The organism is Vitiosangium sp. GDMCC 1.1324 (assembly GCF_003044305.1).
Lineage (GTDB): Bacteria > Myxococcota > Myxococcia > Myxococcales > Myxococcaceae > Archangium.
This window is the reverse complement of sequence record NZ_PZOX01000001.1, coordinates 403700-519042: the sequence shown is the minus strand read 5'-3', so window position 1 is coordinate 519042 and position 115343 is coordinate 403700. Positions and strand designations below refer to the sequence as shown.

84 protein-coding genes, 1 pseudogene and 1 riboswitch (2 of these 86 running past the window's edge) are annotated in these 115343 nt (G+C 67.9%); of the genes and pseudogenes, 34 read left to right on the top strand and 51 right to left on the bottom strand.

What is annotated here, in order from left to right; genetic code table 11:
• Window positions 1-984, bottom strand: the 5' portion of a protein-coding gene (locus tag DAT35_RS01935) for an SBBP repeat-containing protein (protein WP_158501508.1). It extends 1557 nt beyond the left edge of the window; only the first 984 of its 2541 coding nucleotides appear in the window; it begins with the start codon at window positions 982-984; its stop codon lies beyond the left edge, outside the window.
• A gap of 313 nt (window positions 985-1297) precedes the next feature.
• Between DAT35_RS01935 and DAT35_RS01930 the strand changes: the two genes are divergently transcribed.
• From DAT35_RS01930 to DAT35_RS01910, 5 genes are all read left to right on the top strand, one after another.
• A complete protein-coding gene (locus DAT35_RS01930) occupies window positions 1298-5233 on the top strand; it encodes a kelch repeat-containing protein (protein ID WP_158501507.1) in 3936 nt (1311 codons plus the stop codon).
• A 495-nt stretch (window positions 5234-5728) separates the two neighbouring features.
• Window positions 5729-6814, top strand: coding sequence for a hypothetical protein (locus DAT35_RS01925; protein WP_108065145.1), 1086 nt, complete (start codon window positions 5729-5731; stop codon window positions 6812-6814).
• A gap of 80 nt (window positions 6815-6894) precedes the next feature.
• Window positions 6895-7203 (top strand): hypothetical protein, encoded by a 309-nt coding sequence (locus DAT35_RS01920; protein ID WP_108065144.1) that lies wholly within the window; start codon window positions 6895-6897, stop codon window positions 7201-7203.
• The gene (locus tag DAT35_RS01915; RefSeq protein WP_108065143.1) at window positions 7200-9071 is read left to right on the top strand and encodes an ABC transporter substrate-binding protein; all 1872 of its coding nucleotides are present in this window, start codon (window positions 7200-7202) and stop codon (window positions 9069-9071) included. The genes DAT35_RS01920 and DAT35_RS01915 overlap by 4 nt, the downstream gene beginning before the upstream one ends.
• 266 nt (window positions 9072-9337) lie before the next feature.
• A complete protein-coding gene (locus tag DAT35_RS01910) occupies window positions 9338-12043 on the top strand; it encodes a GH92 family glycosyl hydrolase (RefSeq protein WP_199242771.1) in 2706 nt (901 codons plus the stop codon).
• A 189-nt stretch (window positions 12044-12232) separates the two neighbouring features.
• On the opposite strand, the gene DAT35_RS01905 is transcribed toward DAT35_RS01910, so the two are convergent.
• Window positions 12233-15682, bottom strand: a complete 3450-nt coding sequence (locus DAT35_RS01905; protein WP_108065606.1) for a VIT domain-containing protein — start codon at window positions 15680-15682, stop codon at window positions 12233-12235.
• A 323-nt stretch (window positions 15683-16005) separates the two neighbouring features.
• On the opposite strand from DAT35_RS01905, the gene DAT35_RS01900 reads away from it, so the two are divergent.
• Complete coding sequence (locus DAT35_RS01900) at window positions 16006-17754, top strand: cytochrome c (RefSeq protein ID WP_108065141.1); 1749 nt, start codon at window positions 16006-16008, stop codon at window positions 17752-17754.
• 99 nt (window positions 17755-17853) lie between these two features.
• On the opposite strand, the gene DAT35_RS01895 is transcribed toward DAT35_RS01900, so the two are convergent.
• The 7 genes from DAT35_RS01895 to DAT35_RS01860 form a co-directional block, all read right to left on the bottom strand.
• Window positions 17854-19017 (bottom strand): hypothetical protein, encoded by a 1164-nt coding sequence (locus tag DAT35_RS01895; RefSeq protein ID WP_146209539.1) that lies wholly within the window; start codon window positions 19015-19017, stop codon window positions 17854-17856.
• A 54-nt stretch (window positions 19018-19071) separates the two neighbouring features.
• Window positions 19072-21495: an acylase gene (locus DAT35_RS01890; RefSeq protein WP_108065139.1), complete on the bottom strand. Its 2424-nt coding sequence runs from the start codon at window positions 21493-21495 to the stop codon at window positions 19072-19074.
• A gap of 133 nt (window positions 21496-21628) precedes the next feature.
• Entirely contained in the window at window positions 21629-22372 is a 744-nt protein-coding gene (locus DAT35_RS01885; RefSeq protein ID WP_146209538.1) for a hypothetical protein, read from the bottom strand.
• 144 nt (window positions 22373-22516) lie between these two features.
• The gene (locus tag DAT35_RS01880) at window positions 22517-23557 is read right to left on the bottom strand and encodes an FHA domain-containing protein (RefSeq protein WP_108065137.1); all 1041 of its coding nucleotides are present in this window, start codon (window positions 23555-23557) and stop codon (window positions 22517-22519) included.
• Window positions 23558-23601: 44 nt separating this feature from the next.
• The gene (locus DAT35_RS01875; protein ID WP_108065136.1) at window positions 23602-26145 is read right to left on the bottom strand and encodes a carboxypeptidase-like regulatory domain-containing protein; all 2544 of its coding nucleotides are present in this window, start codon (window positions 26143-26145) and stop codon (window positions 23602-23604) included.
• A gap of 724 nt (window positions 26146-26869) precedes the next feature.
• Window positions 26870-27349, bottom strand: a complete 480-nt coding sequence (locus DAT35_RS01865) for a DUF2019 domain-containing protein (RefSeq protein ID WP_108065134.1) — start codon at window positions 27347-27349, stop codon at window positions 26870-26872.
• Window positions 27343-28713 (bottom strand): hypothetical protein, encoded by a 1371-nt coding sequence (locus DAT35_RS01860; RefSeq protein ID WP_108065133.1) that lies wholly within the window; start codon window positions 28711-28713, stop codon window positions 27343-27345. Before DAT35_RS01860 ends, DAT35_RS01865 begins: the two co-directional genes overlap by 7 nt.
• Before the next feature lie 379 nt (window positions 28714-29092).
• Here DAT35_RS01860 and DAT35_RS01855 point away from each other — a divergent pair, with 379 nt between their 5' ends.
• Both DAT35_RS01855 and DAT35_RS01850 read left to right on the top strand, forming a co-directional pair.
• Entirely contained in the window at window positions 29093-29821 is a 729-nt protein-coding gene (locus DAT35_RS01855) for a hypothetical protein (protein ID WP_108065132.1), read from the top strand.
• 294 nt (window positions 29822-30115) lie between these two features.
• Window positions 30116-31963: a glycoside hydrolase family 15 protein gene (locus tag DAT35_RS01850; protein WP_108065131.1), complete on the top strand. Its 1848-nt coding sequence runs from the start codon at window positions 30116-30118 to the stop codon at window positions 31961-31963.
• A gap of 33 nt (window positions 31964-31996) precedes the next feature.
• Here DAT35_RS01850 and cglE read toward each other — a convergent pair whose 3' ends face one another.
• The 14 genes from cglE to DAT35_RS01780 all read right to left on the bottom strand — a co-directional run bounded on the left by cglE (window position 31997) and on the right by DAT35_RS01780 (window position 48100).
• Window positions 31997-32593: an adventurous gliding motility protein CglE gene (gene cglE, locus DAT35_RS01845; protein WP_108065130.1), complete on the bottom strand. Its 597-nt coding sequence runs from the start codon at window positions 32591-32593 to the stop codon at window positions 31997-31999.
• A gap of 80 nt (window positions 32594-32673) precedes the next feature.
• On the bottom strand, window positions 32674-34527 hold the full coding sequence (locus tag DAT35_RS01840; protein WP_108065129.1) for an AgmX/PglI C-terminal domain-containing protein: 1854 nt from the start codon (window positions 34525-34527) through the stop codon (window positions 32674-32676).
• 48 nt (window positions 34528-34575) lie between these two features.
• The gene (locus DAT35_RS01835) at window positions 34576-34857 is read right to left on the bottom strand and encodes a hypothetical protein (RefSeq protein ID WP_108065128.1); all 282 of its coding nucleotides are present in this window, start codon (window positions 34855-34857) and stop codon (window positions 34576-34578) included.
• 178 nt (window positions 34858-35035) lie between these two features.
• Window positions 35036-36472 (bottom strand): tetratricopeptide repeat protein, encoded by a 1437-nt coding sequence (locus tag DAT35_RS01830; protein ID WP_108065127.1) that lies wholly within the window; start codon window positions 36470-36472, stop codon window positions 35036-35038.
• Between the two features lie 11 nt (window positions 36473-36483).
• On the bottom strand, window positions 36484-40122 hold the full coding sequence (locus DAT35_RS01825; protein ID WP_108065126.1) for a tetratricopeptide repeat protein: 3639 nt from the start codon (window positions 40120-40122) through the stop codon (window positions 36484-36486).
• A 211-nt stretch (window positions 40123-40333) separates the two neighbouring features.
• A complete protein-coding gene (locus tag DAT35_RS01820; RefSeq protein WP_108065125.1) occupies window positions 40334-41872 on the bottom strand; it encodes a tol-pal system YbgF family protein in 1539 nt (512 codons plus the stop codon).
• Window positions 41873-41882: 10 nt separating this feature from the next.
• Complete coding sequence (locus DAT35_RS01815) at window positions 41883-43001, bottom strand: outer membrane beta-barrel domain-containing protein (protein ID WP_108065124.1); 1119 nt, start codon at window positions 42999-43001, stop codon at window positions 41883-41885.
• A 16-nt stretch (window positions 43002-43017) separates the two neighbouring features.
• Window positions 43018-43833 carry an outer membrane beta-barrel domain-containing protein gene (locus DAT35_RS01810; RefSeq protein WP_108065123.1) on the bottom strand — a complete coding sequence of 272 codons (816 nt, stop codon included), beginning with the start codon at window positions 43831-43833 and terminating at the stop codon, window positions 43018-43020.
• 272 nt (window positions 43834-44105) lie between these two features.
• Entirely contained in the window at window positions 44106-44780 is a 675-nt protein-coding gene (rplC, locus tag DAT35_RS01805) for a 50S ribosomal protein L3 (protein ID WP_108065122.1), read from the bottom strand.
• Window positions 44781-44922: 142 nt separating this feature from the next.
• Window positions 44923-45696 (bottom strand): hypothetical protein, encoded by a 774-nt coding sequence (locus DAT35_RS01800; protein ID WP_108065121.1) that lies wholly within the window; start codon window positions 45694-45696, stop codon window positions 44923-44925.
• Window positions 45697-45728: 32 nt separating this feature from the next.
• Entirely contained in the window at window positions 45729-46130 is a 402-nt protein-coding gene (locus tag DAT35_RS01795) for a hypothetical protein (RefSeq protein WP_233261251.1), read from the bottom strand.
• 136 nt (window positions 46131-46266) lie between these two features.
• Window positions 46267-47349, bottom strand: a complete 1083-nt coding sequence (locus DAT35_RS01790) for a HupE/UreJ family protein (RefSeq protein ID WP_108065119.1) — start codon at window positions 47347-47349, stop codon at window positions 46267-46269.
• Window positions 47350-47384: 35 nt separating this feature from the next.
• Window positions 47385-47948, bottom strand: a complete 564-nt coding sequence (locus DAT35_RS01785; protein WP_108065118.1) for a hypothetical protein — start codon at window positions 47946-47948, stop codon at window positions 47385-47387.
• A complete protein-coding gene (locus DAT35_RS01780) occupies window positions 47945-48100 on the bottom strand; it encodes a lmo0937 family membrane protein (RefSeq protein ID WP_108065117.1) in 156 nt (51 codons plus the stop codon). Before DAT35_RS01780 ends, DAT35_RS01785 begins: the two co-directional genes overlap by 4 nt.
• Window positions 48101-48363: 263 nt before the next feature.
• Between DAT35_RS01780 and DAT35_RS01775 the strand changes: the two genes are divergently transcribed.
• The 5 genes and pseudogenes from DAT35_RS01775 to DAT35_RS01755 all read left to right on the top strand — a co-directional run.
• Entirely contained in the window at window positions 48364-49077 is a 714-nt protein-coding gene (locus DAT35_RS01775; protein WP_108065116.1) for a lytic transglycosylase domain-containing protein, read from the top strand.
• A 203-nt stretch (window positions 49078-49280) separates the two neighbouring features.
• Window positions 49281-49604: an STAS domain-containing protein gene (locus DAT35_RS01770; RefSeq protein WP_108065115.1), complete on the top strand. Its 324-nt coding sequence runs from the start codon at window positions 49281-49283 to the stop codon at window positions 49602-49604.
• Window positions 49605-49756: 152 nt separating this feature from the next.
• Window positions 49757-52081 (top strand): PAS domain S-box protein, encoded by a 2325-nt coding sequence (locus DAT35_RS01765; RefSeq protein WP_158501506.1) that lies wholly within the window; start codon window positions 49757-49759, stop codon window positions 52079-52081.
• Window positions 52082-52280: 199 nt separating this feature from the next.
• Window positions 52281-54500, top strand: a complete 2220-nt coding sequence (locus tag DAT35_RS01760; RefSeq protein WP_108065113.1) for a right-handed parallel beta-helix repeat-containing protein — start codon at window positions 52281-52283, stop codon at window positions 54498-54500.
• Between the two features lie 46 nt (window positions 54501-54546).
• A pseudogene (locus DAT35_RS01755) lies at window positions 54547-54651 on the top strand (FAD-dependent monooxygenase); the annotation flags it as partial.
• On the opposite strand, the gene DAT35_RS59765 reads toward DAT35_RS01755, so the two are convergent.
• Genes DAT35_RS59765 through DAT35_RS62050 form a run of 3 tightly spaced genes read right to left on the bottom strand, consistent with a single transcriptional unit; the run spans window position 54652 to window position 57139 of the window.
• On the bottom strand, window positions 54652-55179 hold the full coding sequence (locus tag DAT35_RS59765; RefSeq protein WP_199242809.1) for a hypothetical protein: 528 nt from the start codon (window positions 55177-55179) through the stop codon (window positions 54652-54654). It abuts the pseudogene before it with no gap.
• Window positions 55180-55224: 45 nt separating this feature from the next.
• Window positions 55225-55677 (bottom strand): SitI3 family protein, encoded by a 453-nt coding sequence (locus DAT35_RS01750; RefSeq protein WP_108065112.1) that lies wholly within the window; start codon window positions 55675-55677, stop codon window positions 55225-55227.
• 58 nt (window positions 55678-55735) lie between these two features.
• Window positions 55736-57139, bottom strand: a complete 1404-nt coding sequence (locus tag DAT35_RS62050; RefSeq protein WP_108065111.1) for a hypothetical protein — start codon at window positions 57137-57139, stop codon at window positions 55736-55738.
• A 376-nt stretch (window positions 57140-57515) separates the two neighbouring features.
• Between DAT35_RS62050 and DAT35_RS01740 the strand changes: the two genes are divergently transcribed.
• The 8 genes from DAT35_RS01740 to DAT35_RS01705 all read left to right on the top strand — a co-directional run bounded on the left by DAT35_RS01740 (window position 57516) and on the right by DAT35_RS01705 (window position 71323).
• Window positions 57516-58496 carry a MoxR family ATPase gene (locus tag DAT35_RS01740; protein ID WP_108065110.1) on the top strand — a complete coding sequence of 327 codons (981 nt, stop codon included), beginning with the start codon at window positions 57516-57518 and terminating at the stop codon, window positions 58494-58496.
• On the top strand, window positions 58493-59455 hold the full coding sequence (locus DAT35_RS01735; RefSeq protein WP_108065109.1) for a DUF58 domain-containing protein: 963 nt from the start codon (window positions 58493-58495) through the stop codon (window positions 59453-59455). The genes DAT35_RS01740 and DAT35_RS01735 overlap by 4 nt, the downstream gene beginning before the upstream one ends.
• Window positions 59452-61476: a DUF3488 and transglutaminase-like domain-containing protein gene (locus tag DAT35_RS01730; RefSeq protein WP_199242770.1), complete on the top strand. Its 2025-nt coding sequence runs from the start codon at window positions 59452-59454 to the stop codon at window positions 61474-61476. The genes DAT35_RS01735 and DAT35_RS01730 overlap by 4 nt, the downstream gene beginning before the upstream one ends.
• A gap of 422 nt (window positions 61477-61898) precedes the next feature.
• Window positions 61899-62789 carry an RNA polymerase factor sigma-32 gene (locus DAT35_RS01725; RefSeq protein WP_108065107.1) on the top strand — a complete coding sequence of 297 codons (891 nt, stop codon included), beginning with the start codon at window positions 61899-61901 and terminating at the stop codon, window positions 62787-62789.
• Between the two features lie 189 nt (window positions 62790-62978).
• Complete coding sequence (locus DAT35_RS01720; protein WP_108065106.1) at window positions 62979-65450, top strand: OPT family oligopeptide transporter; 2472 nt, start codon at window positions 62979-62981, stop codon at window positions 65448-65450.
• Between the two features lie 149 nt (window positions 65451-65599).
• Entirely contained in the window at window positions 65600-67696 is a 2097-nt protein-coding gene (locus DAT35_RS01715; RefSeq protein WP_199242769.1) for an AAA family ATPase, read from the top strand.
• Between the two features lie 541 nt (window positions 67697-68237).
• Window positions 68238-70004, top strand: a complete 1767-nt coding sequence (locus DAT35_RS01710) for a HEAT repeat domain-containing protein (protein ID WP_108065104.1) — start codon at window positions 68238-68240, stop codon at window positions 70002-70004.
• Between the two features lie 5 nt (window positions 70005-70009).
• The gene (locus tag DAT35_RS01705) at window positions 70010-71323 is read left to right on the top strand and encodes an HD-GYP domain-containing protein (protein WP_108065103.1); all 1314 of its coding nucleotides are present in this window, start codon (window positions 70010-70012) and stop codon (window positions 71321-71323) included.
• Between the two features lie 16 nt (window positions 71324-71339).
• Here the strand turns inward: DAT35_RS01705 and sugE are convergent, their stop codons facing one another.
• Window positions 71340-71666 carry a quaternary ammonium compound efflux SMR transporter SugE gene (gene sugE / locus DAT35_RS01700; protein ID WP_108065102.1) on the bottom strand — a complete coding sequence of 109 codons (327 nt, stop codon included), beginning with the start codon at window positions 71664-71666 and terminating at the stop codon, window positions 71340-71342.
• Between the two features lie 16 nt (window positions 71667-71682).
• Window positions 71683-71747: riboswitch (guanidine-III (ykkC-III) riboswitch) on the bottom strand.
• Window positions 71748-71862: 115 nt separating this feature from the next.
• The gene (locus DAT35_RS01695) at window positions 71863-72303 is read right to left on the bottom strand and encodes a MarR family winged helix-turn-helix transcriptional regulator (RefSeq protein WP_108065101.1); all 441 of its coding nucleotides are present in this window, start codon (window positions 72301-72303) and stop codon (window positions 71863-71865) included.
• A gap of 216 nt (window positions 72304-72519) precedes the next feature.
• Between DAT35_RS01695 and DAT35_RS01690 the strand changes: the two genes are divergently transcribed.
• Together DAT35_RS01690 and DAT35_RS01685 are read left to right on the top strand one after the other, a co-directional pair.
• Entirely contained in the window at window positions 72520-73722 is a 1203-nt protein-coding gene (locus tag DAT35_RS01690) for an MFS transporter (protein ID WP_108065100.1), read from the top strand.
• Window positions 73723-73807: 85 nt separating this feature from the next.
• Window positions 73808-74596 (top strand): SDR family NAD(P)-dependent oxidoreductase, encoded by a 789-nt coding sequence (locus DAT35_RS01685; protein WP_108065099.1) that lies wholly within the window; start codon window positions 73808-73810, stop codon window positions 74594-74596.
• A 16-nt stretch (window positions 74597-74612) separates the two neighbouring features.
• Here the strand turns inward: DAT35_RS01685 and DAT35_RS01680 are convergent, their stop codons facing one another.
• The 8 genes from DAT35_RS01680 to DAT35_RS01645 form a co-directional block, all read right to left on the bottom strand.
• Window positions 74613-75569 carry an RluA family pseudouridine synthase gene (locus DAT35_RS01680; RefSeq protein WP_108065098.1) on the bottom strand — a complete coding sequence of 319 codons (957 nt, stop codon included), beginning with the start codon at window positions 75567-75569 and terminating at the stop codon, window positions 74613-74615.
• Window positions 75563-75826: a hypothetical protein gene (locus DAT35_RS01675; RefSeq protein ID WP_002627508.1), complete on the bottom strand. Its 264-nt coding sequence runs from the start codon at window positions 75824-75826 to the stop codon at window positions 75563-75565. The genes DAT35_RS01680 and DAT35_RS01675 overlap by 7 nt, the downstream gene beginning before the upstream one ends.
• Window positions 75827-75916: 90 nt before the next feature.
• Window positions 75917-77323, bottom strand: a complete 1407-nt coding sequence (locus DAT35_RS01670; protein WP_108065605.1) for a helix-turn-helix domain-containing protein — start codon at window positions 77321-77323, stop codon at window positions 75917-75919.
• Between the two features lie 8 nt (window positions 77324-77331).
• Window positions 77332-78216: a MinD/ParA family protein gene (locus tag DAT35_RS01665; protein ID WP_369945070.1), complete on the bottom strand. Its 885-nt coding sequence runs from the start codon at window positions 78214-78216 to the stop codon at window positions 77332-77334.
• 188 nt (window positions 78217-78404) lie between these two features.
• The gene (locus tag DAT35_RS01660) at window positions 78405-80126 is read right to left on the bottom strand and encodes a hypothetical protein (protein WP_108065096.1); all 1722 of its coding nucleotides are present in this window, start codon (window positions 80124-80126) and stop codon (window positions 78405-78407) included.
• Window positions 80127-80254: 128 nt separating this feature from the next.
• Entirely contained in the window at window positions 80255-80854 is a 600-nt protein-coding gene (locus DAT35_RS01655; protein ID WP_108065095.1) for an HNH endonuclease, read from the bottom strand.
• Window positions 80848-82245, bottom strand: coding sequence for an L-seryl-tRNA(Sec) selenium transferase (gene selA / locus DAT35_RS01650; RefSeq protein ID WP_108065604.1), 1398 nt, complete (start codon window positions 82243-82245; stop codon window positions 80848-80850). Before selA ends, DAT35_RS01655 begins: the two co-directional genes overlap by 7 nt.
• Before the next feature lie 69 nt (window positions 82246-82314).
• Window positions 82315-84708, bottom strand: a complete 2394-nt coding sequence (locus DAT35_RS01645; protein WP_108065094.1) for a transglycosylase SLT domain-containing protein — start codon at window positions 84706-84708, stop codon at window positions 82315-82317.
• A 102-nt stretch (window positions 84709-84810) separates the two neighbouring features.
• Between DAT35_RS01645 and DAT35_RS01640 the strand changes: the two genes are divergently transcribed.
• Complete coding sequence (locus tag DAT35_RS01640) at window positions 84811-87063, top strand: ATP-binding protein (protein ID WP_108065093.1); 2253 nt, start codon at window positions 84811-84813, stop codon at window positions 87061-87063.
• 7 nt (window positions 87064-87070) lie between these two features.
• Here DAT35_RS01640 and DAT35_RS01635 read toward each other — a convergent pair whose 3' ends face one another.
• The gene (locus DAT35_RS01635) at window positions 87071-87610 is read right to left on the bottom strand and encodes a hypothetical protein (RefSeq protein ID WP_108065092.1); all 540 of its coding nucleotides are present in this window, start codon (window positions 87608-87610) and stop codon (window positions 87071-87073) included.
• Window positions 87611-87657: 47 nt separating this feature from the next.
• A complete protein-coding gene (locus DAT35_RS01630; protein ID WP_108065091.1) occupies window positions 87658-88200 on the bottom strand; it encodes a hypothetical protein in 543 nt (180 codons plus the stop codon).
• A gap of 622 nt (window positions 88201-88822) precedes the next feature.
• Here DAT35_RS01630 and DAT35_RS01625 point away from each other — a divergent pair.
• Window positions 88823-89533 (top strand): zf-TFIIB domain-containing protein, encoded by a 711-nt coding sequence (locus tag DAT35_RS01625; RefSeq protein ID WP_108065090.1) that lies wholly within the window; start codon window positions 88823-88825, stop codon window positions 89531-89533.
• 230 nt (window positions 89534-89763) lie between these two features.
• Window positions 89764-90849, top strand: coding sequence for a hypothetical protein (locus DAT35_RS01620; RefSeq protein ID WP_108065089.1), 1086 nt, complete (start codon window positions 89764-89766; stop codon window positions 90847-90849).
• 12 nt (window positions 90850-90861) lie between these two features.
• On the opposite strand, the gene DAT35_RS01615 is transcribed toward DAT35_RS01620, so the two are convergent.
• On the bottom strand, window positions 90862-91764 hold the full coding sequence (locus DAT35_RS01615) for a hypothetical protein (RefSeq protein ID WP_233261250.1): 903 nt from the start codon (window positions 91762-91764) through the stop codon (window positions 90862-90864).
• A gap of 100 nt (window positions 91765-91864) precedes the next feature.
• On the opposite strand from DAT35_RS01615, the gene DAT35_RS01610 reads away from it, so the two are divergent.
• Both DAT35_RS01610 and lnt read left to right on the top strand, forming a co-directional pair.
• Entirely contained in the window at window positions 91865-92521 is a 657-nt protein-coding gene (locus DAT35_RS01610) for a hypothetical protein (protein ID WP_108065088.1), read from the top strand.
• Window positions 92518-94167 (top strand): apolipoprotein N-acyltransferase, encoded by a 1650-nt coding sequence (gene lnt, locus DAT35_RS01605; RefSeq protein ID WP_108065087.1) that lies wholly within the window; start codon window positions 92518-92520, stop codon window positions 94165-94167. Before DAT35_RS01610 ends, lnt begins: the two co-directional genes overlap by 4 nt.
• Window positions 94168-94198: 31 nt before the next feature.
• On the opposite strand, the gene DAT35_RS01600 is transcribed toward lnt, so the two are convergent.
• Complete coding sequence (locus DAT35_RS01600) at window positions 94199-95443, bottom strand: dipeptidase (protein ID WP_108065086.1); 1245 nt, start codon at window positions 95441-95443, stop codon at window positions 94199-94201.
• 204 nt (window positions 95444-95647) lie between these two features.
• Here DAT35_RS01600 and DAT35_RS01595 point away from each other — a divergent pair, with 204 nt between their 5' ends.
• Window positions 95648-96538 (top strand): YXWGXW repeat-containing protein, encoded by an 891-nt coding sequence (locus DAT35_RS01595; protein WP_108065085.1) that lies wholly within the window; start codon window positions 95648-95650, stop codon window positions 96536-96538.
• Window positions 96539-96557: 19 nt separating this feature from the next.
• Here the strand turns inward: DAT35_RS01595 and mak are convergent, their stop codons facing one another.
• Both mak and DAT35_RS01585 read right to left on the bottom strand, forming a co-directional pair.
• Complete coding sequence (mak, locus tag DAT35_RS01590) at window positions 96558-97481, bottom strand: fructokinase (RefSeq protein ID WP_108065084.1); 924 nt, start codon at window positions 97479-97481, stop codon at window positions 96558-96560.
• Between the two features lie 46 nt (window positions 97482-97527).
• Entirely contained in the window at window positions 97528-99489 is a 1962-nt protein-coding gene (locus DAT35_RS01585; RefSeq protein ID WP_108065083.1) for an ABC-F family ATP-binding cassette domain-containing protein, read from the bottom strand.
• A gap of 211 nt (window positions 99490-99700) precedes the next feature.
• Here DAT35_RS01585 and DAT35_RS01580 point away from each other — a divergent pair, with 211 nt between their 5' ends.
• Together DAT35_RS01580 and DAT35_RS01575 are read left to right on the top strand one after the other, a co-directional pair.
• Window positions 99701-101380, top strand: coding sequence for a serine/threonine-protein kinase (locus DAT35_RS01580; protein ID WP_233261249.1), 1680 nt, complete (start codon window positions 99701-99703; stop codon window positions 101378-101380).
• A gap of 138 nt (window positions 101381-101518) precedes the next feature.
• Window positions 101519-102010: a GAF domain-containing protein gene (locus DAT35_RS01575; RefSeq protein WP_108065081.1), complete on the top strand. Its 492-nt coding sequence runs from the start codon at window positions 101519-101521 to the stop codon at window positions 102008-102010.
• 13 nt (window positions 102011-102023) lie between these two features.
• Here the strand turns inward: DAT35_RS01575 and cmk are convergent, their stop codons facing one another.
• From cmk to DAT35_RS01560, 3 genes are read right to left on the bottom strand one after another with little or no spacing between them, the layout of a single operon-like run.
• A complete protein-coding gene (gene cmk / locus DAT35_RS01570) occupies window positions 102024-102713 on the bottom strand; it encodes a (d)CMP kinase (protein ID WP_108065080.1) in 690 nt (229 codons plus the stop codon).
• Complete coding sequence (gene hisC, locus DAT35_RS01565) at window positions 102710-103804, bottom strand: histidinol-phosphate transaminase (protein WP_108065079.1); 1095 nt, start codon at window positions 103802-103804, stop codon at window positions 102710-102712. Before hisC ends, cmk begins: the two co-directional genes overlap by 4 nt.
• Window positions 103805-103828: 24 nt before the next feature.
• Complete coding sequence (locus DAT35_RS01560; RefSeq protein ID WP_108065078.1) at window positions 103829-104797, bottom strand: acetyl-CoA carboxylase carboxyltransferase subunit alpha; 969 nt, start codon at window positions 104795-104797, stop codon at window positions 103829-103831.
• Between the two features lie 96 nt (window positions 104798-104893).
• Here DAT35_RS01560 and DAT35_RS01555 point away from each other — a divergent pair, with 96 nt between their 5' ends.
• Window positions 104894-105580 carry a tetratricopeptide repeat protein gene (locus DAT35_RS01555; RefSeq protein WP_108065077.1) on the top strand — a complete coding sequence of 229 codons (687 nt, stop codon included), beginning with the start codon at window positions 104894-104896 and terminating at the stop codon, window positions 105578-105580.
• Between the two features lie 72 nt (window positions 105581-105652).
• Window positions 105653-106117 (top strand): hypothetical protein, encoded by a 465-nt coding sequence (locus tag DAT35_RS01550; RefSeq protein ID WP_108065076.1) that lies wholly within the window; start codon window positions 105653-105655, stop codon window positions 106115-106117.
• An 83-nt stretch (window positions 106118-106200) separates the two neighbouring features.
• On the opposite strand, the gene DAT35_RS01545 is transcribed toward DAT35_RS01550, so the two are convergent.
• The 6 genes from DAT35_RS01545 to DAT35_RS01520 form a co-directional block, all read right to left on the bottom strand.
• Entirely contained in the window at window positions 106201-108225 is a 2025-nt protein-coding gene (locus tag DAT35_RS01545; protein WP_108065075.1) for an ArsA family ATPase, read from the bottom strand.
• A gap of 357 nt (window positions 108226-108582) precedes the next feature.
• Window positions 108583-110028 (bottom strand): enhancer binding protein Nla6, encoded by a 1446-nt coding sequence (nla6, locus tag DAT35_RS01540; RefSeq protein WP_108065074.1) that lies wholly within the window; start codon window positions 110026-110028, stop codon window positions 108583-108585.
• 63 nt (window positions 110029-110091) lie between these two features.
• Window positions 110092-110769: a histidine kinase dimerization/phospho-acceptor domain-containing protein gene (locus tag DAT35_RS01535; protein WP_108065073.1), complete on the bottom strand. Its 678-nt coding sequence runs from the start codon at window positions 110767-110769 to the stop codon at window positions 110092-110094.
• 238 nt (window positions 110770-111007) lie between these two features.
• Complete coding sequence (locus DAT35_RS01530) at window positions 111008-111469, bottom strand: cytidine/deoxycytidylate deaminase family protein (RefSeq protein WP_108065072.1); 462 nt, start codon at window positions 111467-111469, stop codon at window positions 111008-111010.
• A 78-nt stretch (window positions 111470-111547) separates the two neighbouring features.
• Window positions 111548-112441: a serine protease gene (locus DAT35_RS01525; RefSeq protein ID WP_108065602.1), complete on the bottom strand. Its 894-nt coding sequence runs from the start codon at window positions 112439-112441 to the stop codon at window positions 111548-111550.
• A gap of 135 nt (window positions 112442-112576) precedes the next feature.
• Window positions 112577-114847, bottom strand: coding sequence for a PrkA family serine protein kinase (locus tag DAT35_RS01520; RefSeq protein ID WP_108065071.1), 2271 nt, complete (start codon window positions 114845-114847; stop codon window positions 112577-112579).
• Between the two features lie 241 nt (window positions 114848-115088).
• Here DAT35_RS01520 and DAT35_RS01515 point away from each other — a divergent pair, with 241 nt between their 5' ends.
• Window positions 115089-115343, top strand: the 5' end (the start) of a protein-coding gene (locus DAT35_RS01515; RefSeq protein WP_146209537.1) for a hypothetical protein. It continues 2337 nt past the right edge of the window; only the first 255 of its 2592 coding nucleotides appear in the window; its start codon is at window positions 115089-115091; its stop codon lies beyond the right edge, outside the window.

Here is a 115343-nt window from a genome sequence, read left to right as displayed (position 1 = left end):
GGAGGCGACGCCGGAAGCGGAGTCCTCGCCAACGGTCCCATCCTGACGCGTCCACACCCGGGTGCCCGCCGCGTCGTACTTCAACACGACGATGTCGTAGTCACCCAACTGGGCCCTGCCATCCAGGCCCGTCCCGGTGGTGCTGCCCCGGGTGCGGCCCACGACGTAGATCTCCGTCTCACCCGAAGAGCGCCGGGAAGTGGCCACCGCCTGGGCCACGTCCAGCCCATTGGTGCCAAGCTGGCGTGTCCATTGCCGCGTCCCCGCTACGTCATACTTCGCCAGGAAGAGATCCTGCCCACCCGCGTTGGTATTGCCATCCAGCCCGCCGGAGGTGAAGCCTGTCACATACACGGCGCCGTCCGCGCCCACGGCCACGCCCCGGGCCTGGTCATTGGAAGCCGAGCCGAGCTGGCGCGTCCATTGTCGCGAGCCCGCCGCGTCGTACTTCACCAGGAAGAGGTCCTGCCCACCCGCGTTGGTATTGCCATCCAGCCCGCCAGAGGTATAGCCCGTCACATACACACTGCCGTCCGGAGCCGTGGCCACGCCCTGCGCGAAGTCCCCCAGGCCGGTGCCAAGCTGGCGCGTCCACAGACGCGTGCCGGCCGCGTCATACTTCACCAGAAAGAGATCGCTGCCCCCCGCGCTCGTCTGGCCGTCCAACCCACCCGTGGTGTAGCCCGCCACATAAATGGCAACGGATTTCGGATCCCGGTCATCCACCGCCAGCCCCGTGACGTACTCGTTGTTGGGCGAGCCATACTGGCGCGTCCACGTGGGCGACCCGTCCACGCCCAGCTTCATCACGAACCCGTCATAGCCTCCCTTCGCGGGGTCCGCGCCCACCTGCCCCCCCGTGTAGCCGGCCACATACACCTCACCCCGAGCGGCGGCGACCGCGGAGGCCTGTTCGTAGGCGCTCGTGCCGAGCTGCCGGCTCCAAGCCGGCGGCTGCGTGTGCTCCGCGGCCCGGGAAGACAACGGGAGTACCACTGCCAGAGCGACAGCCAATACCCCCAGCCGACGCTCCCACTGCCTCATCCACATCCAGTGCATGCATGACCTCACCGAGTCGATGCCTCGGCATGGTATTCATCATTTAACTCTCGGTTTCTCATGATTACACCCCGGGAGTATAAATCCAACATGTTCTGAACAGGCCCGCTTCCCGAGTGCCGCTGGCGATCCCCGCCAGCTCACCGCGAAGAGCCTGTTCCGAGCGAAAGGCTGTATGGCCATGAGAAGGCAGTCAGTGACAGGAAGCGCGTCGTGTCAGGAGGCCAGGAGCCGGGGAGTGCGCACCGCTCGCGGATGGGAGTGGGCGCATCGGGCCCTCGTGGCGGTGCTGGGGTTGGTGGCCCTGGGCGGCACTGGTTGTAGCAGCACCCTCTCGGAGGAAGAGACCGGGCCGCATCCCGAGCAGGTCGCCCGGCAGTGGCGGCTCTCCGCATCCATCGAGGGAGACGACGCCTCGTGGATGACGACTGGCAACCTGGCCCAGGGCCGAGTGCTGCACACGGCGGCGCCCCTGCCGGGGGGACGAGTGCTGATAGCCGGCGGCTACAATCGCACCTCGGAGGTGTATGACCCGGCCACCGGTACCTGGACGCGCACCGGGGACACCCTTATCTCCCGCCGCGCCCACTCGATGACGACGCTGCGGGACGGGCGGGTGTTGATGGTGGGCGGCGAAGACTGCCAGGCCTCCACCTCCGCGGAGGTGTACAACCCGGCCACGGGCGCCTGGACGGCCACCGGCGCCCTGGGGGCGTGCCGGGCCTCTCATGCCTCCGCCCTGCTGCCCTCGGGCCGGGTGCTGGTGGTGGGAGGAACCGACAGCGCGGGCCGGGTGCTGGCCTCGGCGGAGGTGTATGACCCGGATACGGGGACGTGGACAGCCACAGGCGCTCTGGGCACGGCCCGCGCCCAGCCCACGGCCACGTTGCTGACCTCGGGCCGGGTGCTCGTGGCGGGCGGCGACAACGGAGGCCTCCTCGCCTCAGCGGAGGTGTATGACCCGGACACGGGGACGTGGACGGCCACCGGCGGCATGGGCCAGCCGCGCCGCTACCACACGGCCACACTGTTGCCCTCGGGCGAGGTGCTGGTCACGGGCGGTGGGGGTGGCGAGCGGGGGCCGGCCGCATCTGCGGAGGTGTATGACCCGGACACGGGGACGTGGACGGCCACCGGTGCCATGGGCCAGCCGCGCCGCTACCACACGGCCACACTGTTGCCCTCGGGCGAGGTGCTGGTCACGGGTGGCTACCACGAGTACACCGGCATCTCCTCCACCTCCGAGGTGTATGACCCGGGCGCGAAGACATGGAGCGCCGCGGCCCGGCTGAACGTGGGCCGCTATGGGCACACGCTCACGCAGTTGAAAGATGGCCGGGTGCTGGTCGCGGGTGGCTTCAGCACCCAGGACCAGTCCAGCGCCGAGCAGTATGTTTCTCCGCGGTCCTTCCCTGACGCCACGAAGCCCTCGGGTACCAGCCTGCTGCTGCAGGTGTTGGATGCAAGTGGTCAGCCCATCCCCTCCGCTGCCATATCATTTGGGGACGAGCTACTGCCCACCGATGGCGTTGGCCGTCTGCTTTTGCAACAACTTCCTCCCGGCCGCTTCACGACCCGGGTCGATGTCCCCGGCTACGCCTCCGCCGCCGTCAGTGTGGATCTGAGCGAAGGCCTCCACGCTGGCGCTCAGGTGCGATTGCTCCCCGTGGGAACCTCCGTCCCCTTCTTGGCTGAGAACGGAGTCTCCGTCCAGCACCAGGGCGTCAGCGTGACCCTGCCCGCCAACGCCGTGGCGGATGTGGACGGACAGCCTGTTTCCGGTCCTGTCCAGCTCCAGGTGACCCCGCTGGATCCCACCCTCGCTCTCGCGGCCCTCCCGGGTCCCTTGGAGGGCGTGGTCTCTAGCTCTGGCGAGCGCGTCTCCATGGAGAGCATCTTCATGGCCGAAGTGAGTCTCAAGGGAGGGAATGACCAGCCACTGCAGATCGCGCCCGGCGCGCATGCCACGCTCGAGTTCCCCCTGCCCGAGGCGTTGGCCTCGCACTTCCAACCAGGAGACACCATTCCCGCATGGTGGCTGGACCTGGATCGAGGCCTCTGGGTGAAGGAGGGAGCCGGCACCGTACGCACCACGGACGATGGCCGTGCCGTCTGGGTAGTGGAGGTAGCCCACTTCACATGGTGGAACGCCGACGTGCCCATCAGCGAAAAGAGCTGTGTGCACGTCACCGTGCTGGACGAGCAGGGACAACCCGTGGTGGGCGTACCCGTGGTGGCCGAGGGGAAGGACTACGCGGGCTCCAGGGCCAGCTATACGGGGCCCGACGGCAGCACCTGCGTGGAGGTCAAGCTGGGTGGAACCGCCGACGTGCATGTGGGCTACCTGGGAACGCCCGTGGGAGAGGTGTGGACGGTGACGGGCAGCGCCGCGGGGGTCTGCGGCAGCGCCTCCTGTCAGTCCCACACGCTCATCATTCCCCACGGACCCATCTGCACGCCCGGCGCCTCCGCTTCTTGCCCCTATAGCGGCCCCTCAGGTGTCGGCATCTGCCGGGCTGGCACCAACACCTGCGACCCCTTGGGGATGAGTTGGAGTGGCTGCCAGGGGCAGGTCCTTCCCTCGCCCGCCGAAAACTGCGGGACACCCTTCGATGACAATTGCAACGGCACCATCAACGAGGCCTGCGGGCGCTGCACGTTCCGCAGCACCGAACTCTGCTATGGAGGCCCGGAAGATACGCTGTGCCCAGAAGGCACTTCGTGCCCGCACCAGTGGTGCAGCGCCGGCACCCGTACCTGCGACCGCTTCGGTAGTTTTGGCCCCTGCCTGGGCCAGAGACTCCCTCAGGCGAAAGATACCTGCGACACCACCGTCGATGACGACTGTGACGGCTCCACCGAATGCAATGACATCCACGTCTGGAGTCGGCGCTTTGGTGACGCCGCCTGCCAGGGGGGACAGGGCGTCGAGGCCGACGCCGCTGGCAACGTGGTCATCAGCGGCTACTTCAATGGGACCGTGAACTTCGGTGGCGCCCCCCTCACCAGCGTGGACAGCACCGACGCCTTCGTGGCGAAGCTCGATGGAAATGGCAACCACGTCTGGAGTCACAGACTCGGCAACCTGAACTACGCCGTCAGCCTGGATGTCACCACGGATGGAGCGGGCAACACCGTGGTATCGGGAGTCTTCTATGGCACCCTCAAGTTCGATAACCAGGACATTCTCACCAGCACGGGTGATTCGGACAGTTTCGTCGTGAAGCTGGCTCCTGACGGCACCCTCCTCAATTGGACGGCCATTGGCGGCGCAAAGCATCAGGAAGTGTGGGGCATGGCCGTGGACTCCCAGGGGGATGTGCTCGTCGCGGGGCGCAACTGGGGCACGCTGAACGTCAACGGCACCTTGTACCCCACCGCTGGCGGGGCGGATGCCTTCGTCGTCAAGCTACGCGGGAGCGACCTCAGCCCGCTGTGGGCCCACAACTGGGGTTCGGCGGCATTTGATAGCGTGGAGGGAGTGGACGTGGACACGGCGAACAACGTCCTGCTGACGGGCAGATTCTCGAACACCGTCAACTTCGGCGGACTGCCCCTGATCAGCCTGGGGGATACGGATGCCTACGTGGTGAAGCTGAGCGCCACGGGCACCCACCTCTGGAGCAAATCCTTCGGAGCACCGGGAATGCAGGTCGGCTCGGACGTACAGACCGATGGAGCGAACAATGTGGTGGTGACGGGCGGTTTCGAAGGCAACAACGTCAGCTTCGGAGGCCCCCCCCTCCCCAACGCGGGCGACATGGACATCTTCCTGTTGAAGATGGATGCCAACGGCAATCACCTCTGGAGCAAGAGCTTTGGTGGGCCGAACACGGACGCCGCCGAGGCGCTCGCCGTGGCCAGTAATGGCAGTATCGCCATCACCGGCGAGCTCGTGGGACCCACGGACTTCGGAGGAGGGCCTCGCACGGGCCATGGTGGATATGACTCCTTCGTCGCCCGCTTCGACCAGGACGGGACTCATCACTGGAGCCAGGTCCACGGCGACATCACAACGCAAGCCGGCCTCGGCATCGCCTTCGACAGCGCGGGCAATGCGCTGGTGATCGGCGAGCTCGAGGGGCGGGCGCGCTTCGGCCAGGACGCGTCGACCGAGCTGGTGAGCAACGGCTGCTCCGACATCTTCCTGCTCAAGTTGAGGTCTACACCTTAACTCCCCTCACCTGTCCTCGCCCCCCGGCCCGCTGCTGGGCCGGGGGGGCTCGATGCGGCGCCTCCATTCCAAGACAGCGCCGGGCTGCTCGACGGCGGCGGACATGGCGCTCGCCTCAATCCGTGAGGAGAGCCGCCAAATTTCACTCGTCACCCTACTCCCTGCGACTCATTTTCAGCTCACGTTCCCAAGCCTGCGTCCAGGCCTGCTGGAGTCCTGGCCGGGAGATGGACGGGCCGGGTCGCTGAGTCCCCCACGCCTTTCCGCATCTCAATACATACACATGCCAGGAAAGGCGCCCGGGGAGGTGCCTGTATGGATTATCGAAATGTCAGACCCCTCGTGCAGAGTGTCATCCATCGCACGAAAGAAGGACGCCACTGCCGCTCCGGGTGACGCTCTTTCATTCCCTCGAGAGCCGGGGGAGCCGGGGTCTTCCCGCGGGACACCGGTCGTTCGCGGCGCTCACAACAACCAGCCACGAGAAAACACACCATGGAAAAGAAGACGAAGGCCCGCGGAAACAACAAGAGCCAGTCGTCCTTCGAGCAGGAGCTGGGACCCCTGGTCAAGGCCATCGACGACGCCGTCGCCTCCATCCCCGACGCACGCCAGCGCCAGGAGGTGCGCGAGGCGGTGGGACAGGCCGTGCACAGCGCCATCCAGCAGCTCGCCACGCGCCCCGCGAGCAGCCAGCGGGCGATCGCCCCGACCGCCATCGGGGACGCGACCACCACGGCCGCGGACGCCGTCAGCCGGGTGAAGGACCTGGGCTTCGTGGCCTTCACTACGGGCCTCATCGACGGCACCTTCAACGCCATCACCACCGCCACCGTCAAGCAGATGCAAGCGTACGCGGATCTGGTCGCCTCCCTGGCCAAGTCGCTCACCGAGTTCCAGGCGGAGAACGTCACCACCGCGGAGATCAACTCCCACCTGGCAAACCAGTACCCCGACGGCAGCGGCGGCACCAGCATCCGCACCAAATACATCTTCAAGGCCACCCCCGAGGACGCGGACAAGGGCATCCCCCCCCGTACCGCGAAGGAGAACCTCACGCTGGTGGGTGAAGCCCTGGTGAGAGACACCAGCACCCTGCTCGACCCCGCTGGCGCGCCGCTGCTCACCTTCGATCCGGACAGGGACTCGGTCTCCGGCAGCGGGGGGATCTCCTTCACCAGCGAATGGGTGAAGACGGCCCGGAACGTGGTCGGCAGGCAGCTCGCCAGGAACATGATCGAGCACCTGCGCGCCATGGCGCGTGAGGGCATGGCCCGCATCGTCATCACCAACGGGGAGCTGCTCTCCAAGCTCACCTTCCGCGTGGAGTCCTCGGAGGTGGAACAGAAGCGGGAGAGCGACTACCGCAGCGAGCGTATGTCGGCCAGCGTGCGCACGCGCTTCGGCGGCGGGTTCTTCGGCGCCTCGCTCAATGCCAGCTACGACAGCATGAAGGTCACCACCGTGGACACCGAGTCGTTCGACTCGGTGACGATGAGCGCGGAGATCATCGGGCAGGTGAAGCTCAACTTCCGCACGGAGACGTTCACGCCCGTGGTGAAGGACGGCCCCATCGTCTGAATCACCGCCGGTGAGGCTGGCGGCCTCGTGCCGCCGGCCTCCCGGCCCTTTTCCCTCTCATTTCCTTTCGTGCCCGCGCCATGCCAGACATCACCCTGGGTGAGATGCTCACCCTCATCTTCTCGGACCTCGCCACCTCCGTTGAACAGACGGACGACGAGGTCGGAGTGAAACTCCAGGTGACGAGCCTGGACCTGGACCTTCCCGCCAGTGTGAGGCTGGACGAGACCCGGACGCCCGACGAAGAGCCTCGGCTCGTGGTGGCACTGCCCTCCACGCGCGAGACGCCCTCCGGCGGCCGGCTCGGCCGCATCGCCCTCACCATCGGAGTCGAGAAAAGCACCCTCCCGGCGCCAGCGCCGGCACCCACGCCCCTGGAGGAGCCATGAGCCTGGATGACAATGTGGAATGGCAGTTGGCGGACCTGGTGGATGCCCTCTCCGCGGAAGTGGATCGCGCTGAAGACACGCTGGCGCTCAAATCCTATGCACGCAAGGTGTCCTTCGCCATCAAGAAGATGGCGCTGGATGTGGAAGTGACGATGCGCCGCGCGCCGGACGGACGGCTCTTCTTCCGCACGGTGGACCTGGGCCAGACGAGCGACACCCTGCTGAAGCTGGACTTCGCGCAGGTGCTGGAGAACCAGCTCACGGGCATGCGCAAGCCGCTGGATGACAGCACGAGCTCGGCGCCGGTGAGCGTGCTGCCCGGCATCACCCCGGAAGAGGTGCGGGCGCTCAACAGCATCGCCATCTTCACGGTGGACGACTTCACCCGCTACACACAGACGACGGCCATGGTCGCGGAGGTGGGCCGCAAGACGGGCATCGCCGAGACGCGGCTGCGCAACTGGCGCGGCATGCCCTTCATGACCGCGCTCAAGCCGGCGCGAGGCGCGCCAGGCAGCACCGTGGTGCTTGAGGGAGGAAACTTCGGGCTGGTGAGCCCGGAAGGCACGGTGGTGCTGTTCAACGGGCACCCCGCGAAGGTGCTCTCGTGGAGCAACGCGCGGGTGACGGTGGAGGCGCCAGCGGAGGCCCTGGGCTCGGGGCTGGTGTTCGCCATCCTCGGTGCGCAGCCCACCAACGTGCTGGCCTGGGAGGGCACCACGGTAGACCTGCGGGTGGAGGACGTGACGCCGAACACGGACGGGCCGGTGGCGGACGAGCCACTGAGGCTGGAAGCGGCGCTCGTCAACCTTGGCAGCGCGGCCACGCAGCCCTTCACGGTGCAGTGGTTCCTGGATGACGCGCCACTGGCGAAGCTGCCTCACGGCCCGCTGCAGCCGGGGCAGCGCTCGACGGAGAGCGGGACGCAGCAGGAGCTGCTGCTGAAGCCGGGGACGCACACGCTGCGCTTCCTGGCGGATGCGAACGAGGAGCTGCCGGGTGTGGACCGGGCCATGTTGTCCTTCACCCGGAAGGTGGAGGTCCGGGCGCCCCAATCACTTGCAATGGGCGACTTCCGCAAGCTGGAGCTGCTGGATCCGGTGCGGGCGGGGCCGGTGGATGGCTCGAGCGTGCTGGGACTGGTGTTCCGCGGACTGGGGCGGCGAGGCCCCAAGGGAGATGTGGTGCCGGACCTGGCGGTGGGGTGGACGGCCCCCATGCCCGTGGAAAGGGGAGGCGTGATGCTGTACTCGGTGACAGTGACGCTGCGCCCCGAGGCACGCTTCCATGATGGCTCACCCGTCACGGCGGAGGACGTGCGCTTCTCCCTGCAGAGGATGCAGCAGCCGGGCTCTCCCTGGTCCACGCGAGCGCTGCACATCCGGGAGATGAGTGTGAGCGGCTCGCAGGTGACGCTGCTCCTGGACGCGCCGGACGCGCTCGCGCCGCTGTTGCCCGCGGGCATCGTGCCACGACTGGCCTACGAGCCGGACCCGGATGGCTTTGGCAAGCGGCCCGTGGGCAGCGGCCCCTTCCAGGTGGCGTCCTTCGCGCCCACGCAGCTGGAGCTGCGTGCCTTCCGCGGCTACTTCCGCGGCGCACCGCGGCTGGACAGGCTCTCGGTGGTAGTGATTCCGGATCTGGACAGGCTGGGCGAGCGGGTGGAGCAGCAGGAGCTGCAAATGGCTGTCATGCCCTATGACGATGCCTGGTTCGAACGGCTGAGGGACCTGGGGGAGTGGAATCTGGTGCGCGCGGCGACGTCCACGGAGGGGCTGCTGCACGTGCAGGTGACGCGATTGCTGGAGCGCAACCCCGCGGAGCCGGACGTCAATGCTGGCGCCCACCTCTGGTACCTGAAGCCCTGAATGCGTCCGCGGCGGGCCACTCCTCGCGAGGAGAGGGGGGGAGCCGCCCCGGACATCGGAAGTCCTGGCCGGAGGGGAACCCCTCCGGCTGGGAGTGGGGCCCCGGGCCTGCGCGGGAGGTCCGGGGTCCCACTGTTTTGTCTGGCGATGCATGCCCTCGGCGTCGGAGAGCCACACCGGGAGAATCATCAAAATCTTGATTTACACGTTATTCATGTTAGATCGCGCCTTTCGTATCGGTCAGTCACATGAAAGGCGGCGCGCGGATGATTCGAAGCGACCTGAGAAGAACACCGTCGTGGTTCCACGGATTGGGAGTTGGCCTGATCTGCCTCTGGACGGGGGCAGCGGCCGCACTTCCGTCGGACTATGTGAACACGCTGCGAGGCAGCAACTCCGGCGGAGGCTACTCCCGAGGTAACACGTTCCCGGCGACGACGGTGCCCTTCGGCTTCAATTTCTGGACGCCGATGACCGATGCGAACTCGACGAGCTGGATCTACGACTACAACCGGAGCGCGATCCAGGCCTTCACCATCAGCCACATGCCGAGCCCCTGGATGGGCGACCGCCAGACATTCCAGATCATGCCCATGTCTGGCGCGGTGACCGTGGACCGCGCGACCCGTGGCGCGGCCTTCAGCCACGCCAATGAGACAGCCCGGGCGCATTACTACAGCGTGAAGTTCAACAGCGGCCTCCAGACGGAGATCGCTCCGACGGACCATGCGGCGGCCCTGCGGTTCACGTTCCCGAGCACGGCCTCCTACCTGCTGTTCGACACCGTGAATGGTGTGAATGGCTCCCTCAGCATCGACAGGACGAATGGCGTCGTCTCCGGCTACACCGACCATTCGTCCGGCTGGGGTCCTGCCCCCCGCATGTATTTCTACGCGAAGTTCAGCAAGGCCATCGCCGACTCGGCGAATGTGACGGGACAGCGCGCCGTCACGGCATGGGTCCGCTTCAACACCACCGCGGGCGAGCAGGTGACCATGTCACTCGCCACCTCCTTCATCAGCGCGGCCCAGGCACAGTCCAACCTGGCCCAGGAGATCGGCTCGAAGAGCTTTGATACCGTCAAGCTGGAAGCGGAGAACGCCTGGAATGCCCTGCTGGGCAAGATCGAGGTGGAAGGCGCCACGGACGATCAGAAGACGATCCTCTACTCCAACATGTACCGGGCGTTCCTGTATCCGAACTCCGCCTGGGAGAACGTCGGCGGCACGCCGAGCTATGCCTCGCCGTATGCGAGTGGCAACCCCGTGAAGACCGGGAAGGTCTACGTCAACAACGGCTTCTGGGACACGTACAGGACGACCTGGCCGCTGTATTCGCTGCTCATCCCGACCAAGACCGGCGAGATGCTCGACGGGTTCGTCAATGGCTACAAGGACGGAGGCTGGGTCACCCGCTGGTCCGCGCCGGGATACGCCAACATCATGGTCGGGACCAACTCGGATGTGATCTTCGCCGATGCCTACCTGAAGGGCATCCGCAACTTCGACGTCGCCGCGGCGTATGACTCGATGCTGCGAAACGCGGCGACCTACAGCAGTGATGCGGCCCGGGGCCGCAAGGGCATGAATCGCTCCGTCTTCCTGGGGTACACGCCGCAGGACCTCGTGGGCGAGTCGACGTCCTGGTCCCTGGAGGGCTACCTCAACGACTTCGGCATCGCCCAACTGGCCCAGGCCCTGGGCAAGACGGACGACGCCCCGTACTTCCTGAACCGCTCCCTGAACTACGTCAACATCTTCTCGTCCTCCGTCGGGTTCTTCCGTGGCAAGAACGCGAACGGCACGTGGCGGACCTCGGATGCGGACTTCAAGGCGAACCGGTGGGGATGCGAGTACACCGAGGGCAATGCCTGGCATTACAGCGTGCTCGCGCCCCAGGATGGACAGGGGCTCGCCAACCTGTACTTCGGGAAGAGCGGACTGGCCAACAAGCTCGATGCCTTGTTCGCGGCTCCCCGGGACTATGACGTGGGCTGCTACGGCGGCGTCATCCACGAGATGGCGGAAGCCTATGACGTGAACATGGGGCAGTACGCCCATGCCAACCAGCCCGTCCATCACACGCTCTACATGTATAGCTATGCCGGGACGCCGTGGCGGATTCAACAACGCGTCCGAGACGTCCTGAACAACCTCTATCAGTCCGGACTCACCAACGGCTACGGCTACCTGGGCGACGAGGACAACGGCGAGATGTCGTCGTGGTACCTCTTCAGCGCGATGGGCTTCTATCCGGTCAGCATGGGACGGCCGGAGTATGCGGTGGGCGCGCCATACTTCACGAAGATGACGGTCCACCTGGAGAACGGGAAGGACCTCGTCATCAACGCCCCGAACGTCAGCAACACGAACCGATACATCCAGAGCGTGACCTTGAACGGGGTTGCCTATACACGGAACTACCTCCCCCATTCGGCGCTCGTGAACGGCGCCACGCTGGACTTCTCGATAGGCGCGTCCGCGACGACCTGGGGCTCGGGCAGTGGTGACGTGCCCGCCTCCATCACCACGGGAAGCTCCGTTCCGCAGCCGCTGGCCGATGTGGCCACGGGCGGGACGATCTCCGCCAGCGGTGACAACGCGGCGAGTGGCGAGGGCACCGCTCAGGGTTTTGATGACAACTCGCTGACGAAGTGGCTCGCCTTCCAGACGACCCCGTGGATCCGCTATCAGCTCACGGGCGGGGCGAAGACGGTCACCCTGTACACGCTGACGTCCGCCAATGACTTCCCCGGGCGGGATCCGAAGGCGTGGACGCTCCAGGCCTCCAACGACGGCGTCACCTGGGTCACGTTGGATACCCGGACCGGGCAGGATTTCCCCTGGCGGTTCCAGACGCGGGCCTTCGCTCTCAACAACACCACGGCCTACAGCCAGTACCGTCTGCAGATCAACGAGACCCACGGCGATTCGATCACCCAGTTGGCGGAGATCGAGCTGCTCGGGAAGTAGTCCCCTCCCCCAGGGACCGGCGGCGCGGGTTCCTCCGCGTCCCGTCGTACCCGCCTTCGGCGCATCCCTTCCGCCGGGGCTCCCGAGCAACTCGTTCTCATCGAGCTCGGTCAGCACCTAGCTCCAACCGACGAGACACGCCGGCCCGCGTTCATGTCCGCGGGCCGGCGATCCTCCCCTCAATGGGGCTCATTCTCCGGCCTTCGTCCTCGGCTTCCCCGGAGTCACTTCCTCGCTGCGCAGGAGCAGTGCGGCTTCGGCCTTCGGCAGGATGCGCAACTGGAACTGCCGCTGGTACCCATCCTCGCGGGAGAAGACGCCCCGGTCCGTCACGAGCAGAAGCGCCGTGGGCACCACGTAGCGTGCCGAGTTGTTGCCGAAGTAGTGCACCGCCACCTGGTACGTGCCTCGTGCGGCCTTGCGCGCGTGGTACAGCTCGGGCCCCAGCCCGTCCGTGGTGTCCCAGTGGAGCTGGCCTCCCAGCTTCGTCCGCATCCGCCGGTAGGAGCACCGCTCGCCGTTCGGCTCCACCACCCACAGGTCGATGTCCGTCGAGTCCGAGTTCCAGTGCAGGGTGAGCTGGTAGTCGATGGGCCCCTGCTCCGCGAGCTTCGCCAGCTCGCGCCGCCGCGCCTCCATGGCTTCCACCTCCGCCCCCGAGAGCCGGGCTTGCTTCGCCAGTGCCATCAGCATCCGGCCGTAGTGGTACGCCGCCACCGTCCTGGCCTGCTCGCCATGCCGATCCCACTCGCGCGCCAGGACAATCTCCCAGTCGCGCGCGGCCTCCGCCGGCCGCCCCGCCGCGTCCAGGGCCAGGGCCTCCTCCAGGTAGGACTGCGGCTCGAAGGGGCGGTTGAGCCGCACGTGCTCGAAGAGCTCCGTGGCGGCCGTGTACTGTCCGAGCGCCAGCAGTCCGTAGCCCACCAGCCGCAGTGCCTCGGAGTCCTTCGGCCGCAGCTCCACGGGGGACGAGAGGGCCCGCACCGCGCCCCACGTATCTCCCGCGAGCGCCCGCTTGCGCGCCACCGCCTCGTACACCATCACATCGTCCTTGTTGGCCCGCCGCGCCTGCCGGTACGCCAGCTCCGCCTGGAGCCGCTCCTCACCTCCCGCGTAGGGCTCGTCCCGCAGGGGTTGGGCCTTCAGCCGTGAGCTCAGCTCCGCCTGCTTCGCGCCCAGCACCCGCAGCACCTCGCGGCCCGAGCCGGGCACTCCGTCCAACGACAGCCCCTCCAGCCGCTCGCGCTCCTGGTCCTGCTCGCGCCGCCGCAGCGCCTCCAGCTCGGAGAGCTCCACCTGCTCGTCGCGCACCGCGTAGCGCACGTAGTCCGCCTCCGACTCCAGCACCAGCATGGAGGCGCGCGCGTTGGCCAGCCGGTAGTGCTGACTGAGCGCCACCACCATCCGGTCCACCCGCGGGTCCTCCAGGGCCACCAGCCGGGCCACCCACCCCTCCGCCCAGGCCCGCGGCGCGAAGGCACTGTCCCGGTCACGCGGCAGCGGCACCCGCATCGTCCGCTCCTGTCCATTCGAGCGCACCACCACCGCCAACTCCGCGGCCCCCTCGCCCAACAGCCGCCCGGCCACCTGCAACTCCTGCCCCGGGAAAACGAGGTGGGGCCGTCCGCCCACTACCAGGTCCTTCACCTTCGTGCCCTGTACCTCCACCCGGGCCAGCACCGCCGAGGCCGCCCGGTGCGCACGCGCCGCCGCCGGCACCTCCGGACCGGAGAGCACGCTCACCACCCGGCCGCCGCCCGCGCGGGCCAGCGCATCGAAGAGGTCCGTGTTCACCGCCGACTCGCCAAAGCGGTAGCTCACCCAGCGCAGCTTCTCCGAGGAGGCATGCTGGGAAATGAGCGCGTCCACCTGTCCCCGCCCCCAGGTGACGTTGCCGTCCGAGAGCAGGAAGGCCGTCACCCGGCCTCCGCCTACCGCCGGCTTCAGCCAGTCGCGGCTCGCCCGGTCCAGCTCGGCCAGCATCCCCTCCACATGCGAGGCGCCCTCGAGGAAGACACGCTCCAGTTCGCCCAGGGTCTCCCGGCGCGCCTCGGGCGTGTTGCGCCGGAAGCCCGGGCCATGCAGCCAGCGGGGCCTCACATCGAAGAGGAGCACCGCGTACTCGGTGAGGCTCTCGTCCCGCTCCAGCAGCGCGCGCAGCAGGGCGCCCTGAAGGGCCCACGCGTTGCCATCCTCCGCCGAGAGCGAGGTGTCAACCACCAGCACCGCCCTCCCAGTGGGCGCTCCTCCCTCGCCCACGATGAAGCTCGAGGGCAGCCGCACCCGGGCGTAGAAGGCCTGACCGGGCAGTCCCGAGGGGTCCGAGCCCACCAGCACGTCCGCGTCCAGGCGCAACGGCGCGAGGGCCACCTGCAGCGCGCCGTCCCCCGTCAAGCGCGGCCAGTCCCACACCCGCCACGGCCCCAGGTCCCTCGGCCTGGCCGCCGCGGGGAGGACCGTCATCGCGCGCGCGTACCTCGGGTCCACGTGGACGCGCGCCGACACCTGGAGCGTGCGCCCTGCCTCGGGTGGCAGCGGCCACGTGTAGCGCAGGTTCTGTCCATCGAAGAGGAGCGTCTGCTCGTAGGCGAGCACCACCCGCTTGAGGGACTTCGGCGGCAGCGGGAAGACGCGAGCGCTGAAGGTGGAGGCCCCCGCCCACTCCAGCAGCGCCGGGTCCACGTTCTGGCGCACCACGTCCTCGTAGACCTGGCGGGCGCGCGTGTGCTCGACGACATGGGCCTCCTGACGGGTGCCCCAGGAGCGCTCCGCGTCCCGAGGGGACGGCGGGGCCGCGGCTCCCAGCTCCTCCGCCCGGCTCGAGTCCCCCAGCGGCGGCAGCAGTTCCGAGGACTGGAAAAGCGAGGGCGAGTCCACCTCTACCGCCCCCGAGTACAGCGCGAAGCCCGCCACCGTCGCCCCGCCCGGCAGCGGGTAATAGAAGGTGCCCTCCAGGGAGCGCGAGGTGTCGTTCTCGAAGAGGTAGTCCACCACCGTGCGCGCGCGAGCGCCCTGGATGTACGTCACCACACGCACCGCGCGAGCCGTCAGCGGCTGGTAGCGGCCCTGCTCGTCCCGCACCAGCACCTTGGCCATGCGGGGTGCGGACTCCACCTTCGGCAGCACCGGCCGGGGCGCCTTGGGCTCGCCGGGCTTTTTCTGTCCGGAGGGCCCCTCCTCCTGTTCGGCCTTCTCCCAGTCGGAAGCAGGGGTTGGCATCAGCGGCGCTCCCGATGACTCGGAAGAGTCTCCCACCGCACCACCGAGGACGCCGCCCACCACGCCTCCCACGACTCCCCCCATCACGCCGCCCTCGACGCCTCCCTCGCTCGTCTGGTCTCGCGCATCCCACCGCCGGACCAGCGCCTCGGGAATGGGCTTCGGGTCGGCGACGGCGTCGCGCAGCGCCGCGATGTCCACCGCCCCCATGTCCGGGACACCCGGCGCGGTGGTGGGCGCGATGAGGCCCGCATCGGCGAAGGAGGCGGGAACGTTCGCGGGCACCGGAAGTGGAGACACATCGGCCGTGACGGGCTCGGGCGCTGCCTCCGGAGCGGGCTCGGGTGCCGGAGCGGGCTCGGGCGACACCACGGGAGGAACGGGCTCGGCCGTGGCGGGCGGAGTCGTCGAGCCACGCATGCAGCCCACGGAAGCGAGGGCCGCCAACAGGAGACCGGAGAGGAGAGCGCGCGGGAGGGACATGAGCCCCGAGGCTAATCGCCTCCGGCCGCGCCGTGGTGTCATGGTTGAGTCATGCGTGCTCCACGCTCGAGCCACAAGCCGTCAGTGGGTCACGGAGGATGGGCCTGCTGCCGGTAGGCGGGCGTCCCGCAGCCGGCCAGCAGCAGGAGGGCGGGGACGAAGATGGCCAGATTGTGGCCACCCGATGAGCCAATCACGGTCATTTTCTCGCCATCTGGACGCGTGTTACCCAGCAATGGCTTTCAACGAAGGAGAGCGGCATGCCTCGACACCATTCCCTCGTCGTTCCATGGCTCCTGCTGACGGCCTGTGCGAGCACTGGAGCGCCCCCTTCCGGTAAACCGGCCCCCATCGAGCAGACCCGCCAGGTGGTGGAAGGCGTCCGCGAGCGCGGTGGGCTCGTGCTCGCGAAGGATGCGTATGGCGACAGCGCGACCCGCCTCGTCTACCTGGACCAGGGATGGGGGCCGCCCGAGACCCTGTGGTTCTATCATGCCGATCAAGGCTCGGTCCTCATGCCCTACGACACGCTGGTGCATCTGGAGCAGGCCGACAGCGACAAGCCGCTCATCCTCCCCGAGAACCTGACGCGCTTCCGCCTCCTCAATCAGCACAAGACTCTGAACAACCCCGACGCCCTTCCCGTGGGCTTCGCGCGGCATGGGGACAAGGTCGGCTTGACCTGCGCGGCATGCCATACCTCGCAGATCAACTACCGCGGTACGGCGATGCGCATCGACGGCGCTCCGGCGCTCGCTGACATCATTGGCTTTCTGCGTGCGGTGAGGGCTTCATTGGCGGCCACGTTGGCGGATGAGTCCAAGCTCGCGCGCTTCGCCGCCGCGGTGCCGGGAGGTGGCGGGGACAGCGCCCGCCGAGAGGCAGCGCGCAAGAGCCTCACACAAACGTTGAGCTGGTTCGACAGCTACGAATCCGCCAACCGCACGACCACGGTGGAGGGCTTCGGCCGGCTCGACGCGATCGGGCGGATCATCAACCAGGTGATCCGCTTCACCAGCGATCCCAAGAACAGCCTCGAGCCCAATGCGCCCACCAGCTTCCCTCTCCTGTGGGATGCGCCGCGCCACGACTACGTGCAATGGACGGGGTTCTCACCCAACGCGGGCGCGGGCTCGCTCGGCCGCAATACCGGGGAGGTGGTGGGGGTGTACGGGCAGATCGAGGTGAAGCACTACGAGACGGAGCAGGAGGCGAAACGAGGGTATCCCTCGACAGTCGAGGCGAACGAACTGGTCGCGATGGAAGAGAGCTTGCGCAATCTGAAGTCTCCGCGATGGCCGGAGGACGTCCTGCCGCCGATCGATCGCAAGCTGGCCGCCCGCGGCGAGGACCTGTACCGGACGCACTGCGTGTCCTGCCACGCAACCATCGACCGCGACGATCCCAAGCGGAGCGTCGTCGCCATGATCACGGGCATCGACATCGTCGGAACCGACGACACCAGCGCCAGCAACCTCGTCAAGGCGCGCGCACCGGCGGGCGTGCTCGAAGGAGCCATCTCCCCCACCGGCGAAAAATACGGAGCCGAGCTGCGCGCGCTCGCCCTCCTGGGCGATCTGGTCACGCGCTCCGTATCGGCGAAGCCCGTCGCGGCGCTGAAGGCCGTCACGAATGCCAGGCTCCACGGACAGGAGAAGACAGCCAAGCAGGGCAACCATACCCAGAACAGTGACACGAACCCGAGCGCTGACCTGATGTCCTACAAAGCGCGTCCGCTCAATGGGACCTGGGCTTCCTCGCCCTACCTCCACAATGGCTCGGTGCCCACGCTCTATGACCTGCTCCTGCCTCCCGCCGAGCGGCCCAAGCGGTTCTCCGTTGGCCGCTGGGAGTACGATCCCCGGAAGGTGGGCTACGTCAGCGACGGGCAGGTGCCCTTCGTGTTCGACACCACCGTGACCGGCAACTCCAATCGCGGCCACGAATACGGTGTGACGCTCCCCGACGCGGATCGCTGGGCGCTCGTGGAATACCTCAAGACCTTGTGAGTCCAGGAGAGCGCCTCGGGCCACCGCTGGACGTCCGCTCCACATCCACCCGCCGCGCATCCGGGCCCTGCTCCGTCAACCTTCCGGCCGAGCCTCATGTCAGGCCGTGCGCACGCGCTCCGCGGCATTGCGCCGCCTGGGGGCGGGAGGCATCTCCTCGGCCGGAACACCCGCGCGCGCGAAGAAGAAGCCCCGGCCCGGTGGCAGTCCCAGCTCCGAGATGAGCCTCTGGCGGGGCTCCGGGTGCTGCATCATGACGCTCACCGGGTGCAATGCCCCCCCGCGGGCCGCGAGCGCGAGCCACGTGGCCAGCAGCCGCCCTCCGGCCGCTACCTGGGTGGCCTCCGAGGGGTCCTCCGCGTGGAAGTGGAGGTACAGCAGCATCCCCGAGCGCTCGAGGAGCGTGCCCGACTGCCGCGCCATGGACCGCGCCAGCCCGAGCGGCCTGAGCGCCCGTATGGACGCGGGCGACAGCAACACCCGCAGCAGGGCCTGCTGCCACCCGGGAAGCTGCTTCGCCAGGAGGTGCGTGATGGGCAGACCGGTCTCGGCCTGGCGGATGACCTCGGGGCCGAAGCGGATGTGGGCGTAGGTCTCGTGCCACGCCGCCGCATGGGTGAATTCCAGGGCGCCGTACCGCGCCACCACGTCGCCCGCTCGCACCAGGACGTTCCGATCCGTGAGGGCCACGAGCCCACACTCCTCGCTCGACTCCGGAAAGGCCCGCGACGCGGCCGCACGCACTGCCTCCACGATCGCAGGGTCGAGCGGTTCGGACCGGTACGGGGAGCGATTCGTCCTGCGCGCCGCCAGCAGCGGCAGCAGCGCCACCGCCCCGGCGTCCACCGGCGCGGGCGTCAGGTGCAGCACCGCGAGCGGCTCCCACGGGGCCAGCAAGCGCACCACCGCGGGAGGCACACCGCCGAGCCGCCAGCGGAGGCTGGCCCGGACGCCGCGTGCCGCCAGGGCGATGGAGAGGGCTTCCACGTAGATGCCACCGCTCATCAGCATCTCGGTGCGGTGGGCCGGCAGCGCGCACAGGCACCGAGCCGGATCCAGGGCCACCGCAACGTACACACCTTCGCCGAGCGGAGCACCGGCTCCAGCGAGGGCGCGGCAGGCCTCGTCGCTCGAGAGGAGCGCCAACTCACAAGGCTGAGCATTGTGAGAGGACGGTGAGAGTGCCGCATCGCGGGCGGCCTCGCGCAGGAGTTTCTCCAGGGTGGGTGTCTCCATCGCGGCGCAGTCTGTCCGCGGCGTCATCACTTTTCCAGGGACTCGCATCCCACGAGCAGATGGCGTCCCCCTGGCGGAGACTCAATCCCGGGTGACAGTGATCGTCTCGAGGTCCGGGGCGTTGGCGATCTCCTGCGCGGAGAACAGGATGGGCCGCCACTGCTTCTGGGCGAAGAGCGGGAGCTGGTCGTTGAAGTGGGACGAGGCGGTGTCCTCGGACTCGCCATAGGTGAGCACGGCCCGCGCCTCCACGCCGCTGTCGGTGTAGTTCATGGCCATGAGGAAGCTCGTCCCATAGTTGTCGACGTAGCCCTCGGTGGTGAGGCCTGTCTGGGAACTGATGACCGTGCCTCGCGGTGTCGCCGCGTCCACCGTGGACTTCAGGATCCGGTAGCTGACGACGTTCATGGTGCCATCCACGGCGACGCCACCGTGGAGGGGAATGCGCGAGCCTGCTCGGGGGGTGAACTGCACCTGGCCCAGCGGCGCATCCACCGCGATGCCTGCATCCCCCAGGCGCAGCACGGCCTCGGCCAGCTTGTCCAGGAGCGGGTCCGTCCCCGACCCGGGAGGCGGCACGAGCGTGTTCGGCGTGTCCCGGGGCTGTGAGGGCGAGAAGGGCGTGGCGAAGAGGGGGCCCGCGTTCTGTAGGGCCGGAGCGCCGTAGACGCCCATCAACTCGCGCCAGAGGGGAGCCCCCACGCTGCTCAGGTCGTAGCGGCCATTCCACGCCGCCAGCACGGCACAGGCCTGGGTGAGGTCCACAGCGTGGCCCCGGGCGGTGCCCGTGGTGTTGCCCTGACAGCGCTGGACCACCTGCGCGAGCAGCAGCTCGGCGGTCATGCTCCGGTTGTCGAGAACGGTGGCTTGCAGCTCCTCGAGGGTGAACCGGCCATCGGGGCCAGAGGCACCGCCCTCGCGCACCTCGGTGAGATTGACGAGGTTCATGCGGGTGCGGGGCGTCTGGGGTACGCGCTCGAAGCCGTGCAGCGGCGAGAAGCCCTCCAGGGGCGCCGCGGGGTTGGCCAGCCAGTAGCTGTCATTGGAGTTGAAGACGAAGTCGCGGCGCGACAGCTGCGGCATCCGCGCATAGGGCACGAGCCCCGGACTGCGCGCGCCGGGCTCGTCCACCCACTCGTCGCGGGCACGGCTCCCGTCGAGCAGCACCACGCTCTGGGCCAGCAGCGCGGCCTGCGGCGAGCCGGGCGTGGCGGCCGCCTGCTGCCACGCCGTCAGCGCCTCGGCACTGAGATTGGGGGTGGGCGAGGCATCCATGTACCAGACGTTTCCCTCGCGATCCGTGGCCATGGTGTTCACCCAGGGGGCGCCCTGCACCTGGGCGAAGACCTCCTGGAACTGCTGGAGGCTGGTGGACCGGCCCATGCCCAGGAACTGGGCGACGAAGGCGGTGTTGTCGATGTTGGCGTCCCGGTAGCAGATGGCGAGCGAGCCGGTCCACCCCAGACCGGGCAGGGCCAGCAGGGGGCCATGGTGGCTGCTGTAGAGGGTGCGGGAGACGTCCTTCAGCGAGCCATCGGACTGCAGCACCTGAATGGTGAAGGTCCGGGCCGTCATCTGACGCTCCTGGCCCTCATACACATAGGTGGTGGGCTTGCCGGGAACGAGTTGCAGCAGATAGGCCGTGAAGCGCGAGCCGGAGGAGAAGGTATGCGTCCAGGCCACGTCCTTGTTGAAGCCGATGAGGACCCCGGGCACGCCCAGCAGGGAGACGCCGTAGACGTCGAGCTGGCCGGGCACGGTGAGGTGGCTCTCCCACAGCCGCAGCTCGCCCTCCCAGGGGAAGTGCGGGTTGGCCAACACCATGCCGCGTCTGTTCGCCGAGCGCTCGGCGCCCAGTGCCCAACCGTTGCTCGCCAGGCTGGCCTCCTCGCGCGGAGGCAGCGCGGGCGGCACGGACTGCACGCCCAGTGGACTGGGAGGCTGGGCCGCGGCGATGGCATCGGTGAGGCGGTAGCCGCTGGCCGTCAGCGTGATGTTGATCAGGTAGGCCACCATCTCCTCCGCGCCGATGGGGCGCAGCCAGGGCTGCCCGGCACAGGGCAACTGCGTGGCCCCGGAGCTCTCCAGGAAGTGGTTGTAGCCGTCGGCGAACCCCTGGATGAACTGACGGGAGTCCTCGGATTGGCTCTCGAGACCGGCCCGGCCGCGATTGAGCAGATCCAGCGCGTGGTAGGCGAAGTCGCTGGCGATGTGGGCGTCCCCGGGTCCTGCCCCGAAGAAACGGGCGCGCTCGCCGCGAACCTTGATGATCTGGTCCGCCAGGCTGCAAGCGTGATCCCGGGCGAAGGCATAACCCTGACCGAAGCCCACACCGCCGATGTTGGGGGCGGTGATGTGGGGAATCCCGTAGGCGGTGCGGCGGATGGTGGCCTGGTAGCGGGGCTCGGGCTGCCGCGAATTCGGGCAGCCCGTGGTGGCCACCAGGGCCAGGGTCACCAAGAGGGTGTGCCAGCGAGGCGGACGCACGGACGAGCCGGTCCGCATGGTGCAATCCGAAACAGGGGAAGTGTGCATGAGAACAGGTCGAGCAAGGGATACCGCCCGACCCATAACACCCCCAGGCTCGAGAAGGATGTGGAGCCCGGGGACAGTTTCATCCAGACGTCATTTCCCCGCCCTACCCGCCCGGGTTTTCGGCCTCGAGCTGCCCGGGGACGGCCTGCTCCTTCAGCCCCAGGTGTTCATTCAGCGTACGCTCCAGGAAGAACACCTGCTCCGCCGAGAGCCCCTGTTTGATGAGCACGTGGCTGCTGCCGTTCTGCAACGACACGCACAGCTCGTTCTCGACCTCGGTGAACCCCTCCTTATTGACGCTCGCGCGCTGCTGGCCATAGAGCCGGCGGATGTCTCGCATGGCCAACGTATGCGAACCAGTCAAGGAGGGCAGCGGCCCATGCCGCACCTCGAGGCCCGTCTGGGGTGACGCCTTGATACGCGTGTGGTTGACGAGGATCTGGATGCACCAGTAGCCACCGAGGAGGCCCACGGCCATGAACAGCCACGCGAGCGGACCAAAGGGGCGGCCTCCCTTTCCAGGGATCCACCCCTCGTATCCCCCCAACCCAAAGCCTCCGGCACAGAGGCTCAACACCGCCAGCTTCCAGAAGTCCAGAGAGCGCCACGGCCAGCGAATGTGGAGGGTGTCTCCCTCGCGCACCAGCTCCCAGTCATCCTCCAACCGATTGGAGCGGACCGGCGCCGTCTCGGGCAGGGCAGCGCCCTGGCCCGCGAGCATGTCCCTGGCATCCGAGCCCAACAACTCGTAGAGCCCACCACAGGAGGAACACTTGACGTACACGGCTTCCGGCTGGACGTCTCCCTCCTGGAGGCTGGCGCCGCAGAGCTCGCATCGTGAGTGCATGGAGGGGAGTGTAGCGGCCCCGAGGGGCGCGAGGAATGCAAGGTGTGCACTCCCGGCCGCGAACGGCCGTGCAACTTTTGCATTCCCCGGCAAGAAGCGGCGATCCCGCCCCGCTATCGCCCGGCGCGCCTCACGGACTGGCTCTCAGGTGCTGGGCGCTCCCTCTCCGCAGTAGTCCGCCATGGCCATGCGCACGCACACCTGGTGGAAGTCGAAGGGCCGCTCCACGCGCGGCGACCAGTAGTGCACCGCCCAGGCCGCGTTCTCCTTGCCCGAGCCCGTCTCGCCGTGGATGAGGACCGGGAGCGTGCTGGCGGACAGGCGCCGGAGCAGCTCGTACGTGCGCACCATGGAGGCATCCGCCACCACCAGGGAGCGCTCTCCGAGCTCGAGCCGGTAGAGCGTGGGGCCGGAGATCCGCACGCTCCCCGGCGACGCCGCCAGCGCCGCGGCCCGAGCGGCGGCGATGAGCGCATCCGCGTTCAACCCATCCTGGGGCGCGGAAGCCAGCCCCGCCCGCGCCTGCGGAGCCAGTGGGGAGAGCACCTCCAGGAGGTTGTGCGCCGCGTCCTCCGCCGCCTCCTCCTCCAGTTCGGGCAGCAGCACCGCCAGCGCGTTGCCCGCATGGCTCACCAGGTCCATCATCCGCAGGGACGCGCCGAGGGCGCGCATCAGCTCGGGCAGGGGTGCCTGGGTGGGTCCTGGCTCGAGCACGACCACGCTCGCCGCGCGCTCGTAGCCCAGCACGCGCTCGAGCTCCTCGGACAGGCGCGCGCGCAGGGTGGGCTCCTCGAGCGGCGGCCGCGAGGGCTGAGCCCCCTCGCCACAGTGGAAGACGAGGGTGACGTCGCCCAGCGACACCACGTCTCCGCTGTAGAGCACCTGTCCGCCCACGACCCGCTCCCCGTTGACCCGGGCGCCGTTGTGGCTGCCGAGGTCGCTCAGGCGCACCTCTCCCCCATCCACCAGCAGCTCCGCGTGGCGGCGGCTCACCGAGGGATCCTCCAAGCGGATGTCCGCGAGCGGATCCCTCCCGATACGCAGGGTGCCACCCCGAGGCAGGGGCCGGAGCGAGGAGGAGTTCCCCTCCAGCACCAGCAGATACATGGGATCATCGTGGCTGGGGCGGACGTCGGGCGAGGCGCGCCAAGCATCCAGGGTCTGTTTCAAATCCGGGAGCGACATGACAGGGCCATGCAACCCCCGCCAGGGAGACGATGCAAGCCTCCCTAGTCGGGCGAAGACGAGCCCACGCGCTGCCAGCGCGGCCGCACCGGCAAGGACACCGCATCCTTCGCGGGCACCTCCACCTCCTCGCGATGCACCTCCAGCTCGGGCGCGCTCCAGTCGCGCACCGCGAAAAGCGTGTATTGACCTGGCGGCACGGACTGGAAACGGAAGTGGCCGTCCTCCCGCCCCCCCACATTCCGGCAGCCGAACGCGATCGCCCTCTCGAGCTGCTCGCGCGTGCCGGGCAGGGGCGTCCACCCGGGCACGAGGATGACCATCCGCGCCTGCTCGGAGACGTTCACCTCCACGGCGGCGCCACCGCGCCAGGCCTCGAGGTCCAGCGTCCTCTTCCCGGTGGCGGGCACCTCGACGGGCCTGGGGAGGAACACGGGAACCGGGCCCTCCGAGACGAAGGATCTCGCCCGGAGGAGGTAACTGCCTTCCTTCAGGGGCCCGAAGGAGTAGGCGCCCCGGGTGATGGTGGCCTGGCTGACAGGCACCCTTTGCGGCGTGAAGAGCTCCACCACGCCATCCTCCACTGGCGCCGTCCCGTCCCGCACGGTGCCCTCCACCCTGGCCCCGGCTCGCAACGCCACCTCCACCTCGCGCTGCTCCGCCCCGAGCGGCACGCTCGCCGTCAGGTAGTCGTCGTGATGCACCAGCAACACCAGCGGACGCTCCTCCACGTTCGGGATGACCGCCGTCCCGTCCTCGCCCGTCGAAGACCCGCCCGCCCTCGTGCCCACCGTGCGGGACGTCATGTGGACGAGCACCAGCTCTTGATAGAGGAGCGAGCGGTCCAGCTCGGACTCGTCCACCGAGGAGACGCGCAGGTCCGGACGGGCATGAGGCACAGGCATGGAGGTCTCCGCGTCCACCACCCGGACGCGCACCTCGCGCCCGGGCCGCAGCACCACGTCGCCCAGGTCCACGAGCTCGCCCCGGCGCACATGCACCTTCCGCTCCGTGCCCGCCACGCCCGGCGCGGTGAAGCTCAACACCTGCTCTCCCGAGTGCTCGATGCGCCAGCGGAACTCGCCTCGCTCGTCCCCCCGGGGCGCCCTGTTGATATGGAAGCGAGTGATGGGCGAGCCATCCGCCCGGACCACCCGTCCCCGCACCAGGCCCTGGAACTCGAGCACCACGCGGGCATCGCGCGTCCCGGCGGGCACGAGCACTCCTGGTGGGGAATCCACCGCCCGCCGCGTCTCGGAACGCCTGTCGAGGACATACCCCTCCTTCTGCGCCGTCACGAAGTAGGAGCCCCGCTTCAAGTGGTTCACGGTGAAGCGCCCATCCGGCCCCGTCAGCAGAGGCTTCTCCGCCTCGGAGTCCCAGCCCGCCACCGTGAGCTTGAACGAGGACTCCAGCGCGGTACGCCCACTGGGGCCCGAGTCCTCCGGGCCCGCCGGCACAGCCTGCACGCGGGCGCCCTCCACCGGCCTTCCCGCGCCATCCACCACCACACCCGACAGCCGCAATCCCTCCTCGAATCGCAGGCGCACCCGCCGCCGCTCCGACTCCTGGAGCTCCACGGCGCGCTCCACGATGCGCAGATGGCCCGCGCCTGGAGTCGCGGCGACCAGCGTGTACTTCCCGGGCTCGAGGCCCGTCAGCGTCACCTGGCCTGAATCGGAGGTGGCGTCTGTCTTCAGGGCTTCGGAATCGCCGAGCGGATCGGCGAGGAGCTGGACCATCGCCTCGGCCACGGGCCGCTCGAGCTCGTCCACCACCTCGGCCTCCACGATCGCGCCGGAGTCCATCACCAGCCGCGCACCTCGTACGGGAGCCGTGACGGTCCGCTCGGTGGTGAGATGCTCCTCATGCGACAGATGGACGGTGTAGTTCCCGGGCCCCGGCGCATCCAGACTGAAGGTCCCATCCTCGCCGGACTCGGTGGACACGAGCACCTCCTCCTCTTCACCCTCCCCACCCTCCTTCCGAGGACGGAGCAGGCTCACCTGGACGTCTGGAATGGACTGCCCGGCCTCGTCCACGACCGAGCCCTGCACGAGCACCGCGCGCTGCAGCATGATGTCGAGCGTCTGGGAACAGGGGGCGAGGAGCTCCACGGACAGCCTCGTTTCGACATAACCCTCGCCATCGGCGTAGAGGGAGTAGTTCCCCGGCGAGGCCAGACCGAGCCTGAAGAGCCCGTCCTCCTCGGTGACCATCGAATCGCCGGGGTGAAAGGTCCGGTGGTCGGTCACGTGTGCTTCCAGCACGATTCTGGAGAGGGGATGACCTTCCTCATCCGTCACGCGCCCGGTGAGCCAGCACGAGTCCCGGACCTCGGAGTCAGCGCCCTTCCCGTCCTCGGAGCCCTGGCCACGTCCGGCTTCCGGGTCCAGCAACGCGCCCGTCTCTGGAACCTCCTGAGCAGTTGCAGAAGCACCCTGAAGCCGTGCCGTGGCACCGCTCCCCGAGGAACCGGGTGTGCGCTCGGCGGCGCCGGAATGAGCCAGGAGACCTCCAGCGAACATCCACCAGAGCCCCGCACCCAACGACACAACCCCGATGAGGACGCCCCACAGTCTCCTCATGCAAACGCCTCCGACAAAAGACCGACGCTACAGGAATGCGGGCGGTTCGTCGGGACTCAGCGTGCCTCGCGACATCCGGAGGCCTCCGCACGGGGGGTGTATGTGTCCCAAGGTAGGCCTCCGCCGGAAGCGGCCACATCCTCGGCTGACCCTGGCCGCAGGAGGGGCGACGACGACCCGGACCACGCCCCCTTCAAGGTCGGCGATCGCCTCGAACGTGGGCTCGGTGCTCGCGTGGTGCCCGCCAAGGACCGTATGCCGCTTCGAACTGGAGCAGGGACTCGCGGGCGGGGTGTACCAGGCCTCGCTCTTCCTGGCGCGGGCCCATCACGAGGAGTTCTTCACCCAGATGTGGAACATCGCCTACGAGGTGACGCGCTTCATGCCTGGTCGCCTCATGCCCGGAGCGGACCCGAAATGGAACGGGGGATTAGCCGAGTGCATCCGCACCTCCTTCGACACCCTCCGCAACACCGCGAACGAGCGCTGGCCGGAGGACGTCTGGCCCTCCTTCACGCTCCAGACAACGAGCAACCAACTCGGCATGTTGGAGGCGCGCAGCCGCAACCGCTACCGCCGCCCCGAGCGCACGAGCAGTCTCGTCCATTGGACGAGGGCAGGTGGCCGCCCACCGGCCCGAGGCGCCCTCCATGGCTGCCGTCGTGCTCTGGGTCCTCCACCTGGATTGAGTTTCAGTTGCTGCGCCCTTGCACCCCGCTCAAGATCACCCGCCGGGTTTGTCCCGCTTGCTCCCCCTCCGTTTGCCTGTAGTGGTGCGCTCCGTGCGTGGATGGCTGAGCTTGCTGGGCTGTGCCGGACGGGTTGCTCCCGGCTGCCTCTCATCATCCTCGGCAGGGTCTAGGGCCCATGTACCTTCTTCCCAGCGTTTCAACGCCTCGGATGCCTCAAACGGGACCAGTCCTTTACCCTTCGCTGCTTCCTCCAAAACCGCTTTGGCTTCCGCCGTGCGATGGCGCAACAGCAGCGCAGCCGCCGACACCCGCACGTCCATACGCGGATGCGTGAACAGCACGGCGAGCGCATCTCGCCCCGCATCACCACCAGCGCGCAACTGCATGAATGCGGCGATGGCTTTCTTTGCGTGTTTGTTTCCGATCTTCGCATCCCCCGCGACAATCTGCTCCGTTTGAGCCTGTACGTGATACGCAAACTCTTCGACGAGCTTCTCGAAGCTTTTCACCATACCCCATTCCTTACATTCTCAATCGCCAGCAGACCGAACGCGCGCTGCGCCTCGTAGGATTGGCCGCTCAGCCATTGCCGGACAGTCAACCCGAATGAGCCAGTAATGTTGTACTTGATCGAAGAATAAAGGCGGCCAACTTCGGTGTGCAAAGCCTCATCTAGAGCAGCGACGTTCTCTGTATTGTGCAGGGCCTCGCCACCGAACCGCTTCACGTTGCCCGGTGTCTGCTCCACAATGTGATGCCATTCCTTTCCCGGGCCCGCTGGCCCCATGGCCGACTTGAAGCCACTAAACGATCCCCATGCCCTGTGTCCGTTGGGGAGCAGCTTACCCCGACTCAGCGCAGGACTCCCACTGCCAACGCCCCGAGCAGCCATGGCCACGACATGAGGCGCCAACACCATGCGGATTGTCCCCTCAGGCACAGAGACAATGACGCGCTCGGCTCCGGTTGCCGTCTCCAGCAGGCCCAAGCCGGTACTGGCTCCGACTCTCTCCGACGCTTGCGCGAATCCGGGGAGCTTTGGAGCCCTGGAAGCGAGCGCCACCGTTTCACCTATCGCCGCCGTCCCCACGATGACGAGAATCCGCACACTGTTGGGGCCGATGACACGTCCGAAACGCTCGCCAATCTCGCGCAACTCCGCGAAGGTAGAGGCCCGGGGCGCATCTTCGTAAAGCTGCGCATACGCCCGCAGCAGGTCGAAGAATTCATAACCGAGATAACCCCACAAGGCAGCGCTAAACACCAGGGCCGCGCCCTTTGTCACCGGCTCGGGCACTGGCGCCAACAGCAGCGCCATATAAACCGTGATGCTGACACTCAGCATTGCGAGCATTTGCGTGGGGTTGAGCATGGCTCGCACTTCCGCGTTTACACCGTCCAGGGCTGGCCCTACCGCCAGGGCGAGCGCAAGGCTTCGCTTGTCGTCATCCTGGAAGCGGGACCCGTCTTCAAACAGCGTCAGGCAGTCCCCTGGAGTGCCGCACCGCTCGCAAAACTGCCCATAGGACCGGGCCAGGTCTGATTGCCACGCTTCACCACTCGAGGGCGAGGAAGCCAACGCCAGCCTACGGCCGACATACAACGGGGGGCGGGACGCGGCCACCCGAAGCGGCATGTCAAGCCAAAGCGCTACCATGGCCGCCGAAAATTCGGCGTCACTCACCTGCACCGGAGCGAAGTCCGTGGGCAGCCTGGTAAAGAAAGCCTCCTCCAGCCCCCACGGTTCGGGCGAGTCGTGCGGCGCGGGCGAATGATAACGGGATGCATTCAGCCCTCCACCCATGGGGGTCCCCGAGGCGCACGCTGTAAACAGCATCAAGGCAGCCAGGGCCAGCGCACCCGCGCGCAGGGACATCCGTGTGTCCACAGTGCGAGTATCGACAAAACACCTAGACATTGCTGCACCTCTTCGGTCGAACTGCCCGAGTTAGAAGCCCAAACCCACTGATGTTACCTCCAGTGGAGGCGACGGGAAGAGAACCCACGCCGGGCGGTGCGAAGCTTCCTGCAGAATCGCGCCCATACCTCGCAACCGCCCGGAATGATTCGGGGTCGGCATACGCGCAACATGGTGCCCTCGCGCGCGGGCCACTCTTGTCGCCTCGGCACCTGCCTCCAAGCAGGAGGCTCCTCCACCGGTCCGCATTGCCTCGTCCGGCGGAGAGGTGATCCTCGCCATGCCCGAGGACCAGCGCGAGTACGGCGTGGGCCCGAGAGGTGTTTGACACTGACGCGTGGCTCGACGCGGTTTCATCATCCATCGCCGAAGTCCCCTGCGTGTCCCATCCTTCTCCCACCGGGACACGCGGCTCGGCGAGTTCTTCTTCGTGCATGGGCACCAGGGCGCGTCGGACGTCAACCGTGCGACCCGCCTGTTCGTGCGCTATGTCTGGCGCAACTGGCAGCGGCTGACGAAGATGGCATCCACCACTCCGGCCAAGGACTGGGTGCTCCGGCAGAGGCATGACGAGGCGCTGTACCTGTGGGCGCTGTCCAAGCGGCAGGACCCGGGGGTGATCCTCTTCGCGGGACATACGCACCGGCCCGTCTTCAAGGCGCAGAGCCTGGTGGACAAGCTGACCCGCGAGCTCGCGCAGCTCGAGCTGGAGTCGGACGGGTCGGAGCTGCTGGAGCGTCGCAGGGCGCTCGAAGCCGAGCTGGAATGGGCACGCGCGAGCCAGTTCCAGGCGCCGCGGGCCATCCGCATGGATGCGCCGTGCTACTTCAACACGGGATGCTGTTCCTTCAGCGATGGGTTCGTGACCGGGCTCGAGATCGCCGACGAGATGATCCAACTCATGCGCTGGCCCGACAGGACCGACCGGCCGCTCCCCCAGGTGCTCGATGAACCGGCCGACCTGCGGCAGTGCTTCGCGGAGATCCGCGGCACGCGGCGCTTGCCTGGAGAAGAAGAGGCTCCGTTGCAGCCCGGTCCCTCCCCCGAGGGGCCGGCGCTTCACTGAGCCAGCGGGGACTCATCGTCCAGGAGCTCCAGCACGCGCTCGTCCGTCTGGAGCCAATGGGCCGGCACCTCCTCACCGGCACCTCCTCAATGGAGGAGATCCGGCCCCGCCGCTGGTGTTCCTCCCAAGTGATGCGCGACGTCACCCATTGGCCCTCGACCTGGAAGGACCCAGGCGCTCCGCCCCTGGGTTGCCGGGGGATCGTGACGGCAAACCCTTGCTGGTGCCAATTGCCTCCAGAGAGCTGGAACCTAAGTTCCCTCTTTGAGGGTGCATGCGCGCCAGGAGGAACACATGGAGGCGACGGAGACCACGCGGACACGGGAAGCACCAAGAACAGGATGGGGAAGCGACACCCGGCCAGAGCCGGGCGTCCTCATCGAAGACCACGCGCTCATCGGGGATCTGTACACAGCGGCGCTCGTGGCTCGTGATGGGTCCATCGACTTTCTCTGCCTCCCGGATTTCGACTCGGAGGCGTGCTTCACGTCCTTGCTGGGAACGGCCAACAACGGGCGGTGGAAGCTCGCCCCCCGGCAGCCCGTGCGAAACGTCCGCCGACGCTATCGCGGCAAGACGCTCATCCTGGAGACGGAGTTCGAGACGGACGAGGGCGCCGTACGGATCGTGGACTTCATGCCCACCCGGAAGGGGTCTCCACACCTGGTGCGCTGGGTCGAGGGGATCCGGGGTGAGGTGGCGATGCGCTCCGAGCTGGTCCCCCGGTTCGCCAATGGCTACACCGTTCCCCGGGTGAGCAGGCGGGATGGGACCTACGCCGCCGTCGCGGGTCCGGACGCGGTGTATCTGCGAGGCGGGACCGGCAAGGAACCCCCTCCGTTCGAATCGGAGTTCACGGTTCGTGCCGGCCAACGGATTCCCTTCGTGCTCTCCTGGGCACGGCCCTACGACGACATCCCGGGGATGATCGACCCGGACGCCGCTCTGCGCGAGACGGAGTCCTTCTGGGAGGGCTGGGCCTCGAAGATCCGCGCGCCCGCCGGGTATGAGGACATCGTCGTGCGCTCGCTCCTCACGCTCAAGGCGTGCAGCTTCCACCCGTCGGGGGCGATCGTCGCCGCACCCACGTTCGGGCTTCCGGAGACTCCGGGTGGGGAGCGCAACTGGGACTACCGGTTCTGCTGGATCCGCGACTCCTCCCTGACGTTGAACGCGCTCCTGCTCGCCGGGCTCCAGGACGAGGCGAAGTCCTTCGGAGATTGGTTGCAGGACGCCATTGGAGGAGCGCCCTCCCAGGTACAGATCATGTACGGCATCCGGGGCGAGCGGCGCCTCACGGAGGTCACGCTGGACTGGTTGCAGGGTTACGAGGGTGCCCGGCCCGTGCGAGTCGGCAACGGTGCCTATTCTCAATTCCAGCTCGACGTCCTCGGCGAGTTCGCCGCGGTGCTGCACATCGCCGCTCAAGCGGTGGGTCACCTGCCGGAACGCGCCCAGAGGGCGCTCAAGACCGTCGCGACCCAGGTGGCTGACGTCTGGACGAAGGAGGACCATGGCATCTGGGAGATGCGGGGTCCGAAGCATTCCTTCACCGCGTCCAAGGTGTCGGCGTGGATCGCCGTCGATCGGTGGATTCGCGCCATCGAGGAGTTCGGCGTGAAGGAAGACAAGGAGCCGTGGGTGAAGCTCCGGAAGACCATCTTCGACGACGTGTGCAGCAAGGGCTTCGATCCCAAACGGAACACCTTCACGCAGTACTACGGCTCGAAGGGCGTGGACGCGAGCCTGCTCTTCATCCCCCTCTCCGGGTTCCTCCCCGCGACGGATCCCCGCGTCGTCGGAACGGTGAAGGCCATCGAGGAGGAGTTGATGCCGGATGGGCTGGTGCTGAGATACCGGACGGAGGAGAGCGTGGATGGTCTCTCCGGTGAAGAGGGCGCCTTCCTCGCCTGCTCGTTCTGGCTCGCGGACACCTACCACCTCATGGGGCGGACCGAGGACGCGCGCCGTCTCTTCGACAAGCTGGTGGGGCTCTGCAACGACGTGGGACTGCTCGCGGAGGAATACCTGCCCAGGGATCGCCGGCAGATCGGCAACTTCCCCCAGGCCTTCAGCCACCTGGCGCTCGTGAACTGCGCCTACATTCTCGCCGAGAATCAGAAGCCCTGGTATCAGGCATAGGCGCGGGCCGGGCAGCCCGCTGCCTCGACGGACTCAGAAGGTGTACTTGACCCGAGGGAAGACTGCGAAGGTCGAGATGTTGGGTCCGATGAGGTAGCGGGCCAGGAAGTCCGCTCCCACCGAGAAGTGGTCCATGGGCGTGGCGTACTCGATACCCACGCCCAGCCCCGCGTTCGGCGCCGTCAGGGATCGACCCGGATCCCCACCGCCCACGGGCGCCGGATCCAACCGCGTGAGGCCCGCGGCCACCTTCGGCATCAGGTAGAGGCGCTCGGCGAGCGGCACCATATACGCCGCCGTCACGTCGGCGAACGCCACCGTGAAGTTGTCGGACATGCTGCACACGTTCGAGTCCGGCAGGTACCCGGCGAAGCAATTCGCCGCCGACGAGCCCAGCCCGAAGTGCACCCCCAGCGAGACCTTGTCCGTCAGGTCGTACCCCACGCCGAGCTGCAGGTACGACTGCGCGTTCGAATAGAGGTTCTCCCCGCCCAGCGTGAAGAACACACCGATGTCGGCCTCGGTGAAGAAGCCACGGCGGACCTCGAGCGGGACACCCTCCGGCGGAGTGGCCGCGAGAGCGGTGGTGGGCAACATCGCGAGCACGGCGACCAGCAGCGGCTTCTTCATATCGGGACGACCCTCTTCGAGGCCCTCTCCCCCGAAGGGGAGAGGGGTTCTGCACGATGGAACTCCAGAGACGTGAGCAGCTACTCGTTACCCGCGGGCGAGAAGAGCCACGGGTACGTCACCGCCACCACACCGCCCCCCTTCGGCTCGGGGAACTTCCAGCGGCGGATGCGCGAGAGCATGCAGGCCTCGGCCGCAGAACTGTTCAGCGTGGTCTCCGTCACGTTCGCCTCCGACACGCCACCGGCCGGATCGATCGTGAAGGCCACCGCCACCTTGCCCGCGAGACTCGGGTTCTTGTTCAGCTCGGTCTCGTAGCAGTACTTGATCTCGTTCTGGTGGCTCCGGATGATCTTGGCGATCACGTCCTTGTCGAGGCCGCCAATCACCGTGGTCTTTCCGGGGACGATCTTGGTGATGGTCTTTCCTCGGCCGGACAGATCGATGCCGGCGTTGTCACCCGCCCCACGGCCATTGCCCTTGGTGCCCAGGCCCCCGAGCCCCAGCGCGGTCCCGCCACCGCCAGTGCCCTGACCCCGCGAGCCGAGCCCGCCCACTCCCTGCGCATCCCCCAGGCCCGCTCCGGCCTTGAGACCACCCAGGGCGTTGTTGATACCGGTGCCCAGACCGCCCGGCCCGAAGACGTCCGAGGCGCCACCCTTCAGCCCCTTGAACGCGCCGAGCAGGCCCACCTTGCCCACCACCTGGCGATCCTTCTCGCGCTTGGTCTTGTCGACGACGGGAGTCCCCGGCTTGGAGGGATCGGCCTCGGCCTTCTTCTCCTCCTCCTTGCCGAACTTGCCCTCCTCGTCCTTGGCCTTGGCGCCCTCTTCCGCGCCCTTCAAGTCCAACCGCTTCGTCTCGATCGTCTTCTGCGGCTGCACCAGGAACTTCGCCACCCGCTGCTGGCTCTGGAAGATGTCGTTCTCGGAGGGGGCCTCGGTGCGCGGCAGGAGCAACATGGCCGCCACCACCGCGCCGGCCGCCAGCAGGCTGATGCTGGCGATCTTGAACCAGGTGAAGTCCGCCTCCTCGAGCCTGCTCACCGACACGGCCGGCGACGGCTTCACATAGCGCACCACGAAGGTGAGCGTGCCGAGCGACACCTCCGCCCGCTCATGCAGGCCGAGCGTATACGCGTGCTCTCGGCCCGACGCCGTCAGCTTGCCCTCCGCGCGCAGGCTGTCCTTCGTCCGCACGTCCCCGTTGTGGGTGACGATGACGCCCGCGGACTCAGGGACGTGCAGCTCGTACAGCTCACCGCGCGCCACCGCCAACACGTGACGCGCTCCCACCTCGGAGTCGTACACGTGGAAGAAGTTCTTCTTCGCCTCGCCGATGGTGACCGGCACGCCGTCCCGGAAGTGCTGCACCGAGAGCATCTGGTCGCCCCAGAACAACCGCACCTGGAGGATCTTCGCGTCCTTGGTGGGCAGCGCATCGGGCGGCAGCGGCTCCTGCATGTGCGCCGTGGCCAGGGACCTCGACCTCGTTACCGCCATGCCCGGGACCGCGCGGTTGCGCAGCCCTGGAGGTGTCGCCCGGCTGGAATGCAGCACCGAGCCCTGGAGCGCCGCGCGGCTCACCTCCGCGCCCGCGGGCGGTGGAGGCGCCCCCGAGTCTCCGAAGACCACCTCCACCCGTGAACTCCCCACCATCAGCACGTCACCGGGCGAGAGTGTCTTGGGACCCACCACCCGCTGCCCGCCCACCTGCGTGCCACTCTCGCTGCCCAGATCAATGGCTGTCACCGAACCGGTGGACTCGACCTTCAACATCACGTGAAGGTTCGAGACCCTCGGGTCCAGGATCTTCACCGCCGCCTGTGCGCCCGAGCCCACGATGACACTCTCCGATTCGGAGACCGCCTCGTGAACGGAGCCATCCGGCCCGGTGATCCGCAGCGTCAACCCGTTCTTCTTCCCCGCCGCCATAGAGGATCCTTCCTCCTCCCTTCCGCCCCGCATTCCCATGCCCGCCCGCTAAAGATTGTCGACCGACTTCTGCAGCTCGGGATTGAAGTTGTCGCGGACCCGGATCAGCGTCTGGAAGTCCGTCTTCTTCCGGTTGAGGACATACGAGCCTTCCGGTTTGGTGAGCTCGCCTTCCACCGCCATGTCGGTGAAGTCGATCGTCGTCTTCTTCCGGACGACCACCTTGTCCTCCTCCTGGATGACCTTCACCTGGGTCTTCTGGTCGTCCTCGGCGAACACCGGCCCCGCCCACAACGCCACCACCGCCACAACCGCTGCCAGTCGTCTCATGTCAGGCCTCCTCGTCGGGTGGGACAGCGGGTCCCAGGTGAGGTTCCTTCCAGCTCCCTTGCACGCCCTGCACCAACGTCTCGGGTGATGGAATGCCTCGAAATCCCAGCGATGCGTTTCCACCCCCACCCCGCGAGGCCCCAAAGAGTGGAAAAATTTTCCCACCGGGGCCGGTAGGTTATTCGGTCTTCGGGGCCTCGGGCGGAGGCTCGGCTGCTGGCCCGCCCTCGCTCGTCGAGGTGTCTGCGCCCGGCTGTGCCGCCTTCTGCACGGGCGCCGCGGGCGTGGCGTCTCCCGAGGGCGCGCCCTCCTGCCGCGCCGCCTCGTCCGACACCTTGTCTAGCATTGAACCACTGCCTCCGACCGCGGCCGGATTGGGAGTCTTCTCCTCGGGCGCGGGCTGGGGCTGGCCACTCTTGCGCATGGCCGCGATGCCCTGGAGCTTCGCGTCGATCATCTGCTTGTCCTGCGCGCTCGTGGAACCCAATTCCTTGCAGCGCTGGAGGAAACCCTCGGCCTTGTCCCAGCCGGTGCGCTCAACGGCGTAGGCCCAGCCCGCGCCACAGACGGCGTCGGGCTGATCCGCGCGCAGCGCGAGCACCTTCTCGAAGGCCTCGCCCGCCTTGAGTCCCTTCTGCGCGTCCCTGCCCTTCTGCCCGTCCAGGGCGTAGGCGTAATACAGCCATGCATCCTGGGAGCCGGGCTCCAGCTCGACGGCCTTCGCGAAGGAGCGCTCGGCGCCGGCGTAGTCGCGCCAGGCCAGGGCCATGGCACCGATGTTGATGTAACCGGGGGCGAAGCGCTCGTTGAGCGACACCGCCTTCTGGAACTGGGTGAGCGCGCGGGCCCGGTCCTCCAGCTTCAGGTAGATCATCCCCAGGTTGTTGTAGATGCCCGGATCCTTCTCATCGAGCTTGCGCGCGTTGGCGAGCACCAGCTCCGCGAGCCGGTACTTCCCCTGGTCGTAGTAGACGAGCGCGAGGTTCTTGTAGGCCTCGGCATCGTCGGGATTGCGCGCGAGCACGCGGCGGGCGGTGGCCTCGGCCTGCTCGTGCTTGCCCGCGAGCCGGTAGGCCACGGTGAGGTTGTTGAGCAACGAGGACGCATGCTCGCGCCCCGGCACCTTGAGCCCGGCCTCGTAGAGGGCAATGGCCTCCGCGTACTTCTCCTGCACGCGGTAGATCCGGCCCAGGTTGAGCAGCGTGGGCACGTGGCCCGGCGCGAGGGAGCGCACCTTCTCGTAGGCGGCCTGGGCGTCCGCGAGCCGGCCCTGGCGCTCGGCGATGATGCCCAGGTTGAACTGGGAGTTGAGGCTTTGCGGTGCCTGCTCGAGCACCTTGCGGAAGCCCTCCTCGGCCCGGGCGTAGTCTCCCGCGTCGAAGGCGGCGACGGCCTCGGCGAAGAGCTCCCGCGCATCCCGCTCCTTCTTCGGAGGCTCGGGGGTGACGGGCTGGTGGGGAGCCAGAACGAGTGCCTCTGACGGAGCCGCGGTGGCTACGGGCTCGGGCTTCACCTGCGAGGTGGTGGCACACGCGGCCGTGAGGGCCAACGTGGCGGCGGCGAGGGTGCGGCGGAACTCCATGAGCGTCCTCCCTGCGGAATCACGCGGATGCATGTGCGTCACCTTCACGGCTGGACCTTGCCCGAAGCAGTGGATGGAACCGGCACCGGGCCACCAGCGGGCGGCGTGGGCTCGGGAGCGGCCTCGGGAGCCGTGGACGAGCCAGGCGCTGGAGCAGCGGGCGCCGGAGTGGCACCGGCCTGGCTGGTATCCGGGAGACCCGGCTCCTTGGCCACGTCTGCGGTGACGAAGAACTCGCTGCCGCGGAAGGGCACCTGGCGCACCTGGGCATAGGCGCCCGGGTGGTAGCGGTTCACCTGCTCCTGCGCGGCCAGCGTCCACTCGTTGTAGAGCGACAGCTCATAGGCCTTGCCCAGCGCCTTCTCGAGCGCCTCGCTGGCCTTGTCCTCCAGCGGGAGCGCGAGGTTCTCCAGCTCGCCGCGGTACATGGAGCGCTGCTCTTCGTCGAGCCCGGCCGGGTCCGGCGACTCGATGATGTTGCGAGCGAAGTCCGCGTAGGCCAGACCAATGCGGGTGAGCGCGGCGATGCCCCACTCGCCCGAGCCGGAGGCCAGCACGTCCGTATAGGCCTTCTCCAGCCGCTGCATGGACTGCTGCTTGGAGGCCAGGTCACGCCGGATGGTGGCGACGCGCTTGAAGCGGACATCCACGTAGCGCTGCCAGTCGGGCTCCACCGCGAGGAAGCGCGCATGGCCGTAGGCATTGAGGAGCTCCGGCCGCTGCCGCTCCTGCGGGGACAGCTTCGCCCAGCCGCGGACGAGCTCGCCCTGAATGCGGTCGGTGTCGCGGGTGTTCTTCAGCTTCCGGTACGCGAGCAACTGCCGGTAGCGGGCCAGGTACACCTGTCCGGCCGAGGTGCGCGAGTCGCGCCCGTACGTCTCGGCGAAGGAGTCGAAGGCGCGGGCGGCCTCGGCCGACTTCCCATCCTTCTCGTAGATGAGGCCGAGGTTGTAGGCGAGCTGCGGCACGTCCGGCCGGTCCTTGAAGCGGGCCATGTATGCGCGGTAGGCGGAGATGGCCTTGTCGGACTCGCCCACGCCCTCCCACCAGAGGCCGGCGTTGAAGAGGGCATCCGGCACCCACTTTTCGGACTCGACGAGCAGCGCGCGGCGCTCCTCGTCCTTGCGGGCCCGGGCCTCATCGGCGCTCGGCGCGTCGCCGGACATGGACTCCTTCTCCTTCGAGTCCTTGCCCTTCTTCGCAACCGGCTTCGCCTTGCGAGCAACGACGGCGCGGGAGGCGGCGTCCTGGGCGTCCACGAAGGCGGCGTACATGGCGGCGGCTTTGCGGAACTCGGCGATCTTCTCGTAGAGGCGCGCGAGCGTGTAGCGCACCTTGGGCTCGAAGGCGCTGTCCGCGTAGTCGGTGAGGACACGCTCGCCGGCGGCCACGCCCCGATCGATCTGCCCGGCCTCCTGGAAGATGACCATGGCCGAGGTGAGCGCGCGGTCGGCGTTCTCGGACCGGGGGAACTCCTTCACGTAGTCGAGGAAGAGCTCGGCTGCCTTCGCCGGGTTCTTCTCCTTCTGGTAGACGACCTCGTGGATCCACTTGTACTGCGAGCCCTCCACCACGCGAGCCACGCGCGAGGCGAACTCGGGGCTGGGCTTGAGCAGCTTGTCGTTGGCGAGGAACTGCCGTGACAGCTTGTTGAGCTCGAGCCATTCCTCGCGGGACTCGAGCACGTACATGGTGAGGTCCGCCGCGTCACGCGAGCGCCGCTCGGAGGGGAACTTGTTGATGATCTCCCCGAAGCGCCGGGCCGCGTCCATGTAGTGGTGGCGGTCGTAGACGATGAGCGCCGCCTGGTAGCGCAGGTCGATCTCATCCGGGGTGTCCGGGAACAGGCGGTTGTATGTGTCGCACGCGGCCACCAGCCGCTCCTCGAAGCGCGTGAGCGGCTCCTCGGCCTGATCGGTGTCCTTCTTGGTGATGCGGCCCTTCTTCTCGACGTGGCCCTTGGACTTGTTCTCGTCCACCTTCTGGCCGTCCTTGAGATCGCTCTTCGTGAGCTGGCCGCGCTCAATCTTCACGAGCTTGTCGTAGGCCATGATGGCCGCGAAGGACGCGCTCTTGCGGTAACTCTCGTTGGACACCTCGCGGGCCGAGTCGCGATCCGGCACCTTGAAGGCAACCACGGCATCGTACTGGGCGGCGGCGGCCTCCCACTCCTCGAGGGCCCAGAGGATCTCCGCGTAGAAGAACCGCATGTTGAAGGCGGAGTCGGAGATGAACTCGGGATCCTCGCTGGAGGCGAAGGTGTCGACGTATTCCTTGTAGATGTCGCGAGCGAGCCGGTACGTCTCCACCTGGCGCGTCTTCTGCGCCTCCTGATGGTAGTCCGTCACCATCACGCGCATGGCCTCCTCGGTGACGCTGAAGGCATTGCGCAACACGGGCTTGTTGTCAGCGTTGGCCTGCCACCACTCGCTGCCGGGCCGGTACAGCTCCACCATGCGCTTCATCTCGGCGCGCACCTGGGTGCGCTGGCGCAGGCCCTCGTAGGATCGGACGATGGACTGCTGGTAGTCGGGAGCGCCGGGGCCCTTGGGGTTGTCGCGGATGAGGGTGCGGTACGTCTCAATGGCGCTGTCGTACAGACCTACGTCCATCAGCTCCGCGGCCATCTTGGAGATGAGCCGCTCCTGCCGCTTCTGGGGAGCCTTCTGCTTGAAATAGGCGATGCCCTCCTTCGCCTTGTCCAGCTTGACGTAGAAGACGATGACGTCGTTGAGCGCCTCGGTCTTGAGGTCACCGAGCTCCTCGCCCCGCGCCTCGGCGTAGTCCACCACCTCGTGCAGTTTCGCGAGCCCCTCGTCGTAGCCGCCCGCGTTGTAGTCGCACCACGCCAGCTTGTAGACGGCGTAGGCGTACACCTTGGGCACCTTCGAGGCGCGGGCCTTCTCGTAGTACTCGCGCGCCTCCTTCAGCTTGTTGTTGTCGAAGTAGTGGTTGCCCAGCTGGACGTAGGTGTCCGGGACGAACTGCGACTGGGGGAACTCCTCGATGAGCTGGAGGTAGCGCTTCACCGCCTCGTCGCGCCGGCCGAGCTCCTGGAGGTTGTAGCCCAGGTAGAAGAGGATCTCGTCGCGCTGAGGCCAGTCCGCGTAGTCGCGCAGCAGGATCTCGTAGATGCCCATCGTCTCGGCGCGGAAGCGCTCGCTCTCACTGTGGTCCGCCTGGGGCGCCTCCTGCTTCTCGCCCCGGGCGGTGGCCGCGTCCTGGGCCTTCTCCGCCGCCAGGTAGCGGTTCATCTCCTGCTGATAGAGGTACTTGGACTTCTCCCAGTACAGCTCGGCCAGGCGGTAGAGCATGTCCGCCCTGCGGTGCGAGCCCTCCTGCAGCTTGGGAATGAGGCGCTTGAAGCCCTCGATGGCCTCGTCGCGCTTGCGATCCGCCAGCTCGTCCTTCTGCCCGTCGGCGATGCGCGGCGCGTTGTCCATCGCCGCCGGGCCCATGCGCGCGGGTCCGATACGGGCCGGACCCTGGCGCTCGGGCTCCCGCTCCGAGGACGAGGCTTCCTGCTTCGATGTCTCCTGACGCGCGGCCCCCTTGCGAGACTCTCCCTTGCGGGACTCCGCCGCCTGGGCGGGTTTGCGCGAGGGCTGTGCCGCCTCCCCTGCTCCGCCCGCGGTGAGCGCCACACCCACCGCCAGCGCACCGAAACGAAGGACCGACTTCATGCGAGCTCCTGTGGTGGGCCCGATAACAAAGGGACGCCCGGCAGCCGGGCCGCGTGCTCCAGATGAAGCCGGGTCGCCCCCATCGCCTCCCTCACCACCCACCGAAAGGGACAATGGAAAGTAGAAACGCGATGTTGGAATGAGAAGGGGCGAAACCCGTCGCTCCCAGCGCGCGGGCCCGCCCCTCGTGTCATTCATTGACTCGGCAACGTTATTGTTTGCCCTGTAGCTTCGCCGGACAGCCACGCTTGAGCGTGTATTGGTAGAAGCCGATCTCGTCGCGCCAGAACTCGCCCTGGAATTTCCAGTAGTTCCACGCGGCCCCAGGCATCTTCGGCCGGTAGATGGACTGGCTCTTGAGCACCGCCTTCTGATCCACCCCCGCGAGCAACAGGTCCTTCTCGTCGAGCGCTGTCTGCACCCGGATGATCTCCGCCTGATCCGCGAAGGTGCGCAGGTTCTGCGCGGCCTCCTGCAGGCGGCTCTTGGCGAAGCGGCCGCCGATCTGCATCAGCGTGCCGCGCACCTCCTCGAGCGAGGACCCCACCTCCGGCACCAGCCCCGTGGCGCGCCACATGCCCTCCTCGTTGATCAGGCGCTTCTCCGCGTCCACCTCGGCGATCGTCCGCATCACGTCCTGGATGCGCTCGTTGTCGCGAATCCACAGGTAGATGGGGCGAGGCAGCCGCCGGTTCTCCGCCGCCACCAGGTTGTAGGACGACAGGAGATCCACGTCCTCCCCGGTGAACGGCTCGAGCTGCTTCGCCATGGGATCATAGAGCTGCTCGTAGGCAGCCAGCGTGGTCTTCACCTCGTCGAAGAGGCAGCTGTAGTAGTAGACGGTCGCCTTGAGGATCCACGACTCGGGCTGGAAGGCGCCCTCGAACTGAGGAGCGTGCAGCGCCTGGAGGCTGCCGAGCGCCCCGCCGAAGTCCTCGCCCTGGAAGCGAGCGAATCCATTCTCGAAGAGGGCCTGGTCCCAGAAGCGGGCATAGCGCGGCACCGCCTCGTAGGAGGCGATGGCCTGAGGGTACTCGTGACGGCCGTAGTGCAGACGCCCGATGCCCAGCTGCGCGAGCTGCTTCACCTCGTCATGGCCGATCTGCGCGCCCTTGGCATCGATCGCGCCCTGGAAGGCGGCCAGGGCGGCGGAGTCCAACGTGTCCGCCTCGGTGGGACGGCCCGGGAAGTGGGGATCCGCCAGCACCACGCCCAGCAGGTAACGGGCGCGGGCGTAGACGCGGCTGTCGGACGGCACCGACTCGAGCAGCGAGCGGGCCTCCTCGAAACGGCCGCGGCGCTGACGGATGGTGGCCACCTGGTAGTGGACGCGCGCCAGCACCTCGCGGGGCAGCTTCGCCCACTTGTCCTCCACCTCGGGCGTGTAGGCCTTGTCGAGGATGTTGGGCACGAGGTTCTGCTCGTTGAGCTTCTGCTGCGCGTCCACCAGCCCCTCCACCGACTGGAGATAGAACGGGTGCTTGGGGCCGGTGTCGACGATCCGCGCATAGGAGATGAGCGCGCTGACGGACATGCCCTTCCGGGCGAGGGACTGCGCCAGGTAGTACTCGGAGCGGGCGCGCACGTCGGAGTCCACCGCGTTGGAGGACAGCTCGAAGAAGCGCGAGGCCGCGTCCTCCAGCTTGCCCGCGTTGAAGGACGCGAGCGCATGGTTGTAGGCGTTCATTTCCTCCGCGGAAACGGCCAGCGGCGCGAGGACCAGGAGGGTGGCGAGAAGCAATCGGTGCATGGCGCGGGCCTCAGAAGAGGAAGGAGAAGCCGGCGTAGAAGCCGAGGTTGTTGAGCACGTCCGAGGAGGGATTGCCGACCAGGTCCTTCCCCAGGACGATGTCCTCGCGGTAGTTCTTGCGCGTCTTCGGGTCCACCCCGTCGAACTTCTGGTACTTGCAGCTCCCGCTCAGCCCCAGTTCCGAGAAGGCCTGGCCGCTTCCCCGGGCATCCTCCAGCTTCTGGAAGTCCTGGAGGCTGCACCCGTCCACGCGATCCACACGGGCGGTGTAGACCTGATCGCGCACCTCCAGGCGCAGCGCCATGGAGTCGCCGAACTGCACGCGGAAGCCGCCGCCCACCGAGCCGAGGAACTTCGTCCCCGTGTCGCCAAAGCGCGCCGGGACGATGAAGGTCTCACCATCCACCTGGTTGGAGACCTTGGGCCGGACGAGCACGCGCGTGGAGCCGATGCCCGCGCCACCGCTGAGCACCAGGCTGAACTGCAAGAGGTGGTCGTCGTTGAAGGCGAACTTGCCGTAGAACGGCGTCACCTCCACGCCCGCCTGCGCGCCCCACACCAGCAGCAGCGCCGAGGCCGCCTGGGCCTGCTCGCGTACCTTGTCGATGAGCTCCAGGTTGAAGAGGCTCTCGTTCGAGTACCAGTTGTACTGGGTAGAGAGCTGCAGGGCGAAGTTCTCCTGCAGGTGGTACGTGTAGTGGAACGCGGTGCCGAAGTGCTCGGTGAACCGGCCGTTCACCTGCGCCACCGCCGGGTAGAGCGTGAACTCGTGCCGGCCCTCGTCCGCGAAGCGCTTCTTCTGCACCACGTGGACGGCCACGTTCGGGTTGTGCAGCGGCGCCCCATTCACCAGGCGCTGCTCGTCCGGATCGGCCACCGGCTGGAGCTCCGCCGGCACGGACGAGGCCAACGGCACGTCCGGCGGCCGCTCCGGCGTCTCGGTCCCCACGGACGAGGGGGGCTTGATGAGATCCGGGCCGTTGGGCTCGGCCTTGTCCTGCCGGGGCTCCGGCTTCACGGGAATGGGCGCCGTCTCCGAGGGCACGGGCTTCTTGGACTCGGGCGCCTGGGCCAGGGCCGTTGGAGCGGCCGCGGCCAGGAGGAACGCGAAGAGCGAGGTCGGTCGCATGGAAGGGACGTCAGCCTCAGAAGAGGAAGGAGTAGCCGAGGTCGAACTGCACCAGGTGCGTCAGGCCGGGGTTGCGCGCGGGCTCACCACTCTCCCGCCCCGCCTCCCAGTCCTCGCGCGCCACGTTCACGCGGTACTGGTCCGCGAAGACCCAGTCGCGCAGCTCGAAGCGGACGGCGTGCCCGCTCGACAGGAAGAAGCGGAAGCCCACCGCTCCCGACGCCACCGGCGCCACGCGCGACTCGGTGCGCCAGTAGGACTCGGTGGCGGTGGCGCTGTTGTTCGGATCCGTCCGGTTGTCGCAGATGCCCAGATCCCGATTCACCACCTGCGCGCACTGGATGACGGACTGGCGCCGCAGCGAGGCCAGCCCGCCGCCCGCCCAGAGGTACGCCTGGAAGTGCGCCGTCTGATCCGCCAGCAGCGACAGCTTCCCGTAGATGGGCGCCCAGCGGGCTCCCACCACGCCGTGCGCCCCCATCTCCCACAGGTCCTCGAGCTCGTCCGTGATCTTCTTGTCCTCACGGGTGAGGAAGCTCTCGGAGATGGAGCGCGCCAGGCCCGTGTGGCGGCTGAGCGCGTAGCCGGCGCGGGCCTCCACGCCGAACGTGTTGAAGAGGTTGTAGGCGACGCCGACATTCAGGTTGTAGTGCGCGGTGAGGTACTCGCGCGCCGGTAGACCCACCGTGACGGACGCCTCCAGATGCCCCTCGGGAGAGAACAACCGGTGGCGCACGGCGGCCGGATCCAGCACCTGCTCCTGCGCCGAGGCGGACAGCGCCGTCAGCAGCAGGGCCAGCGAAACGAAACGGAAAGGGTTGCGTGCAGTCATGGCCGTGTGGCGCAACCATGTGGGCACGCGATCTCCCGGGAGCAAGGGACCAGGCTTCACCCCGGGTGAGCTTTCGCATGCACACAACACTCCAGCGCCCGCTGGCCAACGTTCCGGCCCCCGCATGTGGCCAGAAACACGAACGCCCCGCCCGGTGGGTGACCGGAGCGGGGCGTCGAGAGAAACCCTGTGGCGGTGCCTGGAGGCTCGGTAGGACGATGAACCCGGCCCTCCCCCTGCCGAGGGAGGGAGCACACACAGGGCCTACGGCTTTACTTGGCGCGAGCGGCCTTGTGCTTCTCGCGCAGGGCCACCTTGATGCTCGGGCGGACGACGACGATGCCGTCGTTGTGGCCGGGGACGGCGCCCTTGATGAGCAGCAGGCCCTTCTCCACGTCCACGTCCACCACGGTCAGGTTCTGGGTGGTGACCTGATCCACGCCGTAGTGACCGGGCAGCTTCTTGTTGGGGTACACACGACCGGGCGTCTTACGCTGACCGATGGCGCCCGGGTGACGGCGGTACTCGTGCGTACCACGCGTCTTCGTCTGCGAGCCCTTGAAGCTCCAGCGCTTCATGACGCCCTGGAAGCCGCGGCCCTTGGTGATGCCGGTGACGTCCACGAGCTGGCCCTTGGTGAACAGATCCGCCTTCACGGCGTCGCCCACGTTGTAGCCCGCGGCGTCCTCCGCGCTCACCCGGAACTCCTTCAGGTGACGGCGCAGCGGCGCGTTGTTCTTCTTGAAGAAGCCCAGATCCGCCTTCGTCAGGCGCTTCTCGCGGATCTCCCCGAAGCCCAGCGTCACCGCCGAGTACTGATCCTTCTCCGGAGTCCGCTTGCCCACGACCTGGCAGGTGTTGACGTCGACCACCGTCACCGGAACGAGGTTGCCCTCGTCGTTGAACACCTGGGTCATTCCAATCTTCTTGCCAATGAGACCCTTCACGTCGTCCTCACAGCTCGTGCGATTTGCACGAAAACATCAATGATTTCAGCAGGTTGCGTCCGACTTCAGTCCCCGGACGCCAGGAAGCGGCGCAATGTAGCAGCTTGCCCCCCACCGTCAAGCACGGAGGGCGGGCGCGACTTCACTGGGCGCGATCCAGTCGCGGATAGAACGGGGCGAGCTGCGCGTCCTGGATGCGCTGCGCGTACACGTCCTCGCCGAGCAGGAACAGCGCCTGATCCAGATAATCCTCCGCGGCCTGGACCTCGGTCTCCTTCTCGGCGATCGCCCGGTCGATCTCCGCCATCGCCTGGTCGAGCGTCTCCTTGCGGGCGGTCATCTGGTCCTCCAGGTCGAGCATGCGCTTGTGCGCCAGGATGCCGGCGGCGCCGGGCTGACCGGGCTTGGGGGTGAGGGCCTGCTCGACCTGATGCTCCAGATCCTCCACCTCGCGCACCAGGCGCATGGATTGGATGCGGTTCTTCTTCAGGTTGTCGCGCGAGACGGCCAGCTTGGACTCATCCTGGGTGGTGAGCTCCAGGTCGGCGTGCTTCTTCTCCAGCTTCGTGAGCGCATCTTGGGAGTAGCGCAGGTCCGCACGGCGGCCGGAAAGCGTCTTGCGGAGGACCTTTGTCTGCCCCTCCACGGCATCCACCGCCTTCTTCCACTTCTTGACGACCTCGTACTGGACCGCCCGGTCGGCCTCGTACTGGGCAAGGTAGTCCTGCCAGGCCGAGTCCTCCTCGTTCATCTGCTGCTCGAGCGCGGCCAGTTCGTCCTGGCGGGCCACCAGGGCCGACTCCGCACGGTAGACGCGGTCCATGGTCCGCGGGCAGTTGGGCTTGCCCGCCAGGCGATCCCTCGCGAGATCGCCGAGTTGGAAGATCAAATCGTTGTAACTCTCCGCCTTGGCCATGCCCCCGTTTTACGCCCAAGGCGAGCGGGCTGTCAGCTATCCGCCGGAGCGGCAGCGGCCGAAGAGGCATTGGCCTCGGCGGCGGCCTGTGCGGCGCCCTCGGCCAGGGCGAAGAGCTCCCGGGAGCGATCCTGCTCCTCGGTGCGGTTGAGCTCGCAGACCCAGGCGCTGGACAGGTCCGCGTGCTGGCGGGCCAGCTCGGCGGTGGACTCGTACCGGGTCGCCGAGGCGCGGGCGAAGGCCCCCTCCCGGCGCAGCTCCAGCACGGTGTCGTCGTCCAGGGAGATCTCCTCGGGGGGTACGGGCAACGGCCCGCGCCCCAGCGCCGCCAGGCGGGCCAACAGCCTGGAGGCATGAGCCCTACAGAAAGCGGCGAGCACCATCAGCCGCGCCCGCCCGCGGCTATCGCCCAGCCGCTCGGCGAGCATGGTCATGCGCCTCGCCGAAACAACCTCGGATTCCCACGCCGCGGCCAGCGCCGCAGCCAAGCGGGTATGCCTTGCGCCCATCGGCCCTCCCCAGGTCCTGCCCCCTATCCCGGCTCGAACCTAGGGATGGACCCGCCAGGATTCAACCGAGGGGCCCGAGCGCACGTTCCATCAGCCAATACGCTCCGGCCGAGAGGATGAGGAGCGACAGACCGCGCAGTGTCCGCTGGTGCACCAGGGGCCGGCGCTGCACCAGCCGGACGAGGGGCCACAGCACGGCGACGACGGCCGCCTGCCCCAGCTCCACGCCCAGGTTGAAGCCGAACAGGCCCGTCACCACCGAGTCGCCCAGGCCATAGCCCCGCAGGACGCTGGCGAAGCCGAAGCCGTGCACCAGCCCGAAGAGGAAGGTGAGCACGGCCCGGTGGCGGTGCTCGCGCCAGAGCAGGTTCTCCAGCGCCACCCAGATGATGGACGCGGCGATGGCCATCTCCACCCAGCGTGCGCGCGCATCGTCCAGGAGGATGAAGCCCAGCGCGGTGGCCCCCAGGGTGAGGGAGTGGGCCAGGGTGAAGGACGTCACCAGCAGCAGCACCCGCCGCCAGCTCCCTCCCACCAGCAGCAGGGCCAGCAGGAAGGCCAGGTGATCAATCCCCCCGAAGATGTGGGTGAGCCCCAGGCCAATCCACTCGAGCAGCCCCGACACGGCCTGCCGCTCCGGCTGTCCCGGTTCGGACACCACGAGTGTGGGCTGGGAGGCATCCGCGAAGCGCTGACCCTGCTCGCCCTGCACGTAGCTGCCGAGCACCACCCGGTAGTTGGACGGCAGCAGGGACAGCAGGGAGAAGCGCTGGCGGAGCTCCCCGGGCGCGCAGGTGAAGGTGGCGCCGAGCTCCACGTAGGACTCGCGCGCGCGGGCGGTGGTCCCGGTGCGGGCACAGGGCTGGCCTCCGGCGCTCAGGGGGATGGCGTCCCAGATGCCCACCGCCAGCGCCTGCGTGCGCGCGTCCAGGTCCGCCTGGGTGAGCACGCCGTCCCCATCCGCGTCCGAGGGGATGAGGCGGGCGAGCGTGTCCGCCGTGAGGGTGATGCGCTCGTGCACCTCCGGCCCGCCCGCCTGGGGGCGCCAAAGCTGCGCATAGAGGATGTCCGCGTCATGTGCCCCCGCGCTCCCCGCCACCAGCAGCAGGGTCAGGCACGCGCCCCATCGGATGAGCCGCCACATGGGCCTGGAGACTGCCCCCGGCCGCCCGCTTCCGTCTACTCCTCGATGAATTGCAGGTGGATCTGCTGCCGGCCACTCAGGCCCCCGTGCCGGGAGCCGCAGCGCGGGCAGAAGAGCGGCCCATCCCAGTCCCAGAGCGCCTTCACCTCCTCGCCGCAGCACACCAGGGGGATGACCCGCAGGTCATCCGTGTCCTGGGGCATGGGCCCGGGCAGCGCCTCCGGCTCCACGCTGACGAAGGTGGGCCGGGGGTTGAGGGACAGGGTGCGCGACACGTAGGCCAGCTGCTCGTAGCGCACGTGGTTGGCCCACGCCCGCGCCAGCGCCTCCACGTGGGCCTGCTGCGCGGGGGTGAGCCACTCGTCCCCCGGCGCCCGGTATCCACAGTAGAGGCACCACCAGTCCGGCACCTCGTCGAAGCTCTCGTGCGCGTTCTCGAAGGGGAAGAGCGAGGCCAGGCGCCGCTGGAGGATGCTCGCGTCGTGGCGGCAGGGGCGCGTCTTGAAGTCCCGCCGGCACTGCGGACACTCGCGCCGCACGAAGCCACTCGCGTCCTGCGGCAGCTCCAGGGCGATGATCGCCGGGGCGGAGCGGCTCATGCGAGTGCTCCTCGGCCACGGCGCGCCAGCGCCAGGATGAGCGTCACCATGGCGAAGAGCAACAACAGGTGGACCCACCGTCCCTCGGTCGAGCCGCTGATCAACCCGAGCACCCACAGCACGAACAGGATCGCACTCATCGTCCAGTACACGCCGCCCACTCCTCTCCCCTGGTCCTGGGGACCCGGCGCAAAGCTGGGTCGCCCGGCTGCTCACGGCAACCCCTCCTTTCGACAGTCCCACCGTGGGCACAACCGTTCCCAGTCCGGACTTTTTTTCCGGTGTGCCAAGTCCCACTTCGCCCGGCTTCTTCGTGATTCCAGGAGGTTGCCCGGATGGCACGGTGACTGCTTTGGGCGGGCGGCATCGGCCACACGGACGCACGGCTGACTCAGCGCGCGTGGGGAGGGTGTGAATGAGAGGGTGGGCGGTGGCGATGGTGATGGCGGGGGTGGTGGCGGGGACGACGGCGTCTGCCTTCCAACCCTATTTCCCAGGGCAGAACAGTCCGGAGGTGGCGGAGCTGCGAGCGAAGCTGGCCGAGCAGGAGGCCAACCTGGCGCAGCTCGAGGAGGAGGAGGCGCTCTACGCGGAGGCGGAGGTGTTGGGGGTGGCGGCGGCGGTGCAGGCCTCGCAGCTGCCGGAGCGCCAGCAGCGGCGGCTGGCCCTGGCCATCGTCCGCGAGGCCCGGCGCAACGGGGTGGATCCCATGCTGGTGGTGGCGGTCATCCGCTGCGAGAGCTCCTTCAACAACTACGCGGTGTCCAACGTCGGGGCCATGGGGTTGATGCAGGTGATGCCGGACACCGGCAGCTATCTGGCGGACAGGGCGGGCTTCAAGCTGCAGCGCCACACCAACCTGTTCGATTCCGAGCTGAACGTGGAGCTGGGGACGGCTTACCTGGCGGACCTCATCGAGCGCTTCGGCACTCCGGAGCGGGCGCTGGTGGCCTACAACGCGGGCCCGGGACTGGCGAAGAAGATCCTCGCCCGGCGTGACGTGCGCGAGCGCTTCATGCAGGGCTACCCCGCCAAGGTGATGCGCGAGTTCCGCCGCTTGAAGGCCCAGCAGGCCCGCGAACTGTCCCGGCTGGAAGAACAAAAGAAGACCGCGGGCGGCCCGGGATGATGAGTGGCGAACAGATTGCCCGCTCGCTGCCAGACAGTGACACGGATTTTTCAGGGGTGTGACTGCCTTTCGACGGCAAACGGACGCACTGTTCGTCGCCGACTCTTGTGCGCCGGGGTGGGTGGTTCCTCCCCGGGCCGGGCCTACCCGACACACCCCGGTTCCGAGTGGACGCATACGGCTTCGATGGAGAGAGACGAACCATGGCGGGGCTGGAGATTCAACGGGAAGAACTCGCGGGGCAGTTGACCCTGCGTCTCATGGGCACGCTGGATGGTCGTACCGCGATGCTGCTGCGCAGCTCGCTGGAGGAACTGGGTTCGAGGGAAGTGGTGGTGGACTTCACGCACCTGCGCGAGTTCCGGGACTCCGCGGTGGCGGTGCTCACCCACGGGCTGGAGGATCGCAAGGTCCAGTTCCGGGGACTGGCTGGCCACCACGAGCGGATGTTCCGCTACTTCGGGCTGAGCACGGGCAGCGTCACGCCGCCGCGCGCGTACTACACGCCGGAAGAAGTGCTGGCCTGAGCGCGAGGGTGGGCGGGAGGATCGCCCGATCCTCCCATACCCCTCCGCTCATCCGGCGGGATGCCTCATCGGGACACAGGCTTCCTACTAGAGGGGGGAGCGCCAGGAGACGCGCCGAGGCCAACACTCAGGGGTGATTCGAGGAGATGTCCTTGAGCCCCTCGTGGCCTCCAGATGCTCCCCATCCGCCTCCAGGATCCCCCGCTCCGGAGGCGGAAGGCCCGTCGCTTTCCGGGTTGGATACCCGTTTCTACGATCAGCTCCCGGAAGCCATCTGCATCTGCACACGGGATGGGCGGCTCCTGTACCTCAATCCCGCCGCCGTTCAGCTGCTTGGCCAACCTCTCGGCGAGCTCCTCGGCCGCATCTTCTGGGAACAGCTCCCGGCCATGGTGGACACGCCCCTCCAACACGCCTTCCAGCGGGCGGCGTTGACCGGAGAGCCCGCTCAGTTCGACACCTACTACGCCAACTCGGATCGCTGGTTCTCCCATCGCATCTACGCGAGCGGCGACCTCATCTACGCCTTCGCGGTCGACATCACCGACCAGAAGAGGGCCGACGAGACGCTCCGGCTCAACAGCCGCATCCTCGAGAGCATGTCCGAGGGGGTTTGCCTCGTCGATGACCAGGGAACCCTCCTCTATACCAACCCGGCGTGGGACCAGATGTTCGGGTACGAGCGCGGCGAGCTGACCGGCACGCGCATGACCTTCCAGAACGCCTACCCGCCCCAAGAGCGCGTCCGGGTCGTCCAGGAGCTCCTGACGCACTTGAAGACCCAGGGGAAATGGGCGGGGGAGATCCTCTACCCCCGGAAGGATGGCACCCTCCTCAACCTCTACGTCCGGCTGACGGCCATGGAGCTCGGGGGACGGCAGCACTACATCTGCGTCCACGAGGACATCACCGACCGCAAGCGTGACGAGGTCCGGCGGCAGCAGCTCTCGAGGGAGGTGGAGAGCGCGAGGGCCGAGACGGAGGCCGAGCGCCGCCGCCTGCACCAGCTCTTCACCGAGGCTCCGGCCGGCATCGCCCTGCTCCAGGGCCCCCAACATGTCTACATCTTCTCCAATCCGCTCAACACCGAGCTGATCGGCACCAGGGAGGTGATGGGAAAGCCCGTCCGGGAAGCGCTCTCGAGGGCCGAGGAACAGGGCTTCATCTCCGTCCTGGATCAGGTCTACAGCACGGGCGAGACCTTTGTCGCCAAGGAGGGGCCCGCGCACTTCCGGCAGCCCGACGGCTCCATGCGACAGGAGTATCTCGACATCATCGTTCAACCGACGCGCGACGCCGCCGGGGAGATCGATGGCATCGCGGTGTTCATCTTCAAGGTGACGGAGAAGGTGCTGGCCCGCCAGAAGCTGGAGGTGCTGGCGGAAGAGCTGCGCCGCAGCGAGGAGCGGCTGCGCACCCTGGTGGAGGCCAGCTCCGTCATCCTCTGGTCCACCGATGCGAAGGGAGGGGTGGTGGAGGATTCCCCCTCGTGGCGGACGTACACGGGCCAGACGCTCGAGCGATGGCTCGCGCCCGAGGGCTGGCTGGAGGCCCTCCATCCCGAGGACCGGGGCAAGACGATCGAGGCCTGGAACCTCGCCATCACACACAGGCACAACTACGAGGTGGAGTTCCGGCTGCACCGCGCGGACGGCACCTACCGCTACGTCCAGTCGCGCGCCGTCCTGCTCCACCAACCCGATGGCAGCCCTCGGGAGTGGTTCGGCGCCATCACCGACATCCACCAGCGCAAGCAGGGCGAGCTCCAGCTCCAGCAGTCCATCCGGATGCGGGATGAGTTCCTCTCCGTGGCCAGCCATGAGCTGCGCACCCCCCTCACCCCGCTCAACCTCCTGCTCCACGGCCTCCAGCGGGCGGCGAGCGCTCAACCGGACACCCCCTTCACCCAGCTCGTCACCCGCAGCGCCGAGGCCGGGCGCCGGCAGATCCAACGGCTGGTGCAGCTGGTGGAAGACCTGCTCGACGTGTCCCGGATCGCCGAGGGCCGGCTCCAGCCGAGACTCGAGGAGATGGACCTGGCAGCGCTCGCCCAGGAAGTGGTGTCCCGGTTCGAGCTCCAGGCGGCGACGGCGGGCTGCCCGTTGGAGCTGCATGCCCCGCGGCCGGTGATGGGCCAATGGGACCGGCTGAGGTTGGAACAGGTGTTGGTGAACCTCGTGGACAACGCGCTCAAGTACAGCCCCGGCAGGCCCGTGAGCCTTCGCATCGAGACCCGGGGGGACAAGGCCGTGCTGCACGTGAGGGACGAGGGAATCGGCATTCCACACGAGCACCAGTCCCGCATCTTCGAGCGCTTCGAGCGAGCCGTCTCGGAGCGGCACTACGGAGGGCTGGGGCTGGGGCTCTTCATCACCCGGCAGATCATCCGGGCCCATGGAGGGGACATCCGGGTGGAGAGCACGCCCGGCGTCGAGACGACGTTCACGGTGGAGCTGCCGCTCGTGTCCTCCGCGTAGTGCCGGCCAGGGTGTGGTGAACTGCCGGCCATCACGACAGCGCGGTGACGTCCCCGCAACGGCCTCCGGTCCCATAAACCGGGGCCAGAACTTCTCACCCCGGCTGTAAATGCCTCCAGGCGGGGATCCTGATTTCACTTGCGTAAACCATATTTCCATGGAAATCATTTTATTCGATACTTCCAGGGAGATTTGGCGAATGAAAATCAAGGCATCCATGAAGGCATTGGCGCGGGTTCATTGCCTCCTGGTGATCGCAACCGCATTCCTGTGCATTGAGAACAGGGCGCATGCCGCTGGCGCGACCACGCCCTTTGTCAGCTATGAGGCCGAGACCGGAACGGTGGGGGGTGGTGCTGCCATCGTCTCCCTGACGTCTCCGCCAACGACGCAGTATTCGAGTCCGGAGTTGGAGGCATCGGGCCATGCCTATGTCCGGCTCACGGGAAACGGGCAATATGTCCAGTGGGTGAACAACACTGGCAAGAATATCACCGCGTTCAATGTGCGCGCATGCATTCCGGACGCGCCGAACGGCGGAGGAATCACCGCCACGCTGAATCTGTATGTCAATGGGGTGTTTCGCCAAACCCTCAATCTGAGCTCGAAGCAGACCTGGCTCTATGAGGGCAACAACAACTATCAAGGCAACAACCAGAACCCCGCGGACGGCTATCCACGCGTCTTCTTCGACGACATGCACACCTTCATCACGGGTGCGCCCGTTCCGCCGGGGGCGACGATCAGCCTTCAGAAAGACCCAGCGAACATCGCGTCGTTCTACTACATCGACGTCATTGATGTGGAAGATCCGCCTCCGCCCCTCACCCAGCCCGCCAATTCGCTCTCCATCACCAGTTACGGTGCCGTTGCCAACGACAGCAACGTCGACAATACCTTCGCCATCCAGAATTGCATCAACGCCGCCCAGTCTCAGGGGAAGAGTGTCTGGATTCCGCCGGGCACCTTCTATGTCAGGACAACGGGCGGGATCAACGCAACGGGAATCACCATCCAGGGCGCGGGCATGTGGTACAGCACGATCTATCGCAACATGCCGCTTCCCAATGCGAACCCCCTGGGTGCCATCTTCAATCTCACGTCCACCACCGTGAGAGACTTCGCCCTTGATGCGAATGCCCCCAGCAGGGCCGTCGTCGACGGCTGCGGCGGTGGCATGGATACAACGGGCACCAACTGGCTGGCGGACAGCATCTGGACCCAACATACGATGTCCGGGTTCTGGGCCTCGGGTACCGGCGGAACGGTGCAGAATTGCCGGCTCACGAGCATCTGGGCCGATGGGTTCAACCTCAACAATGTCAGCCTCAATGGGACCGTCGGCAACAACCTCACCGGCAGGAACAACTTCGTCCGCGGCACGGGTGACGACGCGATCGCCATCAACTCGGTCGACTACAACGGGAGTCAGCACTACACGCCGATGTCCAACGCCACCCTGATCAACAACACCTCGATCGCTCCGTGGGGAGGGAAAGGGATAGGGATCTACGGTGGCAGCGGCCACCTGGTGAAGGACAACTACATGAGTGATACGGCGAGGTACGTCGGCCTGGGCGTGATGAAATTCGGCGTGAACGGGTCGGATCTCCTCTCCGGAACAGTGACAGGGAACGTCGTCGTGCGCAGCGGCGGCAATGGCTTTGTCCAGCAGCAGCCGGCCCTGCACATTGGCAATGGGGGTGACGGCCAGAACGTGGGAACGGTCGCGAACGTCACCGTCAGTGGGAATACCGTGATCAACTCCCTGTACAACGCAGTCGGCTTCTCGACGAGCTCCAATATCCTCTTCGAGAACAATACGATCACTTCTCCGGGGCTGGATGGAGTTGTCATTTCACCGCCTTTCTACCCAGCCCCCACCGGGTCCGCGACGATCCGTGGCAATACCGTGAGCGGCCTCAAATCTGGAAGGTACCCGTTCCTCAACTTTTCAAACGGCTTCACGGCCAGTGTCACCGGGAACAGTTGGCCGGACAGCGCCCCCCGCAAGCTGATCCCTGGCATGAATGTGTCCCTCCAGGCCGTGGGCAATGGGATGTACGTCTGCGCCGAGAACGCTGGGAGCAACCCGCTGATCGCCAACCGCCCCGCGGCCGGCGGGTGGGAGACCTTCACGGTGGTGGATGCGGGCAACGGGAACATCTCCCTCGTCGCCCAGGTCAACGGGCTGTATGTCTGCGCCGAGAATGGAGGGAGCAGCTCGCTGATCGCCAACCGCACCGCGGTCGGTCCGTGGGAGACCTTCACCGAGGTCGACGCGGGCAACGGGAACATCGCCCTTCGCGCCCAGGTCAACGGGCTGTACGTCTCCGCCAGTAATTCTGGGAACGGTCCCCTGATCGCCAACCAAACCTCGGTGGGGCAGTGGGAGACCTTCACCGTCCAGGTTCGCTGAGCATTGGAGGGAAAGGACACCTCGCCTGGAGATGCCCTGGCGACACCGAATATCCGCGTCGATGCGCGTGGGCCGGAGCTTCCTGGCGGGCGACTCCGCCCACGTCCACTCTCCGGCCGGCGGCCAGGGCCTCTCCCTCGGCATGCAGGACCTATCGATAGAGCGCCCCATTGCCTGGCGTCATATCAATTGCCTTCCTGAGATGCGCGAGCGCGGGCAGTTGGCTCTCTGTATACCCAGCTGTATCGAGGGCCTTCTCCACGACCACGAGGAGGCTTTTCCACTCCGATACGAATGCTTGTTTCTCAATCGAAATACTGGACCCCAGCAGTGGGCGCACTCCACCCAAAACACAATTCCACTGAGCATCCACCTTGACGACTTCTTCATCCCAAGATGTATGCCAAATGGCCGAGAAGGTGTTTGACGACCAGTGGATCGTACGAGTGCCTTGTTTGCTGAGAGCCATCTCTTCGAGAAGCCAAATGACATCGTCAGTCAACAGACTGATATCGTATTTATAGCCAAGTGGTATGTACACCCCGTCCCACACCATGAACGCCCACTCCGTGTTCATGGGGAATACCGTCTGGATCGCATCAGACAAGCTCTCGTCACTGGGGTCGTGAATGCGGAGGGAGCGAGGGCTGCTTGATTGAATCAAGAAAATGATGGTCACCGTTTCACTCCGCTGGGTAGCCGTGGATCGTTCCAGTTTGGAGAGCTACAGCAGCGGTGACGGCAGGGACCGCTTCTCATGGGGAAGTTGGATCTCATTCTCCAACCGGAAGCCATCCGTCCAGCACCCCTCGTCCTCGTTCAGTACCAGTTGCCCTCCGAGTCTCTGCAAGATGATGCGCTCTCCGTTGCACAGCAGGACACCATCTCGACTGCGATCCAACAGGAGCATCGTCGCACGTAGCATGAACCGAGTACCTTCCTCGTGATTACCGAGGTTCGAGATCCGGAACCCCACCGACAGTTCGGGGCTGAAATGGAATCCTTCCTCCATGATCTCACGCCAGCTCCCGGTCATCTCGATGGCACTGATCGACACAGAGGGGCCGCTCAGGTGATTGTCGTCACTCCATTTGAAGCCAAAGTGCTCCGCTATGAGACGTAAAGCCTGGGCGGATGTCATGTCTGTTGCCAGTTCGAGACTGTAGGTGATGGCCATGTAGCTCCTCATCAGGTCATTTGGCAGGATTGCCCAACACGTTTGGCCTGGATTCTTCTCATGGAAGGAGAGAAACGACATTTTCCCCCTTGATACCAAGGACTTCTTCCAAACCAGGGATCGGCCAACTCGTAAGCTGATTCTTCATCGCATCGAGCGTGACGCTGGTGTCATCGAGATTCAGGACGATTCTACTCGTCTGTCCACTCAGCACCTTCTGACGATGTATGTTAGAGGCAATGTTGCGCGGGCTTGGGCTGGTGGGCGCGTAGCAATCGAAGTATTTCCCGTTGATCTTATAATCGGGTTCCTTTCCATTTGGCTTGGGCGGAGGGTTCTGCTCCACATGGTAGCCGTTGTCCGCAAGTCTTCTGGCGGACTCATTCTCCCGTTGAATGGCCTTGATGTTTTCCGGACTCTCTCCGGGATTGATGGGGGTAGGGCGCCCTGTGAGACTGCCCTTGGCGCTAGAGCCCCCACTGCTGCCCTGGGCCGCCATGGCGACCGCGCCCGGAGCCAGGGCGATCGTGAAGGCGCCTTCCGCGGATACGGCCACCGACCGCACCTCGCCCACCGCCGCCAACCGGAAGCCGCCCTGCGTCTCCGCCAGCGCCGCCGCCCGCGCGTAGCCGGGCAGTCCCGGCCCCTTCGGTCCGAGCCCGGTCGTGCTGCCGATGGCCGCTGTCGCCAGCAGCACGAAGGCCCGCGCCGCGTGCCTCCCCATCACCTTGCTGTACCGCTCTCCCGCCTCCCGCACCTGCTCGAAGGTCGTGGCCCGGTTCACCTCTCCCACCAGCTGTATCCAGCCGCCGATCAGGCCCCACACCGTATCGACCCCCAGGTAGGCGATGAGATAGGCCGTCAACGATGCAGCCAGGCCCTTGCTCACTGGCTCGGGCAGCAGCCAGAGCATCATGTACATGGCCATCGACGAGACGATTGTCGCCCGCACCTCCTCCGGGTCCGCCATCTCCGCGAACGCATCCTTCGTCTCGTTCCATACCGCGTCCGTGGCAATGGCCATCGCCAGCGTGTATCGGCCATCCGCATCGAGCGTCGGAGTGCCCTTCAGCAGTGAAAGGCAGTCCCTGAAACGCCCCTTGCGCTCGCACCAGCGCTCGTAGCAGTGCGTGAACTCGTCCCGCTCCGGGAGCAGCCGCAGGGCTTCCGGGGAGGAGGGCATCAGGCTCCGGCCCGTCCACTCCAGATACACCTCCTCCTGCCAGGACTCGAACATCAGCGACCGGGCGAAGCGCTGGGGCTGCGAGCTGGGCCTCACATCCCGGGCCACCTCCGCCAGCGAATGCTTGAACTCCTCCTCTCGTAGCTTCACCGGCTCCTGGTCGCCGCGTGGCGTATGGACCCGAGGCTTGCCCTGCCCCGTGTCCAGTCGCACCATTCGCGCGGTGGTGCCACAGCCGGCGAGCAGCACCGCCAGCACTGCCATCCATCCCAGCCTCATGAGGATTCCTCCGGGTCCTGGCACCCTGATGGGTTGCCATCCCCGTGGGGTACCCTACGGGTCTGACCGGCTCCGGCGCGGTAGGGCTCACGGAATGATGATGGTGGCTGACCTGACACTCACTCGTAGCTGTCTACAAGTGCGTCTCCACACGCAACCGCAGACTCACTGACGCCCAATCCTACAAAAACCCACACCGCACGGAGACGTCTCCAAGCAAGCCGACCTGTGAAGTGGATGACGCTCGCATCGACGTGCACGTGCCTGCTGCTCCGCGTCGACACGGAAGTCCCCCGCCTCCCTGCCTGCTTCCGTGAGCAATCTCCAACCCAAGGGGTTCTGGGGCGGCACGGCTGCGAGTAGAGTGCCGGCCCAGATGAACGCCCCTGCCAGAGCTGTCAGTCCCCTTCCCTCTCCCACCGGCGCTCGGGCCACGCTGGAGCGCGTGGCCGCGAACCTCTCCCTCGCGGTGCAGGGCAAGGACAAGGAGGTCCGCCTCGCCGTCACCTGTGTGGTTGCCGGCGGGCACCTGTTGCTGGAAGACGTCCCCGGGGTGGGAAAGACCACGCTGGTCGAAGCACTCGCCCGCTCCTTCGCCCTCTCCTCCTCCCGCATCCAGTTCACCGCGGACCTGATGCCGGCCGACATCCTCGGCGCCCAGGTATTCCACGCCCAGACGGCCACCTTCACCTTCCGGCCCGGCCCGCTCTTCCGCCAGCTCGTGCTGGCCGACGAGCTCAACCGCGCCCCGCCTCGCACCCAGTCCGCGCTGCTCGAGGCCATGGCCCAGGGCCAGGTGTCCCTCGACGGCGCTACCCACGTCCTGCCCCGTCCCTTCACCGTGGTGGCCACGCAGAACCCGGTGGACTTCTCTGGCACCTATCCCCTGCCGGACTCGCAGTTGGACCGTTTCCTCATGCGCCTGTCGCTGGGCCACCCCTCGCCCGAGGTGGAAGCCCGTCTGCTCACCACGCGAGACGCCTCCTCTCCCGTGGACGCGCTGGCGGCGGCGAGCTCGCCCGAGGAGCTGAGCGAGCTGCGCGCGCAGGTGGCCGCGCAGCGCCTGGACGACACCGTGGCCGACTACGTGGTGCGGCTGGCCCAGGCCACGCGCGCCCACGGCGACATCGAGCGCGGCGCCTCCACCCGTGCGGTGCTCGCGCTGGGCATGGCCGCCCGCGCCCACGCCCTCTGGGAGGCGCGCGACTTCGTGACGCCCGGCGACGTGCGCGCGGTGCTCGGGCCGTGCCTGGCCCACCGGCTCCTGCTGCGCAGCGCCACCCAGGGTGCCTACACCCGTGACGAGGCGGCCCACCTCCTCGAGGAGGTCGCCCGGAAGGTCCCGGCGCCCCGGTGAAAGCACCCCCTCCCTCGCCGTGGCGGCGCCTGCTCGCCGCCCTCCGTCCACCGCGCACCCTCAAGGTGACGCGCATGGGACGCACCTACCTCGTGGTGACGTTCGGCGTGGGCCTGGGCGCGCTCAACACCGGCAACAACCTCCTCTACCTGGTGCTCGGACTGCTCCTGAGCGTCATCGTCCTCTCCGGTGTGCTGTCCGAGCGCTGTCTGCGCGACTTGTCCGTGCGGCGCGTTGGCGCGGACGGCGCGTTCGCGGGAGAGCCCTTCGCCTTCCGCTGGAGCCTCACGCGCCGCAAGGGCCACGCCTTCGCCCTCACCCTGTCCGAGGTGGACTCGCCCCTCACCGGCGAGGGCGGCGTGGGCTACCTGCCGGCCGGAGTGGAGCACGTGGTGCGGGCCGATCTCACGGCGCCCCGGCGTGGTCCGGTGAAGCTCTCGGGCGTGCGCGTCACCACCACCTGGCCGCTGGGCCTCTTCGCCAAGACGCGCGTCTTCCGGCTCGAGGGCACCCTGCTCGTCTACCCGCGGCGAGGCTTCGCGTGCGCGGAGCCCGGCAACGCGGCCGTGGGGCACGTGGGCGAGGCCAACAACCCCCACCGGCAGGACGGTACCGGAGACGTGGCGGGCCTGCGCGAGCTCGGCGAGCACGAGGACGCCCGGCGTGTGCACTGGTTGAAGAGCGCCTCGGTGGGCAAGCTCCTCAAGGTGGAGCGCGAGCGCGAGGAGCGCCGCACGTACATCCTCGATGTGCAGTCCTCCCTCTCGGGTGACGCGCTGGAGCGGCGCTGCGAGGAGGTGGCGGAGCAGGCCCACCGGTTGCTCGAGGCCGGCCACGAGGTGGGGCTGGAGCTGCCCGGCCAGCGGCTGCGTCCGGGCGCGGGCAACGGACAGGAGCGCACCATCCTCCGGGCACTGGCGTGGCTGGGCTTCGAGGAGTCGCGCGAGGAGGCGGCATGAACCGGCCCCTCCGGCTGCGGCTCATGCTGAGGGATCTGGGCACGGGGGCGGCCTTCGCCTCCATGGCGGTGTCCGGCCAGGTGCCCGTCTGGGCGCTCGGGCTCGTCGGACTGGCGCTGATCCTGGCGCTGATGGACCGGCGCCCCTTCGCCCGCGCGCCCCGGCTGACGGCGGTCCTGCTGCTGCCCCTGGCGGGCGCGCTCTACCTGGCGGTGGCCGCGGGGCAGATGGATCTGGTGGTGGCCGCGTGCTCCTTCGCGGGCCTCGTCGCCTCGCAGCGGCTGCTGTCGGAGACCAGCCCCGCCACGGACGGGCAGGTGTTGCTGGCCGGCCTGTTGATGATCGCCGGTGGCGCGGCGCTCTCCGGTGAGCTGCTCTTCGCGGTGTGCCTGCTGGCCTTCGCGGTGATGGCGAGCCTCTCGCTGGGACTGGCGGTGGTGGAGGCGGCGGTGCCCCTCGGCGAGCCGGTGCCCGTACGCCAGGTGATGCGCCCGCTGGCGATGGGCACCCTCATCGCGATGATCGGCGCGGTGGCCTTCTTCATCCTCTTCCCGCGCCTCAACTGGAACCTGGGCGTACGCCGCGCCTCACCGGGGCTCGGCACGGCCACCAGCGGCTTCTCCGACACCGTGCGCCTGGGCGGCTCGGGCACCCTCAAGAGCAACCCCCGCGTGGTGCTGAGGGCGAAGCTGACGCCCGACCCGGGCATCGAGCAGCTCGGCTCCTACTGGCTGGGCCGCACCTACGACACCTTCGACGGCATGGAGTGGTCGACGATCGGCGCGCCCAGCAAGCGCAGCCGCACGCGCGTGACGCTGCGCCCGGGCGCGGAGAAGCAGGTGTACCAGCGCATTGATCTGCTGCCCGCCTACGGCAGCCGGACGCTGATCGCCCTGGAGACGCCCGCGAAGCTGGGCAACGCGCTGGCGCACACGCCCACGGGCGACAAGCGCACCCAGTTGAAGGAGCTGGGCGGCGACGAGCTGCGCTTCGTGGAGGAGGGGCTCGGCTATTCCTACGAGGTGTACAGCGTGCCGCCGGGCACGGACACCGATCCGGGCAAGATGGATCAGCGGGAGGCCGATCAGCTCCTGGCGCTGCCGGACAACCTGGATCCGCGCGTGGAGGAGCTGGCCCACCAGGTGGTCGGCGACGAGAAGGATCCCCTGACCGCGGCCAACAAGCTCGCGAGCTGGCTGCAGCGCGAATACCAGTACACGCTCGAGCTGAGCGGAGACGTGGCGGATCCCCTGGGGGATTTCCTCTTCGATCGCAAGGCGGGCCACTGCGAGCACTTCGCCACGGCGCTCACGCTGATGCTGCGCACCCAGGGCTTCGAGTCCCGGCTGGCCACGGGCTTCTTCGGCGGCGAGCGGGTGGGAGACGAGTACATCGTCCGGGCCGGAGACGCCCACGCCTGGACGCACGTGCTGGTGCCCGGACGCGGCTTCGTCACGGTGGACGCCACGCCCCCGGCGTTCCGCGCCAACCAGTCGATGCAACTGCTGGAGTCGCTCGTCTCCATCTACGAGGCCATCGAGTCGGCCTGGCGCGCGTCCGTGGTCGACTACTCGTTCCGCGACCAGATGGACTTCATGCGCGAGCTGTCACGGCCGCCGAGCACTCCGGACAAGGAGCGCCGCCAGCTGCCCCCGCTGCGTGCCTGGCTGACGGCGGCGCTGGTGGGAGCGGCCGTGTACTGGACGTGGAAGTACCTCTCGAGGCGCAAGCCCCGGACTCGAGCCCAGGAGGCCACGCGCTTCGTGGACGCGGTGGAGCGCCAGCTCGCGGTGGTAGGCCTGCGCCCGCGGGACGGCGAGACGCTCGAGGACGTGTCCGCACGGCTCACCCGGGAGGCGCATCCGCTGGCGCCCACGGTGTCACCGCTCACGCGCCGCTACCTCGAGGCCCGCTTCGGCCAGCGCCCGCTGGAACCCGGCGAGGCCGCCCGGATGTTGAAGGACCTGAAGCAGGCCGTGGACGCCCAGAAGCAGCGGGCCCCCAGCGCTCGCGCCTCCTGAATCACCCACGCCGCCCCTCGAGCCCTTGCCCTCCCGCCTGCCGTGCGGCGGGGCGGATGCGCACGTCGCGCTGAGGATGCGCAGCCTTCTTATTACCGGTTGGGACGAAGGGAGGAATCCACCCCCCTCCCCACCCAGCCCCGGCCGGTCATCCCACGACAATCGGGGCCCCAGGAGGCCATTTGAGGATAGAGGCGCACTTTCTACACCCTCACTCGCCCGGCGGAACGGCTCCAGGCCTGTAACGCTTACGGGCTTCCGTCCACCGTCATGCGCTCGCATCGCCCAAGTATGCGTTGCGACTGGCGAATTCCCGCGTGGAGGCGTGGCACACACGTTGCTGTAGGCACCCTCCATCCAGTTGTCACGCGGACCCAAACCTCTTCTCACCGGCCTCGACGCGAGGCCACTCGGGAGAACCCATGCAGCTCTCTACTGAGCAGTCGTCCAACTCGGGCTCGCTGGCGATGTACCTCTCGGAGATCAACCAGTACGCCCTGCTCTCAGTGGAAGAGGAGCAGGCCCTGGCCCGCCGCTATATCAAGGGCGACCTGGCCGCGGGTCACCGGTTGGTGACGAGCAACCTGCGCTTCGTGGTGAAGGTCGCCTACGAGTACCGCTCTTACGGCATCAAGATGTCCGACCTCATCCAGGAGGGGAACATCGGCCTGATGAAGGCGGTGCAGAAGTTCGATCCGGACAAGGGCATCCGTCTCATCTCCTACGCGGTGTGGTGGATCCGCGCCTACATCCAGAACTACATCCTCAAGAGCTGGTCATTGGTGAAGCTCGGCACCACGCAGGCGCAGCGCAAGCTGTTCTTCAGTCTGGCGCGCACGCGGCGCGAGCTGGAGAAGTTCGGCGGCGCGGACGGCTCGGTGGTGAACGTGGATGAGATCGCCAAGCGGCTGCACGTGAAGCCCGGCGAGGTGCGCGAGATGGAGCAGCGCATGGGCGGGCGGGACTTGTCGCTGGACGCGCCCATGGGCGAGGACGGGGGCAACAGCCACGTGGACTTCGTGGTGAGCGCGAGCGCGCCGCAGGACGACGAGTTCGCGGACAAGGAGGAGGCGGGCCTCATCAACGCCCGGGTGCGCACGGCCCTGATGCGGTTGGATCCGCGCGAGCGCTTCATCATCGAGCAGCGCGTGATGAACGAGCGGCCGATGACGCTCAAGGAGTTGGGCGAGCACTTCGGCTTCTCGCGTGAGCGCGCCCGCCAGTTGGAGATCCGCGCCAAGGACAAGCTCAAGGCCGAGCTGGCCGCGCTGATGGCCGAGGTGGATCCAGAAACCACCGCGGCCGTGCAGTAGGCCCCGCGGGTGACATGGGTTGCGTCCGGGGGGACGCTTTCCGAGGCGCTTCCGCTCCGATGAGGGGTGGAGGCGCCTCGGTCTTTTCAGGGCCCACTTTTCAGGCCCCCACAATGGGCGGAGAGCGCGGATCCCCGGGCCCACCGCGTCTGATACAAGGGCCGGGTTCCCGCAGTGAGGAGAACCCCCTTGTCCCACGGCCCACCGCCGATCTCCGAGGACCGCGTCCCCCTCGCGGAAGTCTCCGCCCCCGTCACCTACCAGCCCTATATCCCCCCCACCGAGTCGCGCCCGGAGCTGACGGTGCGCGGGCTGGTGCTGGGCTCGGTGCTGGGCATCATCTTCGGTGCCTCGTCGGTGTACCTGGCGGTGAAGGTGGGCCTGACGGTGTCCGCCTCGATTCCGGTGGCGGTGCTGTCCATCGCCATCTTCCGGGCGCTGGGCCGCTCCAACATCCTGGAGAACACCATCGTCCAGACGGTGGGCTCGGCCGGCGAGTCGCTCGCCTTCGGAGTGGCCGCGGCCCTGCCAGCGCTGCTGCTGCTGGGCTACGACATCGACCTCTTCCACGCCTTCCTGGTGGCGTCGCTCGGCGGCGTGCTGGGGGTGTTGATGATGATTCCCCTGCGCGAGGGCCTCATCGTCCACGAGCACGGCAAGCTCACCTACCCCGAGGGCACCGCCGCGGCGGACGTGCTCGTCGTCGGCGAGGAGGGCGGGACGAACGCGCGCACGGTCATCCTCGGCTTCGCGGTGGGTGGCCTCTACAAGTTCGTCTACGCGGGCCTGCACCTCTTCAAGGAGATCGCGGGCACGGCGCTCAGTTGGGTGAAGACGACGGCGGCGGGAGTGGCGCAGCGGGCGGGCTACGCGGGCGGCTCCATCTCCGTGGAGGTGAGCCCGGAGCTGCTCGGCGTGGGCTACATCATCGGCCCGCACGTGGCGGCCATCACCTTCGCGGGCGGCGTGCTCAGCTACCTCATCCTGATTCCCCTCATCACCTTCTTCGGCAGCGGCCTGGAGCACCCGCTGCTGCGGCCGGACGGCACGCTCATCCGGGACATGGATCCGGACACGGTGCGAGACGCGTACGTGCTGTACATCGGCGCGGGCGCGGTGGCCACCGGAGGGCTCATCAGCCTCGTCCGCTCGCTGCCCACCATCGTCCATGCCTTCCGGCGAGGGCTGGACACCTTCCTGGCCTCGCGGCGCAAGGGGCCGGCGCCGGTGATGCTGCGCACCGAGCAGGATCTGCCCATCACCGTGGTGATCGTGGGCAGCGCGCTGCTCGTGCTGGCCATCTGGCTGGCGCCTCCGCTGCACGTCAACTTCGTCTCCGCGGTGCTCATCGTGGTGTGCGGCTTCTTCTTCGTGACGGTGAGCGCGCGGATCACCGGGGAGATCGGCTCCTCGTCCAACCCCATCTCCGGCATGGTGGTGGCCACGCTGCTCATCACCTGCCTCGTGTACCTGATGTTGGGGTGGACGAGCTCCGAGGACCGCTTCATGGCGCTCACCACGGCGGCCATCGTGGGCATCGCGGCCTCCAACGGAGGCACCACGGCGCAGGATCTGAAGACGGCCTTCCTCGTGGGCGGCACGCCGTGGCGGCAGCAGATCGCCCTCTTCGTGGGCGTGCTCACCAGCGCGCTCCTCATCGGTGTGGTGCTGGTGGTGCTCAACCGGGGCGCCACCGCCATCATCCCCGAGACGCACCCGGGCCAGACGGTGAGCGTGCTGAGCGAGGAGCGGCGGACGCAGCACACGTACCCCTGGGCGGTGTCGGAGCAGGCGCTGGCGGCGCGGGGCGTGAAGCTCGCCGAGCTGAAGGGACCGCTGTGGAGACAGGGCCTGGAGGTGGCCCAGGGGCCGGGTGGCACCACCGAGCTGCGCAGCTGGAACGCGGTGCCGCTGGAGCACGTGGCGGCCACGGACGTGCGCCTGCCCTCGGGCCAATCGGTGAAGGTGTCCGAGCTGGGCGCGGTGACGCCGGGCCCGGAGCGCACCTGGCGCGTGGGCTACGTCCGAAGCTCGGAGACGTCGGTGCCCACGGGGACGTACCTGGTGGATGAGGCGGGGGCCATCCACTACGTGGTAGATCCGGGCATTGGCGGCCGCATCACCAGCTACGAAGGCGTCCCCCTCACCCGCTACCCCGCGCCCAAGGCCCAGCTCTTCGCCCTCATCATCGATGGCATCCTCACGCACAAGCTGCCGTGGGATCTGGTGCTGGTGGGCGTCTTCATCTCGCTGCTGCTGGAGCTGTGCGGGGTGTCCTCGCTGCCCTTCGCGGTGGGCGTGTACCTGCCCATCTCCAGCACCACCCCCATCTTCGTGGGCGGCATGGTGCGCTACGTGGTGGACCGGGTGCGCGGAGGCACCGCCGCCGAGTCCGAATTCTCCCCCGGCACCCTGCTCTCCTCGGGCTACATCGCCGGCGGCGCCATCGCGGGCGTGCTCATCGCCTTCCTGGAGATCGCCAGCGACGGCGCCTGGACGCGCGCCATCGACATCCCCGGGCGGCTCGGCAATACCCCCTTCTCCCGCTTCCTCCAGGAGTCGGATACGTGGAGTCTGGGCTTCTTCGCTTGCCTCACCGTCCTACTGCTTTTCACGGGCCTCAAGGGTGAGAGCGGCGCGCAGACCCCTCCTGCGAAGTAACGGTCGAATCTTTCAGCGAAGTTGCATGGAAAGACAAACATCCTCCGCCCCCCAATAAAAAAGGAAATGGAGGCCGGCCATACACGGTACTGGTGCCTGCTCCTCGTCCCGGTGGTGAAACCGGAGAGAGAGGGCGGAGGAGAACCGAGGTGGCCTGGACCGGGTGGACAGCGCGGGTATTGGGACTGGCGCAGCTGGAAGGCCCCGAGGGCCAACGGGTACGGCTGGAGCGGCGGGCCGCGACGCTGCTGGCCTATCTGGGGCTGGAAGGGCCCTCGCCGAAGCTCTCGCTGACCAACCTGCTGTGGCCTGACTCGCCGCCCACGACCGCGCGCAACAACATGCGCCAGTTGCTGCGCCGCCTGCGGCTGGCGTGCGGTGGCCTGGAGCTGGTGCGGGCCGGCGCCGAGCGCCTGGAGCCCGGCCCCGAGCTGCGCGTGGACGTCGCGGACCTGAAGTCCGCCGCCATGACTCACGCGCACGCCCGTGTCCTCGAGGCCCTGCACGCCGGGGCCGGGGTCGGATTGCTGTCGGGCTTCGACTTCGATGACTGCCCGGAGCTGGCGCGATGGCTGGACGGCGCCCGCACCGCCGTGGAGGGATGGGTGCGCCAGGCGCGCGAGGCGGAGATCGAACGCCACACGGCCCAGGGCGACTGGAGCACCGCGCTCGCCCAGGCCCAGGCCTGGGTCCAGCACGAACCCGAGTCCGAGCAGGCCGGCCGCCACCTCATCCGCCTGCACTATCTCCAGGGGGACCGCGGTGCCGCGCTCGCCGCCTTCGAGCGGCTGCGCTCCGTCCTCTCCCGCGAGCTGGACGTCACGCCCATGCCCGACACCCTCGCCTTGGTGCGGCACATCGAGAAGGGCACCCAGCTCCCCCGTCCTCCCGCCGCGTCTCCCTCGCCCCTTCCCCTGTCCGTGCTGCGCCCCCCGGTGCTCGCGGGCCGGGAGGCAGCCTGGCGCCAGCTCGAGGAGGGTTGGAAGGCTGGCCAGGTGCTGTTCATCACCGGCGAGCCCGGCACCGGCAAGTCCCGCCTCGCCGAGGAGTTCGCGGCCACCCGGGGGCGGTGGGTGCGGATGGAAGGGCGCCCGGGAGACCAGGACATCCCCTTCGCCTCGCAGGCCCGCGCCCTCCGGACCCGCATGGCCGCGCAGCCCGAGGTGAAGATGCCGGACTGGGTGCGCACCGAGCTCTCGCGCATCCTTCCCGAGCTGGGCGCCTCCTCGAACCCCATCCCGCCCCTCGTCTCCGAGGCCGACGAGCTGCGCTTCTACGATGCACACGCGGAGGCCATCCGCCTGCTCCACGAGCACGAGGACGTCGTCGTCGTGGACGATGTGCAGTACTGGGACAAGGCCAGTGCGAAGATCTTCACCTACGCGCTCGCCCGCGTGTTGGACTCCCGTGCGGGCACGACGCGAAGGCCGTGCTTCATCGACTGCTACCGCCGGGGCGAGCTCCCGCCCTACTCCGAGGCCAACGTGCGCCACCTGGTGGACGCGGGCCTGGCGCGTGTCATCGACCTCGGCCCGCTCTCCCCCGAGGAGGTGCGCCAGTTGCTGGCGGGCCTGGATCTGCCCGGCGCGGAGCTCCACGCCGAGGCCCTGGCCCGCTACACCGGTGGCAATCCCCTCTACATCACCGAGACCCTCAAGCACCTGCTCGAGACCGGCTCCCTCCACAAGGACTGGCCCCACCGGCTGCCGCCCCCCGGCCGTGTCGGTCCCCTCATCCAGCGCCGCCTGGAGCATCTCTCCCCGTTGGCCCTCCAGACCGCCCAGCTCGCCGCCCTGGCGGGCTCACACTTCCGGCCCGCGCTCGCCCCCGATGCGCTCGAGGTGACCACCACCGCGATTCATGCCGCGCTCGCCGAGCTCGAGGCCGCGCAGGTCCTGGTGGGTGAGCGCTTCAGTCACGATCTGGTGTTGGAAGCGGTCCGGGCCGGTATCCCGCCCGCCGCCGCCCGCGTCCTGTCGGGCCGCCTCGCCACCGTGCTCGAGCGGGACGGAGCCCCGGCCATCCTCCTCGCGCACCACTGGATGGAGGCGGGCTCGGTGGATCGCGCACTGCCCTACCTGCTCGCCTCCGCGCACGCGGATGAGCAGGTGCTTCCTCCGGAACAGGCCGCCGACCATTACGCACGAGCCGCGGCCCTCATGGACACGGCCGGCCGGCCCGGAGAGGCCGCGCGGGCGCGCATCGCCGAGGCACGGTGCCGCACCCGTTCTCAGCGCCCCACCTGAGCGCGCTGTCACGCCGCCCGCGAGTGGCTGGCAGCTCATGGCCAGCTGGCACTGGTCCGCGCTCGGCTCGGTCATCAGCAACAACAACTACGGGGACTACCAGAACCTGAACTTCGTCACCCGGTGCGGGGACGGCGCGCTCTTCCTCGTGGGCATGCACCCGGCGAGTGCAACCTGGACGCGAGCGGGGGCGTGTACGTGGACCCGAATGGCCGCCTCGTCCTCTACAGCACGGAGCACGCCTCTGAAGCGCGCGTGCCTTCCATTCCAAACATTTGCAGTCCGTTTCCCCTTGATGGGGCCCACTCCGATGCTCAGGTAGGGAGCTCGCGCTCCTGTTCCGAGGCGTGTACCGGTGCGGCGGGCGTCTGTTCGAACGGCGCTCCGGGCCCTGCCGGTGCACGCTCCCGGTAATCATTCCAGCCAGGCCGCGCAACCCGCCCCGGGGTGATACATCAAAGGAGGCGAAACGGGAAGAATCGGGGTACACTGAACTTCCCCCCCCTTCGTCCCCGCTCGCCCACCCAAGGACGTCGACGTCATGGCCCAGGCACAGACCGCCCGCTCCACCTCCGCCCCGGAATCCGCGGCGGATCCAGCTACGCAAGAGAAGGTGGAGGCGGCTCGCGACTTCACGTTCCATCTGCTCAAGGGCATCAAGCAGATCGGCATGTACCGGCACAACGAGGCGAGATTTCCGGATTTCCTCGCCCGGGCCCATGAGTCCATCGCCGCGTATACGAACAAGCACGGCCCACTGTCGCTCAAGGTGGAGCAGCAGAACTTCATGCTGCACGGCGAGCCGATCTTCTCCGAGGACACGCCGCTGCCCTACAAGTTCTACCGGGACGGCATCCGCCAGCTCATCTTCCGCCCGGGCCTCCGGATCGAGGAGCTGGTGACGTTCACGCTCATCGCCCTGTCCGAGCCGGATCGCGGCGCGGAGGACGTGCTGTCGCAGCTGTGGAGAGCGGGTCTGGAGCACCTCGAGTACGTGGTGGTCGAGGGCTTCAAGATGGACGAGGTCTCCGAGCAGGAGGTCGAGGTCGAGGTCGACAAGGTGGTGGGCTACCTCTACTCGCGCCTCAAGACGAACTCGGACGACTACCTGCGCTTCGCCCGCGTGAGCGCGGACGACCTGGATTCCAAGATGGACGGCGTGGAGCAGATGCGCGGCCTGGTGGTGTCCGGCACGTACGCCTCGGACGATCTCAAGGCCCGGCTCCAGCGGGAGATCACCGAGGAGGAGCACTCCCGGCTCTTCCCCAAGCTGGTGAGCGCCATCTTCCAGGTGATCGAAGGCGGCGTGGACGACACGGCGCTGCTCGAGGAGGTCTTCGTCCAGCTCCTGGACGCGATGCTCATCCAGGACGACTACGGCACCATCAACCAGATCGTCCTCAAGCTGCGCGCCATGGGGCAGCGCGAGCCCGGTGGCAGCGCCAGCCTGCTGCTCTCCCACTTCACCCTGAAGATGGGCGAGGAGCAGCGCGTGATGCGTCTGGCGGAGGTGCTCAAGACGACGCGCCCGAAGACTCCGGTGGACATCACCCGCTACCTCCAGGCGCTGGATCCCTCCACCATCTTCTCCGTGCTCAACGCGCTGGAGATGATTGAAATCCCCGAGAACCGCATCCTGGTGTGCGACGTGCTGGCGAAGTTCGCGCAGGAGAACCCGCAGCCCTTCGTGCAGCGGCTGGAGTCCGAGCGGCCCCAGACCGTGCGCGACATGGTCTACATCCTGGAGAAGAGCAACCACCCGGACCGGGTGAAGATGTTCGGCCTGGTGATGCTCAACAAGAACCTGGCGGTGAAGCTGGAGGTGATGAACATCATCGCCCGCGGCCGCACCGCCGAGGCCCGCAAGCTCATCCTCGACGCGCTCAACGACTCCGTCACCCAGGTGCGCATGCTGGCAGCGCGGCTGCTGCCCGAGTTCGACCGTGACAAGGCCTACGTGGACCTGGTGCGCGTGTTGAGGGATGCGAACTTCGACAAGAAGAGCCTCGAGGAGCGCACGGCCGTCTACAGCGCGCTCGGCGCCACGGGGCTGCCGGGAGCCATCTCGATGCTGCTGCAGATACTCGCGGTGAAACCCACGCTGCTCAACAAGAAGAAGGTGGTGGAGGACAAGCTGCTGGCCGTCGCCGGGCTGGCGGGCGCGTGCTCCATTCCCTCGTACAAGGCCTTGCAGGGCGTGGTGGAGGACAAGAACCAACCCCCCGAGGTGCTCACCGCCGCGCGCAAGGCCATGTACCAGACGAAGAAGACGCTGTTCGGCGAAACCGCTGGCAACGAGGAGGCGTGAGAGCCATGCCGGACAACCTGAAGGTCACCCAGGGCCAGGAAGAGAACATCAACGAGTTCGGCCGCGGCTACTCGGAGAAGCTCCAGACGCTGGCGCGCGGGCTCGTGTCGGGCCTGTACATGCTGATCCGCTCGGTGAAGATGTATGACCCGGAGAACGCGGTCTTCGAGAAGCCGCTGCTGCAGCTCCAGGACATCGTCAACCAGATCATCTCCAAGGAAGGCCGGCTGGAGCTGGTGGGCGTCAAGGACTCGTTCTACCTCAACAACATGCTGGTGAAGGTGGACCTCAACTCCATCGACAACCAGCGCTACCTGCTGGGGGAGATGCGCGCCAAGGACGTGGGCGGCATCTCGCTGAACAAGCCCGTCACGGTGCCGGACCTGAAGAACTTCATCTGGATCTTCAGCAAGGAGCAGTCGGCGGCGGCCGAGGAGGACGGGCTGGCGGGCCGCAAGCTGCTCAACATGAAGGTCGCCCGCTTCTCCAAGCTGAAAGAGAAGCTCAACCGGGACGAGCTGGCCAACCCGGATGACCAGAAGGTGGACCGCAAGAAGTACGCGCTGACGGTCTATGCGCGCGCGGTGTTCTTCCTCTCGAAGTACCTGGAGTCGGTGCAGCAGGGCAAGCCGCTGAACACGTCGAAGGCACTGCGGCTGGTGCAGGACTTCGTGGACATCGCCTTCGATCAGAAGACGCACTTCCTGGGCATGACCACGATGAAGCGCGAGGCGGACTACCTCGTGTACCACCAGGTGAACGTGTGCCTGATGAGCATCGTGTTCGGGCAGGAGCTGGGGCTGACGAAGCAGCAGCTGCGCGACCTGGGCTACATCGCGCTCTTCCACGACGCGGGGATGAGCACCATCCCCGAGGAGCTGGCCACCAAGCGCGGCGCGCTCAATGGTGAGGAGAAGGCGATCATCCAGAAGGCGCCGCTCATCTCCATCCGCAACATCCTGATGGAGAAGGGTTTCTCGCGCTCGACGCTGCTGCGCGTGGTGACGACGTTCGAGCACAAGGCCGACTTCGGCACGGCGGTGCGCGACGGGCGAGGCAACATCCAGATGATCATCCCGAAGACGAACCTCGGGGTGTACGCGAAGATCATCGCCATCTGCGACACGTACGACGCGCTGACGTCGAGGAGGCCGTACCGGGAAGCGTACGGCCCCGAGGTGGCGCTGATGCTGATGTGGACGGAGATGCGCAACAAGTTCGACCCGGAGCTGCTCCAGGTCTTCATGCGCGTGATGGCCATCCAGCCGGTGAAGGTGCTGAGCCGGCGGCAGCAGACGATGTCGCTGGGCGGGGTGTGATGCGGCGGGGGCGCGCTCAGTGCTCCGCGCCCCCCGTGAGCTTCAGGCCGATGATCGCGGTCAGCAGCAGCGACAGGAAGAAGACGCGAGCGGGTGTGATGGGCTCCTGGAACAGGAAGACGCCCAGCACAGCCGCGCCCAGGGCGCCAATGCCCACCCAGATGGCATAGGCGGTGCCGATGGGCAGGCTCCGGGCGGCCACCGACAGCAGCACCATGCTGGCGATGATGGCCGCGACCGTCAGTACGGTGGGCAGGGGACGGGTGAAGCCTTCGGTGTACTTGAGCCCGATGGCCCAGCAGACCTCGAGCAATCCAGCGACGACAAGCAGCAGCCACGCCATGACGCGCACTCCTTCTCAGGCGTCGTCTTGTCGTGACCGGGTACGGCGCACCTCGTCCGGGTCGATGGCGCTCACCACGAGCCCATCGGACGGAGCGGAGGGATAACCCCACCCCTCATTCCTGTCCAGGGCAACCCGAGCCCCGCCCCTCTTCTTCCGCGGAGCATCCGGCGGGCACTTCCATGCACCCCCTGACTCAGGAGAGTTGGTGCAGGGCGGCGACCAATGGCGCGAGCTCCGGGGTCTGCTCCGCCTCGGACAGCGTCGACTCGAGGACCTCGTCGTGGGTGGGACGGGCCTTGTTCAGCAGCGCCCACCCGTCCTTGGTCAGCTCGGTGTAGATGCCGCGCCGGTCGTCCTTGCACAGGATCCGGGTCAACAGCCCCCTGTCCTCCAGCCTGTTCACCAGGCGCGTCGTCGCGCTGCCAGACAGCGCCGCCGCCCGGGCGAGCTGCTGCATGCGCATGTGCCAGCCGTCCTGCCGCGACAGCGCATCCAGCACGGTGTACTCGACCACCGACAGCTCATGTCGGGCCTGGAGCTCCTTCTCCAGCGCGGCGTCGATGAGACCGTGGAGCGCGGCCAGCGTCCGCCAGCCCTGGGCGCGGACCTGCACCGCATCGTCGGCGATTCCCATGGGGCGTCTCCTTCCTGTCGTTCGGCCCAGGCAGCTGGGTGAACGCTCACTCCCTTCCATATAGCAGCCCACGCGCATAGCACGCGTGTGCACGGATATAACCGGCGCGCGCCGTTAGTTGCAGACGCGCCATATCCTGGATATATAGCCCGCGTGCGCCGTTAGTTGCAGACGCGTCATACATCCACGCATCGAGCACGGAAAAGGAAGAAGGCCATGCCGCTCGGCTTGCTCGCCCTCGCGATCGGGGGCTTTGGAATCGGACTCACCGAGTTCGTGATCATGGGGTTGCTCCCCGAGGTGGCAGGCGACTTCGGCGTCACCGAGTCGGTCGCCGGTTGGCTCATCTCCGGGTACGCGCTCAGTGTGGCGGTGGGGGCCATCGTGATCACCGCCGGAGTGACGCGGTTCAACCGCAAGCACGTGTTGCTCGGGCTGATGGTGCTGTTCATCCTCGGCAACGGGCTTTCCGCGCTGGCCGCCAGCTACACGGCCATGATGATCGGACGAGTCGTCGCGGCCCTGTGCCACGGGGCCTTCTTCGGGATCGGGTCCGTGGTCGCCGCCGACATGGTCGCCCCCACCCGGCGGGCGGGAGCGATCGCGATGATGTTCGCCGGCCTGACCACCGCCAACGTCCTGGGTGTGCCCCTGGGCACACTGCTCGGCCAGCAGATGGGCTGGCGGTCGACGTTCTGGGCCATCACGGTCATCGGGGTCATCGCGATGATCGGCCTGGCGCTCCTCGTCCCCAAGCGCACGCCCGCGAACACCCAGGCGGAAGGACAGGGGCTGCGCGGCGAGCTGCGCGCCTTCACCCACCCGCAGGTCTGGCTGTCCATGGCCGTGACCATCCTCGGGTTCGGAGGCGTGTTCGGCGCCTTCACATACATCGCCTACATCCTGACCGAGGTCAGCGGCTTCACCAGCGCGACCGTGCCCTGGCTGCTGATCCTCTTCGGCGCTGGCTTGTTCATCGGCAACTTCCTCGGTGGCAAGGCGGCCGACAAGTCCGTGTCCAGGACGCTGCTCTCCATGCTGCTCGTGCTCACCGCCGTGCTGGCAGTGTTCGCACTCACCGCCCACAGCCAGGTCATGACCGTCATCTCCCTGATCCTCATGGGAGCCTCCGGGTTCGCCCTCGTGCCCGGGCTGCAGATGCGGATCATGCACTACGCCGAGCAGGCCCCCACCCTGGCCTCCGGGGCGAACATCGCCGCCTTCAACATCGGCAACGCGCTCGGCGCATGGCTGGGTGGCCTGACCCTCAGCACCGGGCTCGGGTACACCGCACCGATCTGGGCCGGCGCGGCCATGACACTCGCCGGGCTGGGCGTGCTCCTGGCCGCGACCCGGCTCGCCCACCGCAACCCCGTCCACGGCACCCCGCTCCATCGGCAGGTCGAAGGGGTCGCCTAGTCGACACGTTCACCGCATTGCCCCACCGCCAGGCATCCGTCGATGCCAGGACACGAATCCACCTCTCTCCGAAACACGGCCCGTCATGAATCTCCACCTCGACCACAAGCTCGCCCTCGTCACCGCCTCCTCGGGAGGCATCGGCAAGGAAATCGCCACCAGCCTCGCCCGTGAAGGCGCCACGGTGATCATCAACGGACGCACCGCCGCCAGCGTCGAGGCCGCCATCTCCGACATCCGCACCCGCGTGCCGGGCGCGAAGCTCGAGAAGCTGGCCGCCGACAATGGCACCGCCGAGGGCACCACCGAAACCCTCCGCCAGTTCCCCGAGGTGGACATCCTCATCAACAACCTCGGCATCTACGAGGCCGTGGGCTTCTTCGACGAGACGGATGCGGACTGGCAGCGCTTGTTCGAGGTCAACGTCCTGAGCGGCGTGCGCCTCGCCCGCCATTACCTCAAGGCCCAGCTGGCGAAGAAGACCGGCCGCGTCATCTTCATCGCCAGCGAGGCCGCCATCAGCCCCTCGCCCGAGATGGCCCACTACAGCGCGACGAAGACCATGCAGCTCTCCATCTCCCGCAGCCTCGCCGAGCTCACCAAGGGCACCGCGGTCACCGTCAACACCGTCATGCCGGGCTCGACCCGGACCGAAGGTGTCGCGAAGTTCGTCCAGGACCTCTTCCCCGGCCTGTCCCTCGAAGAAGCGGAGAAGCGTTTCATGCGCGAGAACCGCCCCACGTCGTTGATCGAACGCCTCATCGACCCGAAGGAGGTCGCGGATTTCGTCACCTACGTGAGCAGCCCGCTCGCCTCCGCCATCAACGGAGCCGCCCTTCGCATCGACGGCGGGCTCGTGCGCAGCGTGTTTTGAGGCTCCGCCCGGGGCCCTACTTCTCCGAGCGGCCCCGCAGCACCTTCAGCGCCGCGGTGAAGTCCGGAGGCAGCGGCGCCTCCACGTGCAGCGTCTTGCCCGTGCGCGGGTGGGGGAAGGCCAGCTTCCACGCGTGCAGCGCCTGACGGCCCAGCACCTCCTGCGCCTCCTCCGCCCTGCCCTTCGCCTTGCGGCCCGCTCCGTACACGGTGTCGCACAACAGCGGGTGGCCCGACTCCGCCAGGTGCACGCGGATCTGATGCGTGCGGCCGGTGAGGAGATCCACCTCCACCAGCGAGGCGCCCTCGAACGCCTCGCGCACCCGGTAGACGGTGATGGCCGGCTTGCCCTCCTTCACCTTGCCGGTGAAGCGCTGGCGGTGCACCGGGTGGCGGCCGTAGAGCGTCTCGATACGCTCCTCGGCGGCCTTCGGCGTCCCGTGCACCAACGCCAGGTACGTCTTCTCCACCGCACGCGTCTTGAAGGCCTTCTGCAGCGCAACCAGCGCCGATTCGTGCTTGGCCACCACCAGGCAGCCCGTGGTGTCCTTGTCCAACCGGTGGACGATGCCCGGGCGCAGCTCGCCGCCCACCCCGGCCAGGTCCTTCACCCGGTGCAGCAGCGCGTTGACCAGCGTCCCCGACGCGTGGCCCGCCCCCGGGTGCACCACCATCCCCGCCGCCTTGTCCACCACGACGAGATCGCGATCCTCGTGCAGGACCGCCAGCGGTAGCTCCTCGGCCACCGGCACGGCCGGCACCGGAGCGGGAACCGTGAGGGAGAGCAACTCGCCACCCTTGAGGCGCAGGGAGGCCTTCGCGGCCTTGCCATCAACCTGCGCGTGACCGGCCTCGATGAGGCCCTGGATGCGCGAGCGCGTGAGCTCCGGAAAGGAGCGCGCAAGCACCTGATCGAGCCGCTCGCCACGGGCTTCGGGCGGGGCACGGTGCTCGCGAACGTCGGGGGCTACCAAATCTTCGACTTCACGTGCGCCTTGGAGCGCAGGACGATGTCGTTGATGGCCCGCTCGAAGAAATTCATCCTCTGGAAGATCTCGGGGCTCACACGGCTCTTGTAGAGCTCACGGCCCTCCTCGAGCTCCTCCTTGAGGACCTCGAAAAGGTTGTCCTGCTCGATGCCCTTGATGATCTTCTGCTCGTTGTAGAGCGAGATATCCGAGGCAATCGCGCGGGCCAGCCGCATGGCCTTGATCTTTTCTTCTTCAGTCATCCTGGAGCTTTCTAAGCAGCCCCCCAGGGGGTGTCAACTTCGCTGACACACAGCGAGCACCGGGGAACGCTCGGCCGCCCAGCAGGGTCCTCACCGCCGATTCTTCTCACCGGATGCGACAAGACCCATGTAGCTCCGGGAGACCCGGAGCGGATCCAGTCCCAGCTCGCGGGCGATGCTCATCAACATGCCGCGCAGATAGACGCCCGCGGGGAGGATGTCGTAGCGGTCCGCCTCGATGTTCTCCACGTGCCGGGCCGAGATGCGGGTCCGGTCCGCGAGCATCTGCAGCGAGATGCTGCGGCCCTCGCGCACGCGGCGCAGCAGTTCGCCATTGAACTCGGCGTCGGACGGGATGTCGACGACGGTCTTGAGCCGGGTGCGCGAGTCACGAGCCTTCACCGCCACCTGGGCGAGCGCCGACTCGGCGGTGGCGATGGCCGAGGCCTGGGCCAGCACCGGGGCCTCGCCGAGCTGCTGGCCGTTGGACGCAGCACGGGAGGGAGCGGACCGGGTTCCATTGCGCGGGGGCAACGGGGGCGGCACGGAGGAGCCATGGCGGGCCACCGGAGCGGAGGGCCGGGCATGGGCCGCGGGCCGCAGGGTCCCGGGCATGGGCGTGAGGGTTCGGGACGTGGGAATGGAGACGGAGGGCGCTGCGGCCACGGGTAGAGCCGGAACGGCGGGCTCGGCCGGTGTGGAATGGGCTACCCCATTTGAATTCGCCGCGGGGCCCCCGGCGGGCTTCACCCCGGCAACGGGCCCCGTCTCGGCCACCGGCTCCGCCTCGGTCACCACCACCGTCTCGGACACCGGCACCGTCTCGGACACCACCACCGCTTCGAGCGGCTCGTCCTCGGCGGCGGATGGGGCCTGAGCCTCCGCTGGCTGCTCGGGCGTGGCTGGCTGCACCTGCGTCACCACCGGCTGCTCGGGCGTGGCTGGCTGCACCTGCGCCACCACCGGCTGCTCGGGCGTGGCTGGCTGCACCTGCGCCACCGCCACCTCGGACACGGCCGGTTGCGCCTGCACCACCGGCTGCTCGGGCGCGGCCGGCTGCACCTGCGCCACCACCGGCTCCTGCACTGCCGGCTTCGCCTCGGCCGCAGGCTTCGCCTCGGCTACGGGCGCCGGAGCGGCCACCACCGCGACCGGCGGCTCCCCTGCCCCGCTCGCTGGCGCCTTCCCGGCATCGGACTCGGCCGCGCGCTTCAGGGACTCCGCCCGCAGACGGGCCAGCTCCTCGGGCGTGCGGGTCACGCCGATCTTGCGATCGTACTCGATGCGCAGATCCAGCTCGCAGAGCACCTCCATGGCCTGCGTGAGCCGCTGGCGCAGGGCCTCGAGCTGCTCCGGATCCACCAGCGTGTACACGGCGATGGAGTCGGGCGAGTACGTCTCCATCGCTCGCGCATAGGCGTCGAGGATCTGATCTTCCGAGGCGGTGATGGCCACCTCCAGGAGCTCGTAATAGGTCTGCTGCTCGAAGTGCTTCATGGCGGACGTCACCCCGTCACCCCGTCGATCGCCAGAAGGCGATCGGCGATGCTCTGGATTCCGATGGCGGCTGGAGACTCGGGTTTGTCGAGGACGATGGGCCGGCGTCTGCGCACCGCGCGCCACGCCTCGTCGTCGTAACGGATGGCCCCGAGGTCATCCATCTCCAGGCCGAAGAACTTCTTCCACGCGGACACCACCGCGGCGCCCACGTTCAGGTCGCCATCGGAGCGCGCCTGGTTGAGCACCAGCTTCACGCGGAAGGCGGCCAGTTCCTTCTCGAGCCGCTCGGCGAGCGCGGCGTTCTGCTGGCGCACGTGCTGGATGATTTCGAAGGGGGTGCGCGCGGCGCCCTCGCGGGTGGACAGCGCGCGCTCCACGAGCCGCTCAATCCCGTACTGCGACTCCACCTGCTGGAGCCTCCGGTAGAAGGCGGCCTTGACGAAGCGGTAGGCGTTCTCCACCGAGGTGGGCTCGGGCAGCAGCACCAGCACGCAGTGGTCGGCGATGATGAAGAAGTCGAGCGTGTTGAAGCTGGAGCCCGCGCCCAGATCGAGGATCAGGTAGTCCACCGTTTGGGTCTGCAGGCCGCGCAGCAGCCGCTGCTTCTGGGCGTACTTGATGTTGGCGGCGTCCAGCACGTCCAGTGCACCGGCGATCAGCGACAGGTTGGGCACGCCCGTGGGAACGATGACGTCCTCCAATCGTGCCTTCGGGCGCAACATGAAGTCCGACAGAGTGGCGGTGGGCTGGCCGACACCAAGGCAGGTGTGGAGGTTGGCGCCACCCAGGTCCGCATCGACCAGGAGCACGCGCTGACCTCGGATGGCCAGGGCGACACCGAGGTTGGCGGAGACGAGCGACTTGCCAATACCACCCTTGCCGCCACCCACCGCGATGATGCGATGGGGTCGGACCCGCGCGCCGAGCCCCGGAGAATCGGGGTCCGGACGCGCGGCCCCGCCCGCGGACTGTGCGGACGAGGGCGAACGGGCGGGCTGCGACGCGGAAGAGGGACTGGGGGGACTCAAGGCCCCCGTATCAAAACCCGTCCCGGGCTCCGCGTCGACTCCCTGGCCAACTAGTTGATGATCACCCGGCAGGCGCAGGCCGAGGTGCCATTACACGCGGCGCCCGTCGAGGAGGTACAGGCAAGCCCCGAGCAGCACGGGTTGGCCGTCGAGCATGCCTGGCCACTGGACGAGCAGGTAGCCCCAGGCTGGCAGGTCCCCGTGGTGGTGCCGGAGGGGATGTCGCAGCGCAGGCCCTGGCAGCAGTCTGAACCGGAGGTGCAAGCCCCGTTCTGCGGCTCACAGACCGTGGGCTGCTGGCAGGTTCCCCCCGAGCAGGTGCCCGAGCAGCACTGCGCCCCGCCCGTACACGTGGCGCCGTTGGCCTGGCAGGTGGGTCCACCCGTGCCCGCGTCGGCGGTGGTTCCACCGTCCGTGGAGGGCGTTCCCCCGTCCGACGTGGACGGAGGAACCTGGCAGGCGCTCGTCAGCTCGGTGTTGGGCAGGCACTGGGTCCCCGGGCAGCACGTCACGCCTCCCTGGTTGCAGAGCGTGCCCACGGGCGCACAGGTGGGCTTCTGGCACGACAGCCGGCCGGTGCCGTCTCCCGCCGGGAGGCACAGCGCGTCATTGCAGCACTGGTCGGAGAACTGGCAGGTGTTCCCCTCCGGCATGCAGCAGCCCGGCTCGCCGGTGTAGCCGCTGGGGCAGGCCCCGAGGCCACCGTCGATGCCCGCGCTGCCGAAGCACCGCGGCACGCCGGACGAGTCCACGTGGCACACGGCCTTCTTGCCGTCGCAGCAGTTCTGGCTCGCGTTGATGTCCGTGACACCGCCGTCCGGCAGCTTGCCGGCGCCGCAGATGTTGCCCACACCGTTGCAGGACTGGCCGTTGTCGCAGCGGCCCCCCACGCACTTCACGCTGCCGTTGGGGTTGGGACCGCCACCACAGCAGTCACTGTCTTGCGTGCAGAAGTTTCCGGTGAGCTTGCAGCCACTCACGGGCTGGCAGACCGTGGCGCCATAGCCGAGGTCCACGCATGTCCGCGAGCAGCACGTGGAGCCAGAACTGCACGGGTTGCCGTCCTGGATGCACCCGCCACCGCCACCGCCGGTGACGAACTGGCAGCGACCCACACCACCGTCGGCGTTGGCCGAGCACGCGTTGCCACAGCATTCCGCGTTCCGGGTGCAGATGTCGTTGTAGCCCTGGCACGAGTAGGCACGAGCGCAGATGCCGGCCTGGCAGTTGGTGGAGCAGCAGTCCCCGTCCACCGAACAGGCCTGGCCCACCACCTTGCACACCGACGTGGTGTCGCTCGGAATCTGGGCGCACTGGCCGCTGGTGCACGTCTTGGTGCAGCACTGCTCGGGGGTGGAGCACGAGCCTCCGATGTCCAGGCACTGGGAGGAGCCGCACTTGCCGCCCTCACACACGTTGGTGCAGCACTCGATGCCCGAGGTGCAGGACTCGCCAGCGCTCCGGCACAGAGGGTTGGGCTCCGGACAGTGGCCGTCCTCGCCGCACACGCCCGTACAGCACTGGGCACCCTTGTCCCGGCTGCAGAGCGCCCCCGCCGCCACACACTGGGAGCCCGGACCGCCGTCCAGGACCGTTCCGTCTCCTCCATCCGGGGTGGTGCCGCCACCGTCCGGCTCACCATTCCCGCCATCCCGGCCACTGATGACGCCACCGTCATCCGTGTTTCCGGGCGGCGTCTCGCCGCAGTCGCAGCCCACGAAGCTCATGACGAGCGCGAGCGCGCCCGCCACCAGCCAACGGTTTCCCTGCATAGGTTTCTCCCTCGACAGTCGACGCGCGGACGCCCTCCGCGCACCTCGGGAGACCCCGGAAGCAGGGCACCGGCCACTCTCACTGTGAACGACATGCCATGGGGAGAACGCCCATCGGCCTGGCCGGATCAGTCGTCGAGCAGCTCGACGTTCCAGTACGAGGCATCCGCCAGGTTCAGGAACGGCAACCACTCACGGTAGGTGATGCGACGGGAGGCCCCGCGGAAGAACGGCGTCCACCGGGGCCGCACGGGCACCTTGAGCAACCTCATCCCCGCCTGCTCCGGCGTGCGCCCGCCCTTCCGGAGGTTGCAGGGCACGCACGAGCACACCACATTCTCCCAGCTCGTCTTGCCTCCCTGGGAGCGGGGCACCACGTGGTCCAGGTTGAGTTCCGAGCGGGGAAGCTGCCGGGCGCAGTACTGGCAGGTGTCGTGGTCGCGCGCGTAGATGTTGAGCCGGGAGAAGCGCACCCGGCCGCGAGGCAGGTACTCGTAGGCGGAGAGCACCACCACCCGGGGGACGCGGATGCGCCGGTTGATGGTGCTGACACTGTCATGAGGTGCGGTGGCGCTCAGGGCCGCCCAATCATCGAACTCGTAGAGGCGGTACTGCGCGTCGATGGCCTTGGCCACACCCAGGTAGAGGAGCGAGAGGGCGCGCTTCACCGAGGTGACGTGCACCGGTTGGTAGTTTCGGTTCAGGACGAGAACGGCGCTGTTCAACATGGCTGCCTTCCCTGTGAGGCCATACCAACGGCTTCAGCGACCGGCCCAAGGTCCTCCTCTGCCAGGCACCGGACGTCCATAACCACCTCGCCGTCCGAGATCCGCCCGATCACCGGAACTTCCGCCCCCCGGAGACATTCCAGGAAGGCCGCAGGCTCCTCAACGGTGAGGATGCACGCAAAGGACGGCAACCGGGCCAGGGGCATCGCTCCTCCGCCTACCTGCCCGGAGATGGAGGACACACGGGCCTTGATTCCCTTCACCGCCAGGAGTTGGAGCAAGCGCTCGGCACGGGCACGCAGCTCGTCCGGGGGACAGGTGAGCAACCGGTAGGTGGGCACCGCCTCTGGACGTCCGTCCCGGTACAGCTCCAGCGTGGCCTCCAGGGCCGCCACCGTCATCTTGTCGATGCGCAGCGCCCGGGTCAGCGGATGCTTCTTGATGCGGGAGATCAGCCCGGCGCGGCCCACGATGATGCCGGCCTGGGGCCCGCCGAGCAGCTTGTCGCCAGAGAAGGCCACCACATCGGCGCCCGCGGCCACGGTGGCCGGAACGGTGGGCTCGCCGGTGAGGCCCTCACCAGAGAGCGGCACCAGCGCCCCCGAGCCCAGGTCCACGACCACCGGCACCCCGCGCGCCCGGCCGAGCGCGGCCAGTTCCTTCACCTCCACCTCTTCCGTGAAGCCCACCAGCGCGAAGTTGGAGCGGTGCACCTTCATCAACACGCCCGTGTCCGGCGTGAGGGCCGACTCGTAGTCCGAGCGCCGGGTGCGGTTGGTGGTGCCCACCTCCACCAGACGCGCCCCGGACTGCTTCATCACCTCTGGCACGCGGAAGCCGCCGCCAATCTCCACCAACTCTCCGCGCGAGACGATGGCCTCGCGGCCCACCGCCAGCGTGGCGAGCACCAGCAGCGCCGCGCCCGCGCAGTTGTTCACCACGAGGGCGCCCTCTGCTCCGGTGAGTTGGGTGAGCAGCTCGACGACGGGGGCATAGCGGCTGCCGCGCTCGCCCTCGTCCAGGTCGTATTCGAGGTTGGAGTAACCCCGCGCAACGGCGGCCACGCGAGCCACGGCCTCGGGAGCCAGGGGGGCTCGGCCGAGGTTGGTGTGCAACACCACGCCGGTGGCGTTGAGCACGGGCCGCAGGTTGGGCGTGGCCAGGATGCGCAGCGCCTCGTCTACATCCGAGTCCTCGAAGGGACGAGCCTCGCCGCGCAGCAGCCGCCCGCGCACGCGATCCACCGCGAGCCGTAGCGCCGCCACGGCTCGGGCACGCGGAATTCCTGCCAGCCGTGCCTCCAGGGAGGGACGGCGCAGAAGCTGCTCGATAGAGGGGAGCGCGCGCAGCAGCGCGTTCTTCCCCCCGTCTTCGGCCGAGGGTGCACCCACGACCACAAGTCTAAGGGAGCGGGGGCGCTCGCGCCAGCCAACCCGCCCACCCTTCACACCCTGTTCACATCACCGGCTCGCCGCCTGCACGGCGGGCACCTTGGAGGGCCGCCCGTAGAGGAGCTGGTAGGTGTTGTAGGAGCGCAGCACCCGCTTGATGTAGCCGCGCGTCTCCGCGATGGGCACCTCCTCCACCCACGCGTCCAGCGGCATCCCCGGGCGATCGGCGCGCCACCTGTCGATGGCCAGCGGGCCGGCGTTGTAGCTGCCCACCGCGAACGGCGTGTGCCCGGAGAACCGCTTGACGAGCCCACCCAGGTAGTGCGCACCCAGCTTGATGTTGATGTCCGGCTCCAACAGCGACTGGGTCGTCACCTTCTTGAGCTTGAGCTGGTGCGCCACCGACTGCGCCGTGGAGGGCATGAGCTGGGTGAGACCCAACGCGCCCGCCCACGAGAGCGCCTTGGGATCCAACGCGCTCTCCTCGCGCATCAGCGCCTGGAGCAGATCCGGCTCCACGCCGGCCGCGGCGGTGTGCTTCTCGATCAGATCTCGGAACGCGTTGGGATAGGCCACCTCCCACACCGGCCGCGTCTCCGGGGTGATGCGGCCGCTCAGGTCACGGCGCAGCGCCACGCGGGCCACCGCATGGGCCCCGCGCTCGTCACCGGAGTACGCCAGCAGCTGGACGAGCAGCCGGATGTTCTCCGCGGGCAGGTTGGTGCGGTTGACGGCGAGCAGCTCCGAGGAGACGCTCTCGGGGAAGCCCAGGCGCAGCAGCTCCACGGCGGCGGTGAAGTGCGCATCCTTCTCCATCGCCCCCGCGTGCAGGGGCCAGGGGGCCCGGCGCTCCTGCTGGGTGAAGTCGATCTGCGCGGCCACGCGCTGCATGCGCGCCGGCTCCAGCTCGCGCAGGGTCGTGCGCGCCATCAACCCGTAGTAGGTGGCCGGGTGCTCCACCGCGAGCGTCTCGAAGAGCTCCGCGGCGGCCTTGGAGTCCCCCTTGTCCTGCAGGGTGCGCGCCCGCCAGTACGCCGCGCGCTCCACGTCGTACGTCTCGTCCGCGTCGGCGAAGCGCTTCTCGATCTGCTCGAGCATGGGCAGCCCGCCGTCCTCGGCCTTGAGCGTGCGGGAGATCCAGAAGTCCTTGAAGAGCGCCTCGCCGAGGAAGTCTCCCTGGGGATAGAGCTTCGCGAGCTCCTTGAGCCGCTGCGAGGCCAGCTCCAAGCGGCCCGTCTTCACGTACAGGTCCGCGGCATAGAAGAGCGCATCGTCGGCGAAGGAGTGGTCCGGGTACTCACGGGCGAGCCGCTCGTACGTCTCGGGGCCCTTCACCTGGTCCACGATGGAGCGCGAGGAACCCAGCACATAGAGGGCCCGCGGCAGCAGATCCCGATCCTGGCACTTGTCCACCACGGGGGTGAGCGTGGCGATGGCGCGCGAGTGCTGGCGCTCCTTGCGCATGCCCTTGCCGTAGGCGAAGTGCGCGCGGCAGGCGAGCGCGTCCGGCAGCTTGAGCTTGGGCAGCAGCGGCTCGAGCACCTGGAGACCCTGTCGGTTGCGGTTGAGCTCGATGAGCTGCTCGCCGCGCAGCACCTTCATCTCCACCGGCGGCTGCTGTCCCTTGAGACGCTTCTCGGCCTGCTGGGCCAGGGGCGTGAGCGGGTGGCTGGCCCACAGGCGCCAGAGGAACTCGCGCTCACGCACCTTGTCCTTCTTCTCCGCGGCGATGTCGGCGCTGGCCATGAGGGCCTCGGCACCCACGTTGCGGCCCCACGACGGCGAGGCGCGGCTGGTCAGGGGCGCGAGCGCGGCGAGCGCGGCCTCGGTGTCCTTCGCCTTGCGCAGGACACGGCCGAGCGCCAGGCGAGCATCGGCGTACAACCGGGAGCCCTCCGGCACCTGGGCGAGCAACACGGCCGCGTCGACGAAGCGCCCGAGCGACTCGAGCGCCACGCCCGCATGGGTGAGGCAGCGATCGCGCAGCGCGGGGTAGTCCTCGGCCAGGGCGGTCATCTCCTCGGCGGCACGCTTGTCGTCCCCGGCGCGCACGGCGCTCAGGGCGCGCAGGTAGCGCACGGGGAGCGAATCCCCCTCCTTCTCCAGCAGCTCCCGGGCCCGAACGTAGAAGCCCTTGTCGAAGGCCTGCTTGGCCTCCTTGAGCTTGCCCTCGCCGAAGTACGGCGACAGGTCGTCCAGGTCGTAGGCGCGGCCCTTGAAGATCTTCGGCTGGGCGGGCGCGGGCGGGGGCGGGTCGGGGAACGCCGGGTTGAGCACCTCCACGAACCCGGGAGGCACGAGGATCTTCTCCGCGTCGGGGGGCGGAGAGAGCTGGGCCTCGGACGGGGCGTTGCCCGTGAGGGACTGGGGAGCCGCGGAGGGCTCCTCGGTGAGCGGCGCCTGGGTGAAGGCCAGCGAGGTGGCGGCGGCGGCGGCGGCGAGCAGGGGGACGAAGGCTTTCATACGGGAAGGGCCCTCAGGTGATGCGCCTGGGCAGCCCCGGAGACAACCGGAAGCAGGGAAAAAATTTCCACGAGCGAACGGAGGTTAGACTGTCCGCAACCCATGGACATCCGGACACAGAGCGCACTCCTCGCAGCCATCATCGGGTTGGCGCTGGGCGTTTCCATGTTGTTGAGGGCGGGACGTCCGAGGGTGCTCACGCTCTACTCCGTCTTCACCTTGACGGTGGGCGGGTACTACCTGTCCAGCTTCTTGCACAGCCTGTTCGCGCGCGCGGAGTACCCGTGGGTGACGCGGGTGGCCGTGGGCGCCACCATTCTACTGGCTTCGCTGGTTCCTGGCGCGGCCGTCGCCTTCTTCCTCGAATTCCTGGGGGTGAGCAAGGGGACGTCTCTGCTCGGCCGGCGGCTCGCTATCCTCTCCGCCATCTTCGGCCTCGCCGTGGCGGTGTCGCCCCTGGCCCTCAACCGCTGGGCCCGCGTGGCCATGGGCGCCTGGGTGCTCGGAGCCCTGCTGGGCTCGGTCTCGTTGCTGCTCCGACGAGTCAGCACCACCGAGTCGCGTATCGAACGGTTGCGGCTGACGTACCTGGCCATCGGCGCGGGCGCGGCCATCCTCTTCAGCGCGCTGGACTTGCTGGAGCGCTACGGCCTGCCCTTCCCCACCCTGGGGCCGGTCTTCACCACGCTCTACCTGTTCTTCCTGGCGCAGACGCTCCTGCGGCTGCGGCTGATGGACCTGCACGAGCTGCTGGGGAAGATCGCCTCGCAGACGGTGCTGGCCACCATCCTGGCCGCGGTCTTCACCGTGCTGACGGTGTGGGTGGACGAGAACAACACCTCGCTCTTCGTCTTCAACACGGTGGTGGCGGCCTTCGTGGTGCTCATCCTCCTGGAGCCGCTGAGGGTGAAGGTGGAGGAGCAGGTGGTGGCCATCTTCTTCCGCGAGCGCTTCGAATTGCTTCGGGTGCTGGGCGGCGTGCGCGCGAGGATGGCGGGCGTCATTGAAATCTCCGAGCTGGCGCGGATGACGCTGGACGCGCTGCACGAGTCGGGGCGCATCACCCACGCCTCGCTGTACCTGCTCGCGGAGGACCGGCCGGGCTACCGGCTGCTGGACGCGCGAGGGCCGGCGCCGGTGAGCTTCCTGGACACGGGCGCGGCGCGCGGCGTGCTGTTCGCGGTGGCGTCGGGACAGAAGGCGGTGCTGCTGGAGAACCTGGAGCGGCGCATCGTGGTGCTGAGGCAGCAGGCCGTGGAGGGCAAGCGCTTCCGCGACGAGCTCAAGCGGCTCAACGACACGCGAGCGGCACTCCTTCAGATGAAGGCCGGCATCACCGTGCCGCTGCTGGGCAACGACCGCGTCATCGGCTTCCTCAACCTGTGGGACGAGCGCTTGCCGGAGGCGTACGCCTCGGACGAGATCGCCCTCATCCTGGAAGTGGCCGAGCGGCTGGCGACGGCACTGGAGAACTCGAAGCTGTACGAAAAGATCCGCGAGCGCGACCGCCTGGCGGCCCTGGGAGAGATGGCGGCGGGCTTGGCGCACGAAATCCGCAATCCGCTGGGCGCCATCAAGGGGGCGGCGCAGTGCCTGGATCCCAAGCGGCTGCCGGGTGAGGAGGGCGAGTTCCTGGAAGTCATCGTCGAGGAGGTGAACCGCCTCAACGGAGTGGTGTCGGCGTTCCTCGATTACGCGCGGCCGCTGAAACAGACCTTCGGTCCCACGGACCTGAACGAGGTGGTGACGCGCACGGTGCGGCTCATCCAGAACGAGATGCCCAAGGGGATCGAGCTCAAGATCGAGCAGGAGGAGGCCCTGCCGAGAGTGGAGGCGGACGCGGAGCAACTCAAGCAGGTGCTGATCAACCTGGTGCAGAACGCAATGCAGGCGATGACCGACACCGGGGGAATCATTACGGTGAAGACGGTGCGGCCGGATCGCTTCAACGACTTCCGCTCCTCGGCGGGAGACTCGTTCGTGGAGCTGCACGTGTCGGACACGGGCCCAGGGATTCCGCAGGATCAACAGCAGCACATCTTCGTGCCCTTCTACACGACGAAGCAGAAGGGCACGGGGCTGGGGCTGGCCATCTGCCAGCGCATCGTGAAGAACCACGGCGGGGCGCTGTCGGTGCAGAGCAAGCCGGAAGAAGGCGCGACCTTCATCATCCGCCTGCCCGTGCCCCTGTCCGAGCCGGCCCAGTTCTCGGAGCCGGTCATCGTGGATGGGACGCCCTTCCCCACCACGAAGCCCGCCGAGGCCGTATCGCTGGACGGTGGCACTCCGGAGCACACACCGACGCCGAAGCCCGAGCGCAAGTCGAAGCGAGAGAAGAAGCGCCGCGCGAGCTGAGGCCGAGCTACTCGACCGAGCGGCGGCCGCGAGCGTTGGGCTTCTTGTGACGCTTCGCCCCTTCCGCAACGTCCTCCGTCACGCCGAGACCCGCGAACTTCCGGGCGCGAGCCAACGTGCTGTCGATCTCCTCCCGCAATGCCGGGTGATATTTCCGGCCACGGGTCCTCCGCTCAATGTCGGTGATGAGCTCGGCGGTCTTTCGCCTGCCCGCAGGAGAGCCCTTTGATGCCATCGCGGACATGACGCATGCCAGAAGTCGACGGTCCATCGTTGAATAGCCGAGCTTCTCCAGCCGCCGCAGGCATGACGAGAACAGTCTCCAGGAACCATCGCTGGCCGCCACAATGAGATCCTCGGCGATTCGCCTCCGAAGTTCTCGCGCCTCGACCACGGTGCGCACTTCCGTGAGAAGCCGTTTCTCGAGCTGCTTGTAGGCTCGGATCTTTTCGTCAACAGATGCGTTGCGCAGCGAAAGAGAGAGACGCCCTCTCTCTTGTCCTATGCGCAGCGACCCCTCCTCTGCTTGTGTCAGAAGCCTGAGCATGGCAACCGCTCCTCATTCCATGAGTAGAGCGCCTCTGGCCAGAAACGCTACTCGACCGAGCGGCGGCCACGTGCCTTCGGCTTCTTCGAGCGCTGCGCCCCTTCCGAGACGTCCTCCGTCGCGCCGAGACCCGCGAACTTCCGGGCGCGAGCCACCATGAACTCGACCTGCTCCCGCGCTTCCGGAGCTGGAGGCCGAATGCGAGCCCGCCGTTCGAAGTCGATGAGGAGGGCAACCGCTTTGCTCAGCCCCGCTGGAGATCCCTGGGCAGCTTGCGCTGCCCAGCAACAGACCAACAACCGATCGTCCATTGAGGCGTAGCCGATCCTCTCCATTCGCCGCAGGTACGGCGAGAACCTTCTCCAGGGTCCGACACGGGTTTCCATGAGCAGAGAGTTGGTGATCCGCCTCTGCACTTGCCGCTTCCCACTCGCGGTACGCATCTCCTTCAGGAACCGTTTCTCGAGTTGCTTGAACGCCTGGATCTTTTCGGCGAGAGATGCATTTCGAAGCGAGAGGTAGAGCCGATCCCACTCTTGAGCCAGGCGCCACAGCCGCTCCTCCTCTTCCTTTGTCAGATGCCTGGACATGGCAGCCGCACCCTATTCCACGTGTAGAGCGCCTCCGGCCAGAAACCGTTGCTCGTGCAGTATTCCAAGCACGAAGCGCAGCGGCTTTCTCCGTCGAAGCGTCCCGGCAGATTTCCACCGCCTGCATCCACGCATTTTTCGAAATGCTCCACGCACCGGTCCTTGGTCTCCTTGTCCGTCGTTCGGATCTCGTTCGTCACAGGCACCTTGCCCGTACCGGGTGGCATGACAGGTTCTGGATCCGGAGTCCTGGGTGCCTCGGGCTTGGGCACTTCCGGCGCCGTCCCCAACTGCTCGCACGCCGCTGCCGAGCCGTTCTTGCACGCGCAATCCAGCGTGCTCGCGCAGCCCGGTCCAGGTCCTGGTCCCACGGTTTGACGCAACACCTGCTGGCCGCCACTCACACAGCCCACGAGGCAGATGCACATCAGTGGCGGCCACATGCGCGAGTGCATGGCTCCATGCAAGCACGGCCCTCATCCAGTGCGCTCCTCCTCCAGCCCTCGAGCGTCATTCACCCGACGTCTCTCCGAAAGCCCCGGCCCGCCCGTCCTCTGGAGGATCCACCTGGGAGAGGAACCGCCCGACGGGGTACGCTCCGGCCCCCTACTCCTCTACCCCCATGAACCCCTGCCCCTTCTGCACGAAGTCGATGCGACCCACGCTCACGGGAGGCATCCTCCGCGATCAGTGCGGCGAGTGCGGCGCCGTCTGGTTCGAGGGCGGCACGCTGGCGAAGGTGCTCGGGGGCTCGACCACCGAGGCGCTGGTGGAGCAGGCTCGCGGCAAGCCGGGCCAGTGCAAGAGCTGCCAGGGAATGCTGGACTACGTCCCCTCCTGCCCTGCCTGTGGCACGGACGCTCCGCGCTGCCCTCAGTGCGGCACCGCGCCGCTAGCGGTGACAACGGTGACCGTGGCTCGTGTAGCGGAAGTCCCGGTGGACGTGTGCACGCGCTGCCACGGCGTGGCGCTGGACCCCGGTGAGTTGGAAGTGCTGCAGCAAGCCGCGGAGACGGAGCGCGAGACGTGGCTCGAGGAGTGGTACGAGGGCCCGAAGTCGATGGAGAAGGCGCGCTCCACCTGTGCCGGCTGCGGCCGGGAACTGAAGCCCGAGCACGCCTTCGCGTGGGAAGGGCGCACGTGGTGCGGAAGCTGTGCGCCGGCTGGAGCCAGCCCCGTGGAGCCCCGGCTCACTCCGCGCACACCGGACATCGGGCCCGAGGCCGATGTCGATGACCTGTTCCAATCGAGCGGGTCCAACGCCGCACTGGACGTCGTGGGTGATGCCGTCAGCTCCGCCTTCTCCTGGCTCTTCTCCAAGCTCCTGCGCTGAACCTTTCTCCAGCGCCCCGGCGTATTGCATTGCGTCAAACCTAACGCATTGCACTGCGTCAAACCTGCAAATCATTGGCGCACTGCATCAATCCTATCCTTCCGCATTGCGTCATTTTTACTAGATAGGCGGATCTTTCTCTTTTTTGTGAGGAATTGATTCGACAGTCAGTAAACTGGTTCTCCCCCCTCACTCCCTGTCCTGTGACGGAGAGCGAAAAGGAGACACCTATGTCCATTCGTTCCGCGCTGTCTTGCACCGTAGCCGCTGCTGCCCTGGTGGGCGGTAGCGCCGCCGCCAGCACCATCAACCAGAGCACTTCTTGGACCATCAACCGCTCGGGTGCGACCTCGACCTATCGCGTCGTGGCCTACGGTGACTCGATCTACGCCGGCTACAACGGGGACCTGTTCAGCGTGGGCAAGCGCTCGGCCCCGCTCGTGGACGGCGAGTACCTGTCCACGAAGTGGAGCTCCAACATCGAGGTCATCCGCCGCACCAAGTCCGGCGCGAAGGCCGACGACATCTACAACAACAAGATCGTCTCCGAGCGCTCGTACATGCAGGCGAGCAACACCCGCGCGGTGACGTTCGAGATGTGCGGCAACGACTATCTGCAGGCGCGCTCTGCCTTCACGGACCAGACCGGCACCTGTGACTACAGCGGCCTGGACTCGGCCCTGGCCGCCTGCACCACGTACACGGAGAAGGCCATGCAGGCCATCAACCAGTACGCGACCACGGCCAAGGTGAAGGTCGTCTCCACCATCTACTATCCGGGCTTCAACGCGGACAACGTGCTCACCGGCTGCACGGACTCCACCACCGGCACGAAGATCAACAAGCGCACCAAGTTCATCCCCTACCTAGCCAAGAGCAACTGGCGCACCTGCAACCTCGCGGAGAAGTACGGCTTCAAGTGCGCCGACTCCTTCGCCGAGTTCATGGCGGCCGACTACGACTCCAACGGTGACGGGGAGATCGACCGCGACGCTCTCCGCTACCGCTCGGGCGAGACCGAGGCCGCCTACGTTACCCGCATCACCAGCACGCTGCTCGGCACCCTGCGCGACGCCAACACGCACTTCGCCAACTCGAGCACCAGCTACGACTACATCCAGTCTGACGACACCCACCCCTCCTACTACAGCTCGTCCACCATCGGCCTGAACTGGTTCACGGGCAATGGCTCGGGCTCCGGCGCTCCCGAGTACTCCAACACCCAGATCGTCAACGGCCAGAACCCCCAGTGGAACAAGTGGGGCCACGAGAAGATGGGGTGGACGATCTCCACCTTCGATCCCGCCGCGCCGTGATCGGCTGACGCCTCACAGGAAGAACCGCGCCGCGATGAGCGCGGGAAAGCCCGCGTAGTAGAGCACCGCGCAGGCCCCTTCCACGAACCGCCGCACGCCCCGCGCGTGCGGCGGTGACAGCCACGCCGCGAGGAAGGCCACCAGTTCGGCCGGAACGCGCCAGAGGGTGGCGAACAGCACGAGCACCGCGGTGAAGAAGACCCAGTACGTGAACAGACTCTGCAGGTAGGGGCCGAGCCCGTACATCTGGTACTGGCCGAACGGCCCGCCGTAGGTGATGTATTGGTTTGCCCGGAACATGATGCCCGCGGGCAACAGTGGAAACAGGACGAACTTGAACGCCACGCGGTACCAGCGCCGGCGGATGCTCGTCGCCCGGGCGTTCGCGAAGACCGTGAGCGGATGCCGCGCTGCCGCCGAGGCCAGTGGGCTCTCGCGGCCGATCGCCTCCAGCAATGGCAGGGGATTGGACACCTGTGCGGAGGGCTGGAAGGTGCGCCCTGACTTCATCCGCAACGAGAGGCCCGCCCCCGGTAGGGGCAGCCGCCACGTCCGGAGGGACTCCACCGAGCCCAGGGGAATCTCGAACCGATCACCCCGGCGCTCCAACACGAACCGCTCGGGCTCGAGGGAGAAGGAGGCGGCGGACAGCCCGTGGATGAGCCGGGTGAGGCCGAACAGGACGAGCGCGAGCAGGGCGAACCAGCCCGCCAGCGCGGGCGGCGTGGGGTTCATGGCCCCGGTGAAGGTGAAGCGGACGATGAGCACCGAAGCGACAAGAAGGCAGGCAGCGCTCAATACCTGGAGAACGGCGCCGAGGATGCGCGGAGCCAGCGCGTAGGCGTGGACCTGGAAACGCGGGGCAACGGCCTGACCATCGGCGGGGGGCGCGGCGGACGCATCGGCAGCGTGCATGGGATTCACTTGGAGCAGGAGTCATCCACCCGGCGTCTCGACGGATTGCCCGGGCGGTAGGGGGCCCGTAGCATACGAGGCCCGGAGAACAGGGGCGAGAATGGGTTCGCAGCCTCCCACCTACGAGCGGCGCGTCGATCGTGACGGCGTGACGCACATCCAACGCAAGCGCACGGGCAACGGCGTGTGGATCGTCGGGCTGGCGCTCGGCTTCACCGTCGTGTGCCTGCTCCTGAGCGCCTGGCTCGTGTCATCGCCGGGCCCCGTTGCGGACACCGCGGAGGCCGCACCCGTGAGGGTCGCGGAGAACACCTCCCCTCCTCCGTCCCGGCCCGCTCCGAAGGTAACAACCCCCGCTCCGCAGCCCGCGACGCAACCTCAGCCCCAGGGCACACCGGCGCAGGCCGAGCCCACTCCTCAGCAGGCGCCCGCGACACCCGAGGCGGCGCCCTCGGGACCGGCGGAGGGAATCAACCTGTACCGCCCGGGAACCAAGCCCATCAAACAGGGCATCGTCGTGCCCGAGGACTTCGAGCTGCCTCCCGGCTATGTGCGCCACTACCAGGCCACGGACAACGGTGAGCGCGTGAAGCCCATCCTCATGTTCCATCCGGACTACAAGCCGGTCGACTCGAACGGGAAGCCCGTCGAGCTGCCCTCGAACCGTGTCGTCCCTCCCGAGATGGCGCCCCCGGGCATGCCCATCGAAATCCTGGACGTCCCAACCGGGCCCGAGGGAGTGGAGCCCATTCCATGAGCCCGGTCGCTGCACGCTCGCGGCGCCTGGCGGCTCTGCTGCTCGGTGTCGCGGGCACGACCGGCCTCGTGTGGCTGTTCGGAAGCCTGGAGGCACGCTGGGTGGCGCTCTGTTGGGTGTCGCTCGTGCCCTGGCTGCTGGTGCTCGACCAGGTTGGTTCCCGGCGAGAAGCGTTCATCGCGGGCGTGGCACTCGCCCTCGCCTTCACCGCGGCGATCTTCGGGTGGTTCCCCGAAGCGCTGCGGAGCTACTCCCAGGCGCCCCTGGCGTTGTGCTGGCTCGCCCTGCTCGCGCTGGCGCCCTTCATGGAGTTGCAGTTCATCACCTTCGCCCTCGTGCGCTACCACATGCGGCGTACCACCCCCGAGGGACCGCTGGCCTTCTGGCGCGTCACGCTCACGAGCGCCCTCGTGTACGTGGGCACCGAGTGGTTGTGTCCCAAGCTCTTCGCCGAGACCCTCGGGCAGGGCCTCTATGCGTCCGAGCTCATGCGGCAGGGCGCGGACATCGCCGGAGCGCATGGGCTCACGCTCGTGCTCCTCATCGCCAACGAGTGCGTGCTCGCTGCGGGGAAGGCGCTCGCGGCCCACGGCCTCCGGGTGGGCTCGAGGCGCGCGCTGGCACCCCTGGCCGTGCTGACGGCGCTCGTGCTGGGCGGGCTCGGATATGGGCAGCTCCGCTATCAGCAGGTGGCCGGCCACAAGGCCCAGGAGCCGGACCTCGTGGTGGGCGTCGTGCAGGCGAACATCACGAAGTACGAGAAGCTCGCGGCGGAGATGGGCACCTACGACGTGGTCCGGATGATCCTGGACACGCACTACCGGCTCTCGGACGAGCTGCTCCAGAACCGGAAGTTGGATCTGCTCATCTGGCCCGAGACGGTGTACCCGACGACCTTCGGCACGCCCAAGAGCGAGGCGGGCGCCGAGTTCGACGCGGAGATCTCCGGGTTCGTCTCGCGCAGCCGGGTGCCGCTGCTCTTCGGCACGTACGACCTGGAGCAGGAGCGCGAGTACAACGCCGCCATGTTCCTGGGCCCCGGACGGGATGGGACGCTGGCGCGCTCGGCGTACCGCAAGACGATGCTCTTCCCGCTGACGGAGTGGGTCCCCGAGGTGCTCGACTCGCCGTGGCTGCGCGAACGGATGTCCTGGACGGGCTACTGGAAGCGGGGACCCGGTCCGCAGACGCTGGCGCTCCAGCTCCGAGAGGGCCGGGCGCTCACCGTCGCGCCGCTCATCTGCTACGAGTCCATCTTCCCCAGCTATGTCGCCGAGGAGGCCCGGCGGGGCGCCGAGCTCATCGTCACGCTGTCCAACGACTCGTGGTTCTCGGGGACGCCCGCGCCGAGGCTGCACCTGATGCACGCGGCGTTTCGCAGCATCGAGACTCGGCTGCCCCAGGTGCGCGTCACCAACTCGGGCATCTCCGCGCTCATCAGCCCCACGGGAGAGGTGCTCACCGAGGTGCCAGACGACCATCGCGCGAGCGTGGCCGTGACGGTCCCTCCCGCTCCGCACCTGTCCACGCTGATGGTGGCCTGGGGAGACTGGCTGGGACCCACCGCCCTGGCGCTGAGCGCGGTGAGCCTGCTCGGGCCCTCGCTGCTGGCCCGGCGGAAGGCACGGCCCGACGCGAAGTCCTGACGCGCCGGGCTGACTGGAACCTCAGCGGAGATCAGAGGCGCGCGGCGTGGGCCTCGACCTGTTGCCACACGCGGAAGACGTTGCCCGAGGCGATCTTCTCGATGTCCGCCTCGCTGTAGCCACGCTCGAGCAGGACGCGGAAGAGGTTCGGGTACTGGGACACATCCTTGAGCCCGGTGGGGAGCGTGGGGCCCACGCCATCGAAGTCCGAGCCGAGTCCCACGTGATCGATGCCCACCAGCTTCACCACATGGGCGATGTGGTCGGCCACGTCCTCCACCCTGGCGAGCGGCATCGGGTGCTCGCGCAGATAGGACTCGACGAACGTTTTCATCTCGGGGCTCTCCTTCGCCAGACTCCGCGCCTGCGCGAAGGACTCGGCCGCCTTGGTGAGTTCCTGCTCGTAGGCGTGGACGGCCTGGATGAGGAAGGCGGAGCCGAAGTTGATCATCACCACCCCACCCTTCGCGGCCACGGCACGGATGAGCTCATCGCTGATGTTGCGCTCGAAGCCGGGCGTGAAGTGGCGGCATGAGGAGTGCGAGGCGATGACGGGCACCTGGCTCAACTCCACCGCCTGGCGGATGGCGTCATCCGAGAGGTGCGCGACATCCACCATGATGCCCACCCGGTTCATCTCGGCCACGACCTGCTTGCCGAAGGGGCTGAGCCCGTTCCAGGCGCGCTTGCCCTGGTTGAAGGAGGCATCGCTGATCTGGTTGTCCTTGGAGTGCGTGAGGGTGATGTAGCGCACGCCACGCTTCTGGAAGTGCGCGACGTTCTCCAGTTTGTCCTCGATGGCGGCACCGTTCTCGATGCCCATCGCGAAGGAGACCTTGCCCTCCTGGGAGTTGTGCCGGGCCTCCTCGACCGAGCGGGCCATGGCGAACTTCTCGGGCGATTTGCGCGCGAGCTTCTCCACCATGTCGATCAGCGAGTCCGCGAGCGCCTTGGCGCCACCCTTCTCCTGGTACTCGGCGGGGATGTAGATGGACATGAAGGCCACGTCGAGCCCGCCCTCCATGGCGCGCGGGTAGTCGAAGTCGCCCTCGGCGGTGCGCTGCGAGACGTCCTCGGTGGGCTCACCATCGGGCCCCAGCTTCTCCTTCAGGCGGTAGGGCACGTCGATGTGGCCATCCGCGATCATGACGCGCCTGGCGAGCGCGCGGCCTCGCTCGGCGAGGTCCGTGGGAGCAGTCTCCTGGATGTTCGTGCCGTGAGTGCAAGCCGGGGTTGCGAGCAGGACGAGGCTGAGAAGCGCGGTGGTCGGTCTCATGCCCCATCGATTACCGCAGATCCATCTCGCCCGCCTGCCGGACGAGCGGTGGACCTGGCCCTCCCTCTCTTGCTCCGACTCGTGTGGAAAAGTGGCATGAATAAATGGGGCGGGTGAACGTCCCATCATGAGCCCCTGACAAGAGGGCATGCCGTGGCCATGTACCTTGGCGGTACTGGGACGGCAGGCAGCGGAGATGACGTCATGACTCCTCGATGGTTGGTCGGTTTGGTTCTCGGTCTGGCTTCTCCGGTCGTCCATGCGCAGACGGCTCCGGTCGCCGCGCCCGATTCCGAGTTCAGCGCGAACGCGGATGCGAATGACGATGCGAATCTGGAGCCCACAGCTCCCTCACCTCCTCCAGAGCTCCCCGCGGAGACGCCTACGGCGCGGCCCTTCTCCGACGCGGTGTGGACCTCGGGCCATTGGTACTGGGACGGCAACCAGTGGCGCTTCAAACCAGGGGCCTGGATCGCGAAGATGGCGGGCTACCAGTTCGTCAACGGCTACTGGCAGCAGGACGGAAACGCTTGGTACTGGGTCTCCGGCGGCTGGGCGAGGCCCGGCTCGACGCAGGTGGAGATCCCCGTCGACCTGACCAACGAAGAGGTCACGACGGCCCAGGCGCCTCCCCAGTTGCAGGCGGAGACCCCGCCGCCCGCTCCCGCGCCAAACCTCACATGGGCACCCGGTTACTGGTACTGGTCCGGCGCCGAGTGGACCTGGATCAACGGAACCTGGGTCGCACCGCCCCGGCCAGGCCTGGTCTTCGTCACGCCGAGGTGGGTCAGGCGAGGACCCTCATGGGCCTTCATCGACGGAGGCTGGGCCATGCCTGGCTCGGTCCGGGTCGTCATTCCGGAGTACCGGCACGCGGGCATCACCGTGAGGTGGGGGCACCCCAACTACTTCTTCCACACCTGGCGGCGCTACCCGATGGTGCGTCCTTACTACTCCTGGGGCCGGCAATACGGAGGCCCCCACTACTACCAAAGCCCCCATTACGGCCCCCGCTACCACGACGCGGGCCCCGTCCATGAGAACCACGGAGGCGGTCATGGAGGAGGTAATCGGGGCGGCCGTCATCACCGGTAGATGAGGGCAGTCCTCTTCTTCACCTGGTCGCCGCCGCTCGCGCCTCCTCGGGCCGCCACAGCCAGGCGGCTCCGCGCACGCCGCTCGAATCGCCGTGCAGGGCCGGGCGCAGAGGCGTGTCGACTTCCTCGCCAAAGACCCAGCGGGGCAGGAGCTCCGGCACCAGCCGGTACAGGGCGGCGACGTTGGACATGCCGCCGCCCAGCACGATGACGTCGGGGTCCAGAATATTGATGACGTGAGCGAGGCCGCGCGCCAGCCGGTCCGCATAGCGCTGGAGCGCCGAGACCGCCGAGGGCTCACCGGCCTCGGCGCGCGCGGCGATGTCCGGCCCCCGGAGACGGGTACCGGTGACCCGTGCGTAGTCGTTCTCGAAGCCCGTGCCAGACACCCACGTCTCGAGGCAGCCCCGCTTGCCGCAGTAGCACTCCGGGCCGGGAAATTCCTCCGGCGTCGCCCACGGCAATGGATTGTGTCCCCATTCACCGCCCACGCCGTTGCGGCCCGAATGGGGGCGCCCGTCGAGCGCCACGCCGGCACCCGTCCCCGTGCCCAGGATGGCGGCGAACACCACCGCCTGCCCGGAGGCGGCCCCGTCACTTGCCTCGGACACGGCCAGACAGTTGGCGTCATTGGCCAGCCGGACGGGGCGGCCCAGCGCCCGAGCGAGATCCCGATCCAGGGGGCGCCCGTTCAGCCACACCGAGTTGGCGTTCTTCACGAACCCGGTGCGCGAGGAGATGGTGCCCGGAATGCCGACGCCCACGCTGCCGTGCTGGCCCGTCTGGCGCTCCAGGCGCGCGCACAAATCGACGATGGCCTGAAGGGTCCCCTCGTAATCGTCACGGGGCGTGGGCACGCGGTGACGTCCCAGCTCACGCCCGTCGTCGCCGAGGGCGAGTGCCTCGATCTTGGTTCCGCCGAGGTCGATGCCGATACGCAAGTGCTGCCTCCTGAAGCGCGTAGAGGCCGCGAATCCTAGCTGTTCCTCAGAGCAAGGCGGAGGCCTCGGCGAGCTTCTCCTGCGCCGCCTCCCATTGGGCGTAGAGCTGCTCCAACTGCTCCTTGCCCTCGCGGTGTGTGTCCATCAGCGGCTTGGCCTTCGCGAAGTCGTTGTAGAGCACAGGGTCCGCCAGCTGCGCCTCGCGCTCCTTCTGCGCCACCTCCAGCTTGGAGATCGCCTCCTCCAGCTTCGCGATCTCCTTCTTGATGGGGCCCTCCACGGCGCTGCGCTTCTGCCGCGCCTCGGCCTCCATCCGCTTGCGCTCCTTCTCCGTCATCCCCGCCGTGGAGGCCTTCTCCGCCGGCTTGTCCCCCAGCCCCGCCGCCTCCGCCGCCAGCCGCTGCTGCTCCTGGTGGTACAAGTACTCGTCCAGGTTGCCCGGGTGCGACTCCACCTTCCCGCCCACCACGTCCCAGACGTGCGTCGCCAGCCCGTTCACGAAGCTCCGGTTGTGCGACACGAACACCAGCGTCCCCCCGTACCCCTGAAGCGCCTCAATCAGCATCTCCGTCGAGTCCAGGTCCAGGTGGTTCGTCGGCTCGTCCATCAGCAGCAGGTTGGAGGGCACCAGCAGCAGCTTCGCCAGCGCCACGCGCGCCCGCTCTCCACCGCTCAGCACGCCCACCGGCTTGTCCACGTCGTCCCCCGAGAACAGGAACGACCCGAGCACCCCGCGCACGAAGCTCTCCGGCTTGTCCGCCGCCAGCGGGCGCACCTCCTCGATGATGGTGTTGCGCTTGTCCAGCTTGTCCGCGTGGTGCTGCGCGTAATACCCCATCACCACGTTGTGCCCGAGCGTCACCGTGCCCCCATCCGGCACCAGCTCGCCCGCGATGATCTTCAGGAGCGTCGTCTTGCCCGCGCCGTTCGCGCCCACCACGGCGATGCGCTGCCCGCGCTCCACCCGCGCGTCCAGCCCCGAGTACACCACCGTGTCCCCGTAGTGCTTCTGGATGCCCTCGAGCGTCACCACGTCACGCCCCGAGCGCTCCACCTCCGGGAAGCGGAAGCGCATGGTGGCCCGCTCCTCGAGCACCTGCACGTCTTCCATCTTCTCCAGCATCTTCGCGCGGCTCTGCGCCTGCCGCGCCTTGGTGGCCTTGGCGCCGAAGCGGTCGATGAACGCCTGCAGCTCCGCCTTGCGCGCCTCGACGCGCTCGGCCTGCGCCTTGAGCTGCTCCATCTCCTCGGCGCGCTGCCGCTTGTACGTGTCGTAGTTGCCCACGTACGAGCGCAGCCCCTCCACCTCCAGCGAGAGAATGCGGCCCACCTGCCGGTTGAGGAAGTCGCGGTCGTGGGAGATGAGCACCAGCGCCTTGTTCGAGCGCTTCAGGAAGCCGTCGAACCACGCCAGCGTCGGCACGTCCAGGTGGTTGGTGGGCTCGTCCATCAGCAGCAGGTCCGGATCCTGGAGCAGCAGGCCCGCCAGGGCCGCGCGCATGCGCCAGCCGCCGCTCAGTGCGCCGGTGGGCTTGGACAGGTCCGCCTCCCGGAAGCCCAGGCCCTTGAGGATGCGCTCGGCGTGGTGCCGCCCGTAATGCTCCTCGAAGTGGTCCAGCTCCGTGTGCAGGTCCGCCAGCGTCTGGGCCAGCTCGAGCTGCTCTTCCTCGGTAGCCGCGTTGCCGAGCGCCTCCTCGGTCTCCCGCAGGCGCGACTCCAGCGAGTCCCGGCCGGGCACGGTGCTCATCACCGCGTCCACCACCGAGCCCTGGGGCAGGCCCGCCAGCTCCTGGGGCAGGTAGCCGATCCGCGCCTTGCGCCGGTAGGTGAGCGTCCCCGAGTCCGAGTGCTGGGCACCCGCGAGGATCTTCATCAACGAGCTCTTGCCCGTGCCGTTGGCGCCCACCAGGCCCACGCGGTCCTTGGGGCCGAGGGTGAAGCTTTCGTTGTCGAAGAGAACCTTCTTCCCGTAGGAGAGGCAGATGTCCTGGGCGATGACGAGGCTCATGTCGGATCCGGGGGTGTAACAGCCCGGCGGCCTCCCGGGAACGACGGATGTGCCCGCCCGCTCGCTCTCCGGCCCCCGGATCCGGGGTGGCCCCCGACAGTCCCCCTGCCCGCCGCCGCCCGGGTTGCCTATACTCGGCGTCCTGATGGCTCCCCCCTGCCCGCACTGCGGTAGCGCCGAAGGTCCCGATCATCTCTGCAGCGCCTCCCAGATGGCGCTCATCGGCCAGGTGCTCGATGGCCGCTACAAAATCGAAGACGTGCTCGGCCAGGGCGGCATGGGCATGGTCTTCCGCGCCACCCAGACGTCCGTCCAGCGGCCGGTGGCGGTCAAGACGCTCAACCCCTCGCTGGCGGCCGCGCCCCAGTTCTTCGAGCGCTTCCGGCGCGAGGCGGAAATCGCCAGCCGGCTACGCCACCCCAACGTCATCACCATCTACGACTTCGGCCGCGCCCAGGACGGCACCTGCTACTACGTCATGGAGCTGCTCGAGGGCGAGAGCCTCCGCGAGCAGGTCAAGCGCGACGGCCCCATGTCCCTGCGCCGCGCGGTGGACATCATCGAGCAGGCCTGCCGCGGCCTCGCCCACGCCCACGAGCAGGGCGCCGTCCACCGCGACATCAAGCCGCACAACATCATGGTGCAGCAGCTGGACGGGCGGGACTTCGTCAAGGTGCTCGACTTCGGCCTGGTGAAAGCGCTTGAGCAGGAGGAGGAGATGCAGCTCACCTCCACCGGTCAGGTGCTCGGCACGCCGCAGTACATGCCGCCCGAGCAGGCCGGTGGCGAGAGCGTCGATCACCGCTCCGACCTCTATTCGATGGGTGGCGTCCTCTACTACTGCCTCACGGGCACCTCGCCCTATGGGGCCAACACGGTGCGCAAGGCGCTCACCGCCGCCCTGACGCAGCCTCCGCCCACGGTGGCCTCCAAGCGACAGGGTGCGCCCGCGCCGCAGGCCCTGGAGGACTTCTTCCAGAAGGCGCTCGCCCGCGAGAAGGAGGATCGCTTCCAGAGCGCCCAGGAATTCGTCGACGCCATGCTGGACGCGGTGGCGGATCTGTCGCCCGAGGAGCTCGACGCGCTCCCCACCAACTCGGCTCCCGATGCGGGCGGCGGCAGCAAGCCGAGCCAGCGCAGCGTGTCGAAGCCGGGCCGCTCGTCTCCGAGCGCCGCTCGCTCCCGAGCGCCCTCTCCTACTCCCCGGGTCGGGGGTTCTCAGCCCTCGGCGGTCCGGGCGGGTTCCCAGCCCTCCGTGGCTCGTGGGGGCGCACAGCCCTCGGTGGCCCGCGGTGCACAGCCCGCGTCCCGGGGCTCCCAGCCATCCAGCGTGGCCGCGCGCGGTGGCAATGGGGGTGCTTCGCCCGTTCGCCAGCGCACCCATTCGATCGGGGAGGAGACGCAGGGGATAGGCATGTCAGGCGTGAAGATCGCGCTCGTGGCGGTGCCGCTCGCGCTCATCGCCGCGGGAGGCGCGTTCGTCGTGCTGCGCCCCTCCGCCCCGCCGGCCGAGCCCCCTCCCGTGGCCGAGGTGAAGAAGGATCCGGCCCCCGTGCAGAAGCCCGCGGCGCCCGCGGCGGACAGCATGCTCCTGGTGCAGATCCGCTCGGCTCCCCCTGGCGCCGCCGTCTTCGATGGCGACGTGCAGATCGGCACGACTCCGTTCGATCGTCAGCTGCGCCGCAACGAGATCCACGAGCTCACTTTCCGGCTGTCCGAGCACCAGGACCTGAAGCGCAAGCTGGACTTCAATGGCGTGCTGGCGGACTCGCAGGAAGTGAGCGTGACGCTGGAGCCCGCGAAGACGGCGCCTGCCGAACCCTCCTCCCGGCCCTCGCGCGCCGCGAAACAGGGGAAGGACAAGGACGACTCCGTCCCCATCTTCGAGTAGCGCCCCGAGTGGAGTGCCGGGGCCGTGTGCAGCGGCTCCAGGTGGCCGCCGAGTGTATGCGGCGGAAGCGGGTTCAGGTTAAACATGCGCCGCACGTCGGCGCGACCTCGCTCCGGCCCCTGTTTCGAGGACCACACCATGGCGGAAGTCACCCTGGATCTGCGCGGCAAGCCGAAGACCGAGGCCTATGCCGAGCTCAAGAAGCACATCGAGGCCGTCCTGGAGGGCATCAACGACGACGTGGCGGGCATGGCCACCATGAGCTGCCTGATGCACCACGCCTTCGGCCACCTGTGGACCGGCTTCTACCGCGTCGTGGAGCCCGGCAAGTTGCTGCGCGTCGGCCCCTATCAGGGGACGCTCGGGTGCCTGGAGATCCGCTTCGGCAAGGGTGTCTGCGGCGCCTCCGCCGCCAGGGGCGAGACCGTGGTCGTCGAGGACGTCCATGCCTTCCCGGGTCACATCACCTGCGATGGCCGCTCGGCCTCGGAGATCGTCGTCCCCGTGTTCGGCCCCAACCGCGAGCTGATCGCCGTGCTCGACATCGACTCCGAGCACAAGGCCACCTTCGATGACGTGGACCGCCGCGCCCTCGAGGATCTGATGAGGTGGTTCGCGCGGCGGAAGTAGCCGGGAGGCGGAGCTACCGCTTGGAGATCCTCGCCAGGATCTCCTGCTCCAGCCGGTGCACCACCTCGGACAGCGGAAGGACGCTCGAATCCAGCCGGATGGCGTCCTCGGCCGGCTTGAGCGGAGCCACCGCTCGCGACGCATCGTCCTGATCGCGCTTGATCTGATCCGCCAGCACCTCCTCCAGCGAGCGCTCCACGCCCTTCTGGAAGAGTTCCTCGAACCGGCGCCGCGCCCGGATGTCGGGGTTGGCCTCCAGGAAGAACTTCGCGTCCGCGTCCGGGAACACCACCGTGCCGATGTCCCGACCCTCGAGGATGGCGCCCTTCGGAGCCTCCAGGGCCAGCCGCCGCTGCAGCGACAGCAGTCCCGCGCGCACCACCGGGCGGCTCGACACCTGGGAGGCCGCCATCGAGTTCTCCGGCGTGCGGATCTCCCCCGACACGTCCTCGCCATCCAGGAACACGTGGTTGTCCTCGCCCACCACCTGGAAGGTCACGCGCACCCGGCCGAGCAGCTCGCCCAGCTTCGCGTCGTCGTCGAACGCGATGCCCTCCCGCCGCGCCTTCAGCGCCACGCAGCGGTAGATGGCTCCGGTGTCCACCAGCGCGAAGCCCAGCCGCCGCGCCAGCACCTTCGACACGGTCGACTTGCCCGCGCCCGCGGGGCCATCGATGGCCACGATGAAGGGGCGCTGACTCATGAGGCAAGCACCTCCTTCAACGCCGCCACGCACCGCGCGTTCTCCTCGCGCGTACCCACCGAGATGCGCAGGGACGTGGGGTAGCCGTTGCCCGCCACGGGCCGCACGATGACGCCCTTGCGCAGCAGCTTCTCGTACAGCTCCATCGCCGGCCGCCCGAAGTCCGCCAGCACGAAGTTCGCGTGGCTCTTCGTCAGGCGCGCGCCCAGCTTCGGCAGCTCGGCCTCGAAGAAGCGCAGCCCCTCGCCATTGAGCTCGCGCGTGCGCCGCACATGATCCACGTCACCCAGCGCCGCCAAGCCGCCCATCTGCGCCGGAATCGTCAGGTTGAAGGGCATCCGCGTGCGCTGCAGGTACGTCACCAGCCTCGCGTCCATCACCCCGTACCCCAGCCGCAGACCCGCCAGTCCGTAGATCTTGCTGAACGTGCGCAGCGCCACCACGTTGGGGTACTTCCGGAAGTACTCCACCGCGCTGAAGTACTCCGGCCAGTCCACGAACTCGAAGTAGGCCTCGTCGTGGACCACCAGCACGTGCTCCGGCACCTTCGCCAGGAAGGCCTCCCACTCCTGGCGGCCGAACGTCGTCCCCGTGGGGTTGTCCGGATTGGCGATGAAGATCATCCGCGTGCGCGGGGTGATCGCCTTCGCCATCGCCTCCAGGTCGTACCGGTGCCCCTCGCGCATGGGCACCTCGGAGAAAGGCCGGCCGTGGGCCTGCACGGAGATGCGATAGGCCGGGAACGAGCCCTTGCACAGCAGCACCTCGTCCTCGGGCGTGGTGAAGGTGCGGATGAGCAGCTCGATGAGCTCGTTGGAGCCGCAGCCCAACACCACCTCCTCGGGCTTCACCCCGAGGTGCTCGGCCAGCCGGCGCACGAGCGTGAAGCTGCTCGCGTCCGGGTACAGGTGCACCTTCAGCGCCGCCTCGCGCATGGCCTCGATAGCCTTGGGCGAGGGCCCCAACGGGTTCTCGTTGGAGGCCAGCTTGATGACGCCCGTGAGGCCGTACTCGCGCTCCGTCTCCTCGATGGGTTTGCCCGGAACGTAGGGCTTGAGCGTCTCGATGTACGGGGGAACGAGCGGTCTCATGAGATCTGGCTTCCTGGGTGACAGCTAGCGCCCGGAGAACACGCCGAGCGCGCGGAATTTCTGGTAGCGGTCCTGGACCAGCTCGTTGGCCGTCAGCTCGACCAGCTCGCCCAGATTCTTGCGGAGCGCCTTGCCCAGGTTCTCCGCGGCCTTGGCGTAGTCGCGGTGCGCACCGCCGGCCGGCTCGGGGATGATCTCGTCGATGACGTTCATCTCCTTGAGATCCTTGGCCGTCAGCTTCAGCGCATCCGCCGCCTTCTCCGCCTTGGAGGCGTCGCGGTAGAGGATGGACGAGCAGGCCTCGGGCGAGATGACCGAGTAGATGCTGTTCTCCATCATCAGCACGCGGTTGCCCACGCCGATGGCCAGCGCGCCGCCGGAGCCGCCCTCGCCGATCACCGTGGAGACGATGGGCACCTTCAGCCGGCTCATCACCTCCAGGTTGTACGCGATGGCCTCGGCCTGGCCGCGCTCCTCGGCGCCGATGCCCGGGTAGGCCCCCGGCGTGTCCACGAAGGTGAGGATGGGCTTCTCGAAGCGCTCGGCCAGCTCCATCAGCCGCAGCGCCTTGCGGTAGCCCTCGGGGCGCGGCATGCCGAAGTTGCGCGCCATGTTCTCCTTGGTGTTCCGGCCCTTCTGGTGGCCGATCAGCATCACCACCTGTCCCTCGAAGCGCGCGAAGCCGCCCACGATGGACGGGTCCTCTCCGAAGAGGCGGTCTCCCGCCATCTCGAAGAAGTCCGTGAAGAGATGCTGGACGTAGTCCAGGAAGTACGGCCGGGAGCTGTGGCGCGACAGCTGCACCACCTGCCAGCGCGAGAGATCACTGAAGATCTCCGTCTGCAGCTTCTTGGCCTTCTTCTCCAGCTTGGAGATTTCCGAGGTGAAATCCACCGAGCCGCTCGCCGAGAGGGCCTTGAGCTCGTCGATCTTCTTCTCCAGCTCGATGAGCGGGCGCTCGAAATCGAGTGGATAGTTGATGCCGTTCGCCATGGCGCGGGACCCCTATCACCTGCCCCCAGGCCTTTACAACGCGCAACCCGTTACGCGGTGCGTAGAATCCCGTCTTCTCCTACCCATCGGAGTGCCATGCACCGCCTGTTGCTCCTGCTCGCCCTCATCCTGGCCGCGCCCTCGCCCGCCCAGTCGGCCCGCGCCCTCAATACCGAGGGTTTCCGCCTCTACCAGGCCGGCAAGTACCCGGAGGCATTAGAGAAGTTCGAGGCCGCCGCCCAGGCCGATCCGAAGCTCGCCCTCGCCCACTACAACGCGGCCGCCACCCTGGGCGTGCTGCGCAAGAAGGGGGAGATCTGCCAGTACTCGGCCCACCGGGAGACGATTCTCGAGCGGCTGAACACCGCCGTCCGGTTGGATCCGCGCCGGCTCGCCCGAGCCAAGGAGGACGCGGACCTGGACCCCATCCGGGACACGGTAGGCTGGCAGCGCCTGCTGGGCCGCTCCCCCGCAAAGCAGGCCGATGTCCCGGAGATCCTCCGCCGGGTGACCTGGTACTCCCCGGGCGAGGGCGTCTACGGCTCCACCCGGAAGCTCACCTTCCCCGAGGGCCAGAAGGTCGTGCTGTGGCGGAGGATCGTCGACGACGCCAACCCCGGCCGCACCGAGGAGGTGACGGGGACATACACCCTCCAGGGACGCACCCTCACCCTCACCTTCCCCGGTAAGAAGCCCGTGCGAGGCAAGATGACCCTGCGCGGAGTGCTCGAGTTCGAGGAGATGGGAACGTTCCTCGACTCGCCCTCCGAGTGCGAGGCGTAGGACGGATTCCCCCCGAGGGACTTGGCGGCCAGGCCGCCCCTGCCCACCCTCCCTGGCAGGAGGAACCGGGGGATGGTGCGACTCGAGGGACGGCAGTGGGGATTGGTGGTCGTGGTGGCGGGGACTCCCTTCTTCCTCGCCATCCTGCTGGCGGCGGCCTCTCCGGGCCTCGTCGAGCCCGTGCTCGGCACGCTCGTCGGAGGCGCGAGCTGGCTGCTGGCCGCGCTCCTGGGGCTCCTGGGTGGCGCCCTGTTCGCGGCTGGCCTGGGCGGGTTGACGCCATCGCTCGGGCCCACCACCTCGCCAGCCCGCCGCGCCCTGGGACTGACCCTCACGGCCCTCGTGCCCGTGGGGTTGTGCATCATCCCCGCGATCTGCCTGCTGCTCGTGGGACCGGCGCTTGCCTTGCGGCTGGAGCACGGTGAGGCCATGCCACCCACCCGGGAGCGATTTCGCACTCCCCAGGAGTTGGCGCAGCGGCTTCGGCAGCAGTTGCCCCGGACGCTCCCGAGCCTGCCCCAAGTCAACCCCTGGTGAGCGAAGGAGCCCGGGGCTCGCTCAGGGCGCCCTGAGCAGCTCCGAGAAGAGCCGCTCCCGTGGCGCGGCGGCCTCGAAGTGGCTCAGGCCGCCTTCGTCTTCGCGGTGGCGCTCAGCGCGTACCAGGCCGTGCGGAAGGCCTTCAGCTCGCGCAGGCCCGCCGGGTGACGGCCCAGGGCGGGCGCCACCGTCACGGGCAGGCCGATCTTCTTCTCGATCACCTTGGCCGCGTTGAGCTCGTTCTTCCGGCGGTTCTCGCACTTGGGGCAGTCCGCCTTCGGGCCCACCCGGTTCACCAGCACGCGCTCCACCTGGAGCTTGCGCTCCTTCAGGTACTCGACCAGCCGCTCCGAGCGCGCCGCCGCCAGCTCCTCACCTCGCGTCACCACCACGAAGCGCGACTCGTTGGGCGAGGCCAGCGCGTCCTCGAAGCGCTTGATGTGCTTGAGGAACGCGGCCATGTCGTCGGCCAGCTCGCCCAGGCCCTTGGCCTTGTACTTGGACAGCACGCCGTGCAGCGCGGTGAACCAGCCCTTCGCCGTGTCGGCCAGCTCCACCACGCGCATGGAATTCACCATGGGCGCCCCATCCACGACGATCCGCTTGAAGCGCTCCTGCACCAGCGCGTCCGTCAGGCACGACATGGCGGCCAGCTCGTCGATGCCCGGAGGCGCCGCGTCCAGCAGGTTGCGGAACAGCAGCAGATCCGTCGGGACGTCGTTGCCCGTCTTCGGAGCGCCCTCGAAGGCCTTCTCCGCCTTCTCCTTCCAGCGCTTGCGCAGGTTGTTGAACCAGGCCGCCATGTCCAGCTCGCGCGCGTACAGACCCTTGGTGCCCTTCACCTGGGTCTCCACGTCCGTCAGCCGGCTCTGCAGCACGTCCGACAGCGAGTGCGCCGGATCCGTGGAGATGAGGAGCACCGGCCCCTCCTTCTCCGTCAGCGTCACCGCCGCAGCGGCCGCGCACGAGCTCTTCCCCACTCCACCCTGGCCCACGAAGAAGATGAGCCGCGTGGGAGGCAGCGGCGGCGCCGCGATGGGCGGCATGGACGGGGCACGCACCAGGGCCGGAGGGCCCTCGGACGCGGCGAACTCCAGCGCCTTCGTCTCCTTGCCGCTCGCCCACTCCTTGGCGAAGGGCTTGAGCATCTCCAGGCCACGAGGGGCAACCTCGCGCTTGGCCACCAGCTGCACCGGTACGTTCTTGTCCAGCGCCTGGAACTTGCGCACGTGTGGTGCTTGGAGCCCTCGCCGGCCCAGACAGGCCGTACAGCCTTCCTTGTCCTCGACCTGGTTGACCACCACCTCGACCACGGGAATTCCGCGCTCGCGCAGCTGCGCGAAGTACATGCGCGTCTGGGCCTCGGGCACCGGCTCCGCCAGCGCCACCAGGTGGAAGGCCGAGCGCGCCGGATCCTTCAGCAGCGCCAGCAGCTTCTCCGCCTTGGCCGCGAACTCCTCCAGGAACGCCTGCTCCTCCGCCGCGGCCGGGGCCTTCTTGCCCTTGCCACCCGCGGCCCGCTCCGCGCCCGCCTTCACGATGCCCAGGAACTTGCGCAGCCCCACCGGCATGTCGAAGAGACGCAGCGTGTGGCTGGTGGGCGCCGTGTCCACCACCACCCGATCGAACTCACCGCTCTCCAGGTGCTCCACCACGTCCAGCAGCCCCAGCAGTTCCTCCAGCCCGGGAGTGGCTTGAGCGTACAGCTTGCCCAGGTCCTCCTCCGTCAGGTGCGTGCCCTTCACCGCCGTCTTCTGGAGCGCGGGCACGTACCTGGCGAGGAACCCCTTGGCCAGCGCCGCGGGCTCCACTTCCATCGCCCACACGCCGCCGTCCGCCTTGCCCTTCGCCGCCGCCTTGCCCTTGCCCTTCGCCTCCGGCTTGGGCTCCTTGGCGGCCTCGCCCTCCTCCGCCTCCAGCTTCGCCGGCTTCGCCGTGAGCTTCTTCTTCACGAGATCCGACAGCGAGCGCACCGGATCCAACGAGACGAGCAGCACCTTCTCCTTGGGTGCTTCATCCGCGAGCCGCAAGGCGTATGCCGCCGCGAGCGTGGTCTTGCCCACCCCGCCCTTGCCGCCGAAGAAGTGAAGAACTCGCGCGTCGCTCATGAAAACGTGGCCTTCCTTGACGCCCCCCGGCGTGGCCGGTCTCCGTTGTTTTCTGGACAGCCGCGGAGAAGACACGCCGGAAATATCCCTGGGTAGGGAGCTGTGGTCACCGGGTGCCGCATGGGTGTGTGAGACCCGCAGGATCGCCCGCAGTGACCCTGTGAGTCAAGCGAAGACGGGGTATCCTACCCACTCGCAACGCAGTGCGCCATGCTGCCTTCTCATGAGGGACATGCGCCCTGGCGCTCGCTCTCCCGGTATCTGGACGAGGACCCGGAGTGCAACCCGGAGCCAACCGGAAAGGTCGGCTCCGCGTCAGGGTCCGCTGGAGTAGGGAGGAGCCGGTGGGAGAAGGCGTCAGCGGATCTCCGGAGTGCTGCCCAGCGAGGGACTGGCGTGGCCGGACAGGCCGCCCCCCTCCTGTGCGCCCTTGGAGCCCGGCTGCTGGCCACGGGCCTCGGCCGCGTAGCGGTTGAGCTTGTTGTAGAGCGTCTTCTCGCTCACGCCGAGCACCTCCGCCGTCCGGGCCTTGTTGTTCCCGTTGCGCTGGAGACTGCCGAGGATGTACTCGCGCTCCACCGCGTCGAGCGACAGCCCGTAGGGCAGGCGGAAGGTGTGGCGCTCGGGACTCTTGCCCGCCATGTCGGGGGGCAGGTGCTCGCGCATGATGAGCTCGCCGTCGCAGAGGATGACGGCGCGCTCCACGGCGTTGCGCAGCTCGCGGATGTTGCCCGGCCACTCGTGGTTCTTGAGGATCTCCATCGCGTCCGGGTGCACGCCCGTCACGCGCTTGGCCGAGTCCCCGCGGAACTTCTCCACGAAGTACTGCACCAGGATGGGCACGTCCTCGCGCCGCTCGCGCAGGGGCGGCAGGTGCACCTGGAAAACGTTGAGGCGGAAGTAGAGATCCTCACGGAAGCGCTTGGCCTCGATCTCCTTGCGCAGATCGCGGTTGGTGGCGCACAGCACGCGCACGTCCACCTCGAGTTCCACCTTGCCGCCCAGCCGCCGCAGCCGGCCCTCCTCCAACACGCGCAGCAGCTTGGCCTGGAGCTCGATGGGGATTTCGCCGAGTTCGTCCAGGAAGAGCGTGCCGCCGTGGGCCAGCTCGAAGACGCCGGGGCGCCGCTGGTCGGCGCCGGTGAAGGCGCCCTTCTCGTGGCCGAAGATCTCCGATTCGATCAGCGTGGCCGGGATGGAGGCGCAGTTGATGGCGATGAAGGGCTTGTCGCGGCGCTGCGACAGGTTGTGGATGGCGCGCGCCACCACCTCCTTGCCCGTACCGGACTCACCGGTGATGGCCACGCTCGCCTTGGAGGGAGCCACCTTCTCGATGAGCTCGAACACCTTGCGCATGGCCGCGGACTGGCCGATGAAGTCCGAGGAACCCAACTGCTTGAGGCGCCGGCGCAGGCCCTGCACCTCGCGCATCGTCTCCTTCTTCTCCAGCGCCCGGTCGATGCAGACCTTCAGGCGCGCGGTGTCGAGCGGCTTGACGATGAAGTCATAGGCGCCCTCGCGGATCGCCTCCACGGCGGCGTCGATGGTCCCATGGCCGGTGAGGAGCACCACCGGACAGTCCGGCAGCTCGTCCCGCAGCGCCCGCAACAGGCCCAGCCCATCCGTCTCCGGCATGGCCAGGTCCGACAGGACCACGTCGGGCCGGAACTCGCCCGCCTTGCGCAGGGCGTCGTGCGCGTCGAAGGCGGTCTCCACCTTGTGGCCCCAGGCGGTCAACATCTCCGCCAGCGCCTCGCACGTATCGCGCTCGTCGTCCACGGCCAGAATTCGCGCGCTGCCCACGTGAGAACCTCCAGACATCAGACAGTTGGGGGAAGGGAATGGTTTCGAAGCCCGTTCGCCTGCTCAGACGAGCGGAAAGGACAACCGGCACGAGCCAGCACGCAGGTGCAGCTCCACACCCAGCTGCGCACACCGCAACGCCAGGGCCGCCGCCTCCGGGACGCTCTCCACCGCGGAGCCCGTGGCATCCATCACCTCGAGCACCGCCCGCGCGTCCTCGGCCCGCACCGCCACCGTCACCTCCGCCCCCTGCTCCGAGCGGCCGTAGGCCCTCATCAGCGTCTGCACCACCAGGAAGCCCAGCTCGCCGGTGTCCGACAGCCGCGCCCGCACGCCGGGGACGATCACCGGCCGCACCTGCAGACGCCGCTTGCGGCCCTCGTGCGCCAACACATCCATGGCACGCGTCACCGTCTCGGACAGGTCCGCCTCGCCGGGCGCGCCCGAGCGGCTCACGATGAACTCGGCGAAGCGCCGCAGGATGCCGTCCACACGCTGGATCTGCTCGCGCATGGCCTTGAGGTTCTTCTCCTGCGAGGGCGGCACCTGGCCCGTCTCCCCCTTGAGCTTCTCCGTCAAAACCTCCAGGTGGATGGAGAGTGCATTCAAGGGGTTGCGCACATCGTGCAGGAGGCTGTCCATCAGGGTGGGAACCGCACCGTACCGCGCGGCATCCACCACCGGGTCCGCCCCTTCACGCACCGAGGGCACACTGCTGCTCGCAGCCGTGGAGGTAATCACGAAAGCTCCTAGAGGTTGACCGGCGCCCTTCACTCCCGCCGCCCTGTCGCTGCGGGGATTTAGGGAGCCCCACTGGTACCGTCAACCCTGGGGCGGTAATTCTTGCTGGCTGCGACGAATTCCCACAGCGAAGCGTCGGCCAACTTCCTCATCAGGTGTCGGCGACACGACGCTTCACTTGTACCGAGGGACAAGCCCACGCGAGGAGTGTTCACTCGCGAACAGTGTGCGGCGGTGCTCAGCGCTCGACTGGCTGCTCTTCCGGACCCGGCCCCACGAGCTCGATGCCCAACCGGCCCGCGTACTCGAAGATGCGCGGATCCCGGTAGAACTCGCCGTAGACGATGCGGCGCACGCCCGCGTTCGCGATCAGCTTGAAGCACGGCCAGCAGGGACTGGCGGTGGTGTAGAGCGTGGTGGGGTTGTCCCGCTCGCTGTCGATCCGCACACCGTTCTTGGCCGCCTGGATGATGGCGTTGGCCTCGGCGTGGACGGTGGCCACACAGTGGCCGTTCTCCATCAGATGCCCCACGTCGTCGCAGTGGGGCAGGCCCCGGATGGAGCCGTTGTAACCAGTGGAGAGGATGGTCCTGTCGCGAACCAGGAGCGCGCCCACGTGCCGCCTGTCGCAGGTGGCGCGGCTGGCCACCTGATGCGCGATGTCCATGAAGTACTGATCCCAGGAGCTCCGGTTGCTCATGCGTGCCTCCCCTCCTCCGGATGTACCGTGGTGGGAAGGAGTGTCCACTTTCCCGGCGAGCCCCTGGGAGGGCGCGAGCTAGCGGCTGGCGGTCTGCGAGCTGCCCGGGGCCGGGGCCGCCGCGGGGGTGCTTCCGAGCAGCCGGGAGAAGCCCTTCTGATTGAGGAAGAAACGCACCTTGGCGGTGGGAGCGGCGAAGGTCTCTCCGGGCATGGGCACGTCGAAGCTGTAGTTCTGCTCGGCCACGGCGAAGCCCACCTTGGCGGTGCGGTAGCCCTCGACGATGGCGAGCAGCTTGCCCGACTCGAGACTGAAGATGCCGCCGCCGGAGGCCCCGTAGCCGATGGGCGCGTCCGTCTTCAACATGCGCGGCGCCTTGCTCTCCTTGTCCCACTCCACCTGGGACACCATGCCGCCGGAGAGAGACAGGGCCCTGCCGAAGGGGCATGCGGCCACCACCACGTCATCGCCCAATTCCAGCTCCGAGTCCGACGCGAGCTGCGCGGGCGTCAGCGGCAGGCCGGGCACCTTGAGCAGCGCCAGGTCCATGTCGGGCACGGAGCCGGTGGCCACCACCTGGGCCACGTACTCCTTGGAGTCGGCGCGCTCATCCACGATGACGACGAGGCTCGGATCCTTCAGGTCCGCCATGTCCACCACGTGCGCGTTGGTGAGCACGTAGCTGACGAGCCCCTCTGCGGTCTTCTCGTTGCCGATGACCACGCCCGAGGCGGTGCGCCGGGCCTTGCCATCCTCGACGAGGGCGAGCCGCACGTTGTGCGGGAGGATCCGCTTCACCAGATCCTTGCGCGTGGGCCTTGGAGTGGAGACGCCCACCTGCTGCATCACCACCGGCGCACTGCCGCTCCCTCCGCCGGTGCCCGGGACATCGGGGGCGGCGAGCGGGTTCGGAGCCGCAGCGCAGGACAGCATGGCGAAGAGGGCAGGCAGGCCCAGGGTGAAGCGAGTCATCGATGCTCCGAACGAGGGGGGGAAGAGGAACAAAAGCCCTCAACCTGTATTGAGTTCCCATCTTCCCCCTGCAACCCATTTTTCGGGAAGCATCGTGGCCGCCGGGCGCTCGTCCGCCCGGCAGCTTCCAGCGACTCAGCCGTAGCGCTTCTTCATGAGGAAGAGGATGGCGTCCTTGGCGCAGTGCTCGCAGTAGCCGTAGCGCTCGTGCATCGTCTTCAGGGTGCTCTCCACCTGGGCCTGCTCGCGCGAGGACAGCGTGCCACGCTCCTCGGAGAGGTACTTGAGGACGTTCTCCTTGTTGCGGCGCAGCACCCGCTTGCGCTCCTCGAAGTAGTGGTCGCGCAGGCGGCGGAACATGTCCGGGAAGATGCGCGGGTAGTCCATCTCCGAGTCCGGGTTGTCCAGCTTGTGCGCGCCGATCTGCGAGATGAGCCCGCGCCGGAACTCGCCCGGATCCTCGCCCCGCGGCATGACGATGGCCTCCATCTCCGCCATGCGCTGCTCGTCCGGACGCTCCATGGCTCCGGTAATCCGGTTGCGGATCTTCTCGTTCTTCACCCAGTGGCTCACGTTGTAGACGTAGCGCTCCACCAGTTCGCGGTACTGGCCCTCGGAGACGAGTCCCATGGATTCGCGCACCTCCTCGTCCACCCGGTCGAGGTACTCGGCCTCCACCGCGCGCACGAACTCCTCGTGGTCGTGGTAGCCGTCCACCACCTCCTGCAGGAGGAACTCGTAGACGCTCTTGTCCTTGCAGATGGCCTCGAGCTCCTCGAGCACCGCCAGGGCGTTGAGGCACTTGTAGTCGGCGTTCTGCGCGGCGTTGAAGAGCGCCGTCTTGATCTCCCGGGCGCTGGCGCCGCTGCGGCCCTCGTAGTTGGGATAGGCGTCGGACTCCTCGTACATGTCCGTGCGCAGCTTCCGCAGCTCCTTGCCGTGCGACAGGCTGAGCCGGTCCGGCACCACGCCCTCCTCGTAGAGGTGCATCTTCTCCACCGGCGTCACCTGATCCACGAGCTCCTTCACCTCGGGCGGGTAGCGGTCGGGGATGGGCTTCTTGAGGCGGGTGAGCACGGCCCACATGGCGGCCACCTGGGTGGCGTGCGGGGCCACGTGCTTGCCCACGGTGGTGGGAGTGATTTGAGCGTCGTAGACCTCCTGCTCCAGCTTGTAGCGGCGCAGGTAGGGCACGCGCACCAGCTCGATGCGGCCCTTGAAGGAAGCGAAGTCCGGCAGTTCCTTGAAGGCGCCCAGGTGCTTCTCGTTGGACGAGGCGAGGAGCACCTCGTCGAGTTGCAACACGAAGTGCTCGAGCGGCACCTGCGCCGTCTCGCTGAAGCCCAGCAGGTACTTGAAGGCCTCCAGCGGGCGCTTGAGCAGGTCCGCGTACTCGATGATGCCGCGGTTGGCGTGCACCAGCGGACCATGGGGCTCGAAGAGGGCCACGTTGTGGAGCGCGGGTGGCATGTTGAGCATCTGCGCACGGTCCGCCGTCACCTGCTGGTACATGGCGTCCACGCTCATCTGCGGCTCCACCGTCACCGTGCCCACCTGGTAGCGGCGCGAGATGTAGAAGCGCTCCACCCGCACGTGGCGGAGCACCTGCAGGTAGTCGCCCTTGTAGTTGGACAGGAGCGCCTGGTAGATGCTGCGGCACTTGTGGCACAGCTCTCCGTGCAGCAGGTAGTCGGAGAGGACGAAGTCGCCATCCCCCTGCCCGTCCCCATTGCTCAGGCCCTTCTTCTTCAGCGCGCCCTCGAGCAGCCGGTTGCGCTCGGTGGGGGGCACCACGAAGAGCGGATGATCCCTCAGCTCGCAGGGGATGCGCACGTCGATGGACTCGGCGTCCAGATGCGCGTAGGTGGACAGGTCCCCGCCCGTGGCCGCCGCCGCCGCCGCCGCGCGCTCGCCCCCGAAGCCGATGGAGCCCTTGACGAGCTTCTCCGAGGGGAAGATCCAGCTGATGCGGTAGAGGGCTCCCTCGGGCTGGCGCGAGTAGGCCTCCATGCCGGCCTTGAGCGCGTTGACGAGCGTGGACTTCGCGCTGCCGTTGGGCCCGTGCAGCATAATGAGCTTGTTGATGCGGCCGGCGCGCGTGAAGTTGCCGAGCAGCCGGTAGATGGCGTTCTGCACCTCTTCCTGGCCCGCGACCCGGCCGTCCCGATCGCTGGAGGGCACGTCGAAGACCTTGAAGCGGCGCACCTTCCCCGTGGGGTGCGGCACCAGTTCCGTGCCGTAGGAGTCCATGACGTCGCGCAGGTACTGGGCCGCGTTGCGCGACTGCCCCCGGGGATCGCTCATGAAGAGCGTGACGTACTCCTCGAAGGAGAGGATGGAGCGATTCTTGACGAAGTCGTCGGACACCTGCGAGCCCACTTCCTGCAAGTATCGCTTGGCTTCCACGGGGTGACTCCTCTGTGCTGTAGTTCAGGAACCCACTAACCACGCCGGCCGGTCACCGCCATGCAGCAGCGCACGGACCCCCGGAACTTTTCCCTCGGGGAGCGGGATGTCCAGGGCTCTTGTTTCCGTTGTGTTGTTGGCAGTGCTCTCCGCCTGCCCGCCCACCACGACGATACCATGTGACACGGACGCCGACTGCCCCGACGGCCGATGCCGCTCCGGTGGATGTGGTCCGGTGTGCTTGGATGATTCCGAATGTGGAAGCCGCCAGGTGTGCGCGGGGGGCTCCTGCGCCCCGCGTCCCGAGTGCACCCAGGCCACCGACTGTGCTCAAGGTTTCGCCTGCACGGACGGCCGCTGTCAGTGCGGCTCGGACGCGGCCTGTGCCGCCAACCAGGCCTGCCGCGAGGGCCGATGCGTAACCAACACCGCGTGCACCTCGTCGAACGACTGCCCAGCGGGCAAGCGCTGCGAGCCTCTCCAGGGCGTGTGCCAG

Excerpts from the sequence above, each read along its gene's own strand:
- cmk (WP_108065080.1), bottom strand. The coding sequence starts at position 102,713 with ATGAGTCAGCGCCCCTTCATCGTGGCCATCGATGGCCCCGCGGGCGCG.
- DAT35_RS01875 (WP_108065136.1), bottom strand. The coding sequence starts at position 26,145 with ATGAGGAGACTGTGGGGCGTCCTCATCGGGGTTGTGTCGTTGGGTGCG.
- DAT35_RS01900 (WP_108065141.1), top strand. The coding sequence starts at position 16,006 with ATGCCTCGACACCATTCCCTCGTCGTTCCATGGCTCCTGCTGACGGCC.
- DAT35_RS01830 (WP_108065127.1), bottom strand. The coding sequence starts at position 36,472 with ATGCATCCGCGTGATTCCGCAGGGAGGACGCTCATGGAGTTCCGCCGC.
- DAT35_RS01920 (WP_108065144.1), top strand. The coding sequence starts at position 6,895 with ATGCCAGACATCACCCTGGGTGAGATGCTCACCCTCATCTTCTCGGAC.
- DAT35_RS01545 (WP_108065075.1), bottom strand. The coding sequence starts at position 108,225 with ATGAGCGACGCGCGAGTTCTTCACTTCTTCGGCGGCAAGGGCGGGGTG.
- DAT35_RS01705 (WP_108065103.1), top strand. The coding sequence starts at position 70,010 with ATGCCGGACAACCTGAAGGTCACCCAGGGCCAGGAAGAGAACATCAAC.
- DAT35_RS01790 (WP_108065119.1), bottom strand. The coding sequence starts at position 47,349 with ATGTGGCGGCTCATCCGATGGGGCGCGTGCCTGACCCTGCTGCTGGTG.
- DAT35_RS01675 (WP_002627508.1), bottom strand. The coding sequence starts at position 75,826 with ATGACTGAAGAAGAAAAGATCAAGGCCATGCGGCTGGCCCGCGCGATT.
- DAT35_RS01620 (WP_108065089.1), top strand. The coding sequence starts at position 89,764 with ATGTCCATTCGTTCCGCGCTGTCTTGCACCGTAGCCGCTGCTGCCCTG.
- DAT35_RS01820 (WP_108065125.1), bottom strand. The coding sequence starts at position 41,872 with ATGCACCGATTGCTTCTCGCCACCCTCCTGGTCCTCGCGCCGCTGGCC.
- cglE (WP_108065130.1), bottom strand. The coding sequence starts at position 32,593 with ATGAAGAAGCCGCTGCTGGTCGCCGTGCTCGCGATGTTGCCCACCACC.
- DAT35_RS01645 (WP_108065094.1), bottom strand. The coding sequence starts at position 84,708 with ATGAAAGCCTTCGTCCCCCTGCTCGCCGCCGCCGCCGCCGCCACCTCG.
- DAT35_RS01555 (WP_108065077.1), top strand. The coding sequence starts at position 104,894 with ATGCACCGCCTGTTGCTCCTGCTCGCCCTCATCCTGGCCGCGCCCTCG.
- DAT35_RS01810 (WP_108065123.1), bottom strand. The coding sequence starts at position 43,833 with ATGACTGCACGCAACCCTTTCCGTTTCGTTTCGCTGGCCCTGCTGCTG.
- DAT35_RS01550 (WP_108065076.1), top strand. The coding sequence starts at position 105,653 with ATGGTGCGACTCGAGGGACGGCAGTGGGGATTGGTGGTCGTGGTGGCG.
- DAT35_RS01895 (WP_146209539.1), bottom strand. The coding sequence starts at position 19,017 with ATGACGCCGCGGACAGACTGCGCCGCGATGGAGACACCCACCCTGGAG.
- DAT35_RS01670 (WP_108065605.1), bottom strand. The coding sequence starts at position 77,323 with ATGAAGCACTTCGAGCAGCAGACCTATTACGAGCTCCTGGAGGTGGCC.
- DAT35_RS01800 (WP_108065121.1), bottom strand. The coding sequence starts at position 45,696 with ATGGCCAAGGCGGAGAGTTACAACGATTTGATCTTCCAACTCGGCGAT.
- DAT35_RS01575 (WP_108065081.1), top strand. The coding sequence starts at position 101,519 with ATGGCGGAAGTCACCCTGGATCTGCGCGGCAAGCCGAAGACCGAGGCC.
- DAT35_RS01825 (WP_108065126.1), bottom strand. The coding sequence starts at position 40,122 with ATGAAGTCGGTCCTTCGTTTCGGTGCGCTGGCGGTGGGTGTGGCGCTC.
- DAT35_RS01775 (WP_108065116.1), top strand. The coding sequence starts at position 48,364 with ATGAGAGGGTGGGCGGTGGCGATGGTGATGGCGGGGGTGGTGGCGGGG.
- DAT35_RS01660 (WP_108065096.1), bottom strand. The coding sequence starts at position 80,126 with ATGCAGGGAAACCGTTGGCTGGTGGCGGGCGCGCTCGCGCTCGTCATG.
- DAT35_RS01600 (WP_108065086.1), bottom strand. The coding sequence starts at position 95,443 with ATGAGACCGACCACCGCGCTTCTCAGCCTCGTCCTGCTCGCAACCCCG.
- DAT35_RS01615 (WP_233261250.1), bottom strand. The coding sequence starts at position 91,764 with ATGCACGCTGCCGATGCGTCCGCCGCGCCCCCCGCCGATGGTCAGGCC.
- DAT35_RS01610 (WP_108065088.1), top strand. The coding sequence starts at position 91,865 with ATGGGTTCGCAGCCTCCCACCTACGAGCGGCGCGTCGATCGTGACGGC.
- DAT35_RS01795 (WP_233261251.1), bottom strand. The coding sequence starts at position 46,130 with ATGACCATGCTCGCCGAGCGGCTGGGCGATAGCCGCGGGCGGGCGCGG.
- DAT35_RS01625 (WP_108065090.1), top strand. The coding sequence starts at position 88,823 with ATGAACCCCTGCCCCTTCTGCACGAAGTCGATGCGACCCACGCTCACG.
- DAT35_RS01915 (WP_108065143.1), top strand. The coding sequence starts at position 7,200 with ATGAGCCTGGATGACAATGTGGAATGGCAGTTGGCGGACCTGGTGGAT.
- DAT35_RS01595 (WP_108065085.1), top strand. The coding sequence starts at position 95,648 with ATGACTCCTCGATGGTTGGTCGGTTTGGTTCTCGGTCTGGCTTCTCCG.
- DAT35_RS01630 (WP_108065091.1), bottom strand. The coding sequence starts at position 88,200 with ATGTCCAGGCATCTGACAAAGGAAGAGGAGGAGCGGCTGTGGCGCCTG.
- sugE (WP_108065102.1), bottom strand. The coding sequence starts at position 71,666 with ATGGCGTGGCTGCTGCTTGTCGTCGCTGGATTGCTCGAGGTCTGCTGG.
- DAT35_RS01925 (WP_108065145.1), top strand. The coding sequence starts at position 5,729 with ATGGAAAAGAAGACGAAGGCCCGCGGAAACAACAAGAGCCAGTCGTCC.
- DAT35_RS01750 (WP_108065112.1), bottom strand. The coding sequence starts at position 55,677 with ATGGCCATCACCTACAGTCTCGAACTGGCAACAGACATGACATCCGCC.
- DAT35_RS01685 (WP_108065099.1), top strand. The coding sequence starts at position 73,808 with ATGAATCTCCACCTCGACCACAAGCTCGCCCTCGTCACCGCCTCCTCG.
- DAT35_RS01560 (WP_108065078.1), bottom strand. The coding sequence starts at position 104,797 with ATGGCGAACGGCATCAACTATCCACTCGATTTCGAGCGCCCGCTCATC.
- DAT35_RS01635 (WP_108065092.1), bottom strand. The coding sequence starts at position 87,610 with ATGCTCAGGCTTCTGACACAAGCAGAGGAGGGGTCGCTGCGCATAGGA.
- DAT35_RS01760 (WP_108065113.1), top strand. The coding sequence starts at position 52,281 with ATGAAAATCAAGGCATCCATGAAGGCATTGGCGCGGGTTCATTGCCTC.
- DAT35_RS01770 (WP_108065115.1), top strand. The coding sequence starts at position 49,281 with ATGGCGGGGCTGGAGATTCAACGGGAAGAACTCGCGGGGCAGTTGACC.
- DAT35_RS01580 (WP_233261249.1), top strand. The coding sequence starts at position 99,701 with ATGGCGCTCATCGGCCAGGTGCTCGATGGCCGCTACAAAATCGAAGAC.
- DAT35_RS01840 (WP_108065129.1), bottom strand. The coding sequence starts at position 34,527 with ATGGCGGCGGGGAAGAAGAACGGGTTGACGCTGCGGATCACCGGGCCG.
- DAT35_RS01695 (WP_108065101.1), bottom strand. The coding sequence starts at position 72,303 with ATGGGAATCGCCGACGATGCGGTGCAGGTCCGCGCCCAGGGCTGGCGG.
- DAT35_RS01815 (WP_108065124.1), bottom strand. The coding sequence starts at position 43,001 with ATGCGACCGACCTCGCTCTTCGCGTTCCTCCTGGCCGCGGCCGCTCCA.
- DAT35_RS01690 (WP_108065100.1), top strand. The coding sequence starts at position 72,520 with ATGCCGCTCGGCTTGCTCGCCCTCGCGATCGGGGGCTTTGGAATCGGA.
- DAT35_RS01860 (WP_108065133.1), bottom strand. The coding sequence starts at position 28,713 with ATGTCCCTGCGCGCGGGTGCGCTGGCCCTGGCTGCCTTGATGCTGTTT.
- DAT35_RS01835 (WP_108065128.1), bottom strand. The coding sequence starts at position 34,857 with ATGAGACGACTGGCAGCGGTTGTGGCGGTGGTGGCGTTGTGGGCGGGG.
- DAT35_RS01880 (WP_108065137.1), bottom strand. The coding sequence starts at position 23,557 with ATGTCGCTCCCGGATTTGAAACAGACCCTGGATGCTTGGCGCGCCTCG.
- DAT35_RS01730 (WP_199242770.1), top strand. The coding sequence starts at position 59,452 with ATGAACCGGCCCCTCCGGCTGCGGCTCATGCTGAGGGATCTGGGCACG.
- DAT35_RS01640 (WP_108065093.1), top strand. The coding sequence starts at position 84,811 with ATGGACATCCGGACACAGAGCGCACTCCTCGCAGCCATCATCGGGTTG.
- DAT35_RS01885 (WP_146209538.1), bottom strand. The coding sequence starts at position 22,372 with ATGCACTCACGATGCGAGCTCTGCGGCGCCAGCCTCCAGGAGGGAGAC.
- DAT35_RS01850 (WP_108065131.1), top strand. The coding sequence starts at position 30,116 with ATGGAGGCGACGGAGACCACGCGGACACGGGAAGCACCAAGAACAGGA.
- lnt (WP_108065087.1), top strand. The coding sequence starts at position 92,518 with ATGAGCCCGGTCGCTGCACGCTCGCGGCGCCTGGCGGCTCTGCTGCTC.
- DAT35_RS01905 (WP_108065606.1), bottom strand. The coding sequence starts at position 15,682 with ATGCGTGGCTCGACGACTCCGCCCGCCACGGCCGAGCCCGTTCCTCCC.
- DAT35_RS01585 (WP_108065083.1), bottom strand. The coding sequence starts at position 99,489 with ATGAGCCTCGTCATCGCCCAGGACATCTGCCTCTCCTACGGGAAGAAG.
- DAT35_RS01530 (WP_108065072.1), bottom strand. The coding sequence starts at position 111,469 with ATGAGCAACCGGAGCTCCTGGGATCAGTACTTCATGGACATCGCGCAT.
- DAT35_RS01655 (WP_108065095.1), bottom strand. The coding sequence starts at position 80,854 with ATGTTGAACAGCGCCGTTCTCGTCCTGAACCGAAACTACCAACCGGTG.
- DAT35_RS62050 (WP_108065111.1), bottom strand. The coding sequence starts at position 57,139 with ATGAGGCTGGGATGGATGGCAGTGCTGGCGGTGCTGCTCGCCGGCTGT.
- hisC (WP_108065079.1), bottom strand. The coding sequence starts at position 103,804 with ATGAGACCGCTCGTTCCCCCGTACATCGAGACGCTCAAGCCCTACGTT.
- DAT35_RS01725 (WP_108065107.1), top strand. The coding sequence starts at position 61,899 with ATGCAGCTCTCTACTGAGCAGTCGTCCAACTCGGGCTCGCTGGCGATG.
- DAT35_RS01525 (WP_108065602.1), bottom strand. The coding sequence starts at position 112,441 with ATGACTCGCTTCACCCTGGGCCTGCCTGCCCTCTTCGCCATGCTGTCC.
- DAT35_RS01710 (WP_108065104.1), top strand. The coding sequence starts at position 68,238 with ATGGCCCAGGCACAGACCGCCCGCTCCACCTCCGCCCCGGAATCCGCG.
- DAT35_RS01865 (WP_108065134.1), bottom strand. The coding sequence starts at position 27,349 with ATGGTGAAAAGCTTCGAGAAGCTCGTCGAAGAGTTTGCGTATCACGTA.
- DAT35_RS01890 (WP_108065139.1), bottom strand. The coding sequence starts at position 21,495 with ATGCGGACCGGCTCGTCCGTGCGTCCGCCTCGCTGGCACACCCTCTTG.
- DAT35_RS01910 (WP_199242771.1), top strand. The coding sequence starts at position 9,338 with ATGATTCGAAGCGACCTGAGAAGAACACCGTCGTGGTTCCACGGATTG.
- DAT35_RS01785 (WP_108065118.1), bottom strand. The coding sequence starts at position 47,948 with ATGAGCCGCTCCGCCCCGGCGATCATCGCCCTGGAGCTGCCGCAGGAC.
- DAT35_RS01740 (WP_108065110.1), top strand. The coding sequence starts at position 57,516 with ATGAACGCCCCTGCCAGAGCTGTCAGTCCCCTTCCCTCTCCCACCGGC.